Origin of the sequence: Streptomyces sp. P1-3, assembly GCF_050613155.1 — a bacterium.
Lineage (GTDB): Bacteria > Actinomycetota > Actinomycetes > Streptomycetales > Streptomycetaceae > Streptomyces.
In genome coordinates this window covers 4386561-4498777 of the sequence record NZ_CP192512.1, presented here as the reverse complement: position 1 = coordinate 4498777, position 112217 = coordinate 4386561, and the positions used below count along the sequence as shown (strand labels likewise).

General features: G+C 71.3%; 101 protein-coding genes and 2 pseudogenes (1 of these 103 only partly in view). 43 read left to right on the top strand and 60 right to left on the bottom strand.

Going from position 1 to position 112217, the window contains the following annotated elements; all coding sequences use genetic code 11:
- From ACQUSR_RS19490 to ACQUSR_RS19475, 4 genes are all read right to left on the bottom strand, one after another.
- On the bottom strand, positions 1 to 226 hold the beginning of the coding sequence (locus ACQUSR_RS19490; RefSeq protein ID WP_431043858.1) for a hypothetical protein. Its footprint begins 1100 nt before the window's first position; only the first 226 of its 1326 coding nucleotides appear in the window; the start codon lies at positions 224 to 226; its stop codon lies off the left edge, out of view.
- 12 nt (positions 227 to 238) lie between these two features.
- Complete coding sequence (locus tag ACQUSR_RS19485) at positions 239 to 880, bottom strand: hypothetical protein (protein ID WP_431043857.1); 642 nt, start codon at positions 878 to 880, stop codon at positions 239 to 241.
- 168 nt (positions 881 to 1048) lie between these two features.
- A complete protein-coding gene (locus ACQUSR_RS19480; RefSeq protein ID WP_431043856.1) occupies positions 1049 to 1300 on the bottom strand; it encodes a DUF397 domain-containing protein in 252 nt (83 codons plus the stop codon).
- Complete coding sequence (locus ACQUSR_RS19475) at positions 1297 to 2079, bottom strand: helix-turn-helix domain-containing protein (protein WP_431047697.1); 783 nt, start codon at positions 2077 to 2079, stop codon at positions 1297 to 1299. Before ACQUSR_RS19475 ends, ACQUSR_RS19480 begins: the two co-directional genes overlap by 4 nt.
- A gap of 107 nt (positions 2080 to 2186) precedes the next feature.
- Here ACQUSR_RS19475 and ACQUSR_RS19470 point away from each other — a divergent pair, with 107 nt between their 5' ends.
- Complete coding sequence (locus ACQUSR_RS19470; protein WP_431043855.1) at positions 2187 to 2645, top strand: ATP-binding protein; 459 nt, start codon at positions 2187 to 2189, stop codon at positions 2643 to 2645.
- On the opposite strand, the gene ACQUSR_RS19465 is transcribed toward ACQUSR_RS19470, so the two are convergent.
- Entirely contained in the window at positions 2617 to 2940 is a 324-nt protein-coding gene (locus tag ACQUSR_RS19465) for a nuclear transport factor 2 family protein (protein ID WP_431043853.1), read from the bottom strand. The two genes, ACQUSR_RS19470 and ACQUSR_RS19465, sit on opposite strands and share 29 nt — an antisense overlap.
- 162 nt (positions 2941 to 3102) lie before the next feature.
- Here ACQUSR_RS19465 and ACQUSR_RS19460 point away from each other — a divergent pair, with 162 nt between their 5' ends.
- The gene (locus tag ACQUSR_RS19460; protein WP_431043852.1) at positions 3103 to 3813 is read left to right on the top strand and encodes a lipoprotein; all 711 of its coding nucleotides are present in this window, start codon (positions 3103 to 3105) and stop codon (positions 3811 to 3813) included.
- Positions 3814 to 3890: 77 nt separating this feature from the next.
- Here ACQUSR_RS19460 and ACQUSR_RS19455 read toward each other — a convergent pair whose 3' ends face one another.
- Positions 3891 to 4538 (bottom strand): GNAT family N-acetyltransferase, encoded by a 648-nt coding sequence (locus tag ACQUSR_RS19455; RefSeq protein WP_431043850.1) that lies wholly within the window; start codon positions 4536 to 4538, stop codon positions 3891 to 3893.
- Positions 4539 to 4665: 127 nt separating this feature from the next.
- Positions 4666 to 5013, bottom strand: a complete 348-nt coding sequence (locus tag ACQUSR_RS19450) for a darcynin family protein (RefSeq protein WP_431043849.1) — start codon at positions 5011 to 5013, stop codon at positions 4666 to 4668.
- 39 nt (positions 5014 to 5052) lie between these two features.
- Here ACQUSR_RS19450 and ACQUSR_RS19445 point away from each other — a divergent pair, with 39 nt between their 5' ends.
- A complete protein-coding gene (locus tag ACQUSR_RS19445) occupies positions 5053 to 5622 on the top strand; it encodes a TetR/AcrR family transcriptional regulator (protein WP_431043848.1) in 570 nt (189 codons plus the stop codon).
- A gap of 221 nt (positions 5623 to 5843) precedes the next feature.
- Here ACQUSR_RS19445 and ACQUSR_RS19440 read toward each other — a convergent pair whose 3' ends face one another.
- The 3 genes from ACQUSR_RS19440 to ACQUSR_RS19430 form a co-directional block, all read right to left on the bottom strand.
- Entirely contained in the window at positions 5844 to 6539 is a 696-nt protein-coding gene (locus tag ACQUSR_RS19440) for a LuxR C-terminal-related transcriptional regulator (RefSeq protein WP_431047695.1), read from the bottom strand.
- A 149-nt stretch (positions 6540 to 6688) separates the two neighbouring features.
- Entirely contained in the window at positions 6689 to 7993 is a 1305-nt protein-coding gene (locus tag ACQUSR_RS19435; RefSeq protein WP_431043847.1) for a PspC domain-containing protein, read from the bottom strand.
- Between the two features lie 42 nt (positions 7994 to 8035).
- Complete coding sequence (locus ACQUSR_RS19430; protein ID WP_431043846.1) at positions 8036 to 9814, bottom strand: protein kinase domain-containing protein; 1779 nt, start codon at positions 9812 to 9814, stop codon at positions 8036 to 8038.
- Between the two features lie 216 nt (positions 9815 to 10030).
- On the opposite strand from ACQUSR_RS19430, the gene ACQUSR_RS19425 reads away from it, so the two are divergent.
- Positions 10031 to 11482: a PspC domain-containing protein gene (locus tag ACQUSR_RS19425; protein ID WP_431043845.1), complete on the top strand. Its 1452-nt coding sequence runs from the start codon at positions 10031 to 10033 to the stop codon at positions 11480 to 11482.
- A complete protein-coding gene (locus ACQUSR_RS19420) occupies positions 11479 to 11688 on the top strand; it encodes a hypothetical protein (protein WP_431043844.1) in 210 nt (69 codons plus the stop codon). The genes ACQUSR_RS19425 and ACQUSR_RS19420 overlap by 4 nt, the downstream gene beginning before the upstream one ends.
- Before the next feature lie 151 nt (positions 11689 to 11839).
- On the opposite strand, the pseudogene ACQUSR_RS19415 reads toward ACQUSR_RS19420, so the two are convergent.
- From ACQUSR_RS19415 to guaA, 4 genes and pseudogenes are all read right to left on the bottom strand, one after another.
- Positions 11840 to 12355: pseudogene (locus tag ACQUSR_RS19415) on the bottom strand (DoxX family protein); the annotation flags it as partial.
- 60 nt (positions 12356 to 12415) lie between these two features.
- On the bottom strand, positions 12416 to 13741 hold the full coding sequence (locus ACQUSR_RS19410) for a hypothetical protein (RefSeq protein ID WP_431043843.1): 1326 nt from the start codon (positions 13739 to 13741) through the stop codon (positions 12416 to 12418).
- Between the two features lie 261 nt (positions 13742 to 14002).
- A complete protein-coding gene (locus ACQUSR_RS19405) occupies positions 14003 to 14584 on the bottom strand; it encodes a Uma2 family endonuclease (RefSeq protein WP_431043842.1) in 582 nt (193 codons plus the stop codon).
- A gap of 120 nt (positions 14585 to 14704) precedes the next feature.
- Complete coding sequence (gene guaA / locus ACQUSR_RS19400) at positions 14705 to 16291, bottom strand: glutamine-hydrolyzing GMP synthase (protein WP_431043841.1); 1587 nt, start codon at positions 16289 to 16291, stop codon at positions 14705 to 14707.
- Between the two features lie 256 nt (positions 16292 to 16547).
- Between guaA and ACQUSR_RS19395 the strand changes: the two genes are divergently transcribed.
- Positions 16548 to 16877, top strand: coding sequence for a chorismate mutase (locus ACQUSR_RS19395; protein WP_431043840.1), 330 nt, complete (start codon positions 16548 to 16550; stop codon positions 16875 to 16877).
- Between the two features lie 864 nt (positions 16878 to 17741).
- The gene (locus tag ACQUSR_RS19390; RefSeq protein ID WP_431043839.1) at positions 17742 to 18767 is read left to right on the top strand and encodes an LAETG motif-containing sortase-dependent surface protein; all 1026 of its coding nucleotides are present in this window, start codon (positions 17742 to 17744) and stop codon (positions 18765 to 18767) included.
- A 130-nt stretch (positions 18768 to 18897) separates the two neighbouring features.
- On the opposite strand, the gene ACQUSR_RS19385 is transcribed toward ACQUSR_RS19390, so the two are convergent.
- Positions 18898 to 19266 (bottom strand): hypothetical protein, encoded by a 369-nt coding sequence (locus ACQUSR_RS19385; RefSeq protein WP_431043838.1) that lies wholly within the window; start codon positions 19264 to 19266, stop codon positions 18898 to 18900.
- A gap of 369 nt (positions 19267 to 19635) precedes the next feature.
- On the opposite strand from ACQUSR_RS19385, the gene ACQUSR_RS19380 reads away from it, so the two are divergent.
- The 3 genes from ACQUSR_RS19380 (at position 19636) to ACQUSR_RS19370 (ending at position 20789) form a co-directional block, all read left to right on the top strand.
- Entirely contained in the window at positions 19636 to 19902 is a 267-nt protein-coding gene (locus tag ACQUSR_RS19380; RefSeq protein WP_431043837.1) for a helix-turn-helix domain-containing protein, read from the top strand.
- Between the two features lie 87 nt (positions 19903 to 19989).
- Entirely contained in the window at positions 19990 to 20574 is a 585-nt protein-coding gene (locus ACQUSR_RS19375) for a JmjC domain-containing protein (RefSeq protein WP_431043836.1), read from the top strand.
- A gap of 53 nt (positions 20575 to 20627) precedes the next feature.
- On the top strand, positions 20628 to 20789 hold the full coding sequence (locus ACQUSR_RS19370) for a hypothetical protein (protein WP_431043835.1): 162 nt from the start codon (positions 20628 to 20630) through the stop codon (positions 20787 to 20789).
- Positions 20790 to 20816: 27 nt separating this feature from the next.
- On the opposite strand, the gene ACQUSR_RS19365 is transcribed toward ACQUSR_RS19370, so the two are convergent.
- The 4 genes from ACQUSR_RS19365 to ACQUSR_RS19350 all read right to left on the bottom strand — a co-directional run bounded on the left by ACQUSR_RS19365 (position 20817) and on the right by ACQUSR_RS19350 (position 28089).
- Complete coding sequence (locus tag ACQUSR_RS19365; RefSeq protein WP_431043834.1) at positions 20817 to 22676, bottom strand: GMC oxidoreductase; 1860 nt, start codon at positions 22674 to 22676, stop codon at positions 20817 to 20819.
- 57 nt (positions 22677 to 22733) lie between these two features.
- A complete protein-coding gene (locus tag ACQUSR_RS19360; protein WP_431043833.1) occupies positions 22734 to 24365 on the bottom strand; it encodes a succinic semialdehyde dehydrogenase in 1632 nt (543 codons plus the stop codon).
- 102 nt (positions 24366 to 24467) lie between these two features.
- Positions 24468 to 26273: a protein kinase domain-containing protein gene (locus ACQUSR_RS19355; protein ID WP_431043832.1), complete on the bottom strand. Its 1806-nt coding sequence runs from the start codon at positions 26271 to 26273 to the stop codon at positions 24468 to 24470.
- 94 nt (positions 26274 to 26367) lie between these two features.
- A complete protein-coding gene (locus ACQUSR_RS19350) occupies positions 26368 to 28089 on the bottom strand; it encodes a serine/threonine-protein kinase (protein ID WP_431043831.1) in 1722 nt (573 codons plus the stop codon).
- 190 nt (positions 28090 to 28279) lie between these two features.
- On the opposite strand from ACQUSR_RS19350, the gene ACQUSR_RS19345 reads away from it, so the two are divergent.
- Positions 28280 to 29464 (top strand): winged helix DNA-binding domain-containing protein, encoded by a 1185-nt coding sequence (locus tag ACQUSR_RS19345; RefSeq protein ID WP_431043830.1) that lies wholly within the window; start codon positions 28280 to 28282, stop codon positions 29462 to 29464.
- A gap of 129 nt (positions 29465 to 29593) precedes the next feature.
- Here ACQUSR_RS19345 and ACQUSR_RS19340 read toward each other — a convergent pair whose 3' ends face one another.
- Together ACQUSR_RS19340 and ACQUSR_RS19335 are read right to left on the bottom strand one after the other, a co-directional pair.
- Entirely contained in the window at positions 29594 to 30949 is a 1356-nt protein-coding gene (locus ACQUSR_RS19340) for a M64 family metallopeptidase (protein WP_431043829.1), read from the bottom strand.
- A 225-nt stretch (positions 30950 to 31174) separates the two neighbouring features.
- Complete coding sequence (locus tag ACQUSR_RS19335; RefSeq protein WP_431043828.1) at positions 31175 to 32521, bottom strand: alpha/beta fold hydrolase; 1347 nt, start codon at positions 32519 to 32521, stop codon at positions 31175 to 31177.
- A 66-nt stretch (positions 32522 to 32587) separates the two neighbouring features.
- Between ACQUSR_RS19335 and ACQUSR_RS19330 the strand changes: the two genes are divergently transcribed.
- On the top strand, positions 32588 to 34066 hold the full coding sequence (locus tag ACQUSR_RS19330) for a tetratricopeptide repeat protein (protein WP_431043827.1): 1479 nt from the start codon (positions 32588 to 32590) through the stop codon (positions 34064 to 34066).
- A 170-nt stretch (positions 34067 to 34236) separates the two neighbouring features.
- On the opposite strand, the gene ACQUSR_RS19325 is transcribed toward ACQUSR_RS19330, so the two are convergent.
- The gene (locus ACQUSR_RS19325; protein WP_431043825.1) at positions 34237 to 35142 is read right to left on the bottom strand and encodes a DUF4344 domain-containing metallopeptidase; all 906 of its coding nucleotides are present in this window, start codon (positions 35140 to 35142) and stop codon (positions 34237 to 34239) included.
- A 207-nt stretch (positions 35143 to 35349) separates the two neighbouring features.
- Here ACQUSR_RS19325 and ACQUSR_RS19320 point away from each other — a divergent pair, with 207 nt between their 5' ends.
- Together ACQUSR_RS19320 and ACQUSR_RS19315 are read left to right on the top strand one after the other, a co-directional pair.
- A complete protein-coding gene (locus ACQUSR_RS19320; RefSeq protein WP_431043824.1) occupies positions 35350 to 36018 on the top strand; it encodes a response regulator in 669 nt (222 codons plus the stop codon).
- Positions 36019 to 36278: 260 nt separating this feature from the next.
- Positions 36279 to 37652, top strand: a complete 1374-nt coding sequence (locus ACQUSR_RS19315) for a sensor histidine kinase (protein WP_431047693.1) — start codon at positions 36279 to 36281, stop codon at positions 37650 to 37652.
- Positions 37653 to 37761: 109 nt separating this feature from the next.
- Here the strand turns inward: ACQUSR_RS19315 and ACQUSR_RS19310 are convergent, their stop codons facing one another.
- Positions 37762 to 38109: an STAS domain-containing protein gene (locus tag ACQUSR_RS19310; RefSeq protein WP_431047691.1), complete on the bottom strand. Its 348-nt coding sequence runs from the start codon at positions 38107 to 38109 to the stop codon at positions 37762 to 37764.
- 326 nt (positions 38110 to 38435) lie between these two features.
- Between ACQUSR_RS19310 and ACQUSR_RS19305 the strand changes: the two genes are divergently transcribed.
- Together ACQUSR_RS19305 and ACQUSR_RS19300 are read left to right on the top strand one after the other, a co-directional pair.
- The gene (locus ACQUSR_RS19305) at positions 38436 to 39017 is read left to right on the top strand and encodes a sigma-70 family RNA polymerase sigma factor (protein WP_431043823.1); all 582 of its coding nucleotides are present in this window, start codon (positions 38436 to 38438) and stop codon (positions 39015 to 39017) included.
- A gap of 100 nt (positions 39018 to 39117) precedes the next feature.
- Positions 39118 to 40794 carry a zf-HC2 domain-containing protein gene (locus ACQUSR_RS19300; protein ID WP_431043822.1) on the top strand — a complete coding sequence of 559 codons (1677 nt, stop codon included), beginning with the start codon at positions 39118 to 39120 and terminating at the stop codon, positions 40792 to 40794.
- Between the two features lie 55 nt (positions 40795 to 40849).
- Here ACQUSR_RS19300 and purU read toward each other — a convergent pair whose 3' ends face one another.
- Both purU and ACQUSR_RS19290 read right to left on the bottom strand, forming a co-directional pair.
- Positions 40850 to 41722 carry a formyltetrahydrofolate deformylase gene (purU, locus tag ACQUSR_RS19295; RefSeq protein WP_431043821.1) on the bottom strand — a complete coding sequence of 291 codons (873 nt, stop codon included), beginning with the start codon at positions 41720 to 41722 and terminating at the stop codon, positions 40850 to 40852.
- Positions 41723 to 41802: 80 nt separating this feature from the next.
- Complete coding sequence (locus ACQUSR_RS19290; RefSeq protein ID WP_431047689.1) at positions 41803 to 42249, bottom strand: SCO4402 family protein; 447 nt, start codon at positions 42247 to 42249, stop codon at positions 41803 to 41805.
- Between the two features lie 169 nt (positions 42250 to 42418).
- On the opposite strand from ACQUSR_RS19290, the gene ACQUSR_RS19285 reads away from it, so the two are divergent.
- A complete protein-coding gene (locus ACQUSR_RS19285) occupies positions 42419 to 43741 on the top strand; it encodes an ABC transporter substrate-binding protein (RefSeq protein ID WP_431043820.1) in 1323 nt (440 codons plus the stop codon).
- 112 nt (positions 43742 to 43853) lie between these two features.
- Here the strand turns inward: ACQUSR_RS19285 and ACQUSR_RS19280 are convergent, their stop codons facing one another.
- Both ACQUSR_RS19280 and ACQUSR_RS19275 read right to left on the bottom strand, forming a co-directional pair.
- Entirely contained in the window at positions 43854 to 45779 is a 1926-nt protein-coding gene (locus ACQUSR_RS19280; protein WP_431043819.1) for a hypothetical protein, read from the bottom strand.
- 405 nt (positions 45780 to 46184) lie between these two features.
- The gene (locus ACQUSR_RS19275; RefSeq protein WP_431043818.1) at positions 46185 to 47573 is read right to left on the bottom strand and encodes a transcriptional regulator; all 1389 of its coding nucleotides are present in this window, start codon (positions 47571 to 47573) and stop codon (positions 46185 to 46187) included.
- Between the two features lie 511 nt (positions 47574 to 48084).
- Here ACQUSR_RS19275 and ACQUSR_RS19270 point away from each other — a divergent pair.
- From ACQUSR_RS19270 to ACQUSR_RS19240, 7 genes are all read left to right on the top strand, one after another.
- A complete protein-coding gene (locus ACQUSR_RS19270) occupies positions 48085 to 48762 on the top strand; it encodes a bifunctional DNA primase/polymerase (RefSeq protein WP_431043817.1) in 678 nt (225 codons plus the stop codon).
- A gap of 191 nt (positions 48763 to 48953) precedes the next feature.
- Complete coding sequence (locus ACQUSR_RS19265; RefSeq protein WP_431043816.1) at positions 48954 to 49271, top strand: hypothetical protein; 318 nt, start codon at positions 48954 to 48956, stop codon at positions 49269 to 49271.
- Positions 49268 to 50947, top strand: a complete 1680-nt coding sequence (locus ACQUSR_RS19260; RefSeq protein ID WP_431043815.1) for an alpha/beta hydrolase — start codon at positions 49268 to 49270, stop codon at positions 50945 to 50947. Before ACQUSR_RS19265 ends, ACQUSR_RS19260 begins: the two co-directional genes overlap by 4 nt.
- 89 nt (positions 50948 to 51036) lie before the next feature.
- Complete coding sequence (locus ACQUSR_RS19255) at positions 51037 to 51510, top strand: hypothetical protein (protein ID WP_431043814.1); 474 nt, start codon at positions 51037 to 51039, stop codon at positions 51508 to 51510.
- Positions 51511 to 51607: 97 nt separating this feature from the next.
- Complete coding sequence (locus ACQUSR_RS19250; protein WP_431043813.1) at positions 51608 to 52432, top strand: ABC transporter ATP-binding protein; 825 nt, start codon at positions 51608 to 51610, stop codon at positions 52430 to 52432.
- The gene (locus ACQUSR_RS19245; RefSeq protein WP_431043812.1) at positions 52429 to 54162 is read left to right on the top strand and encodes a transporter; all 1734 of its coding nucleotides are present in this window, start codon (positions 52429 to 52431) and stop codon (positions 54160 to 54162) included. Before ACQUSR_RS19250 ends, ACQUSR_RS19245 begins: the two co-directional genes overlap by 4 nt.
- 195 nt (positions 54163 to 54357) lie before the next feature.
- Positions 54358 to 54621: a hypothetical protein gene (locus ACQUSR_RS19240; protein ID WP_431043811.1), complete on the top strand. Its 264-nt coding sequence runs from the start codon at positions 54358 to 54360 to the stop codon at positions 54619 to 54621.
- Here the strand turns inward: ACQUSR_RS19240 and ACQUSR_RS19235 are convergent.
- Positions 54572 to 55351: an ATP-binding protein gene (locus tag ACQUSR_RS19235; RefSeq protein ID WP_431043810.1), complete on the bottom strand. Its 780-nt coding sequence runs from the start codon at positions 55349 to 55351 to the stop codon at positions 54572 to 54574. The genes ACQUSR_RS19240 and ACQUSR_RS19235 overlap by 50 nt on opposite strands.
- A 92-nt stretch (positions 55352 to 55443) precedes the next feature.
- Here ACQUSR_RS19235 and ACQUSR_RS19230 point away from each other — a divergent pair.
- The 5 genes and pseudogenes from ACQUSR_RS19230 to ACQUSR_RS19210 all read left to right on the top strand — a co-directional run.
- Positions 55444 to 55856 (top strand): annotated as a pseudogene (locus tag ACQUSR_RS19230) (transposase); the annotation flags it as partial.
- 305 nt (positions 55857 to 56161) lie between these two features.
- Entirely contained in the window at positions 56162 to 57196 is a 1035-nt protein-coding gene (locus tag ACQUSR_RS19225; RefSeq protein ID WP_431043809.1) for a hypothetical protein, read from the top strand.
- 47 nt (positions 57197 to 57243) lie between these two features.
- Complete coding sequence (locus tag ACQUSR_RS19220) at positions 57244 to 57948, top strand: hypothetical protein (RefSeq protein WP_431043808.1); 705 nt, start codon at positions 57244 to 57246, stop codon at positions 57946 to 57948.
- Between the two features lie 58 nt (positions 57949 to 58006).
- Positions 58007 to 58885, top strand: a complete 879-nt coding sequence (locus ACQUSR_RS19215) for a hypothetical protein (protein WP_431043807.1) — start codon at positions 58007 to 58009, stop codon at positions 58883 to 58885.
- A 37-nt stretch (positions 58886 to 58922) separates the two neighbouring features.
- Complete coding sequence (locus ACQUSR_RS19210) at positions 58923 to 59168, top strand: hypothetical protein (protein WP_431043806.1); 246 nt, start codon at positions 58923 to 58925, stop codon at positions 59166 to 59168.
- Positions 59169 to 59249: 81 nt separating this feature from the next.
- Here ACQUSR_RS19210 and ACQUSR_RS19205 read toward each other — a convergent pair whose 3' ends face one another.
- The 13 genes from ACQUSR_RS19205 to ACQUSR_RS19145 form a co-directional block, all read right to left on the bottom strand.
- Complete coding sequence (locus ACQUSR_RS19205) at positions 59250 to 59582, bottom strand: SH3 domain-containing protein (protein ID WP_431043805.1); 333 nt, start codon at positions 59580 to 59582, stop codon at positions 59250 to 59252.
- 196 nt (positions 59583 to 59778) lie between these two features.
- On the bottom strand, positions 59779 to 60810 hold the full coding sequence (locus ACQUSR_RS19200) for a hypothetical protein (protein WP_431043804.1): 1032 nt from the start codon (positions 60808 to 60810) through the stop codon (positions 59779 to 59781).
- Positions 60807 to 61463, bottom strand: coding sequence for a hypothetical protein (locus ACQUSR_RS19195; RefSeq protein ID WP_431043803.1), 657 nt, complete (start codon positions 61461 to 61463; stop codon positions 60807 to 60809). Before ACQUSR_RS19195 ends, ACQUSR_RS19200 begins: the two co-directional genes overlap by 4 nt.
- Positions 61464 to 61617: 154 nt before the next feature.
- Positions 61618 to 64593: a hypothetical protein gene (locus ACQUSR_RS19190; protein WP_431043802.1), complete on the bottom strand. Its 2976-nt coding sequence runs from the start codon at positions 64591 to 64593 to the stop codon at positions 61618 to 61620.
- Positions 64594 to 64775: 182 nt separating this feature from the next.
- A complete protein-coding gene (locus ACQUSR_RS19185; protein ID WP_431043801.1) occupies positions 64776 to 65234 on the bottom strand; it encodes a Tad domain-containing protein in 459 nt (152 codons plus the stop codon).
- Positions 65231 to 65710 (bottom strand): TadE/TadG family type IV pilus assembly protein, encoded by a 480-nt coding sequence (locus ACQUSR_RS19180; protein ID WP_431047687.1) that lies wholly within the window; start codon positions 65708 to 65710, stop codon positions 65231 to 65233. The genes ACQUSR_RS19185 and ACQUSR_RS19180 overlap by 4 nt, the downstream gene beginning before the upstream one ends.
- A 17-nt stretch (positions 65711 to 65727) precedes the next feature.
- Complete coding sequence (locus tag ACQUSR_RS19175; protein ID WP_431043800.1) at positions 65728 to 66270, bottom strand: TadE family protein; 543 nt, start codon at positions 66268 to 66270, stop codon at positions 65728 to 65730.
- Between the two features lie 58 nt (positions 66271 to 66328).
- Positions 66329 to 66580 carry a hypothetical protein gene (locus ACQUSR_RS19170; protein WP_431043799.1) on the bottom strand — a complete coding sequence of 84 codons (252 nt, stop codon included), beginning with the start codon at positions 66578 to 66580 and terminating at the stop codon, positions 66329 to 66331.
- 46 nt (positions 66581 to 66626) lie between these two features.
- The gene (locus ACQUSR_RS19165) at positions 66627 to 67565 is read right to left on the bottom strand and encodes a type II secretion system F family protein (RefSeq protein ID WP_431043798.1); all 939 of its coding nucleotides are present in this window, start codon (positions 67563 to 67565) and stop codon (positions 66627 to 66629) included.
- On the bottom strand, positions 67562 to 68665 hold the full coding sequence (locus tag ACQUSR_RS19160) for a type II secretion system F family protein (RefSeq protein WP_431043797.1): 1104 nt from the start codon (positions 68663 to 68665) through the stop codon (positions 67562 to 67564). The genes ACQUSR_RS19165 and ACQUSR_RS19160 overlap by 4 nt, the downstream gene beginning before the upstream one ends.
- Before the next feature lie 4 nt (positions 68666 to 68669).
- Complete coding sequence (locus ACQUSR_RS19155; protein ID WP_431043796.1) at positions 68670 to 69977, bottom strand: CpaF family protein; 1308 nt, start codon at positions 69975 to 69977, stop codon at positions 68670 to 68672.
- Positions 69974 to 70804 (bottom strand): hypothetical protein, encoded by an 831-nt coding sequence (locus ACQUSR_RS19150; RefSeq protein ID WP_431043795.1) that lies wholly within the window; start codon positions 70802 to 70804, stop codon positions 69974 to 69976. The genes ACQUSR_RS19155 and ACQUSR_RS19150 overlap by 4 nt, the downstream gene beginning before the upstream one ends.
- 135 nt (positions 70805 to 70939) lie before the next feature.
- Complete coding sequence (locus tag ACQUSR_RS19145) at positions 70940 to 71674, bottom strand: hypothetical protein (RefSeq protein ID WP_431043794.1); 735 nt, start codon at positions 71672 to 71674, stop codon at positions 70940 to 70942.
- Positions 71675 to 73206: 1532 nt separating this feature from the next.
- On the opposite strand from ACQUSR_RS19145, the gene ACQUSR_RS19140 reads away from it, so the two are divergent.
- Positions 73207 to 73797 carry a hypothetical protein gene (locus ACQUSR_RS19140; RefSeq protein ID WP_431043793.1) on the top strand — a complete coding sequence of 197 codons (591 nt, stop codon included), beginning with the start codon at positions 73207 to 73209 and terminating at the stop codon, positions 73795 to 73797.
- On the opposite strand, the gene ACQUSR_RS19135 is transcribed toward ACQUSR_RS19140, so the two are convergent.
- Entirely contained in the window at positions 73794 to 74036 is a 243-nt protein-coding gene (locus ACQUSR_RS19135) for a hypothetical protein (RefSeq protein WP_431043792.1), read from the bottom strand. The genes ACQUSR_RS19140 and ACQUSR_RS19135 overlap by 4 nt on opposite strands.
- 77 nt (positions 74037 to 74113) lie before the next feature.
- On the opposite strand from ACQUSR_RS19135, the gene ACQUSR_RS19130 reads away from it, so the two are divergent.
- From ACQUSR_RS19130 to ACQUSR_RS19120, 3 genes are all read left to right on the top strand, one after another.
- On the top strand, positions 74114 to 76198 hold the full coding sequence (locus ACQUSR_RS19130; protein ID WP_431043791.1) for an alpha/beta hydrolase: 2085 nt from the start codon (positions 74114 to 74116) through the stop codon (positions 76196 to 76198).
- Between the two features lie 26 nt (positions 76199 to 76224).
- A complete protein-coding gene (locus ACQUSR_RS19125; protein ID WP_431043790.1) occupies positions 76225 to 76584 on the top strand; it encodes a hypothetical protein in 360 nt (119 codons plus the stop codon).
- A 131-nt stretch (positions 76585 to 76715) separates the two neighbouring features.
- Positions 76716 to 77078 (top strand): hypothetical protein, encoded by a 363-nt coding sequence (locus ACQUSR_RS19120; protein WP_431043789.1) that lies wholly within the window; start codon positions 76716 to 76718, stop codon positions 77076 to 77078.
- A 76-nt stretch (positions 77079 to 77154) separates the two neighbouring features.
- On the opposite strand, the gene ACQUSR_RS19115 is transcribed toward ACQUSR_RS19120, so the two are convergent.
- Entirely contained in the window at positions 77155 to 78030 is an 876-nt protein-coding gene (locus ACQUSR_RS19115; protein WP_431043788.1) for a hypothetical protein, read from the bottom strand.
- Between the two features lie 429 nt (positions 78031 to 78459).
- Here ACQUSR_RS19115 and ACQUSR_RS19110 point away from each other — a divergent pair, with 429 nt between their 5' ends.
- On the top strand, positions 78460 to 79170 hold the full coding sequence (locus ACQUSR_RS19110) for a hypothetical protein (protein ID WP_431043787.1): 711 nt from the start codon (positions 78460 to 78462) through the stop codon (positions 79168 to 79170).
- 27 nt (positions 79171 to 79197) lie between these two features.
- Positions 79198 to 80685 (top strand): PE-PGRS family protein, encoded by a 1488-nt coding sequence (locus ACQUSR_RS19105; protein ID WP_431043786.1) that lies wholly within the window; start codon positions 79198 to 79200, stop codon positions 80683 to 80685.
- 39 nt (positions 80686 to 80724) lie between these two features.
- Here the strand turns inward: ACQUSR_RS19105 and ACQUSR_RS19100 are convergent, their stop codons facing one another.
- A complete protein-coding gene (locus tag ACQUSR_RS19100) occupies positions 80725 to 81291 on the bottom strand; it encodes a hypothetical protein (RefSeq protein WP_431043785.1) in 567 nt (188 codons plus the stop codon).
- Between the two features lie 6 nt (positions 81292 to 81297).
- Here ACQUSR_RS19100 and ACQUSR_RS19095 point away from each other — a divergent pair, with 6 nt between their 5' ends.
- A complete protein-coding gene (locus ACQUSR_RS19095; protein ID WP_431043784.1) occupies positions 81298 to 81441 on the top strand; it encodes a hypothetical protein in 144 nt (47 codons plus the stop codon).
- A 168-nt stretch (positions 81442 to 81609) separates the two neighbouring features.
- Here the strand turns inward: ACQUSR_RS19095 and ACQUSR_RS19090 are convergent, their stop codons facing one another.
- Entirely contained in the window at positions 81610 to 81870 is a 261-nt protein-coding gene (locus ACQUSR_RS19090; RefSeq protein WP_431043783.1) for a hypothetical protein, read from the bottom strand.
- A gap of 214 nt (positions 81871 to 82084) precedes the next feature.
- Between ACQUSR_RS19090 and ACQUSR_RS19085 the strand changes: the two genes are divergently transcribed.
- Positions 82085 to 82351, top strand: a complete 267-nt coding sequence (locus ACQUSR_RS19085) for a WXG100 family type VII secretion target (protein ID WP_431043782.1) — start codon at positions 82085 to 82087, stop codon at positions 82349 to 82351.
- A 112-nt stretch (positions 82352 to 82463) separates the two neighbouring features.
- On the opposite strand, the gene ACQUSR_RS19080 is transcribed toward ACQUSR_RS19085, so the two are convergent.
- A complete protein-coding gene (locus ACQUSR_RS19080) occupies positions 82464 to 86942 on the bottom strand; it encodes an FtsK/SpoIIIE domain-containing protein (protein ID WP_431043781.1) in 4479 nt (1492 codons plus the stop codon).
- A gap of 294 nt (positions 86943 to 87236) precedes the next feature.
- Between ACQUSR_RS19080 and ACQUSR_RS19075 the strand changes: the two genes are divergently transcribed.
- Entirely contained in the window at positions 87237 to 88616 is a 1380-nt protein-coding gene (locus ACQUSR_RS19075) for a PE-PGRS family protein (protein WP_431043780.1), read from the top strand.
- Between the two features lie 79 nt (positions 88617 to 88695).
- A complete protein-coding gene (locus ACQUSR_RS19070; RefSeq protein WP_431043779.1) occupies positions 88696 to 89334 on the top strand; it encodes a hypothetical protein in 639 nt (212 codons plus the stop codon).
- A 164-nt stretch (positions 89335 to 89498) separates the two neighbouring features.
- On the opposite strand, the gene ACQUSR_RS19065 is transcribed toward ACQUSR_RS19070, so the two are convergent.
- The 3 genes from ACQUSR_RS19065 to ACQUSR_RS19055 all read right to left on the bottom strand — a co-directional run bounded on the left by ACQUSR_RS19065 (position 89499) and on the right by ACQUSR_RS19055 (position 92417).
- Positions 89499 to 90344, bottom strand: coding sequence for a hypothetical protein (locus ACQUSR_RS19065; RefSeq protein WP_431043778.1), 846 nt, complete (start codon positions 90342 to 90344; stop codon positions 89499 to 89501).
- A 103-nt stretch (positions 90345 to 90447) separates the two neighbouring features.
- Positions 90448 to 91320, bottom strand: a complete 873-nt coding sequence (locus tag ACQUSR_RS19060) for an alpha/beta fold hydrolase (protein WP_431043777.1) — start codon at positions 91318 to 91320, stop codon at positions 90448 to 90450.
- A 404-nt stretch (positions 91321 to 91724) separates the two neighbouring features.
- Positions 91725 to 92417: a metal-dependent transcriptional regulator gene (locus tag ACQUSR_RS19055; protein WP_431043776.1), complete on the bottom strand. Its 693-nt coding sequence runs from the start codon at positions 92415 to 92417 to the stop codon at positions 91725 to 91727.
- Between the two features lie 238 nt (positions 92418 to 92655).
- On the opposite strand from ACQUSR_RS19055, the gene ACQUSR_RS19050 reads away from it, so the two are divergent.
- The gene (locus ACQUSR_RS19050) at positions 92656 to 93411 is read left to right on the top strand and encodes an SIS domain-containing protein (RefSeq protein WP_431043775.1); all 756 of its coding nucleotides are present in this window, start codon (positions 92656 to 92658) and stop codon (positions 93409 to 93411) included.
- A 96-nt stretch (positions 93412 to 93507) separates the two neighbouring features.
- Here the strand turns inward: ACQUSR_RS19050 and ACQUSR_RS19045 are convergent, their stop codons facing one another.
- Positions 93508 to 95433, bottom strand: coding sequence for a PAS domain-containing protein (locus ACQUSR_RS19045; protein WP_431043774.1), 1926 nt, complete (start codon positions 95431 to 95433; stop codon positions 93508 to 93510).
- A gap of 456 nt (positions 95434 to 95889) precedes the next feature.
- Complete coding sequence (gene pdxH / locus ACQUSR_RS19040) at positions 95890 to 96615, bottom strand: pyridoxamine 5'-phosphate oxidase (RefSeq protein ID WP_431043773.1); 726 nt, start codon at positions 96613 to 96615, stop codon at positions 95890 to 95892.
- 273 nt (positions 96616 to 96888) lie between these two features.
- Here pdxH and ACQUSR_RS19035 point away from each other — a divergent pair, with 273 nt between their 5' ends.
- The gene (locus tag ACQUSR_RS19035; protein ID WP_431043772.1) at positions 96889 to 97998 is read left to right on the top strand and encodes a citrate synthase 2; all 1110 of its coding nucleotides are present in this window, start codon (positions 96889 to 96891) and stop codon (positions 97996 to 97998) included.
- A 382-nt stretch (positions 97999 to 98380) separates the two neighbouring features.
- Here the strand turns inward: ACQUSR_RS19035 and ACQUSR_RS19030 are convergent, their stop codons facing one another.
- The 8 genes from ACQUSR_RS19030 to ACQUSR_RS18995 form a co-directional block, all read right to left on the bottom strand.
- Positions 98381 to 99157, bottom strand: a complete 777-nt coding sequence (locus ACQUSR_RS19030) for a TetR/AcrR family transcriptional regulator (protein ID WP_431043771.1) — start codon at positions 99155 to 99157, stop codon at positions 98381 to 98383.
- Complete coding sequence (locus tag ACQUSR_RS19025) at positions 99145 to 99882, bottom strand: enoyl-CoA hydratase family protein (RefSeq protein ID WP_431043770.1); 738 nt, start codon at positions 99880 to 99882, stop codon at positions 99145 to 99147. Before ACQUSR_RS19025 ends, ACQUSR_RS19030 begins: the two co-directional genes overlap by 13 nt.
- A gap of 74 nt (positions 99883 to 99956) precedes the next feature.
- Positions 99957 to 101525, bottom strand: coding sequence for a 4-coumarate--CoA ligase family protein (locus tag ACQUSR_RS19020; RefSeq protein ID WP_431047685.1), 1569 nt, complete (start codon positions 101523 to 101525; stop codon positions 99957 to 99959).
- 129 nt (positions 101526 to 101654) lie between these two features.
- On the bottom strand, positions 101655 to 102818 hold the full coding sequence (locus tag ACQUSR_RS19015; protein WP_431043769.1) for an acyl-CoA dehydrogenase family protein: 1164 nt from the start codon (positions 102816 to 102818) through the stop codon (positions 101655 to 101657).
- The gene (locus tag ACQUSR_RS19010) at positions 102815 to 105055 is read right to left on the bottom strand and encodes a biotin carboxylase N-terminal domain-containing protein (protein ID WP_431043768.1); all 2241 of its coding nucleotides are present in this window, start codon (positions 105053 to 105055) and stop codon (positions 102815 to 102817) included. Before ACQUSR_RS19010 ends, ACQUSR_RS19015 begins: the two co-directional genes overlap by 4 nt.
- A 51-nt stretch (positions 105056 to 105106) precedes the next feature.
- A complete protein-coding gene (locus ACQUSR_RS19005) occupies positions 105107 to 106705 on the bottom strand; it encodes an acyl-CoA carboxylase subunit beta (RefSeq protein WP_431043767.1) in 1599 nt (532 codons plus the stop codon).
- A gap of 63 nt (positions 106706 to 106768) precedes the next feature.
- Positions 106769 to 108475: an acyclic terpene utilization AtuA family protein gene (locus ACQUSR_RS19000; RefSeq protein WP_431043766.1), complete on the bottom strand. Its 1707-nt coding sequence runs from the start codon at positions 108473 to 108475 to the stop codon at positions 106769 to 106771.
- Positions 108472 to 109464, bottom strand: coding sequence for a TIGR03084 family metal-binding protein (locus tag ACQUSR_RS18995; RefSeq protein ID WP_431043765.1), 993 nt, complete (start codon positions 109462 to 109464; stop codon positions 108472 to 108474). The genes ACQUSR_RS19000 and ACQUSR_RS18995 overlap by 4 nt, the downstream gene beginning before the upstream one ends.
- Before the next feature lie 185 nt (positions 109465 to 109649).
- Here ACQUSR_RS18995 and ACQUSR_RS18990 point away from each other — a divergent pair, with 185 nt between their 5' ends.
- A complete protein-coding gene (locus ACQUSR_RS18990; RefSeq protein ID WP_431043764.1) occupies positions 109650 to 109994 on the top strand; it encodes a hypothetical protein in 345 nt (114 codons plus the stop codon).
- Between the two features lie 109 nt (positions 109995 to 110103).
- Here ACQUSR_RS18990 and ACQUSR_RS18985 read toward each other — a convergent pair whose 3' ends face one another.
- Complete coding sequence (locus tag ACQUSR_RS18985; protein WP_431043763.1) at positions 110104 to 111033, bottom strand: S1 family peptidase; 930 nt, start codon at positions 111031 to 111033, stop codon at positions 110104 to 110106.
- A gap of 407 nt (positions 111034 to 111440) precedes the next feature.
- Here ACQUSR_RS18985 and ACQUSR_RS18980 point away from each other — a divergent pair, with 407 nt between their 5' ends.
- A complete protein-coding gene (locus tag ACQUSR_RS18980; protein ID WP_431043762.1) occupies positions 111441 to 112085 on the top strand; it encodes a CatB-related O-acetyltransferase in 645 nt (214 codons plus the stop codon).
- Positions 112086 to 112217 lie beyond the last annotated feature (132 nt).

Below are 112217 nucleotides of genomic sequence, written 5' to 3'. Positions count from 1 at the left end.
CAGGCGTGCGGAGGAAAGGGCGGGTGACGGCGGCGGTCGCGGACAGCGCCAGCACCATCGAGCTGACCAGAAGCAGGGACCAGTTCTCACGCTGCGTGTGCCCGGCCGGCGGATGGCCGCCCAGGTAGTGGGCGGCCGCGGCGCCGGTACCGGTCGCGGCTCCGGCGAGGAGCACCCAGTTGGCCCGCTCCAGCCGACGTTGCCACGAACGATCATCATTGCGCACGCACGTCCCTCACTACTGACCGGAACGAGGCGGCACCGCCGCTCTCAGCTCAGGTGGACACTCATCGAGGCCCAGGTCCTCCAGGACGGCCTTGATGAGGCGACCGAGATTCCGCAGCAGATCGGTCGCCGACTCCCTGACCGTTCGGCAACGGCACCCGAGCGCGGCCCTGAGAAGTTCCTGGAGGCCCGCCTTGACCGCCTCGACGCGCCGCTGGACAGCCGAGTCCGAAGGAGGGCCGGTTTCGCCGGATGGCGCGGCGGCGTTGCCGGGGATGACCGGGCCCGAGGCGGAAAGAGTGTCAAGAGCCTGGTCCGCCTCGTTCTTCTGTGAGACGAGCTTGCCCTCGTCGCTCTCGCCCTCCACGACCATGTCCGCGAACTGGGACGACTCGTCGACCGCGCGGGAGAGATTCGAGAGCGTCTGAAACTGTGCGCTCAAGTCCTGCCCGGGCTCGGCTTTCCGGATCCCGGAACCGTCCCGGGGGGTCCCGGAACCGTCCCGGGTCCCGGAGCCATCCCGGACCCCGGATCCCACGGTCCGCGTGGACGCCGCAGCGGTCTCGGTGACAGGAGGCGGGTCGGAGAGAGAGGTCGCTGCGACGGCGAAGAGGGGGACCATCACGACGGCGGTCAGCAGGCTCTTGCGCAGCATGAACAGGTGCCCCTTCTCGACACACGCCTCATCGGAAGATCGTGAAGGCAGCCTCGCATATGCCACTACCGTATGCAATCTGAATAGCACACAGGGTGACGGGCGGGGCCGTCGCAGGGCACCACAGCGGATAGTTGAACGTGCATCCTCCGCCCGGTCAGGCAGCCCCTACTCGACGGGGTGCGCGGCGGCGAAGGTGAGGAAGGCCGCCCAGGCGTCGGCCGAGAAGGTGAGGTGGGGGCCGGTCTTGTCCTTGGAGTCCCGGACATGGACGGTGTGGGGGCAGGTGGCGACCTCTACGCAGTCGCCGCCGCTGGTGTCGCTGTAGCTGGACTTCCGCCAGGAGACAGCGACTTCGACGCAGGCGCCACCACCGGTGTCGCTATAGCTCGACTTGAACCACACCAGTTCGCCGCTCATAGCTCCTCCGCCAACTTGCTGATGAAGCGCGCCGACTCCTCGGGAGTGAGGGCCCGCTGAAGGATCATGGCATGGCGCTGCCTGATGACGCTTACCGTCGCCGGGTCCACGTACAGCGCGCCCGTCTCATGGCCTTCTACGTAGGCTAGATGCTCGTGCTCAGGTGTCTCCAGCAGCACGAGTGGCCCGTTGAGTCCAGGATGAGCACCGCCGAGTGGCAGAACCTGCACCGTCACGTTACGCCGCTTCCCCATCTCCAGCAGATGCCGCAACTGGCGCTCGTGTGCCTCCACGTCCGCGACGGGGTAGCGCACCGCCGCCTCTCCGATCACGAAGGAGAACGCCCTGGTCTGCTTGTCCAGGACGGCCTGGCGCTCCAGTCGCGCCGCGACCCGTTCCTCCATGGTCTCGTCGTCCAGCGGCGGCAAGTGCGCGCCGAACAGAGCCCGCGTCGTCTCTTCTGTCTGGAGCAGACCTGGGATGAGTTGAGGCTCGAACCAGTTGAGAACGATCGCCTCGGCCTCGTACCGCATGAAGTCCTGTGCGTACGACTGAAACTTCTCCGGCTTGAGATAGTCCTGCGCCGCCAGTAACTTCCCGTGCGCCCCGCACACCTCATCCGCGACCTCAAGCACCCGCAGCGTCGGCCTGCGCCGCCCCTGCTCCATCGACTTGATGGTCTCGCACCCGTAGCCTGCCTGCTTGCCCAAATCCTCGCGGCTCACGCCCGCATGCGTGCGCCAGAGCTTGATCTGGTTTCCGCAGTAGCGCCACGCCATCGGCGTCTCGGCCACCCGTTCCACCTCCCCGGGACACGACGGGTACGCCACCCCGCGTACCCGTGCAGTTACTCCTCACGCTACGCCCGGACCAGCAGCATTCAGCCATGAACAACGGAACTCCCCCACTACCGAGCGACATTGAGCTGCACCTCACCCGCCACCACCGCAGCGTCCCCCTCGCCCGTGAGCTCGTACGCGAGCACGTCCGCGCCTGGGGTCTGGCCGATGACGCGGTGGAGACGGCCCTTCTTCTGCTCAGCGAGTTGGTGACCAACTCCTGCCGTCACGCGCACGTTTCACCCGGTCGGCTGATCTACGCCCGGTGCGAGCTGCGCGACAAGCGGCTGCGCGTGGAGGTGTCGGACGCCAGCGCGGAGCTGCCGCGACCGCGTCAGGCGGCGGTCGATGACGAGAGTGGGCGCGGGCTGGCGCTGGTGGCGGCGCTGGCGGATGACTGGGACGTGCACCCGCGCGCGTGCGGCGTCGGCAAGACCGTCTGGTTCGAGCTCGACGTGCTGGCGCACGGGTCACGCTCTACGCCTGACCCGTCTCGAAGCGGCTGATCTTGTCGCCCGTCACGATGAACGTCCAGCGGGTGCGCATTCCGCCCCACGTGTCGTTGGCATAGTCCGCCAGGAGCGTGCGGCCGCCGTCCGACTCCTCGATCACGTCCATGTGGCCGCCGGAGGAGAAGATCTCCCGGTCCGTCCACTCAGCCAGATCGCGATCGGATCCGTCGTCGGACATCGTCGCGTCCGGGGTCAGCAGCGAGAAGAACTCACCGCGGTCGCCCGCGTTGAGCGCCTGGACGAAGGCGCGGACCTGGGGGTCCGTCAGGTGGTCGGGGCTGATGGGCATGGGGGCGGCTCCTCGCTCCGGGTGGTGTCGGGGCACGTCACCGTTCAGATATCACCGCCACGGCCCGGCGCTGCGGATGCGGGCCTGACCAGGCATGGGGACGTACCCGGAAGGACCCCGTCCGGTATATGCTGCGGCGAATTTTCGAACTCAGGGGCGGGAATGCAGCACATGTACGACATGCGTCATTTCGGTAGAACGCGCAGAGCGGCGGCGGGCGCGGTGGTGGTCGCGGCGGTGATGCTCGGCGCGCTCACCGGCTGCTCGTCGTCGGGCGACGGCGACAAGGGCGAGGGCAAGAGCAAGGACAAGGGCAGCAGCGACACGAAGGCCGCCACCTCGTCCAGCAAGCAGTTCGGCAACAAGGGGTCGGCCTGCGTGCTGCCCGTGACGTTCGACCTGGCGAAGTCCTGGAAGCCGAAGACCGTCAAGCCGCTACCCGCCGAGAAGGACGCCGGACTGGGCTTCAACAAGCTCCTCAAGCAGGGCGGCCTCCGGATGGCGTGCGAGATCGACGGCAAGCCCGCCGGGCACCTCGGCATGATGCGCGTGTGGACCGGACCGAAGTCGGCCGCCGGCGACAAGCCGCGCGAGGTCCTCGAACGGTATGTGGCCGGGGAGTTCGATCCCATACGGAAGAGGACGTACACCGACATCAAGGTCGGCGTCGACGGCCTGGCCGCCACCGAGGTCGTCTACTCGTCCTACAGCAAGCTGACGGAGGAGACCAGGAACCAGACCGCGGTGGCCTTCGCGACGCCGCAGGGGCCGGTCCTGCTGAGCCTTGGCGGGTGGGACACCGAAGAGCACAAGGACATGCTGCCCGCGTTGGAGCTGGCCAAGAAGTCGCTGAAGGTGTCCGCCGGGGACTGACCGGGGCGGCGGCCGGGCCACCCTGGACCCGGCGGACCCGGCGGACCCCGCCGGACCCGGCGGACCCGGTGACCCGGCTAGGGGGTCTCCGGCGGAACGTCGCGAACCAGGCCGGTCAGCGGGCCGTGGGTGCGCCAGCCCAGCGACTCGTACAGCGCCCGCCCCTCGGTCGTCGCGCCGAGCACCGCCGCCGAGGAGCCCGCGTCGAGGGCGGCGTTCGCCAACGTACGCATGACCAGGCTGCCGAGTCCCTTGCGGCGGTGGGCCGGAGAGGTCTCGACCTGGTCGACGACGGCCGGGCGCCCGAGGGCGGGCACGCCGATCTGGCCGCGGGCGGCGAACGCGCCGTCCTCGGCCAGGACGAGCACCCGGGTGACGCCGCCCCGCGCCCAGGTGCGCACCTGGTAGCCCTCGGGAGCCGCGACCGTGGCCGGGCGCAGCGGCGTGGACATCAGGAAGCCGTCACTGTCGAAGCTCCACCCGGGGGCCACCCACGGCGCGACGGTCTGCGGCGGCAGGAAGAACTTCAGCCAGGTGCCGGGAGCGGTGACCGTCTCGGTGAGCTTGCGTATCAGCGGCTCGTCGGCATCGGGCAGTACGTGCCGGGTCACCTGCGCGGTCAGCCCCACGTCGATGGTGAAGCCCCAGGACTCCTCCACCGGCGGCGCCGCCCCGCGCGAGACGACCCAGCCCTCGACCCATTCGCGTACGAGTTCCGCGTCCATTGAATCCGCCCCCCGTGTAATAGACGAAAACGATGACCGCATATTACATCGTTGATCCGATGCTCGGCGCGGGGGCGGCGGTACCGGCACCGGCACCGGGCGGCACCGGCACTAGGCAGCGCCGGTACTAGGCGGCGACGCGCTCCGCGAAGCCGCCGGCCCGCGTCACGATGACGCGGTCGAGCCGGTAGTAGGGCACGGCGAGCAGCGGCGAGTCCCGCAGCCCCTCAAGCAAGCGGTTCCAGTCCTCCAGGTCCGTCGTGCGCACGACGGCGACATCGGTCGGCGAGGCGCTGAACGCGTCGGCGTCGTACCACTCCAACATGCTGACCGGCGCGTGGCGGGCGAGCAGCGGAGCCACGTGCTCGGCGAGGGCGGCGTCCCGCTCGGCGCGGGTCAGGGCGAGCCAGGCGGGCGTGACCGTGAGGTGCATGAAGACGGTCCAAGCGGTTTCTGTACCAAGTGCTTCATCCATGGCGGCGATAATTCATGAACCATCCGTTACAGTCAACTGATGGCTCGACCTGTCGATGAACGCAAGCGCGCGGAGCTGCTCGCCGCCGTGGTGGGGTATCTGGAGACGTACGGCATCGCGGGCCTGTCCCTGCGGGCGGTCGCCGCCGAACTCGGCACGAGTTCACGGATGCTCGTCTACTACTTCGGCACGAAGGAGAACATGCTGGCGCAGGCCCTGGAGACCTCCCGGCCGGATGTGACGGGCCTGTTGGGGCGGGCGGCGTCCGGGCCCGCGCTCCGGGAGACGCTGCTGGCGCTGTGGCACGACGTGACCGCGGGCCGCCAGCGGCGGAGCGCCCCGCTCATGCTGGAGGTGATGGCGCTCGCGGGCGTTCCAGATAGCCCGTACCGCGAGTTCGCCGCGCGCGAGGTCGACGGCTGGGTGGCACCGCTGGCCACGGCGTTCGTACGCATCGGGCACGCGCCCGACGACGCGAGGGCGCGGGCCACCGCGCTGGTGTCCGGCGCGCGGGGCGTTCTTCTGGACCGGCTGGTGACCGGCGACGACGTGCGCACGGACGCGGCCGTGCGGACACTCGTCGACGCGCTGACCGCTCCGCCGCGTTGACCACGCCACCATTGGTCCTGCGTTGACCACACCACCGCGTTGACCACGCCACCATTGGTCCTGCGTTGACCACACCACCGCGTTGACCGCGCCACCGCGTCGACCACGCCATCGCGTTGACCGCTCGGCCGTGCTGACCACTCGGCCGGCTGGTCACCCGGCCGCGCCGAACACCGGCGCGCCCGTCCCGGCGGAGTGGCCGGACGTCGTCGTCGGCCGTCTCAGACCAGCCGTCGTGCCGTCGCCCATCGCGTCAGTTCGTGACGGTTGCTCAGCTGGAGCTTGCGCAACACCGCCGAGACATGGCTCTCGACCGTCTTCACCGAGATGAACAGCTGCTTGGCGATCTCCTTGTACGCGTAACCACGGGCGATGAGCCGCAGCACCTCGCGTTCCCGCTGCGTGAGGCGGTCGAGGTCCTCGTCGACCGGTGGGGCGTCGGTGGACGCGAAGGCGTCCAGGACGAACCCCGCCAGGCGCGGCGAGAAGACCGCGTCGCCTTCCGCCACGCGGAAGACCGCGTCCACCAGATCCGTACCCGTGATGGTCTTGGTGACGTAGCCGCGCGCGCCGCCGCGGATGACGCCGATGACGTCCTCGGCGGCGTCGGAGACCGACAGCGCCAGGAAGCGCACCGGGCGGTCCGGGGCTCCTATCAGGGCCGCGCTGCGGCGCAGCACCTCCACGCCGCCGCCGCCCGGCAGATGGACGTCCAGCAGGACGACCTCGGGGCGGGTCGCGTTGATCACCGTGACGGCCTGGTCGACGTCGGCCGCCTCGCCGACCACCTCCACGCCCGTGACGTCCGTCTGGCCGATCTCGGCCTGGACTCCGGTGCGGAACATGCGGTGGTCGTCGACGAGGACGACCCGCACCCGGCGCTCGGCCGCCGCCACTCCGGACGCCGGTTGCGCCATCTGCCCGTTCCCCGGCGCCGCGTTGCCCGCCGGCCCGTTCGCCGGGCCGTTGGCCGGGCCGTTCGTCGGCGCGTTCGCCGGGCCGTTCGTCGCGCCGTTCGCCGCTGCCCCGGTCCCCGCCTGATCGTTCCCCGCCGGTCCGTTCCCCGTCATCCCGCCACCCTCTCCATCTCCAGCTCCACTTCCGTGCCCCCGTCCGGCGCCGACCGCAGCCGGGCCGTGCCGCCGTTGCGCTGCATCCGGCCGATGATCGACTCGCGTACGCCCATCCGGTCGTCCGGCACGGCGTCGAGGTCGAAGCCCGGACCCCGGTCCCGTACCGAGATGAAGACCGTACGGCCCTCGACCTCCGCGTACACCTGCACGGGGCCGCCCTCGCCACCGTACTTCGCGGCGTTGACCATCGCCTCGCGCGCCGCCTGGAGCTGGGCGGTCAGCCTGTCGTCCAGCGGGCAGTCGCCGACCACCACGACCTCGATGGGGACGCCGTGGTGGTCCTCGACCTCCGCCGCCGTGCGGCGCACCGCCTCCGCCAACGTGTCCGGCGCCTCCGCCTCGTCCTTTCCGGTGCCCTCCGGCCTGTACAGCCAGGCGCGCAGCTCCCGTTCCTGGGCGCGGGCCAGGCGCGCCACCTCGCGGGAGTCGTCGGCGTTGCGCTGGATGAGGGTGAGGGTGTGCAGCACGGAGTCGTGGACGTGGGCGGCGACCTCGGCGCGCTCCTGGGCGCGGATGCGCATCAGCCGCTCCTCGGACAGGTCCTGCATCATCCGCACCAGGTACGGCCCCGCCAGCAGCGCCACGCCGACGATGACGGCGAGGGCGGCCTGGAGCACCGCGCCCAGATGTTCGGCCGAACCCTGGATGACGACGATGCCGGTCACGCCCACACCGGCCAGGACCACTCCGGCCGCGCTCCGCGCGACGGGCAGCACGCGCTTGCGGCGGCTCAGCTCCATCCACTGGGCGCGCCGGGCGTTGTCCGCCTGCCGCCAGACCAGTGCGACACCCGCGCCGAGGAGCAGCAGCGGCCAGATGTAGGTGTTGGCGCGGCCGAGCTGGAAGGAGTCCACGAAGATGCCCATGCCGACGAGCAGCGCGACCAGCGCGGCGACCTGCCCCTTGTCCGGCTTGCGGGCGAAGAGACGGCGCTTGCCGTCGGGGCCGGGCACGGTGGCGGAGGGGGCCGGGCGCTCGGTGTCCACGCCGCCGACGCCGAGCGGCACGACGAACCAGAACAGCGCGTACACCAGCGCGCCGAAGCCCTCGGCCATGACCATCGCCACGAAGACGACGCGCACCCACAGCACCGGCAGGCCCAGATGCCCGGCGAGCCCGCGCGCGACGCCGCCGAGCATCCGCCCCTCGGCGCTGCGGTACAGCTTGCGCGGGGGCGGCTCGGCGTGGTCGGGGGGCACCGGGTGGTGCGGCCCGGCGGTCGGTGCGGTGGCGGCCATGTCCCCGATGGTCACATGATCAGCGCCGCACGGTCATCAGGGTCACCCCTGACCGGACCCGGACGTGCCCTTCCGCTCCGCGTCACCGGGGAGGCCCAGCCCGTCCCTGACCTTCTTGAAGACGGGCAGGTAGTCGTCGACGGCGGTGTCCTCGGGGGCGGAGAGCCAGAGGGCGTACTCCTTCTCGCCCTCGCGGCCCCAGCAGAGGTCGAAGGCGTGCCATTTCCTCGCCTCGCCCTGCCAGCTCAGCTCCCACACCGCCGCCGGCTGGCCCCGGAAGACGGTCTTCTGCATCCGGTGCTGCTCGTACCCCCTGTGCGTGGCGGCGAATGACTTCTCCATGTCCTTGAAGTGGTCAAGGGGGCTGGGGCTGGCCAGATCGAACACGTTCAACCGGAGTTCGATCTTGTTGACGGGGTCCACGTACAGGATCTCCCGGGCCGACCTCACCACGCGGTTCCAGCCGTCGGGCACGGGCAGGGAGACGTCGAACTGCTTCTCGTACTGGAGGTGGTAGCCCTCGGGGACGGGCGGGGGCGTGTGGACCTGGCTCGGGCTCGCGTCCGGAGTCGCGCCTGGCTCCTTCGGCCCCTCCGCGCGCGTCCCCGACCCGCCGCCGTCGCCCGCGTACTGCTGCACCCAGAAGCCGCCCGCGGCGACCACGACCAGTGTTGCCGCCGTCAACAGGACCTTACGGACACCGCTGCCACCTGCCCGTGCCGTGCCCTGGGAGCGCGTCCGGGAAGCGTCGTCCTGCGGCCCGGGCATGGCATCCGGTACGAGGGTGGTGTCCCGGGTGGGCTCGGGCTTCGGCTCCCGTCCCGTATCCGCGCCCGTGTCCGCGCCGGGACCCGTGCTCGCATCCGCCGCCAGCCCGCGCGTACCGGTCGTACCAGTCGTACCCGCCGTACCCGTCGTACCGGTCATGCCCGTCGTGAACGACGGGCCGAGCAGCAGCTCCGGCTCCGTCGTCGCCTCCGCCGCCGGAGCCCGCAGCGCGCGCTCGACGTCCGCCGCCGACGGCCGCTCGTCCGGGTCCTTGGCCAGCAGGGCCTCGATCAGACCCGTCAGCGGACCGGCCTTGCGCATCGGCTCCAGCGGATCCATGGCGATCGCGTACGCCGTCTCCATCGCCGTGTCGCGGCGGAACGGGGCACGCCCCTCCAGCGCCTGATACAGCGTCGCGCCCAGCGCCCACAGGTCCGAGGCAGGGCCGGGCTTGCGGCCCCTGACCCGCTCCGGCGCGATGTAGTCGATGGAGCCGACCACCTCACCGGTCTTGGTCAGCGTGGACGTCCCCGTCGCCATGGCTATGCCGAAGTCGGTGAGCACCACCCGGCCGCCCCAAGGGCCTTGGGCCTCGGCGCTGTCCCCCCGGCCCAGCAGCACGTTGCCGGGCTTGACGTCGCGGTGCAGGACCCCGGCCGCGTGCGCCGCGCGCAGCGCCGCCACCATGCCGCGGCCGATCCTGGCCGCCTCCCCCGGAGAGACGGTGCCGTTCTCCTTGAGCAGCGCGCCCAGCGTGGTGGAGGGCACGTACTCCATGACGATGCAGGGCAACCCGCCGTCGTCCACGACGTCGTGCACGACGACCACGTTGGGATGCGTGATCCGGGCGGCGCTGCGCGCCTCGCGCCGGGTGCGCTCGTGAAGGGTGGCCAGCTCGTCGTCGGAGACGTGGATGGAGATGTGGAGCTGTTTGACCGCGACCTGACGGCCGAGCAGTTCGTCCTCGGCGCGCCACACCGTGCCCATGCCACCGCGGCCGATCCGCTCGATCAACCGGTACCGCCCGGCGACCAGCCGCCCCTCATCCGACACCGCGCACCCCTCTGCCTGCCCCGCCAGCCTTGCCAACCCCGCATGTGTTCGAAGCGACACGATAGCCGCCGCGGGCTCCGGGTCGATCTCAGGGAAGGTCGCGGGAGGGTCCCGGAAAGGTCCCGGAAAGGTCCAGCGGAGATCAGGGGAAGATCCGGGGAAGGTCCGGGGTCGGGCCGGATGCGGCCCGGCCCCGCGGCTTGTCACCATGGACGGATGACCGATGCACACCGCGTGGCGGACGCGCACGACGGCGGCGGGGCCCCGCCCGGGGACTCCGCCGCCGTCCCACCGCCCGCCGCGCCCTCGCCTTCGCCCGCGTCCGCCCCGCTGCGGCGCAGCCGGGAGCACAAGGTGGTCGGCGGGGTGTGCGGCGGGCTCGGCCGGTACTGCGACATGGACCCCGTGATCTTCCGTGTGGTGCTGTCCGTGCTGGCCGTGGCGGGCGGCATCGGCCTGATCGTGTACGGGTTCTGCTGGCTGCTGGTCCCGCTGCTCGGCGAGGACGAGAACGAGGGGCGGCGGCTGCTGTCCGGACGGGTCGAGGGGACCGCGCTGACGGCCGTGCTGTGCGCGCTGGTCGGCTGCGGGCTGTTCCTGTCGATGCTCAACAAGGGCAGCGTCATCGCCTTCTCACTGATGCTGTCGCTGGCCACCGTCGGCGCCGCGTACTGGTCGCGGCACCGGTACGAGCCGGAGAGCGGGGCGGGCGAGGCGGACGCGGCGGCGGCCCAGGCGGCGGCCGGGGGCGCCCCCGTCCCCAAGACGGCGACCGCCGCCAAGGGCTACGGGACCGCGCCGCCCGAGACGCAGGCCCCGCCCACGCTCGGCGGCCCGTCGTGGTGGCGCGACCCGATCGTCAAGGACGGGACGACCGGGCATGTCGGCACCGGCTACCTGTGGGGGCCCGACGACGGCCCGGACGAGGCGTACGAGACCTCGGGGGCGCCCTCCGCGACCCGCTTCCGCCGCGCCCCCGGCGGGGCGGTCGGCGGGCGCGGCGACGAGCGGGACGGCGAACGGGGCCGTGGACGGGCCGACGAGCCCCCGTCGATCAGCGGCTGGACACTGCTGACCGCCCTGACCGCGGCGGCCGTCGGCATCGCCGCGTCCTGGTCCGCGCAGCCGCTCGGCACCAGCCTGGAGATCGGCCTGGCCGGCGCGCTCGCCGTCTTCGCGGTGGGGATCGCCATCAGCAGCCGGTACGGGCGGACGGGGGCGGGCACGCTCGTCGCGGCGGTGCTGACGAGTGTGCTGCTGGCGGGCGCGGCGGCGTTGCCGAAGTCGGTGACGACGGACTGGCGCCGCGAGACCTGGCGGCCGGCGAACGCGGAGGCGGTGCGCGACAGCTATGAACTGGGGACCGGCGTCGGCACGCTGAAGCTCACCGGCGTGACGCCGGGCAAGGACCGGACGGTGCGGACCCGGGCGGAGGTCGGGGCGGGACGGCTGGCCGTGACCGTGCCGAAGGACGTACGGGTGGAGCTGGACATCGAGGTGGGCCTCGGCGACATCCAGCTGCCGGGGGACGCGAGCGACGACGTCGACGTCGAGCCGGCCAGGGACAGCACCGTGACCCTGGAACCGGCGGGCGGCCGCGATCCGCGCGGCACGCTGGAGCTGGAGCTGGAGATCGGAGTCGGCCAGGTGCAGGTGATCCGCGGATGAGGCGCCACCCGTTCGAACCCGGCAAGCTCGTCGCCGGGCTGGTGCTGCTGGGCGTCGCCGTGGTGTACGGCGTGGACGCGGCCGGGGAGTGGGACTTCCCGCCGTTCGCCCCGCTGGTGGCGATCCCGGCGGGACTGACGGTGGCGGCGCTGGTCTCGGTACTGGCGTACACGCTGCGGCGGGCGCGGCGCCGCCGGTCCAGGTAGCGCGGGCGGTAACACCGGGCTCCGACCGCCCTCGGGCCCGTCAGGCCGGCGGGCGGCCGCCGTCGTGGCGGCCATCGCGGCGGCCATCGCGGCGTCGGTCGTCGCGGCGGCGGGCACCGCGGTGGCCCCGCAGCCCGCCGTACCGGACGCCGCGCCTGTGCAGCTCCGCGTCGACCGAGGCGACTCCCGCCCCCGCCAGGACCAGCGGCAGCCACGCCATCAGATAGGCCAGGTCGTTGCCGTAGTAGTACGGCTCGGTCTGCCAGCTGACCGTCAGCCACAGGCTCAGCGAGATCAGCGCGCCGCCGAGGGCCGCCACCCGCGCCAGGACGCCGAAGAGCGTCCCCAGGCCGACCGCGATCTCGCCGAACGCGAGCGCGTAGCCGAAGCTCTCCGGGCTCTTCAGCGCCAGGTCGACCAGCCACGGCACCGCCGAGCTGTCGCGCAGGGAGCGCATCAGCTCGCCGATGGACTCCGGGCCGTGGGCGGCCATGAATCCCGAGGTGGTGAGCTTGTCGAGACCCGCGTAGACGAAGGTCACCCCGAGGAAGACGCGCAGCGGGACGAGCGCGTAGCGGGACGCCGCCGCCCGCAGCCCGCCGTCCGCTCCGGGGCCGCCCGCACCGTCCGCGCCCTTCGCGCCATCCGTACGGTCAACGTGTGCCATCGTGCCCTCCGCCTCTCCGTCGCGCCCCACTCCTTCATACGGGCGCCCGAGGCGAGGTGTTCAGTCGAGGACGTCGATCGGGTAACGGTTGGTCTCCGCGCCGGACGCGGTGATGACCTGGACGTCCACCCGGCCCGGCTCCACGTCCACCGGCACGGGCACGGTCAGCACGGTGTCCGTGGGGTTGGTGAAGCCCCCGGCGACCGGTACGAGCGGCACATGGACGTGCACCGGGCCGATCCGGACGACCGTACGGGCCAGCCGGTCGGCGTCCTGCGCCCCGGCCGGTACGAAGCCGCTGCCGCGGATCTCGATGTCGTCGCCGGTGCGGATCGGCGAGTCGAGGTCGCCGGCCTCCCGCGCCCGTACGACCGAGAGGACCGTGGGCCGCCCGCCGTCGGCGTACTTCCCGCCGAGGTACGTCGCCGCCGACACCGCCACCAGCAGGGCCAGCCCCCACGGCAGCTCGGGCAGCCGCTGCGGCGCCCGGGCCAGGGTGACGCACGCGAAGACGACGGCCGCCGCGTTCAGCAGGACGTACTGCGTGGCGGCGAATCCGGCCCGGCCCGCGTCGTCGGTGAGCAGGTCGGCGGGGCGCGGGCGGTCGGCGCGGACCTTCTGGGCGCGTCGGTCGCGCACCCGGTTCGCCACCACCACGCGGGCCAGGACGGCGACCGCGCAGCTCAGCGCGAGGACGGTCAGCAGGGCGGCGGAGTCGGCGAGCGCGAGGCCGCCGGGGCTCTGGCCGACCGCCCGTTCCAGCGCGAGGAGCAGCACCGCGTACCCGGCGAGCAGCACCCAGCCGGCGGCGACCGCCCGCGAGGTGGACAGCCGGTTGTCCTCCCCGACGAGGACGGCGAGCAGCCCGCCGCGCGTCCGGTGCAGCCAGGCGGCCAGGGTCAGCGGCACGGTGGTGCCGAGCGCGGCGAGCAGACCCGCCGTACGGGTCGCCGACCAGCCGTCCGCGGCCAGCGCGGTGATCAGCTGGGTCAGCAGTAGCACCCCGGCCGCGCCCCACACCGCGACGACCGCCCGCCGCCACACCTGCCTGAACCAGGCGTCACTCGCCGCCCGGCCGCGCTCGGCGACCTCGTGCGCGGCCTGCGTCAGCTCGTCCGAGACCCACTGGCGGGACGCCGAGGCGGAGTGCGCGAGGGCGGCGGGCAGGCCCTGGCCCGTCGCCATCCGGTCGCGCAGCGCGTCGAACGAGGCGACCGCCCTTCGGTGCGCGTCGCGCGCGCTGTGCGGGCAGAGGCAGTCGGCGCCGTGCGCGGCGCCCTGAGGACGGGGGCGCGCGGCGGGGTACGGGGGGCGCGCCGGGTCCCCGTCACGCCCCAGCGCGTGCGCACCGCTCGTCGTGGCGTCCTGCGCCTGATCCACGGCCACGGGGCTGTCTCCCAACTGTCAAACGTCGAGAGGGAATTGTGCCGCACCTCGGAGGGCTCCGGGTCGGCGATCCGGGTCCGGTGCGGGGCGAAACCGGATACGGGGGCTGATCGTTGATCTACGCCGCAAGATCGCTGCCGGGGCATTCGCCCAGCGCGACGGGGTCGCGGCGGGGTGGCGGACCGCTGTGCGCCGTCGCCGCGGCATCGCGTCGCGGCCGCCGCACGTGCGGGTGAACGCCGCGGCCCCTCTGGTTGACGGCTACAGATTGTCGATCTCGGTGAGGTCGATGTCGATGTCGAAGGGGACGGTGAGCTTGAGGCGGTCGTGGTGGATGCCGGTGGGGACGTAGCTCTTGGTCATGGTGTCCAGCTCGTAGACGTAGACGACGGGCCGACGTCCCTCGCCCTGCTCGACACGCCAGAAGTGCGGGATACCGGCCTCGGCGTACAGCTGCGGCTTGCGCTTGCGATCCCGTTCCTCCGAGTCCGGGGACACCGTCTCGACGGCCAGCACGACGTCCTTCGCCTCGTAGTACGTAACGTCCGAATCGACTTCAGCCTCCGCGCGCACGATGGAGACGTCCGGCTCCGGTGCTTGCCGCTTGCCGATGACCACGGTCATCTCCCGCCGCACTCGCAGGTCCTTGGGCACTGTCCTGCGCAGCGTCATCATGAACAAGTCGTTCGCCAAGCTGTGAAACGCTCGCTGCGGGCTCACGAAAACCAGACTCCCGTCGATCAACTCGGTGTGCGGCGGGAGGTCGGGCAGCGTCAGCAGGTCGTCCACGGTGTAGCCATCCGGCGGCGGCACCGGCCAGGGGTGCGCGATCTCAGCGGTCATGGTTCCTCCCATGGACGGGATTCTCGGCCGTGCGGCCAGCGTACCCAGCGGGTACGACAACGCCGCCACCCAAACGTGTGAGCGACGGCGTCGGCGTTGACCTCGGGGGCCCGAGAAGGGCTACTCCCACTCGATGGTGCCCGGCGGCTTGCTGGTGATGTCCAGCACCACCCGGTTGACCTCGTCGACCTCATTCGTGATGCGGGTCGAGATCCGCGACAGCACGTCGTACGGCAGGCGCGACCAGTCCGCCGTCATCGCGTCCTCCGACGACACCGGACGCAGCACGATCGGGTGGCCGTAGGTGCGGCCGTCGCCCTGGACACCCACGGACCGCACATCCGCGAGCAGGACGACCGGGCACTGCCAGATCTCGCGGTCCAGGCCCGCCGCCGTCAGTTCCTCGCGGGCGATGGCGTCGGCCTCGCGCAGCAGGTCCAGGCGCTCCCTGGTGACCTCACCGACGATCCGGATGCCCAGGCCCGGGCCGGGGAAGGGCTGGCGCTGGACGATCTCCTCCGGCAGGCCCAGCTCCTGGCCGACCATCCGGACCTCGTCCTTGAACAGCTTGCGCAGCGGCTCGACCAGCTGGAACTCGAGGTCCTCGGGGAGGCCGCCGACGTTGTGGTGGGACTTGATGTTCGCGGTGCCGGTGCCGCCGCCGGACTCGACGACGTCCGGGTAGAGCGTGCCCTGCACCAGGAACTCCACCGGCTCGCCGTGCGCGCCCGCCTCGGCGACGATCTCCGCCTGGGCCTGCTCGAAGACCCGGATGAACTCCCGGCCGATGATCTTCCGCTTCTCCTCGGGGTCGGAGACCCCCTTGAGCGCGGTGAGGAAGCGCTCCTGCGCGTCGACGACCTTCAGCTGCACGCCGGTGGCGGCGACGAAGTCCTTCTCGACCTGCTCGGTCTCGTCCTTGCGCATCAGCCCGTGGTCGACGTACACGCAGGTCAGCTGGGAGCCGATGGCCTTCTGGACCAGCGCCGCGGCGACCGCGGAGTCCACGCCGCCGGACAGACCGCAGATCGCGCGCTTGGTGCCGACCTGCTCGCGGATGGCGGCGACCTGCTCCTCGATCACGTTCCCGGTGGTCCAGGACGGCTCGATGCCGGCGCCGCGGTAGAGGAAGTGCTCAAGGACCTGCTGGCCGTAGGTGGAGTGCATCACCTCGGGGTGGTGCTGCACGCCGTAGAGCTTCTTCTCGTCGTTCTCGAAGGCCGCGACCGGCACCAGGTCGGTGGAGGCGGTGACGGTGAAGCCCTCGGGGGCGGCGGAGCAGGCGTCGCCGTGCGACATCCACACCGTCTGCTCGGCGGGGGTGCCCTCGAAGAGGGTGGAGCCGGTCTTGGAGACGGTCAGCGGGGTGCGGCCGTACTCACGGGCGCCGGTGTTGTCGACGGCGCCGCCGAGCGTGACCGCCATGAGCTGGAAGCCGTAGCACATGCCGAAGACCGGGACCCCGGCCTCGAACAGCGAACGGTCGAGGGTCGGCGCGCCCTCCGCGTACACCGACGAGGGACCGCCGGACAGGATGATGGCCTTGGGCTTCTTGGCGAGCATCTCGGCCACCGGCATGGTGGACGGCACGATCTCGCTGTAGACCCGGGCCTCACGGACGCGGCGGGCGATGAGCTGGGCGTATTGCGCGCCGAAGTCGACAACCAGAACGGTGTCGGGGGCGGCAGCAGGGGACGCTGAGGGCACTTCGGCGGCCTTCCGGCGGGGTTACATAAGGGTTGGACTTTCCATACTAACGGGCTCATACTGTGGCCCATGTCCAAGCAGCTGACCTGCGTCTTTACCTATGGCACCGGCCCATCCGGCTGCCATGGTCATGCTGCTTAGCAACTGCGAGCAAGCGACTTCCCAGGCGCCCCGGGCCGACACAGGCCCGGGGCGCTGGTCGTTTTCCCGGTCTGTGCACCGGCTCCGGGGCCACGATCCCAGGAGTGTTACGGATATGAGCACGCGTATGAGCACCACCGCCACCACCGCACCCGACACCGCTGCCACCACCGCCCCCGACACCGGCGCGCGCACCGACGAGGCGGCCGCCGCGATCAACGGCGCGCGCCTGCGGATCGACGACCTGGACGCCCGGATCATCGGGCTCGTCCAGGAGCGGATCGCCGTCTCGGACGTGATCCAGCGCGAGCGCATCGCCTCCGGCGGACGGCGGCTCAGCCTCTCCCGCGAGATGGAGGTGCTGGGCCACTACAGCGACCAGCTGGGCAGGCCCGGCACGGCGCTGGCGATGACGCTGCTGGAGCTGTGCCGCGGCAGGATCTGACCAATCCAGGACCTGACCTCCAACCTGACCTCCAGAACCTGACCGATCCGGGACCTGACCGATCCGGGCGGGGACGGAAGGTCACCCGCGGGGCCCATCACCCGTACGGCGCGTGACCAGGTCGTCAAACACCTCGTTGGTCCCGGTGTCCGCGCCAGCCAGGAGCGGACCACCACATCCACGCGTGGCTAGATTCGCCGGAGCGATGAGACGTGGCCCCTGCGGTGATTCAGGTGGTGCGCGTCGTGGGACCTCGCTTCGGCGTGGTGACCGGTCAGCAGGGGACAGCAGCCCGGTCATCATCCTAAGGACGGTCGGTCCCGGGGACGCCTGGGACCGACCGACCGTATCCGGTCGAAACGGTTGCGCCGGATGTGACGTATCCACCACGATGCACACCAGAACGAGATCCGTTCGGCCCGCTGTCGGCGGGGTGGTTCCGCACCGCGCCCGCTCCCCTCTCCCGGCAGCCAGACTCCGCCCGTTCGTACCGCTGCACTCGTACCGCTGCACTCGTAGCGCGCATCCTCACCGCGCACCCGGACCAGCGGCGCAACCCCCCGGCGCCGCCCTCAGCACCGGCGCTGCCCTGACGCTGGTGCTGACCGCCGAGGGCCCCGTGGACGCCTGCCCCTCGCGGGCGCCCCGGGGCCCTTGTGCCTGTCCAGGCCGTCGACGCGACCCGCCAAGCGGCCCCCGATTCGCCGGATCACTTCACACTGTGACCTTTCTGTGGGCAATCTATGCCCGGGCATGACTGGTCATGTACGTGTAAACGGCATGCCGTGCCGTGCCCGTCGCGACGGTCTCCCCCCACGATCGCTGCTGCTCGCAGCAGCGCGTACGGACCCAGAAGAGGTCTCCATGAAGCTTCGCCGCGCACTGGCGACCACGGCGGCGACGGCCGCCATCGCCCCCGCCGCGCTTCTCGCCGCCCCGGCCGCCCACGCCGAGACGCCGCCCCCCGCACCGCCCCCGTCCGCCACCGGCACCACGGCGCCGACCGCGCCCGGCCCGGCCACCACGGCACCGGAGCCGACGGCCCCGTCAACCGAGGACCCCGGCCCCACCCCCGGGCCCACCACCTCCGCGCCCTCCGCACCGGGGCCGACCACCTCCGCGCCGGGGCCGACGGACACGGCGAGCACGCCCGGCCCCACGCCGACGCCCCCGGGCACTCCGCCCACTCCTCCCCCGGCATCCTCCGAGGGCCCGATATCCGAGTGCGGGGACGACGAGTACACCGAGGACCCGGACCTCGCCACGACCCTGGTCGACCTGCCGTCGAAGGTCGTCGCGGGCAGCGGGTTCCACACCTTCGCGTACCAGGTCAGGAACGCCTCCGGCCGCTCCTACCAGCGCGTGGACTACGGCGTCGTCGCGGGCACCGCGGACGCGGACCACCCCGACGGAACCGAGGAGTTCCTGACCCTCCAGTTCAAGGACCCGCGTACGGGCGCGTGGACCGACGTGGCGGGCGGCTACATGACCTTCACCGGCGTGCCCCCGCACGGGACCGTCAGGCTGGACCTGCGGCTGAGCGTCTCCGCCCGTGCCACGGAGGGCTTCGGCTACGCCATCACCGTGGGCGCGTACGTCGACGACGAGGGCGACTGCGTCTACTCCACCGGTGAGTACTACGAGTTCGACGTGTTGCGGGCGGGCGCGAAGACGGGCGAGGTGCCACCCGCGAGGCCCACGCCGCGGCCGCAGCGCGAGAAGCGCCCGTTCCCCAGGCCGCGACCCGACGGCGGCCCCGCACCCCAGGGCGGCCTCGCCGAGACCGGCACCTCCTCGCCCCTGCCGACGATCGCCGTGATCGGCGGGGTCGCGATGGCGGCGGGCGCGGGGACGGTGCTGACGGTGCGCCGCGCCCGCCGCACGCCGTAACGCCCCACCGCCCCCAGCGCTACCGCCTGGACCTCGTCCCGGCCGGCACACCACCCGGCCGGTCCACGGTCACCGTCCGGCCCGGGCCGCTGCGCATGCTGAGTCGGCGCCGGGCGTGGAGCGGCTCAGCTCACCATCCGGTGAGCGTGCAGCCGGCCGGGACCCAGCCCTTGGTCCCCCGGTAGTCCAGGTACGTCCACAGGTTCTTCTCCCAGCCGCACAGGTCGTACGACTGCCCCTTTTCGTCGCTGCAGTTCGCCTGCTTGGCGATCCCGCCCTTCGGGAAGAGGCCCCGCGCCGTCGAGTTGAGCCTCTTCGACGCGCGGATCTTGACGCTCTCCTTCGCCTTGAGCGTCATGCCCTTGTTGCATGCGGCGCCCTTCACCGCGGTCGTGGGAGCCTTCGCAGGCGTGAGGGACCCGGCCGAGGCCGCCCCCGTGGTGAACAGTGTTGCCCCCGTCATCGCCGCCACAGCCAGCAGCGAAGCCAATTTGCGCATATACAGTCCCCGTTCGTCCAAACGGGCGCCTTGCGCGCCCGCGGTCGCGCGGAGTCTAGCCACCGAGATCACCACACCGGATTGGGGGGTGTCCAGCCCTCAGTACGGGAATAGTCACGGGTCGGCGTGGACACAGATGGACGGGGATCCGTAGCGTTCACAGGCGCGGCTCCATCATCGTTCAGGGCAATGTGTTCTGGCGCCGCATCGCCCTCGCACACTCCGTACCGTTCTCGGAGTACGTGAAAGAGAACGAGTGACGTTCGATCCTGGTCAGCTAGGCGAGTCCATGGAAGTTCTCGCCCTGAGGCTGCGAGAACTGCGCAGGCGAGCGGTCTCACAGGAGACCGGCTCGCCAAGCGTTGCAACATGTCGCAGTCCCAGATCAGCAAGTTCGAGACTGGGAAGAAGACGCCCAAACTTGTTGACGTCGAGCGCACTCTCAAGGCACTCGACGTCCCTCAAGAACTGGTCTCGGAAGTCACCGCACTGGCCAGGGTCGCCAACTCTGAGTGGCAGGACAGTCGTTCCTTGTGGCGGAGGGCCAGCGGCCCGCGGTTCGCGCACCACATCGTCATCTGCTGCCCCAACCTCCAATGGCCCCGAATTCGTTGCCCTCTCGGATTGGGAGCCTGATGCCCGATATCCCTCGAACTCCTCATGCCCGGTTGGGGCAGTTGCTGGCCCGACGAACCCCGCCATGTGCGTCGTGGGCACAGCCCATTGGACGACGCGTTATCGCTGAAGCTGGTGGACGACTACATCGAGACAGACTGCCTGCTGGCCGGACATGTGCTGCTCCCCCGCGACGGCAGGACCCTGGAACGCGACTACTACGTCAGCGACGGGCGACTGCTCCCCGGCAAGGTGCGCCACTACCTTGATCAGGGCCACACGCTCTCCCTGCGCAACCTGCAAGACCTGTTCCCCTTCTTCCGCGGCGTCTTCCGGGCCATCCAGCGCGAGACCTGCTACCCCTGCCACGCCACCGGCTATCTGACCCCGCCCGGCGCGCGCGGACTCAGCTGGCACTGGGACCTGTACACGGTCGTCGTCGCGCAGATCGCGGGCACGAAGACATGGCCGCTGTATCGCCCGCAGGTCACCGCCCCCATGCGCGAGCACCTTTCGTTCCCGAAGACCACGACCAGCGCAGCGCTACGGGACCGATTAGCGGGCAAGAAGCCGGACATGGTGTGCGCCCTGGCCCCGGGGGACACCCTCTGGCTGCCGCGCGGCTGGATCCACCACCCCAGGCCACGGGGGCGACCTCGAGCCTGCACGTCGCGTTCGCGCTGCGGGAACTGACCCGGCACTGGCTCGCCCACCAACTGGTGGACTGCCTGCTCACCGAGGAGCGTATGCGCGAGGCGCTGGGCGTGGATGTCCTGACGGACGGCGGGCTCGGGCAAGCCATCGGAGAGACGTGCGGGCTACTGGAACAGGCTTTCACGTCTCTTGACGTGAAGCAGACGGCAGAAGCGGTGAGGAAGACCGCGCTCGACCTGCCGCTGTCTCTCTAGGGTCCAGGCGGCAGCCCTCTGCTCGGCCTACTGATCGCCGCGTGAGCGGGAAGGCCCCGGGACCTTAGGGACCTTAGGGATCGGTACGAACGGCAGGCGCAGCGCGCCGAAGGCCTGCTCCGGGACCGCCGGGTGCTTCGGGGCCACCGGGGCCACGCGCCGGTACGGCTCGCCGGGGGTCGGGCGCGGGTCCGTCTCGCCCCTGTTCGGCCACAGCGACATCGCCCGCTCCGCCTGTGCAGTGATCGTCAGGGACGGGTTGACGCCGAGGTTCGCCGAGACCGCGGCGCCGTCGACCACCGAGATGCCCGGGTGGCCGTACAGCCGGTGGTACGGGTCGATGACGCCGTGGTCCGGGTCCTCGCCGATCGGGCAGCCGCCCAGGAAGTGGGCGGTCAGCGGGGTGCCCATCAGCTCGCCGACGTTGCTGCCCGCGAAGCCGTTGATCGATTCGGCGATCAGGCGGGCCGCCTCCGCGCCCTCGGGGATGTGGTCGGGGTTGGGGTCCCCATGCCCCTGGCGGGCCGTGAGCAGGCCCTTGCCCACGCCCTTCGGCTTGCGGCACGTGATCAGGGAGTTGTCGTGGGTCTGCATGACCAGGCCGATGATGGTGCGTTCGGACCAGCGGTGGTTGGAGAGCGAACGGAGCGACAGGATCGGGTGGCGGGCGTTGGCGGCCAGGAATCGGAGCCAGCGCGGCAGCCTGCCGCCGTGCGGGATCTGGAGGACGGACAGCCCGCCCATCGCGTTGGAACCCTTGCCGTAGCGGACCGGCTCGATGTGCGTGGTGTCGTTGGGGTGGATCGACGAGGTGATCGCCACGCCCTGGGTGAAGTCCGGGCCCTTCCCGCCCGTCAGCTTCCGATAGCGGCGGGGCGTGGTCTGCGCGCCCACCAGTGCCTCGGAGTTGGTACGGGTCAGCTCGCCCAGCCGCGCCGAGATCCCCGGCAGCAGGCCCTTGTCCCGCATGGTGTGCAGCAGCGTCTGCGTACCGTACGTCCCCGCGGCGATCACCACCTGGCGGGCGCGGAATGTCCGGCGGCGGCCCTTGCGGCGCTGGTCGGTGGGGACCGTGATGACACGGTGGCCGCCGTCGCCGTCCTCGGTGATCGCCACCACCGTCGTCATCGGGTGGACCTCGGCGCCCGACTTCTCGGCCAGGTAGAGGTAGTTCTCGTTCAGCGTGTTCTTCGCACCGTGCCGGCAGCCCGTCATGCACTCGCCGCACTCGGTGCACGCCTTGCGGGACGGGCCCGCGCCGCCGAAGTACGGGTCGGGGACCTCCTCGCCGGGCCTCGCCCGTACGCCCGCTCCTCCGCCCTCCCCGGCGTCCTGGCCGTCGCCGAAGAAGACCCCGACCGGCGCCATGTGGAAGGAGTCGGCCACGCCCATCTTCTCCGCCGCCGCCTTGAGATGGACGTCGGAGGGGGTCATGGTCGGGTTGAGGCGTACGCCGAGCATCCGCCGCGCCTGCTCGTAGTACGGCCTCAGCTCCTCCTGCCAGTCGGTGATGTGGCCCCACTGCGGGTCCTGGAAGAACGGTGTGGGCGGTACGTACAGGGTGTTGGCGTAGTTCAGCGAACCGCCGCCGACCCCGGCGCCCGCCAGCACCATCACCTTGCCCAGGACGTGGATGCGCTGGATGCCGTAGAGGCCGAGCGCCGGGGCCCACAGGTAGTCGCGCAGGTGCCAGGAGTTCCTGGGCAGGGTGTCGCGGGTGAAGCGGCGGCCTGCCTCGAGGACGCCCACCCGGTAGCCCTTCTCGGTCAGGCGAAGGGCGGACACGGAGCCGCCGAAGCCGGAGCCGATGACGAGGACGTCGTAGTCGTATCCGTCCTCCCCGGCCTCCGACCGGTCCCGGTTTCCGGCGCACTCGTCCCGTGTCACTGGTACCTCCGTACGAACGTGCTGGTCAGCGTCAGGGGTGTGGGGGCAGGGTCAGGGTCAGCGCAGGCGGAGTGCCTTCATCGCGCGCAGGCTGCGGGTCATGAACGCGGCGTACTTCTCGTCGGTCAGGCCGAGCGACGGCGCCAGCGGCAGCAGCCGCTGCTGGGCGACGGTCTGCGCCTCGGTGAACTTCAGGATGCCCTCCGAGCCGTGCCGGCGGCCGAGTCCGGACTCGCCCATGCCGCCCATCGGGGCGCGCACGCTGGCGTAGGCGGCGGCATAGCTCTCGTTGACGTTGACCGTGCCGGTGCGCAGCCGGGCGGCGACGGCCCGGCCGCGGCGGCCGTCCTTGGTCCAGACGCTGGCGTTGAGGCCGTACGGGGTGGCGTTGGCCAGCTCGACGGCCTCGTCCTCGTCGCCGAACCGGTAGAGGGAGACCACCGGGCCGAAGGTCTCCTCGGCGCACACGGCCATCGGCGCCTCGACGCCGTCGAGGATGGTCGGCTCGTAGAACAGCGGGCCGATGTCGGGCCGGGGGCGGCCGCCCGCGACCACCGTGGCGCCCTTGGCGACGGCCTCCTCGACGTGGCGGGTGACGGTCTCCAACTGGCGTGCGGAGACCAGCGATCCCATCTCCGCGCCGTACGCCAGGGCCGTGCCGAGCCGCAGCGACTTGGTGCGGGCGGCGAAGCGCCGGAGGAAGTCGTCGGCGACCGACTCGTGCACGTACAGCCGCTCGATGGAGATGCACAGCTGGCCGGCGGAGGAGAAGCAGCCGCGGACGGCGCCCTCGGCGGCCTTGTCGAGGTCGGCGTCGCGCAGCACCAGCATGGCGTTCTTGCCGCCGAGTTCGAGGGAGCAGCCGACCAGCCTGGCGGCGGCCGACTGGGCGACCTCGCGGCCGGTGCGGGTGGAACCGGTGAACGAGACGTAGTCGGCCCCGGCGACGACGGCCGGGCCGACGACCGGCCCCTCGCCGATGACGACCTGCCACACCTCGGCGGGCAGCCCGGCCTCGATCATCAGCTGGCGGGCCCACAGCGCGGTGAGCGCGGTCTGGGTGTCGGGCTTCATCACGACGGCGTTGCCGGAGACGAAGGCGGGGACAGCGTCGCCGACGGAGAGCTCCAGCGGGTAGTTCCAGGGCACGATCTGGCCGACGACGCCGCGCGGCTGGCGCAGCTCGGTGACCTTGGTCAGGGTCGGTACGGCGCCCAGGTGGGACTTGGGACGCAGATACTCCGGGGCCTTGCGGCCGTAGTGGCGGGCCGCGAGGGCGACGGCCTGGATCTCCTCGTGGGCGTGCAGCCGGGTCTTGCCGGTCTCCAGCTGCACGATGTCCAGGATCTCCGACTGGCGGCCGAGCAGCAGGTCGTGGAAGCGCAGCAGGACGGCGGCGCGGCGGCGGACGGGCAGCGCGGCCCACGCCCGCTGCGCCTCGCGGGCGCGGGCGAAGGCGGTGGCCACGTCCTCGGGGGTGGACTCGGGCAGCTCGGCGAGCTTCTCCCCGGTGAACGGGGTGTGGTTGGCGGTGCTGCCGCTGCCGACGACACCGCCGGTGAGCCGGGCGACCAGGTCGGGCGTGACGACGTCGGCGGCGGTGCGGGTGCCGGGGGCGGCGACCGGGTTGCCGTCGGCGGCGGGCGTGGCCGCGGTCGTGGCTGCTGCGCTGTCCTGCGAGTCCGTCATGCGGAGGAGCGTATGCCGGGGCGGACGCTTTGGGTACCCGCTGGTAACCACTTTCGACGATCCGCGCCAGCGGTTGCTGGCGCGGATCGCCGACCGCGCAGGTCAGAGCTCGTCTTCGTCGATCTTCAGGTTCTTCACGACATCATCGAACAGCTGATCGCCGACCTCGCGAGCGTCGCCCTCGGCGGGCATCGTGATCGTCAGCCCCCAGACCGTCTTGTCCTTGTTGATGTAGACGTGGTCGCGGTGAGCATGACGGGGGGCGTCCTCGGCATCACCGCTATCCCGGTATGTGGTGGTCAGGTCACGCGCTTCCTTGCCCTGCTGGCTCGACTTCTCCGGCTTGCCCGGCTGGGCGTCGTTCATGCCGGAGTTGCTGCCGCCGTAGTAGCCGACAAGGGTCTTGACCGCACCGTCGAGCGACGTCGCGTAGGGGCCGTCGTCGTCTTCCGCCGACCGCCACAGGGAGATGGTGAAGACACCGCTGGGATCACGGAACTCGACCTCGGTGTAGCCGTCGCTGTCATCCTCATCCGTGACCTCGCGCCGGTAGTCCTCCGGTACGGCCAGCGACGCCGACAGCAGCTCCGGGTCCTCGCGGACCGTCCAGCCCTCGGGCAGCGTCGGATCGCTCGCGAACGGGTTCAGCACGGCCAGCACCAGCGCCGCCGCCACGGCCAGCACGCCGCCGCCGAACAGCGCCTGCGCCTTGCGGTTCTTGTGCAGGATCGGCGGGACGAAGCGGCTGCCGCCGGTGGCCGCGGGGGCGACCGGGGCGGCGGCCAGCAGCGTCGCCGCGGGCTGCGGCGGGTTCGCCGCCGACTCCAGCACGTGGCGCGCCTCGGCCGCCGACGGCCGCGCCGCCGGGTCCTTGCGCAGCAGCTGCATGACGAGGGTGCCCAGCGCGCCGGAGCCGCGCGCGGGCGTCTGCGGCTCGGCCGACAGGATCGCCTGGAGGGTCGCGGGGGTGTGCGAGCGGCGGAACGGCGACATGCCCTCGACCGCCGCGTACAGCACCACGCCCAGCGACCACAGGTCGGACTCCGGGCCGGGCCGCTGGCCCAGCACCCGCTCCGGCGCGATGAACTCCGGCGAGCCGACGAACGCGCCGGTCTCGGTCAGCCCCTGCTCGCCCTCGACCTGCGCGATCCCGAAGTCGGTGAGGACGACGCGGTCGTTGCGGCCCAGCAGGACGTTGTCCGGCTTGACGTCGCGGTGCAGTACCCCGGCCTCGTGGGCCGCGGTCAGCGCGCCCAGCACGGCCAGGCCGATGCGGGCCGCCTCGCGCGGGTCCAGGGTGCCCTCGGCGAGCCGGTCGGCGAGCGAATGCCCCTGGACCAGCTCCATCACGATCCACGGGCGGCCGTCCTCGACCACCACGTCGTGCACGGTGACCACCGACGGGTGGTCGATCCGGGCCGCCGCGCGCGCCTCGCGCTGCATGCGCTGGTGGACGGTGTGCCGCTCGCGCTCCGGCAGATGGTCGGGGACGCGCGGCTCCTTGACCGCGACCTCGCGGTCGACGACCTGGTCATGGGCCTTCCAGACGGTGCCCATGCCGCCGTGCCCGAGGCGGGAGACGAGCCGGTAGCGGCCGCCGACGACCCGGCCCGAGCCGGGGTCCAACGGGGCGGTGGGAGCGGCGGAGCCGCCGCTGTGGCCGCCGGCGCGCGGGTCGTCGGCGGCGTGCCCGGCATGTCCGGGGTGCCCGGGGTTGCCAGGCTGCGCGGGGTGGCCCTGGTGGCCGGCTCCGGGGTGGCTCGGCTGCGCGGCCATCTGCGTCGGCTCGTAGGCGCCCTGCGGCGGAACCGGTGCCGCCGTGCCGGGCGCGTCGTGCCCGTCGGGCGCCTGTGGCGGCTGGAGCCCGTAGCTGGTGGGCTCGTCCGCCCGTCCCCCAAGGTTCGTCATGTGCCCATCATTACCTGTCGCGGTGCGTCGCCCGCCAATCGAGTCAGTCGCTGAGCCAGTCGCTTGAGCCGGTCGCCTGAGTCGGTCGCTTGGGTCAGTCGCTCCAGCCGGGTCGGGAATACGTCTGCACGGCTATGTCGAAATACCGCTTTCCCTCACTCTTCTGCTCCACGGGAGCGGAGACCCAGACGTCGTGCATCTGATTCCCCTGGTCCCAGCTGAGTTCGTACGTCTGCCGCGAACCGCCGTCGTCGGCGGCGCCGTTCCAGATGAACGCCCACAGCGCGGCGGGGACCCCGTGGTGCTCGGTCTCGATGACCTGGGCCTTGCGGTAACCCGGGTAGTTCTGCGGGCCCTTGGCGTCCGCCTCCTGGGTGAGTACGAGTGGGCCCTTGGGGTTCTTCGGCTGAGGGTGGATCCCGATACGGAACTCCCTGCCCGGCGAGTAGTAGTAGACGCGCGGCCCCTCGACCGAGCGGCTGAACTCGTCGGGAACGGCGATCTGGAAGCCGAGCGGATCGGTCTGCAGGGTGTAGCCGCTCGGGAGCTTCGTCCGCCTGGTCGGCTTGGGCTTGCTGGTCGGCCCGCCCGACGGCGAGGCCGACGCCTTGTGGGTGCTCTGCCCGCTCGTACGCGTGCCGGGACCACCGAGGTCGGACGAGTCGCCGTCGCGCCCGATGAGCAGCGTGGCGATTCCGGCGCCCACGCCCACCAGGACGACGACGGCGACGGCGGTGAGCAGGGCGACGCGGGTGGAGGAAGGCCGCTTCCCGGCGCGCTTGGGCACCGTGGCCGGGGCGGGGGCCGCGGAACCGGAGGCGGCCGGGGCGGGGGACGGCTCGGCGCCCGAAGCCGGCACGGCGGGAACCGGGCCCGGCACGAGGGGCTGCGGAGGCGTGTCCGGCACGAGCGGCTGCGGGGGCGTGTCCGGCACGTTGTACTGCGTCGGGGTGTAGTGGACGGGCATCTCCGGGGTGTCCCCGGTGATCTGGTACGCCCGCAGCAGCCGCTCCGTCGCGTCCGCGTCCAGCCGCCGCTCCCAGTCCCGCTCCAGCAGCCCCTGGACGACGGGCAGCAGCGGGCCCGCGGCGGCGGGCGGCCGGATCTCGTCGAAGGCCACGGCGTGCAGCACACCGGCCAGCGAGTCTCGGTGGAACGGGGACTCCCCGCTGACCAGCGCGCACAGCAGCACGCCCAGCGACCACAGGTCGGACTCCGGGCCGGTGCGGCGGCCCGCCATCCGCTCGGGCGCGGTGTACTCGGGCGAGCCGACGAAGGACCCGCTGTCGGTGATCGTCGTGACGCCCGACACCTGCGCGATGCCGAAGTCGGTCAGCACCACCCGGCCGGTGCCCGCCTCCATCAGCACGTTGGCGGGCTTGATGTCCCGGTGCAGCACTCCGCGGGCGTGCGCCACCCGCAGGGCGTCCACCAGCGCGGTCACGATCCGCGCGGCCTCCCGCGGCCCCACCGGGCCCTCGGCGGCCAGCCGGTCGGCCAGCGAACGCCCGTCGACCAGCTCCATGACGATCCACGGGTGCCCGTCCTGCTCCACGACGTCGTGCAGGACGATCACATTGGGATGCTTGATCTGCGCGACCGTACGGGCCTCGCGCAAGGTGCGCTCCCGCCGCAGCTGCACGTCCAGCCCCGACAGCCCGTCGTCGGCCGGGTGCAGCTCCTTGACCGCGACCTCGCGGCCCAGCAGGTCGTCGACGGCCCGCCAGACCGTGCCCATACCGCCGCGTCCGAGCCGCGAGACCAGCCGATAGCGGCCCGCGAGCAGCCCACCGCCCTCGCCCCCGTATCTACCCATGGCCATCATCTTGCCGCACGGAGAAGATGATCATCTGACCGGACCGGTGCGCTCCGCCGGGCGCTGCGGCGCTCTGGCGGGCTACTTGGAAGTAGCTCGAAGACGCCTTCCGGACGATGTCGGAAGATGTCAGACCCGCCTCTTACGCTCGCTCCATGAGCACACCGACCCCGCCTCTTACGCTCGCCCCATGAGGACGCCGACCCCGCATCTCACGCCCGGCCAGCGCCGCGCCCGGCTCGGCCGCCGGCACCTGCTGGCGCCGCCGCACCGGGCCCGGACCGTCGAGGAGGTGGCCGACGCCCTGGCCGGGTTGCACGCCACCGACCCCGCGACCGTCTATCTGGCCGCGTGCGCACGACTCGCGGTGCCCGATGCCGGCTCGGTGGATCAGGCACTGTACGAGGACGTGTCGCTGGTGAAGCTGCTGAGCATGCGGCGCACGCTGTTCGCGGTGACGACGGGCTTCGCCCCGTACGTCGGCGCCTCCACGGCCCGCGCTATCGCCGTCAAGGAGCGGGCCACGGTGCTGAAGCACCTGCGCGAGGGCGTGGACGGCGAGGGCCCGGGCTGGGACGAACACCGTCTGGTCGAGACAGAGGTGGCGGTGCTGGCGGCGCTGGCCGAGCGCGGCCAGGCGACGACCACCGAGCTGTCGAAGGACGTACCGGCACTGCGCGAGCAGATCACGATGTCGCGCGGCAAGCCGTACGAGTCCAGGCAGAGCGTCGGCAGCCGGCTGCTGCGGCTGCTCGCCTCGGACGGCCACGTCCGGCGCTGCCGCCCGCGCGGCGGCTGGACCAGCAGTCTGTACCCCTGGGCGCCGGCTCCGGCGTTGCCCGATGTGCCGGTACGGGAGGCCAAGGCGGAGGTGGCCAGGCGCTGGCTGGCCGGGTACGGACCGGCGACCGAGGCGGACCTGAAGTGGTGGACCGGCTGGACGCTCACCGACGTCCGCAAGGCGCTGGCCGACGTCGGCGCGGAGGACGTGACCCTCGACGAAGGGCCCGGCTTCGTCGTCCCCGGCGACACCGAGCCGGACCCCGAGCCGGAGCCGTGGGCGGCGCTGCTGCCGGGCCTGGACCCGACGGCCATGGGCTGGCGCGGCCGCGACTGGTATCTGGACCCCGAGCACACCCCCGCCCTGTTCGACCGCGCCGGGAACATCGGCCCCACGGTGTGGTGGGGCGGCCGCGTCATCGGCGGCTGGGCACAGCGTGCGGACGGCGAGTTGGTGTGGCGGCTGCTGGCGGACGCGGGCCGGGAGGCGCGGACCGCCGTCGAGGCGGAGGCGGAGCGGCTGCGCGGATGGCTCGGGGAGGTGCGGGTCACGCCCCGGTTCCGTACGCCGCTGGAGCGGGAGTTGTCCGGATAACTCCCGGACAGCCGGCCGAGCGGCGTGCGGGCACTCGCGCAACGCCGAGCGACGCGCGGGCACTCGCGCAACGCGAAGACCCCCGCCGGTTGGGCGGGGGTCTTCCGTGGGGGGTGGGTACGAGCCCGGTCAGCCCTTGGCCTTCCAGGTACGGGAGTCCGTCAGCAGCTTGCGCAGCGCCGGGTCCAGCACCGCCTTCGTACCGTCCTTCGCCTTGGCGGTGACGGTGTGCTCCCGGCCGTCCGCCGGGACGCCGAGCGACTTGGGCGTGATCGCCACCTTGCCCCTGGCGGCGGTGACCTCCTTGCCGTCCACGTACCACCGCAGCGTGGCGGTGGCCGGGATGCCGACCGTCAGGCGCGTGCTCCGGGTGAGCACGGTCTTCGTGGAGGTGTCGCTGCTGACCACGCTCGCGTGGCGGTAGAAGCCCGCGATCATCGCCTCACGGCCGGGCAGGTTGAACTCCTTGCCCAGGGTCCGCATGATCGAGTTCTCGGTGGGCCGGTTGAGGCCCTTGGGGTAGTAGCCGCCGCCCTCGTAGGCGCCGACCGTGCCGCCGTCGGGCGAGGTCTGGTCCAGCCAGCGGTACCACTTCTTCTGCTGCGCCCTGATCTCGTCGGCGCTGAGCGTGCTGGTGTTGATGTCCGCGGGCTCCGGGCCGGAGTACGTGCCGTACTCCGGGTAGAAGTACTCGTCGGCGAGCTTGCCGAACGAGTGACCGGTCTCGTGGACCGCGACCTGGTCGGAGTCCGGGTGGTCGGAGGAGGCCGTGGCCACCCCGTCGTAACCCGGCCCGGACGTCACGTCGTTGTAGCCCGCGCCGCCGTACTTGGCGGAGTTCGACAGCACGATGACCAGGTCGGCGTCGGGCGCCTTGACCGCGTAGGACTCCACCTTGGCGGTGTCCACGCACAGCAGCCGCTCCAGGCCGTCGCACCAGAAGTACGACTTCAGGGCGGTGTCCTTGACGACGTCCTTGCCCGGGTCGCCGGAGACCCCGGACTCCTTGGAGACGGCGTCCACGGTCCAGACGTTGAACAGGTCCTTGTACGAGGCGTACGGCTCGACCTCGGCGATCTCCGACCACTTGGTGCGGACGTCGGCGTGGAAGTCCTCCTGCTGGCTGTCCGTGTAGCCGTCGCCGACGAAGACGACGTCGACCTTGTCGGCGGTCGGGCCCTTGTCGACCACCGAGGACACCGCGCCGTCGCCGGCGGCCTCGGCGGAGGTCAGCGCGCGGTCGGAGCGGGTGAGCCGGTCGGGGGCGGTGGCGGGCACCTTGGCGTGGCGGGGATGGCCGCCGGGGCCGCTGAAGTACTCCACCTCCACCTCCGGTTCCGTCCCGGCCGCCGGGGCGGAGGCGGAGGAGGACGTCGTGTCGGTCGCGGTGGCGGTGGCCGTCACGGCGGCGGTCAGTACGACGCCGGCCAGGGCGGCGGCACGTACCGGGATGCGTATGCGTCGTCTGCGGGGGGTTCTGCGCACGTGGGGACTCCCGAAGTCAGCTGCGTAAGCAGCGAGTTAAGCGGGGTTACGCCGATGGTTTAACGTGCGCTCAACTTAGAGCGTCGGCGTGGGGCCCGGCAATGGTGGTGCGGAAGTCGATGTGGAAGCGGGTGATTTTCCTCCCGCACGCGGGTTACAGCGGGCCGACCACGCCGCGCGGCTCACCTGCGCCTGATAGCGCGGGTCACCTGCGCCTGATACGGCTTACGCGTCACGCGCCAGGCTCAGCAGCCGGTCCAGGACCCGGCGGCCGCCCGCGCGCACCCCGTCGTGCTCGAACTCGTCCGTCACCCAGGTGCGCAGGCCCCGGATGGCGCGGGCGGTGCTCAGCGAGTGGGCCGTGTCCACGAACAGGTCGTCGTGGTAGACGGCGGCGGCCACGGGCACCGCGTTGCGGGCCAGCCGCTCCGCGTCGTACAGGGGCTCCCATCCGGTGCGCTCGGCCATGAGTTCGGCGGTGCGGCGCAGCGGGCGCAGCGCCGCGTGGGTCTCCAGCATCCAGGGGTGCACGCTCTCGCCGGTGAACAGCACGGGGTCCGGCCCGTCGAGGGCGCGCGCCGGGTCGAACGCCGGGAACTCGGCGCGGACGCGGTGCGCCGACCAGGCGGTGGCCCGCCCGTCCTGGGCGTAGATGGACTCGTGGAGCAGGGTGTACAGCGGGCAGCCGGCGCGCGAGAGCAGGCCGGCGACCTGCTCGGTGAACGCGTCGCTCAACCGCGGCCCTTCGGGGGTGGCGGCGAAGGCGTCCTCCAGCAGATAGTGCAGCCGGTGCGAGCCGTCGCCGGACCCGAGCAGGATGCCGAGCTGCTGGAACGATTCGGCAGTGAGCAGCGACCCGTCGGGCAGCACCTCATCGTGCTCGGCGAGGTGCGCCACGATCCGCCGCGCAGCGTCCGCGTCGCCCGGATAACGCCCGTAATGTGCCAGTGTCTTGCGTTCCATGCGGGGATATGCCGCGCGGTAGACGGCGTCGGCGTCCGCGTCGAGCCCGGGCAGACCGCCGGTGATCAGCGCCGCCGCCAGCCCCTCCGGGGCGTGGCTGAGATAGCTGACGGTGCAGAAGCCGCCGAAGCTCTGGCCGAGCACGGTCCACGGCGCGCCGCCGGTCAGCCGCGGCCGGATCAGCTCGCAGTCCGCCACGATCGCGTCGGCGCGGAAGTGCGCGAGGTAGTCCGCCTGCTGCTCCGGGGTGCCGCGCAGCGGCAGCGTCTGCCGGTTGGCCGGGGTCGACCGGCCGGTGCCGCGCTGGTCCAGCAGCAGGACGCGGTACTCCTCCAGCGCCCGGTCCAGCCAGCCCGACCGGCCGACGGGCCGGTCGGCGCCGAAGCCCGGCCCACCCTGGAGGTACAGCAGCCAGGGCAGCTCCGGCCGCGCCCGCCCGTCGGCACCGGTCTTGTCCGTGGCGACGATTTCCCGTGCGTACAGCCTGATCTGTTCGCCGTCCGGGGCCTTATGGTCGAGTGGTACCTCGAAATGGTGGTCGGTGAGGACGAGTCCCGGCTGACGGACGGTGGTCGAGGGAAACGAACCGGACACCATCGTCTGCGGCATCTTTCAATCCTCACGTAAATGGAGTTGACTCGCCGCTTAACTTACCGCTGAAGGATGGGGGAGCACATGGCGGACAGCGTCACCGAGGAGGTACGGGCCGGCGGGTCGGAGGCGATAGGCCGGCGGGTGTTCCGGATGCGCACCCGCAACGGGCTCACCCAGCGGCAGCTCGCCGAGCCCGCCTACACCGCGGCGTACATCTCCACCCTGGAGGCGGGCAGGGTGCGCCCCTCGGAAGCGGCGCTCCGCCATCTCGCGGTACGGCTGGGCGTCAGCTACGAGGAGCTGGCCACCGGCCGCTCCCCGCGGGAGGCCACCGAGCTGCGGGCCGGGCTGACCGACGCCCGCAGCGCCCTGAGCACCGGCGCGGCCGAGGTCGCCGCGGAGCGGTTCACCGCGCTGCGCGCCGAGGCGGAGCGGCTGGAACTGGCCGCGGAGCAGGCGGCCGCGCTGCTCGGGCTCGGCGACTGCGCGCTGGAGACCGGGGACCTGACCCGCGCCCGCGACCACTTCCAGGCCGCGGAAGCGCTGCTGGCCGACGCGCCGCTGCCGCAGCGCGTGCCGGCCGTCCGCGGCCGCGCCGTGGCCCATCTGCTCGCCGGCGAGCTGCGCTACTCCTGCTATCTGCTGGAACGCACCATCGACGAGCTCAACGCCTCCGGGCTGCACGACCCGGACGCCCTGCTGCTGCTCTACACCGCCTCGATCGCGCCGTACATGGACATGGGCGCGCACGCCCGCGCCGCACATGCCGCCGAACTGGCCCTCGCGCTGGCGCCCCGCGTCGAGAACCCGGAGCTGATCGCGGGAATGCACCGGGGCGTGGCCCGCACGCTCATCGCCGAAGGGCGCATCGCCGACGCGGACGCCTCGCTCGCCAAGGCCCAGGAGCTGTACCAGCAACTGCGGATACGCACGGATCTGGCCCACTGCCACTGGATGCGCGGTTACGTGCACGCGCAGGACGGCGACCTGGAACGGGCGGAGAGCGAACTGCGCACGGCCCGCGACATGCTGGCGTCCAAGCGGGCCGCGCTGTTCACCGTGCAGGTGGAGGTGGAGCTGGCGGACGTGCTGCGCAGGCGCGGACGGACGGCGGAGGCGGAGGCGCTGCTGCTGCCGCTGCTGACCCCGGCGGGCCCGGAGGAACGGCCGGACGGGTCGCGTGGTGAGCCGGAGGGCCCTTCCAGTGAGCGGGAGGGCCCGTCCAGGGTGCCGGAGAGCCCGTGCGGCGAGCCGGGTGGCGGGCTGTCCGCCGAACGCGGCGCCGTGCACGCGGGCGGCGCGCACCGGCTGCTCGGTCTGATCGCCGAGGAGCGCGGCGACACCGAGGCCGCCGAGGAGCACTACTGCGCCGCGCTGTCCCTGCTGGAGCGCACCGGGGCGGCGGGCGACCTGGCCGACCTGTGCCGGCTGCTGGGCGATCTGCTGCGCCGCGAGGGGCGCGTGGAGGCGGCGATGGACGCGTACCGCACGGGGCTGGGGCACCGGGCGGCGCCGGGCACCACGACACTGGGCCCGGCACCGACCGAGCCGCCGCTGTAGACGGCCGTACCGACGGCTGTCAACGGCCGTGTCGGCGGCGACGTTGGGTCGGTCCTGTCCGGTTGGTCGGGCCGGACAGGACCGATGGATCGCGGCGCCGCAGGTCCCCTCCTCCGCGGCGTCGCGACGAGTTCCGCCGCTGGCCGGTCTCTCCCCCCGCGGGAGGCCGGTCAGCGGCTGGTCTCGTACGGCGCGAGGAGCGTGCTCCAGCCTCGCCGCAAGTCTTCGTACTCGTCCTCGCACAGTTCGGCGCGTTCCTTGGTCAGCCGCTCGCCGTCCGCGAGTGAGCGGTGCCGGTCCGGCGCCGAACCGTACACGTAGCAGTAGTAGTTGGCCGCGCGGGCGGCGTCCGGGAGGTGCTCGTCCGCGAAGTCGATGTCCGCCGGGTCGGTCTGCCCGGCGTACAGCAGGTAGTTGTCGGCGGCGGCCAGCACCGCGGCGCGGCCCGCCTTGCCCTGGGGAATCAGGTGGTACGCGGCGAACTGGTCGGCCACGTCCTCCTCACGTCCGACGAACGGCAGGTCGAGCCGGTCGATCAGGGCGTGAGCGACCTCGTGGTAGAGGGTCTCGGTGACCACCCCGGCGGTCTTGTCCTCGATCGCGACGGCGCCGGCGCCGGCTTCACCGGCCGCGTCCGCGTCGCGGTCTCCCTCCGCGTCCGCCGCATCGTCCTCGAACAGCTCGCGGACCTCGTCGACGAACTCGTAGCAGAGCTCGACGCGCCGCTCCTCGGGGTCGTACGCGACGTCGGAGTCCCCGCACGTCCGGCCCTCGATGCCGATCTTCGCCCGCAGCTTCAGCCGCTTGTTGAGCCGCTCGGCGACCCGCTCCGGGAGCCGCCGCTGCCGCAGGAAGTCACGTGCCCACGCCTGGTCGTCGCTCTTGGCGGGCTGGTACGACGTCCACAGGCCGCCGCGTGTGGGGGGCGCGGCGGCCTGTGACGCTGTGCTGCACCCCGCTATCAGCCCGGTAACGGCGCCTGTGGCCGTCAGGGCGGCCACGGTGCGCAGGTGAGCGCGGTGGCACAGGGTGGTGCGGGCGGGAATCCGGTCGGGCCCCGCGGGGTGGTGCAGCATGAGGAGCACTCTGCCGTGTCCACGTCGGCCGCGGAATCCACCGCTGGTCTCTGCTTACCCCCGCCGATCGGAGGGGGTGATCCCGCCCACTGGACGGAGCTGGGCCCTCCACTTCTTCGCATCGTTGCGGCACTCTTGGAACGACCGTTGGCCAAAACACATCCACGCTGTCAGCGTGGTCAGCGGGGAAGGAAGAGGGAGCAGCTGGTGATCCGTGTCGCTGTGGTGGACGACGAGCAGCTCGTCAGGTCCGGACTCCGGCTGATCCTCGGAACGGCCCCGGACATCGAGGTGGTCGCCGACTGCTCCGGCGGCGAGGCGGTGGACACGGTGGTGCGCGTCGGCGCCGATGTCGTCCTGCTGGACATCCGGATGCCGGACGTGGACGGCCTGACCGTACTGCGGCGGCTGCGGGAGACCCCGCGCCCGCCGGCCGTGGCGATGCTGACGACGTTCGACGCGCAGGAGTACCTGGCCGCCGCGCTGCGCGAGGGTGCCGCCGGGTTCCTGCTCAAGGACACCGAGCCCGAGCAGCTGGTGCGGGCCGTGCGCACCCTCGCGGAGGGCGGCAGCGTCCTGGACCCCGGCGTCACGCGCGCCGTGATAGGCGGCTTCCTCGCCGCGGAGGCCGAGGCGACCGCCGCCGCTGCGGTACGGGCGCTGACCCCGCGCGAGCGCGAGGTGCTGGCACTGCTCGGCGAAGGGCTGGCCAATCCGCAGATCGCGGAGCGCATGGGGCTCGCCGCCAGCACGGTGAAGGACCATGTGCGGGCCGTGCTCGGCAAGCTCGGCGGACTCAACCGCGTGCAGGCGGCGATCGTCGCCGACCGCGCGGGCCTCGTCGCGGGCCTGCCGCAGACGGGCGGCCCGCGATGAGCGCCCCCGAACGTCCCCCGATGAACGCGACCGGGCGGCAGCCCGTGAACCCCGCCGAGCGGCAGCAGCCCCTGAACGCCGCCGAGCGGCCGCCGGTTCCCGCCGCGGGCGGGACATCCGAGAGCGGCCCGCCGGGGCAGCCCGTGACGAACGCACCGGGCGGCCGCGAGGCGGGCGTCCCGAGTGGCCGCGAGGCAGGCGTCCCGGGCGCCCCCGAGGCGGGCATCTCCGCGCACCCCGCCGGAGGCGTCCCCGCCGGGATGACGACGGACGCCACCGACAGGGACGAGGCGGCCGCCGCCGGGCAGCAGGCCTCAGCGGACGCCCCGGCACCGTTTCCGGCGAACGCCCCGGCCCGGCTGCCGGCGGATCCCCCGGCCCGGTTTCCGGCGGACGCGCCGGCTCAGCCCGCGGTGAGCGCCTCCGGTCGGCCCGCCGACCGCGAGTCCGGTCGGCCCGCGCACCGCGCCCCCGGCCGGGGGCGCCGCTTGGCGTCCCTCTGGAGGGCCCTGTGGGTGCGGCCCTGGGCCCGCCTGGTCATCCCCGTCCTCCTCGCCACCGCCGACGCGTTCCTGGTCAACGGCGTGACGTTCGGCCTCGAGCTGAACGTCTCCCTGATCGCGGCCGGGGCGCTGCTGCTGCGCACCCGCCTCCCCTTCACCGTCTTCCTCGCGACGCTCCCGGGGATCCTCATCGGCTACGTGTGGTTCGCGCCCATGATCGCGATCTACACGGTCGCGGTCCGCAGGGACAACAGGCGGCTCCTCGCGGTGTGCGTGCCACTGCTGGCCGCCGCGCACTTCATCCCGTGGCCGGTCTCCGACTTCGAGCCGACGGCATACCGCGAGAACGCCCTCGTCCTCATCGACGCCTTCGTGACCTCCATCGGGCCCATCGCGCTCGGCCTGCTGGTGCGCACCCGCCGCGAGCTGGCGGCCCGCCTCGACGAGCTGACCCGCAGCCGCCGGCACGCGGACCGGCTGCTCGCCGAGCAGGTCGTGGGCACCGAGCGGGCCCGGCTGGCCCGGGAGATGCACGACGTCGTCGCGCACCAGGTGAGCCTGATCAGCCTGCAGGCGGGGGCCGTGCAGATCAGCACCGCCGACCCCCGGGCACGCGAGGGGGCGCGCACCATCCGCGATCTGTCCGTACGCACCCTGGAGGAGCTGCGCCACATGGTCGGCATCCTGCGGACGGAGGGCGGCGACGCGAAGGACCTCACCCCGCAGCCGCGGCTGGCCGACCTGCCGCGGCTACTGGAGGTGAGCGCGCTGGACGTCGAGTACGAGGCCGACTACGCGGAGCAGCCCACCGGCCGGACGGGACGGCCCGAGGCGGTGGAGCGGGCGGCCTTCCGGACCGTGCAGGAGGCTCTGACCAACGTCCGCAAGCACGCCCCGGGCGCCCTGGTGCGGGTGCGGGTAAGCGACCGGGACCCGGCCTGCGACCGGCTGCGGGTGGAAGTGCGCAACGGCCCCCGGGACGCGGGCGCGGCGGCGCCGGAGCTGCCGGGCGGCGGACACGGGCTGGTGGGACTGCGGGAGCGCGCCCGGCTGCTGGGCGGCACGTTCGACGCGTACCGGACGGACGACGGCGGGTTCGTGGTCAGGGCGGAGTTCCCGCAGCACGCGTGACCGGCCGCGCCGCGCGGCCCCCGCGCCCGCCGGACCAGGTCCGGGCCGAACCCCGGCTGAAGCGATGACGCGGTCAGCCGATGACACGGTCAGCCGATCGCTGAAACGATTATGCGGCGGTGGCCGTCGTCGCGGCGGCCAGGTCCGGGTACACCTCGAAGAGCCTCCGCACGCCGAGCGCCGCGAGCACCCGGTTCACATGCGACCCGTCCCGCGCGTCCTGCGGCGGCAGGATCAGCCGCAGCTGCCCGGAGCAGGAGCGCATCAGCCGCCGGGCGGCTATGAGCACCCCCACCCCGCTGGAGTCGCAGAACCGGACCTCGGAGAGGTCGAGCACCACGGCGTGACGGCCCTCGGCCACGGCGTCGTGCACGTGCTGCCGGACCGCCGGCGAGGTCACCAGGTCCATCTCGCCGGACACCCGCAGCACGACCCAGTCCCCCCGCTCGGCCTGCATCACCTTCAACGTCACGCGTCGATGCCCTTCGCTCGCCCGCCAACTCACCCGCCAACCGGAATCAGGCGTTCCCGGTGCGGCTGCCCGCCCTCTCCCCCGTGAAACACGCCCCCGGAACGACCCTAAGCCCCGACACAGCGTCCCGCCGATGGATTCCTGCGTAAAGTGACGGGCCCAATACCATCCGCAGCGCCACGATCGGGGCACATTGCCCGGAACGTGCGCATGACGTCAGTCGTTCGCACTACATTCGATGCGAGTCCGGGCACAGTTGCTGGAGACTGCCGCCCTCCCGACGACAGGTAGACGACAGGCATGGGGGCCGTATGGCGCAGGACGCATCTCCCCGCTGGGACCGCAAGATGCAGCAGCGCCTGGCGCGGGGCGAGGCCGCCGCGCTCGGCGAGCTGTACGACCGCTTCGCGTCGCTCGTCCACCACCTGGCCTTCCGCATCCTGGACGACGAGCGGGCGGCCGACCGCGTCACCCGCGAGGTCTTCGGCTACATCTGGGAGAACCCGGACACCTACGACCCCAAGCACGGCTCGCTGCGCTCCTGGGTCGCCACGCTCAGCCACCGCCAGGCGGTCCACCGGCTCCGGGAGAGCGAGGCCGCGTTGATAGCGGAAGGCGACCGGGCCACCGAGGAGGAGGTGGAGGCGAAGATCCGCGACGCCTCGGCCGCCGCCCGGGCCGACTACATCGTCACCTCCATGCCCGCCCCACTGCGCGCCGCCCTCGAACTGGCCTACTTCCACCGCCGCGACTACCGCCAGGCGGCGGCCACGCTCGGCGTCACGGAGGACGAGGCGCGCCGCCGCCTCAGGCTCGGCCTCCAGCTGCTCTCCACGGCGAACATCCACAGCCCGCACGCGGCGTCCCCGCCCGGCTACGGACGGGCGCTGTGAGCGGCGCGCGCGGGGCCGCCGGGCCGCAGACGAGCTGCCCAGTGGGCGCAGATGCGGGCACCTCCCAGCCGTCAGGGCTCGGGGAGAAGGAGGAGGCCCCGTGAGCGGGCCGGGCGGACCTGACCGCTACGAGGGCTTCGACCATGACGAGTTCGAGGACGACAGCGGCGACAGCGGCGACAGCGGCGGCCGCGCGGACGGGGCGGGCAGCACGGACGGCACCGACGGCGTCGGCGGCACCGGCGGCGCGGGAGGGGCGGGAAGCCCGGCGGGCCCGCGCCCGGAAGCCGCCGGCCCGCCGCGGATACCGCCACCGCGCCCGCCCGCCGAGGACGGCACGCACTGGCGGGGCCCCACCGGAACACCCAGCGGTGCGGACGACCGGCGCGAGCCGTCCGCCGACCAGCGCCGCCCCGCCGTGCCGCGGACGCCCTCACCGCAGACGCCCGTACCGCGGACCCCGCCGGTGACCGCCGGGCAGCGGCCGTCGCCGACCGGGCCGGCCGCGCGGCCCCCGGCGGCCCCGCCCCCGCACACCGTCCTGAAGTCGCTGCTCGGCGCCTGGGCCCTCGCCGCGTGCTCCGGCGAGGAGACCGCCGCCGTCGAGGCGCACCTCAACGACTGCGTACCGTGCGCGGAAGAGGCACTGCGGCTGCGCGACGCGGTCGGGCTGCTGCACCACGAGGACAGCCTGGATCTCGACCCGCGCCTGCGCACCCGGGTCCTCGCGGGCTGTCTGGACCGCCGCCCGGCCCGTGTCCCGGTTCCCGAGTGGGCCTCCGCCTACGACGCCGAGGCGGCCCGGCTGGACGCGCTGCTACGGGACATGGGCGGCGCGGAGTGGCGCGCCCCGGTCCGGCTGAGGTGGTTCGACGGCGAGCGGCTGGTCGGCCGCGACACCACCGTCCACGGGGTCATCGGGCATCTGATGGCCGTGGACGGCCTCCTCGCGGCCTCCCTCGGGCTGCCCGACCCGCTCGGCGCCGGCGCGCCCCTGTCCCCGGAGCGACGCACGGAGGCGTTCTGGCACACGGAGCCGGACGGCCCGCCCATCGAGCCCGCCGAGCCGGACGCGGCGCCCGGCGGACCGGGCGGCGGTCCGGGCAGCCGACCGGACGGCGGCCGCGGCGGCCCCCAGGGACACGGCATCTTCGGCCGCGGCATCGCGGCCGGGGTGCCCAGCGCGTACGGTTCCGGCGCCCCACCCGGGGCCATCCGCGAGGTGTGGCGCGAGCAGGCCCATTCCCTGGTGCGTACCGTGTCCTTCGCGGGCCGCGGCACCGCCGACCTCCCCGTGCCGTACGGCGGCTTCGACCTGCCGGTGCACGACGCCTTCCTGGACCGTGCCTTCGCGTGCTGGGTGCACGCGGGGGACATCGCGGACGCCGTCGACTATCCGTACAAGCCGCCGTCGGCCGACCATCTGCACCACATGATCGACCTGTGCGCGCGCCTGCTACCCGACGCTCTCGCCCAGCGCCGCCGCTCCGGGCTCGCGGGGCCGCCCCGGAGGCTGGGGGCCGCGGGCGCCCTGGGTCGCTCCCTCCGCCTGGAGGTCGAGGGCAACGGCGGCGGCCACTGGTTCATCGCGCTGGACTCGCCCGGCGCGCTGGCCGGGCCGGACGGGGAAGTGGCGCACATCGCCCTGGACCGCGACGCGTTCTACCAGCTGGCGGCCGGGCACGTGCCGCCGCTGGACGCGGCGGCGGGCCAGGTCGGGGACCCGGAGGCGATCCGCGACGTGCTCTTCGCGACGGCGTCCCTGTCCCGGCTGTAGGGCGCCGGGGCCGGGGCGCGGCCCAAGGCCAGGGGGGCCGGGGCGCGGCCCGAGGTCAGGAGAAGATCACCGTCCGGTTCCCGTTGAGCAGGACCCGCCGCTCGCTGTGCCACTTCACCGCCCGCGCCAGCGCCTGGCACTCCACGTCGCGGCCGACCGCCACCAGCTGGTCCGGGGTGACCTCGTGGCCCACCCGCTCGACCTCCTGCTCGATGATCGGCCCCTCGTCCAGGTCCGCCGTCACGTAGTGGGCGGTCGCGCCGATCAGCTTCACACCCCGCGCGTGCGCCTGGTGGTACGGCTTGGCGCCCTTGAAGCTGGGCAGGAAGGAGTGGTGGATGTTGATGATCCGCCCGGACAGCTCCTTGCACAGCGCGTCCGAGAGCACCTGCATGTAGCGGGCGAGCACCACCAGCTCCACGCCTTCGGCGCGCACCAGCTCCAGCAGCCGCGCCTCGGCCTCGGCCTTGGTGTCCTTGGTCACCGGGATGTGGTGGAACGGCACCCCGTAGGAGCCCACCAGCTCCTCGAAGTCGGTGTGGTTCGACACGACCGCGGCGATCTCGACCGGCAGCGCACCGATCCGGGCCCGGAAGAGCAGATCGTTGAGGCAGTGCCCGAACTTGGACACCATCAGCACGATCCGCATCTTCTCGTCGGCCCGGTGGATCTGCCAGTCCATCTGGAAGGACTCGCCCACGGCGGCGAAGCTGGCCCGCAGGCTCTCCACCCGTACCGGCGCCTCCGCCGTGAAGTGCACCCGCATGAAGAACAGGCCCGTGTCGCGGTCGCCGAACTGCTGGCTGTCCACAATGTTGCAGCCGGTCATGAAGAGGTAACTCGACACGGCGTGCACGATGCCCTGCTTGTCGGGGCAGGACAGCGTGAGGATGTACTGGTCAGGGGCGGCAGGTCGCGACTCGCTCATAGCCCAATAGCGTCCCACACCGACGCCGGCCCCCAGGCACCACAGCCCTCGGCGCCGTGCCCCTCAGCCCCCGCCGGTCATCAGCCGCCGCCGGTCATCATCGCGAGGACGTGCAGCGGGTGCGGCGGCACATCCGGGTTCTCGCCGTCGTTCGCCGCCAGCCGCACGTGGGCGTCCCGCGCCGCCCGCACGGCTTCCGGCCACCCGTGGTGTTCCAGATAGGCCGAGACCGGCGCGTCCGCACCCACCTGGTGCATGATCCGCAGCACGCGCAGCACGGCCACGTCGACCAGCGAGGCCTCCTGGGAGTCACGGAAGATCGTCCCGACGTATTTCTCGGCGGACCAGTTGTCCAGCCAGGTGTCCTCGACCAGCCGGTAGACGGCGTCGGTGACGTCTCCGTATCCGTCCTGGCCCGCCAGCCAGCACTCCTGCTGGAAGACCGGGTCGGAGAGCATGTGCAGCGCCGATCGCACGTTGCTGCGCCAGCGCCACCACGGCATGTCATTGAGCGGCATGGCGCCCATGGTGGTCGAGCGGCGGCCGCGACGGGAAGAGTTCTCCGAACCTTGCACGGTGCCCGATCGTACGTTCTTCACACTCCGGCCGAGAGCGACCCCCGCAATTCACCTTCATGACACCATCCGTTGATCCGACAGAACGCACACGTTCCGAGGGGGACGCCAGGCTCCCGCCATGACCGGAAGGCGACGCCCCTCCTCTCGTCCGTTCCGCACTGCCGTCCTGGCCATGTGCACGGCGGTCAGCGCGTCCCTGCTCGCCGGCTGCGGCGCGATCCCGTTCGCGGCCGGGGACTCCGGAGACGGCCCGATCGTCGTGATGACCTGGGCGCCGGAAGGCACCGAAGCGACCAACATGCCCGGTATGCCCGCCATGGCGCAGGCGTACGCGCGCTGGGTCAACGACAGCGGCGGCATCCACGGCCGCGAACTCAAGGTCATCACCTGCAACGAACGCAACGACACGGTGCAGGCCGCGCGCTGCGCCCGCGAGGCCGCCGACGCCAAGGCCGTCGCCGTGGTCGGCTCCTACAGCCAGTACGGCCGCTCCTTCATGGCGCCGCTGGAGGTCGCGGGCATCCCCTACATCGGCGGGTACGGGGTCTCCGCGCAGGAGTTCAACAGCCCGATCTCGTACCCCGTCAACGGCGGCCAGGCCTCGCTGCTGGCGGGCAACGGGCGCCAGCTCGCCGCCGTCTGCAAGCGCGTCTCCCTCGTCCGCCCCGACACCATCGCGGGCGACGAGCTGCCCAAGCTCCTCGACGCGGGGCTGGCGGCCGGCCGGCGCGGCCCCGCCACCGACGTCCGGGCCCCCGAGGACGCCTCGGACTACACCCGGCAGGTGCAGCGCGCCCTGGACGGGGTGGGCGCCGACCCGCACCTGTACGGCACCGCCCAGTACGGCACCGAGCTCGACCAGTCGTCGTGCGTCACCGCCGCGCTCGGCAAGCGGACGAACACGTTCTTCGACTCCTTCCGCCGCGTCCAGGAGGAAAAGCCCAGGGTGCGGATCGCGTCGGTCCTGGGCAGTGTCCGGCAGTCCCTCGTGGACAGCACCGGCGGCAGCGAGAGCGCGCTGGAGGGCGCGTATGCCACCGCCTGGTACCCGGCGGCGGACGACGCGCGCTGGGGCCCCATGTACCGCGTCATCAACCGGTACGCCTTCGACGACGACCGCATCGACCCGGCCGACCCCGGCACACAAACGACCTGGATCGCCTACACCGCGCTGCGGTCCGTCCTGAAGTCGCTCGACAAGGACGGCATCAGCGCCCGCTCGGTCCGCAAGGCGCTCAACCGCGGCCACGAGGTCGACACCGGCGGCCTGACGCCGACGCTGCGCTGGCGCTTCACCGACCTGCTCGCGGTACCCGGCTACCCCCGGATCGTGAACGCCAACGTCACGTACCAGGTGGTCCGCGACGGACGGCTGGTGGCGGTCCGCGACGGCTTCGTCGACGTCACCCAGACGCTGGAAGACCACACGGGCGAGGGCTGACGCGGCGCTTTGGCCCGCGCGGAACGGGCCCCCACGACTCACATCGGGCCGTCGGGTCCGCGCAGGGCCCCGGACCGTCACCGGGCCCCGGGGCCCCCGAGGCCGGTCGTGGTCAGAGCTGCTCCGGACGGCGCTCCGTCAGGCCGTACCGCTTCGCGATCGGGTTCCACAGCGCCGCGGCCTTCTGCTTCGCCGCCGTCGCCCGGCCGCTCGCCTCCTCGGCGGCGGCCGTCTGGCCCGTGCGGCGCGCCCTGCCCTTGTGGCAGCCCTTCTTGCCGCGGACCTGGTCCGCCCACGCCGCGTAATGGTTGTCCGCCGACGCCGACGACTTCCACGCCGTGTTCAGGGCCTGGGTCAGCTGGGCGTGGTTGGGCAGCTTGTCCACGGAGATCCCGGCCAGCCGGGTCACCAGGGCGTTGCGCTGGCCCGCGGCCGCCCGCAGATCCGTCGCGGCCTTGGTCAGGTCCTTGCAGACCCTGGTGTTCACGACCGCGCTGATGACCGACGCGCGGCTGTTGTTACTGTCCGCGAGCAGCGTGTCCAGCGCCTTCGCCTGCTCCTTGACCGGGTCGGCGGTCGGCGAGGCGCTGGCCTCCGGACTCTCGCCGGGCGTCGCGCTCGCGCCGGTGTGCTTCTTGTCGCCGTCGCCTTCCTCGTCCCCGCCGAGGCTGAGCGCGGCACCCGCCGCCAGCCCGGCGACGGCGCAGGCCGCGACGACGATGCCGATCACCACGCCGCGGGAGGCGCGGCGCCGGGGCGCACCGCCGTCGTCGCCGTACCGGCTCGCGGCGTACCCGGCCGGCGGCTCCATACGGTCGTCGAACACCGGCAGCTGCTGGGTGGAGTCCGCCGGTTCGGCACCGGGCCCGGGTGCGGCGCCGTCGGCCCGGAACAGGCCGTCGAACTCCGCGGGCGGCTGCCGGTCCTCCGGGCGGCCGGGGCGGATCGCGTACGGGGCGCCGGACGGCCGGGTCGGCTGGCGCCCGTCGGCGGCCCCGCCGGACGCCGGGATCGGGCCGGGCAGTACCTGGGTCTCCTCGGCCGCGCCAGGGGCGGCGCCCTGCTGCGGCGGCAGCGGACCGGCCTGAGCCTGAGCGGCAGCGGCCTCCTGCGGGCGGATTCTGCGCAGTACGGTCGTGGACTCCGCGGGCGACTCGGCGTGCGGACCACCCGGGGTGCGCTCGGGCGGCAGCGGGGTGGAGCCGGTCTGCGGTGCGCCCGTGGCGGCCGGGGCGGGGGCTCCCTCGGGGGGCAGCGGCACGGCCCCGGCCTGGGGTCTGCCGACCGGGGATATGAACTGGGTCGCCTCGGCGTCGGGCGCGGCCGCGCCCGGAGCCGGGGGCGGGGTGTCGGCGGTGACGGGGCGCAGCACCGTGGTCTCCTCGCCGGGCCGCGGCGCGGGGGGCGCCTGCCGCTGCGGCGGGTGCGGTTCGAGCCGCGGCAACGGATGACCTGTCTGGCCCGGCTGACCGACCTGGCCCGGCTGCTGACCATCCGAGGCGGCCTGACCGGCCTGGCCCGGTGCGCCCGGCTGCTGGTGCGGCGGCAGTGACTGGCCCTGCTGCTGCCCGTACGGAACGGGTGGCTGGGGCTGCTCCTGCCCGTACGGCTGCCCGCCGGGCTGCTGGGACGGCGCCTGCTGCCCGTACGCCCCGGGCTGCTGCCCGTACGGCGCGGGCTGCTGCCCGTACGCGGCGGGCTGCTCCCCGTACGGGGCGGGCTGCTCCCCGTACGGGGCGGGCTGCTCCCCGTACGCGGACTGGCCGTGCGTCTGCTGCCCGTACGCCTGCTGTCCGTAGTCCGCCTGCTGTCCGTAGTCCGGCTGCGGTGCGTAGCCCGGCGGCTGCTGAGGAGCGGGGGCAGACGGCTGCTGCTGCCCCTGCGGGCCCCAGGGGGCACCCCACGGCTGGCCGCCGGCCGGAGCCGCCTGCTGCTGCTCCTGGGCCCACTGGTCGCCGTGAGCGGGCAGCACGACGCCCTCATGCGCGGGCGGGACCGCAGGGGGCTGCGGCTCATTTCCCTGTCCGCTCTGCGTCACCGGGACTCCTATAGCTAATGCGGAACTGCGGAACTTACGGAATCGTCGGCTCACGCTACCGGGTCCCCACGCCGCGCAGCGCCGGGGTGACCGGCCTGCCCCATTCCCGCGGCTTTCCGCGATTGAGGGGCTTCGCCCCCGGCCCCGGCCCCGGTTGGCGGCCGCGGCACCACCGCCCAGCGCCCCACGCCGGGAGGCGACAGCGGGCTCCGGGCGCATGCGCCCGGGCCCGGGGCTCCCCTGGCAGAAGGCCACCCCTGACCGAGGCCGCGAAGGCCGCGCGCCCCGCACGCGCTGAGCGCCACGTACGCACCGGTGGGGGCTTCCGCGTCCGGTGGTGCGGAAGCCCCCACTGCTACTGCACGGCCCCTCGTCACTACTGCACGGCCCCTCGCCGGGAGGCGCCTACGCCGCGTACACCTCCACGCGGGCCCCGAACTCGCGTACCACCGGCTCGTCCCGGAACGGCTCCAGCCGCTGCCGGAAGTCGTCCAGATACTCCGCGCCGCGGTTCGAGCGCAGCTGCCCCAGCAGTTCCACCGCACGCGTCCCGGCGTGGCACGCCTGCTCCACGTCCCGCTGCTGGACATGGGCCGTGGCCAGCAGCAGCAAGCCGATCGCCCGCCGTCGTGCCCGGCCCTCCGCGAGCCCGTCCAGCGCCTCCTGCGCGCGTCGCCGCGCGGGCTCGGGCTGCCCCAGGTCGCGGTGGCAGTGGGCCAGTTCGTCGGCCAGGTACGCCTGGTCGAAATGGCGGATCCACGCCGGGTCGTCGCCGGAGTCCGCGGCGGCCTCGGCCCGCTCCAGCGCGCCCAGCGCACGGCCCGCCGCCATCTGGCACGCGCGAGCGTCCCCCATCAGCGCGTGGCCGCGCGCCTCCGCCGCCAGGAACATCGCCTCCGCGCGCGGTGTCACATGCCCGCGCGCCCCTTCCTGCGCGGCCTTGGCGAGCTGCGCGATCTCCCGCGGGTTGCCCAGCTGGGCGGCGAGATGGCTCATGCTAGCGGCCAGCACATAGCCGCCGTACCCGCGGTCCCCGGCGGCCTGGGCCAGCCGCAGCGCCTGGATGTAGTAGCGCTGCGCGAGACCCGCCTGGCCGGTGTCCACCGCCATGTATCCGGCCAACTCGGTCAACCGGGCGACGGCGGCGAAGAGTTCGCGGCCGACCGACTCCCGGTACGAACCGGCGAGCAGACCGGAGACCACACTGTTCAGATAGTGGACGACGACCGGCCGCACATGCCCGCTGCCGTACCGGTGGTCCAGTTCCACGATGGCCTCGGTCGTGGCCTGGACCGCCGCCACGTCCGACAGCCCCACCCGCGCCCCCGCCGACCGCGCCACCTGCGCGTCCGGGCCGGTGATCAGCCAGTCGCGGCTCGGCTCCACCAGCGCGGAGGCCGCCACCGTCGTCCCGCTCAGGAAGTCGCGGCGGCCGACGTCGCTGCGCCACAGCTCGCAGACCTGCTCGATGGCGCCCAGCACGGTGGGCGAGAACTGCATGCCCACCCCCGAGGCGAGGTTCTTGCCGTTGGCCATCCCGATCTCGTCGATCGTGACCGTACGGCCGAGCTTGCGGCCGAGCGCCTCGGCGATGATGCCCGGGGCGCGTCCCCGGGGCTGCTGGCCGCGCAGCCAGCGGGCCACCGAGGTCTTGTCGTAGCGCAGATCGAGGCCGTGCTCGGCCCCGCACATGTTCACGCGGCGTGCGAGACCGGCGTTGGAGCAGCCGGCTTCCTGAATGAGCGCCTGCAGCCTCTCGTTCGGCTGCCGCGCCACAAGCGGCCTAGCGGCCATGGCTCTACCCCCTGCGACTGCTGTGCGTTCGGGATGAACGCCGTCCCTGGTGATCACTGCCCAGCGGAAACTGCCCAGCGGAAATGCGGAGAATGCAAGACTTGCCCGCGTTCACCCGCATCGTGCACGTGGTTCGACCGGCACCATGCGTACGGGCTCGCCCCGCACCCTGCATGCGAGTTCGCCCCGCACTATGCATACGGGTTCGCCCCACACCATGCATACGGGTTCGCCCCGTACCGCGCTCATACGGTTCCGACCCGCGTCATACATCCGGGTTCGACCCCGCGTCGCGCATGCCGTCAGGACGGGGGAAGCCCGAAGGCCGCCCAGGGTTCGCAGCGCGGCCGGAGGGCAACTGAACTCCCGTCACGCAATGTGGCTACCCGCTCACCCTGCCGCAGCCGCCCGCGCGCCCCCAAAGATGCACCCGTGCGCCCCGCGTGACCTGACGATGCTCCCCGTCCGACTCGCCCCGCGACCGTAACCCTTGCTGGCACGGCGAGTTGAGTTGAACGTGGAAGAGAGCATCGACGTCACCCGAACCCCGCAGATCCCCAAGCAGCGCGGCGACCTGCTGCTCGACGCCGCGGCGCGCTACGCCGAGGAACGGCACTGGGACGTGTCCCCCGGCACCTGGCTGGAACCCGGCGCGGGCATGGAGCGCTGCTCCTGCGGGGCCGCCGACTGCCCGTCCCCCGGCGCGCATCCAGCCCACGACGACTGGGCGGGCCAGGCGACGGGCAGCGCGGTCGTGGCCCGCCGGATCTGGGGCAAGACCCCCCGCGCGTCGATCCTGCTGCCCACCGGCCGCTCCTTCGACGCCCTCGACGTACCCGAGACCGCGGGCTTCCTGGCGCTGGCGCGCATGGAGCGGATGAACATCGAGCTCGGGCCGATCACCTGCACCCCGGACCGCCGGATGCACTTCTTCGTGCTGCCGGGCGCGGCGGTGAAGGCCCCCGACATGGTGCGCAAGCTCGGCTGGGCACCGGCCTCGGTCGACCTGGTGCCGCACGGCGAAGGGGACTATGTGCTGGCGCCGCCGACCAGGGTCGGCTCGCGCGGCTCCGTCCAGTGGGCCCGCCGCCCGACCGTCAGCAACCGCTGGCTCCCGGACGCCGAGGAGTTGGTCAGCGCGCTGGCGTACGCGTGCGGCCGAGAGTCGGCGGCCTCCCGGGGCCGCTGACGCGGCCGCGAAGCCGCAGGCTCAGCCGCCCCGATGCCATGGCGTCTTCCAGGAGATCGGCCTGCCTTGGCGCGGGCGGCGAGTTGAGCGCGTACCCCTCAATTCTCAAATCCTCTCGTAGGTATGCTGATTGATCAGGCTTCCCAAACGAGGGGATCAGTCGGCCCAGTGCCGACGGAGGGGGTAGTTCCATGGGGGACAAGCTGGGCATTTCCCCGGCAACGTTGCGGGGCTGCGGTGGTGCCGCCAGCAGCATCACCGACTCGGAAACAGAGTTCAGCAAGTCGATCACCAAGGCGATCAAAGACACAGGGGATGCGGCGGGCACCCTCACGTCATGGGCGTTCGGCACAGCCCTGCAGTCGTGCCACGACGACTGGGGCAAGGCGCTGAAGGCCATGAAGACCCGGCTTGCGAAGAGCGGCGATCTGCTGCGGGAAACCGCGAACGGCCACGAGTGGAACGATCAGAAGATCTACGACACGTTTACGGGTGTGCGCGAACAGTGAGCGATTTCACCAAGCTGTTCAAACTCAACGTCTCCGACCTGGAGGCGGCGGTGTCCTCGTGGCGAACCCTCGCGAGCGAGTTGTCGAGCACGCAAACACAATACAACACACGGGTGTTCGCCCCACTTTTTCCGGAGTGGAAGGGCGATAGCGCCGAGTCGGCGATGCTCTATTTGAGGCGGCTTCCCGAGCAGCTCCAGGCCGCGCATGTATACGCCTTGCTCATCATCAAAGTCATGGACACCACGCGATTTCGGATGGAGCAGGCCCAGACGGACCTGCGCAATGCCGTCAGATACGCGGAAGAGCAGTTCGTCGTCGACGACGAGACGGGTAAGGTCTCGTTGCCGACCTGGCTGACCGAAGCCGAAAACGATCCGGACGCCAAGGCTCTCGCCACCACCTACACCGAGGCGTTGAACGGCCATCAACAGCGGATAGACCAGGCGATCAAGGACGCCAAGAAGGCCAGCGGGGACGGGAAGTGGTCCCTCGACCAGATCCATGCCGAGTGGCTCGACGAGGATGACGCGGTCGGGCGGACGAAGTTGGCCACGAAGGACGTACTCAAGGGGCTCGGCATCAAGTCCAAGTTTCCCGATGACATGTCCGCCAAGGATGCCAAGGAATGGTGGGACGCATCCGACAAGGATGAGCGAGAGCTCCTCATCGCCATGTACCCGAAGGAGGTCGGCGCACAGGACGGACTTCCCGCCGAGGCCCGTAACAAGGCCAACCGCCTTTACCTGAACCAGGCATTGCAGCCGGTCTACGACCCGGAATCCGATGACTCCATGACGACGGACGATTTCAACACACAGCAGGAGGGACTCCGCACGCTCAAGGACAAGCTTGACGCCGCGGAAGGGGCTCCGAAGGATAAGGAGCTCTACCTCCTCAAGGTCGATCCCGAGGGCGATGGACGCGCCATCGTGGCGATGGGCAACCCCGACACAGCTGACAACACCGCCGTCCTCGTGCCGGGGACGAACACTGAGCTCACGAAGATGGGCAGCCAGATCAATCGCATTGACGCGCTTCAGCAGGCAGCCGAGAAGAGCGCTCCCTCAGAGACCACCTCCGTGATCTCGTGGCTCGACTATGACCCACCCGCAGCCGGCGGTGGCCGCTTCGACTTCGGGATAGCCGGCCAGGACCGTGCGAGGGATGGTGGTGACACGCTGCGTGACTTCACCTCCGGCCTGCGGGTCGCCCAGGGAGACCGGCATGGCCATCTGACGGTGATCGGCCACAGTTATGGCTCCACCACCGTCGGCGCGGGGGCAGCCAATGAGGACGGGCTCGGCGCGGACGAGATCGTCGTCGCCGGCAGTCCGGGGACGACGGTAAGGGAAGCCAAGGACCTCCAGATCGATCCCAAACATGTGTACGTCGCGGCTGCGGATGACGACCCGATCATCAAATGGGCTGCCGACCTGACACTCGGCGTTGATCCATCGCGAGAGAGCTTCGGCGCTCAGCGCATCAAGGTGGACACCAGTGGACACAGTGGCTACTGGGACTTCAAGGACAATGGCCAACCCAGCGAGAGCCTCATGAATCAGGGGCGGATTATCGTTGGGGACGCGCCGACGACCACGGAGCCGAAGCGCGAGATGCCCAAGGGTCGAGACGGCCGCGAGCTCGGATCGCTACCGGTCGGTCCGAAGTGGTGAGGCGCACAGACCGGCAGCAGCGCTACTGGCCGCGACCGGTATCCATCTGGCTGTCAGCCATGCTGGCTGTGGGCACACTCGGAGGTTGTATGTCCCAGGACGAGACGGGGAAGAACGATCCGTTGCCGCGGATGAGCCAAAGCGATGCAGAAGAACAAGCTCGCCGATACATCGATGAGGTGGGTGACATCATCGAGCGGCACACGGGCGTACGAAAGGCCGACGTGAGATTCCGATCCTGTGTCGGTAAGAATGGCGAGGAAGCCACGGACGCCCGATACGCGGTCAGCTATGCCGATTGGTTCAAGTTCGGCGTTGAGCATCACAACGAGGCCGCGGAGAAAATACGCGCAGCATTTGAGAAAAATGGCTACACCATCAGCACATTTCGACGTTTCGAGAAGCCTCGCACCAGCATGATTGTCGAGGCGCGCGACCCCAAGACGGGATACTTTGTGAACGTCGAATCCTCGGATGGGTCCAAGGGGTACCCGATGTTGGGGATGTATGTCTCCTCCCCCTGCATGATCCCGCCTGGAGAGGAACAAGAGCAGCAGCAGTAGCGACTCAGCCCCATAGGCACACACTTTCGGCCACCCGTATCGTGGCTCCCCGACGGGGGCACGACCAGCCCCCGCGTGTAGTCGAAAGGCACCACGGGTGACACACGAGCCGGAGCAGATCGAGCAGGCCGCCGCGGGGGCGGCGCAGGGGCAGGGCATCGCGGTCCGCACCACCGCGCTATGGAAGCGATACGGAGAGCAGGTCGCCGTCGCGGGCATCGATCTCGCACTGCCCGCCGGCCGGTTCGTCGGACTGGTCGGCCCCAACGGCGCGGGCAAGACCACCACCCTCTCCATGCTCACCGGCCTGCTCCGGCCCGATTCCGGCACCGTGGAGATCGTCGGTCACGACGTATGGCGCGACCCGGTCGAGGTCAAGGCCCGGATCGGCGTCCTCCCCGAAGGTCTGCGCCTGTTCGAGCGGCTCTCCGGGCGCGAGCTCCTCGCCTACACCGGACGGCTGCGCGGCCTGCCCGGCGACGAGGTCGACAAGCGCGCCACCCAGCTGCTGGACGTGCTGGACCTGTCCGGCGCCCAGCACAAGCTGGTGGTGGACTACTCGACCGGGATGCGCAAGAAGATCGGCCTGGCCGCCGCACTGCTGCACAACCCCGAAGTCCTCTTCCTCGACGAGCCGTTCGAGGGCGTCGACCCGGTGTCCGCACAGACCATCCGCGGGGTGCTGGAGCGGTACACCGGCTCCGGGGCCACCGTCGTCTTCTCCAGCCATGTGATGGAGCTGGTGGAGTCGCTGTGCGACTGGGTGGCCGTGATGGCCGCCGGGCGCATCCGCGCGCACGGTCCACTCGCCGAGGTGCGCGGCGACGCGCCGTCCCTCCAGGACGCGTTCCTGTCGCTGGTCGGCGCGGAGGGCCTCGGCGCCGACCACGACCTCGACTGGCTCGGCGGCGGCGCCCGATGAGCACCCCTTCGCCCGCCTCCGCCCCAGCCCCTGCGCCCACCTCCCTACCCGGCGCCACCGGCCCGGCGGCGTCCGCCCCGCGGGTACCGGTCTCCGTCACCGTCCCCGTCTTCGTACGGCTGAAGCTGGCGCTGCTGAACAACGGGCTGCGGCAGAACTCCCGCCGCCGGGCCGCGTACATCACCTCGATCGTGCTGACCGTCCTGTTCGCCGCGCTCCAGCTGCTCGGCCTGATCGCGTTGCGCGGCCATGACCACGCCACCGCGCTCGTCACCACCGCCATAGCCGTCCTGGCGCTCGGCTGGGCCGTCATGCCGGTGTTCTTCTCCGCCGGCGACGAGACCCTCGATCCGAGCCGGCTGGTGATGCTGCCGCTGCGGCCGGGTCCGCTCATGGTCGCCCTGCTGATCTCCTCGCTGATCGGCATCGGCCCGCTGTTCACCTTGACGATGGCCGTCGGCTCGGTCGTCGCCGTCGCGCACGGCGCCGCCGCCGCGGCCATCGGTGTGCTCGCCGTCGTCCTCGTCCTGCTGGTGTGCGTGGCGCTGGCGCGCGCCGTCGCCACCGCCAACCTGCGCCTGCTGACGAGCCGCAAGGGGCGCGATCTGGCGCTGCTCAGCGGCCTGATCATCGCCGTCGGGTTCCAGTTCGTGAACGTCGGCATGCAGAAGCTGTCCGGCGAGGACGGGCTCTCCCCGCTCGAACCGATCGCCGATGTACTGCGCTGGGTACCGCCCGCCGCCGCGATCGACGCGGTGTGGGGCATCGGGGACGGCGCGTACGCCCCGGCGCTGGGCCAACTCGCCCTGACCGCCGCCGCGTTGGTGTTGCTGCTGGCCTGGTGGCACCGCAGCCTCAGCCGCCTCATGACCGCCGCCGACTCCTCCACCCTCCAGGCCGCGGAACCCGCGCGGCACGCGAGTGCGGACGCGGGCGCGGGTACAGGTACGGGTACGGGTACGGGCCCCGCAGGAGCGGACGCGCGCGGCCTCGCCCGGTTGCTGCCCGCGGGCCGTACCGGCACGGTCATGCTGCGGACGTTCCGCTATGCCTGGCGCGACCCGAAGACCAAGACCGGCTGGGCCACCGCGCTGGTCATCGGATTCCTGCTCCCGATCGTCTACGTCATCCAGGGCAGCGGGAGCATCTACGGGGCGTGCTGGGCGTGCGGCCTGATGGGCATGCAGATGTACAACCAGTTCGGCCAGGACTCCTCCGCGTTCTGGATGGTGGTGCAGACGATCAACGGGCCGCGCGACGCCTACCTCGAACTGCGCGGCCGCGCCCTGGCGCTGGTGCTGGTGGCCGTGCCGTACGTCATCGCGGTGGTGGCCCTGGCGGCGGCGCTGCTCGACGGGTGGGCGGAGTTCCCCGAGACGCTCGGCATGACACTGGCCCTGCTCGGCGCGATGCTGGCGACCGGGGCCCTGTCCTCCGCCCTCCACCCGTACACCATCCCGCAGGACAGCGGCTTCAAGAACGTCCATCCGACGCAGGCGGGCCTGGCCACGCTGAGCATCTTCGGCGGCATGCTGATGGGCGCGGCCCTGTGCCTCCCGGTGATCGGGGTCACCGTCTGGCTGCATGTGTCCGGTGCGCACGGCCTGTTGTGGCTGGTCCTGCCGCTGGGCCTGGCGTACGGCGCGGGGCTGGCGATGGCGGGACTGCGGATCGCGGCGCCGAAGGTGGCCGAGCGGCTGCCGGAGATCTTGACGGCCGTCAGCAAGTAGGGGCCGGAGCGGCGCCATGCACAGGTAGGGGGAGGAGCACAAGGTTGCCCGGCGCGTTACGTCCACGGATGTGCGCGCCGCGCACTCCTCCCCCACCCACAGGGGTGGTTACCGCCTGATTCGGGATGGACACAGTCACTTGCGTACGGATGCGCCGCAAGGGCCCATCCGGCACCACCGCCAAGGAGAGATCGCATGCGCCGCATCCTCACCGCCTGCGCCACCGTGGCCGCGGCCGGAATGCTCATGCTCACCGGAGCGACACCGTCGTACGCGGCCCCGAGCCACCCCACAAGCCCTGCCGGCTGCATCGACTTCAGCTTCGCGGCCTCCATGGTCACGAGCCTCACCGAGGCCTCACTGATCATCGACGGCACCGGCTGCCAGAGCCTCGTCATCGACGCCGCGGTCACGGGGGAAGCCGTCCGGGTGGACGGGGTGGGCCTCGTGATCGGGTAACCGGAACACTCACCGCCCGAGGGGCCGGGTCAGGCGCGCCCACCGCCGACCGGGCCCTTCGGCGTACGAGGGCCGCGATGCGCACGCCGGCTGGCGGGGCTACGAGGACGTGGCGAGCGCGAACCACACGCCCCCCCCCGAGCGGCGCACCCGGACTGGTCCCCCACGCGTCGGCGAGGCCATCCACCAACCGCAACCCACGCCCGCTCTCCCGCTCCATGCATGCCGGCCGCAGCACGGGCTCGTCGCGGTTCCTGTCGTAGACGGTGATCCGCGCCTCCCCGACGTCCACGGCGAGCCAGAGGGCCGGCCCGAGGCAGCCGCGCAGCTGAATGGCGTCCGCCAGCTCCGAGGAGTCGGGCATGGCCCCGGAACCGACGACGTCGCGGAACGCCTTCAGCCGGTTGAACGCCGTGTCTGCAACGGCCACAACCCGCTCGCGACCCGACAGGGCAAGTCGTTCCCGCACCGCATAGACCTGGTGATTGCCGAAGGCTGCACGCGCGGCGAGATCCCGTGACAGCTCGGCGGGATGGCGGCCGTAGGCCACCGCGAACAGCGACTCCTGAGCAAGGTTGAGGGCTGTGAGGAACTCGCCATAACGCTCACGCCTCCGCTCCAACGCCTGGGACTGGACCTCACATCCCCAGCGGGCACGATCAGCCAGCAAGGTCGATCCGACTCCGACAACGGCACCGAGAAGCGTGGAGAATAGCGTCAGCCAGTTCATGCGATGGCTTTATGGATCCGCCACTCGGACCTCGACGCGAGCTCCGTGCCAGCTCACGAGAGGCTGCTGGCCGCGATCGAGATGATCACAGTGTGACGGGTGTGATTACGGCGTCGGAGCCGTCTTGGATAGCCCCGTTCTCCGGACTGAGCCCCAGCCAGTTCGGCAAGTTGGTGGCCGCGCTGCGGCGTGAAGGCGCCGACACGGTTCGCCGGGGACGACCTTGGAGTCTGGCCCTGGAAGGCCGGGTGCTGCTGGTCGCGGCCTACTGGCGAATTACCGTTACTCCACCAGCCACCAAGTCGTGATCGACGCCGACACCCGCCTGGTGGTTGTGGTCGGCCGACCGCTGCCGGGCAATCGCAACGACTGCAAGGCATGGGAGGAATCCGGCGCCAGGGCCGCAGTTGGCCGCACCACCACGATTGGCGACGGCGGTTATCCGGGCACCGGGCTCGTCATGTCCCACCGGCGCCGCAGGGGCGAAGACCTGCCCGACTGGAAAGCAGCGATACTGATCGCCCTCGGAGCCTCACCCGACAGGGGCGGGCTGTCCGACAAGGACCGGAAGGCGCTATCAAGCCGCTGTGGCTGAGAATGCCTCCCGTGCTTTGGCTGAACATCAGAACCCTGATGCGGAACACCTTGCTCCGTTAACTGCGCCAACGTGCGGAAAAGTAAAACGCCACCCCTGAAAGCCGGTTCAGGAGGCGATGAGTCCTTCTCAACGCTCTCATCGGACGCCATCGATGGCCTACGCTGCCACAGGGCCGTCTCACGAACACGGGGGTGTTCATGACCTTCAGGGGTATGGCAACGGAGGGCGCCAGGAACCTCGCTGCCGCGCTCGACGTACACGGCGGAGCTCTCACCATCCAGGGCGGTCTCGTCCGAGGCATCATCGCCAAATGGGGTGGCCAATCCGGGACGCTCTCGCAGTTTCCGGCGAAGTCCACCTGGAGTCAGGATCAGGCAAAAGACATCCGGCATCGCCTGGGAGTTCTCGGCGCCGATCCGGAGCGTGTCCTGATGATGGCCGCCTACTTGGGCACCATGAAGACCTGGGAATGGGCCAAGGACAACGCTGAGCAATTCACCGAGGAGGTGGTCAAGGGAGCCGAGGCGATCAATGACTCCCAGACGAAACAGGACGCCCTCGCCGTGGCGAAGACGCTATCGATCGCCAAGGGTGTCGCTGCTTTCAACCGGTACAAGGAAGCGTGGAAGAAGGCCACACTGGTCGGTGCCGCCCTAGACAGGTTAAACCTGGGCAAGTTATCCCCGGCAGCCTTCCAGCGAACACTCCAGATGCTGGGTAGCGCGCGGGCCGGGTTCACCAAGCCGTGGGGCGCGATGGCGTTTCTCGCCAACAAGTTCAAGTTCCTTGCATTCCTCAACAAGGCACCAGGTGCGGGCGCCCTCGACAAGGTCATGCTGCCACTGTCGTTGGTGACCGGGCTCAAGGAATTCGTGATGCCCAGTCACGGCGGCGTGCAGGGCGTGGTCGACCGCGGCATGGGGTTGCTGCAGGCCGCCGGAGCCGGAGGCGTCATGGCGGGTTGGTTCAGCGCCTCGGTGGCGGCCGGCGCCATCCCCGTGGTCGGCTGGGTGGCCCTGGGCATCGCCGGCGCCTACTTCCTGGGCAGCTGGGCTTGGGACAAGTGGGGCGACGACATCAAGGACGGCGCGAAGGCCGCATGGAACTGGACTGCCGACAAGGGAAAGGAGGTGTGGAACGACACCAAGGAGACGGTGAGCAACGAGTGGAATGACTTCAAGGACGGCGCCAAGGAAGCTGCCAAGAGATACCTGCCAGGACCGGTGAAGGATCTTAAATTCTGGTAACGGGATGCCAGACCTCCGCATGTCCCCCACATCGGGAGAATTATCGTATGCTCAAACGGAAAGAGGAACGCAACGCGGTACGTCTCCTCGGCAATCCACCGGCCATCGGCGACTGGTGCACGATCGGTAGAATCCCGCGCCCGCCGAAGGACGTGCACGCCGCAGCGGGCAGTGGCCGACTGCGGCCCGGTCTCATGCCACCGGACCAGCTGCTCGTCTACGCGTTGGCATCTCCCTTCCTCTTGGCCGCCGCGGCTGTCGGCTTCGTGTTCGAGATCCTTCCGGAGATCGTTCTTAGGTACCTCTTCTACTCAAAGAAGAGCCGCGAAGAGGACCGTAGGAACTGGAGCGAGGGAAGAAGGCGCCACGCCGACATCGAAGAACACCGGCTCAATGATGTCTTCGACGGCAATTGGCACGCGTCCGCCGGGCAGCTGCTTCTGCGCTGGTACAGCCAGTCCCGCCACCACACTCGGCTCGTCCTGCTGGCCCCCGGCCGCATCGTCCTGGCCGCCCCGCTCAAGCGCGCCTGGCGGAACCCGGACGACTCCATGCAGATCGTGGCCGAGATTCCTGGAGGCCAGGCGATCATCGAGGACCCGCTGCGGGGAAAGTGGCAGACCGGAAGGTTCCGCATCCGGTTCCGGGACGGCTCTTGGCTGGTCATCAGAGCGAAACGCAGCGATCCGGAAATCGCCATGATCCTGGGTAAGTCCAACCTTTCCGAAAGAGACCTCCCGGTGCGTTTCTGACTCCGGATTGTCCACGATTTCTCATCGCACAAACACAAAACGGAGGGTTGAAAACATCGTGACCACCGAGGCACCGGAAACCGCGGACCAGCCAGGGCAGGATCTCGGCGCCATACGTCGGATGCTGAGCGAGGGCCTGGCCGAGTCCGGCGGCGGCAACCGCTCGATCATGCGTCTGACCGACGAGGAACTGGCCGTCATCGACCTCGTGGACCCAGAGGACGGACTGGTCCCGTTACCTCATCTGTCCAGCCTGTCCGAGTCCGAGCGTGCGGTGGCGATCTCCACCGCGCTGCGCTCCCTCATCTCCCGTGAGCTCATCGAGGTCGCCAACATCGAGCAACTCGACGACCTCATGCGTGAGCAGGAAGCCGCGACCGCCGCCGGCCAGAGCACTGGCCACCGGACACCTCTCGACATCCGGATGACTGAGGAAGCATCGTTGGTCCTCAACCTCCGACGGACCGCTGAACGCGCGCTCGTCGGCGAGATCAACACCAGCGACGGCATGTCCCACTGCTTCGTTTATGTGCATTCGCCCGAGCTCTTCCTTGTCGAGCGCATCACCACCGGCGGGCTGCACCTGTTCTCCCTGACCAACTCCTCTGTGGCCGCTGCCGAGTTGGTCCATGGGCTCGTCGACCCGTTCGGTGTCGCCGACAGGGACGGCCGTATCCAGCAGCTCGACCCGCATGCCCTCGATCGGGAGAACGTCGGTGGACCACTACAGAAGGTGATCGACAAGTCCCTGGTCGTCGGGCGGCTCATGGTGCTCGCCGACGATCCGGGCGCCCTCGTGCTCACCTACGCCGCCGACGTCGAGCTCTGGACCGTCACCGTCGACCGGCCCCACTCACCGACGGGCATCGTCGCCCAAGCCGTCAGCGAGCGGACCCTGGCCCGGAAGATCCAAGGTCTGCTCAAACTCCCGGAATGACACTGCCCACCCACCGCCGCCCAGGGGGTATACCGACATGAGCAAACTCTCGGACTGCGAGAAAGACATCCGCGATCTCAAGCGGTATTCCGACGAACTCAAGAGGACCCTTGATGGAGTCAAGGCCCTGGCGAGCGACGAAAATTGGAAGGGGCCAGCAGGTGACCGTTTCCGCACGGAATGGCAGGGCCGGGCCAAGGAGATACGCGATGCTCTCGCTCACGCCAAGCAAGAGATGGAGCGGATCCGCAAGAAGCTGGAGGAAGAGGAAGGGAAGAAGTAGGACAGCTGAAGCGTCGGCCGTTGGTCATCCCGTACGCGGATACCGACCATCGCATGCGCGCCTCAGTCGCGACTCCGCCGTTCAGTCCAAGTAGCGGCCGTAGACCCAGCCGCGCGTCCCCTTCGGGATGCCCGACTTCGTCTTCTTCAGGATCCTGCCGTACGACCAGCTCCGGTCGAAGCCGTCCGGACCGCTGCCCGCCCAGGTGCGGCAGAAGTAGCGGAACGAGTCCCCCTTGTAGAGCGTGCCGTGCGACTTGTACCGCTTTCCTGGACCATTGCGCAATTGCGCGCCATTTGTCTTGACCTTGAAATCCACGTCGAACGAATCGTAACGGCATGCGGACAGGCCTACGGCGCCCGCAGTCGGGGCCATCGTGAAACCAGCGGCCAGCGTCAGCGACGTCGTGAGCATCAGTATCGAGGCTTTTATTTTAACCTTCACGCGATTTCCCCCGCGCTGTGATGTGTCAGCCTGATCAGATCCTGACTTCCGACCCTAACACCGCTCGACTTCCCCGCCCCGGGAAGTCCAAAAGCATGTCCGGCCCGGCGTGAAATCTGTCACACCGGGCCGGGACAACGCGGGACCGCAGGATCACTGAACGTACTCAGCGATTGATCGTCTGGACTTCCCCGACGGTGACCGTGGTGGTGGTCCCGAACGTGCCGTCGGGCAGTTTGGCGCCCGTGTCACCGGTGCCCTTCCAGGAGATCTCCCAGGTCAGGGTGGCCTTGAGCTCGTACGAGCCGGTGCCGGAGGTGGACCGCAGGTAGTTCACGCCGCAGGGCGGGTCCTGCTTGCCCTTGCCCTCGGTGTACGGGGTGCCGATGCTGCCGTCCTCGCTGATGGGGCAGTCCCCGGACGCGGGGAAGACCTCGGCCTCCTTGGTGCCCGGCTCGATATGGAGGCTCTTCGGCTTGGCGGTGGTCTCGGCCCACAGGTTGGTGCCGGGCAGCTCGGCCCGGACCGTCACGGGCTTGAACTTCGCCTCGTCCAGCCAGATCCAGGTCGGCAGGTTGACGGTCTGCTTGCCTGCGGGGTTCATCGTGACTTTGGTATCCGGTACACGGATCTCGTCGTAGGCGTATCCGGCGAGCATTTCCGGAGTGAGCGTTTCGGCTTTCGGTTTCTCACCGTCGAGCGCGAAGAACATGATGTCCTCGCAGGAATCCCAGTCGGCTTCGTTCTTGCGGTTGGGGTTGATCACACCCCGATACCACTTGCCCTTGCCCTCTTGGGAAACCGCGTAGTCCCCGTACTTGTTGTACTCGGACTTCTTCTCCATGAACCGCTCGAAAGTGATCTGCCCCCAGCTGAGCGTGGGCGTCACCGGGATGGTCGCAGCCCGCGGATCCATCTTCTCGACGGCGGACTTGAGCTGCTTCGGGGTGGCCACCGGCTCATACCAGCACACCGGCGGTGTCCAGTCGCTGTTGGTGGGCGCGAGCCGGGTGTTGCCGCCGGACCCACCGCCGGTCCGCGTGATGGTCACCTTCGTCGCGGCGGCGGACAGGGTGGAGCCGTCAGCTCCACCTTGGGTATCTCCGCCCCCGATGTCCGCGACGGCCGGTGTACCGCAGGCCGCTATCACGGCCGCCGCGAGCGTGAAGGTGACGGCGAGTCGACGTCCCTTGATCATGGCTGGCACTTCCCCCTCTGCGAAACCAGTGAGGTGGTCTGCCAGACTCCCTCACTGTTCTTCTCGAGAGCCGCCACGTAGAGCACGTAGCTCTTCGGTGAGGGCTCGGTGCGGTCGACCTTGTCCGTCTTGAGGTCCTTCGAGAACGCCTTGCTCTCGTCGGTGCAGTATCGAAGCGTCGCGACACCGTCGGACGTGAGCTTGACGTGCGGATCGTAGTAGCGCAGCGTGCCGGTCAAGGTGTGGCCGTTCTTCTTGAACCCGGCAACCCACTCCTGGGCATCTACCAGCGCCGGGCCCGCGTAGTAGAACTTCACCTCGGGCGCCTCGGGGTCTTGCTTGAAGATGGCCGAATTGACCGCCAAGGCCTGGTACTTGCCGTCCAGCAGTACGGCGTTCTGCTTCGGATCGTCCGACGACCAGCCATCGAAGACCGTCGAGAAGCCTTCCTGGTCCTTCAGCTGCGGACGCTTGGCGGCGATCGGGTCGGACTCAGGGGACTTCGAGGGGGACGGCGACTTCTTGCCACCCTCCTCCGCGCCCTCGATCTTGTCCGGCTTCTTGCCGTCGTCGCTGCCGCCGCCACACGCGGTCAGCAGCAGAGCCGCGCTCGCGGCCAGTGCGGCGGCAGTGAGGAGGGGGCGGCGGGCCACGGGCAACTCCTGAGGGAGAGGGGTTTTCAGACAGAACAGACGCTACCTCCGTCGCGACTGGTTCCGCTGTGGCGTCCACCATGTCATGACCGCAACACCGGCCTCCAGGGCCGTGTGCCCCCTATGCCCGGCGCGGACCGCAGTGCGGCATCGGTCAGTTCGCCGCTGCCTGCGGGCCTCGCCAGGAAGGGAGCAGCTCGTCCAGCAGCGCCTCCGTGCGGGGCGGGAGGCCGCGGGTGCCGCCGTTCAGGTCGTGGTTGCGGGACACCAGGCCGTCCGCCGTGGACCGCAGCAGCTCCGCGTCGCCCGTGGCGTGGGCCGCGCGCAGCAGCTCGTTCCACAGGCGCTCATCGGTCGGGGCGGTGGCCAGGGCGGTGTTCAGGGCCTCCATGGCGCGGGCCGGGGCGGCCGCCTCCTGGTGGTGGGCGGCCAGCGCCAAGGCCACGTCGGCGACCAGCAGCGGCAGTTGCGCGTCGATGATCTCGTGGGTGAGCCAGGCGTAACGACCCTCCGGGCGGTCGGCCAGCAGCGGGCCGCGGGCCAGCGCCAGGGCGTCGGTGAGCAACCGCTCCCGGAGCCGGGCGCGCCGGGCCCCCCGGCCCTGCGTCGCCTCGTAGTGCAGGGTTCGCAGCACGTCCAGGTCGGAGACCACGGACGCGGCCAGGGTGAGCCGGCCCGTGCCATCGGTGCGCAGTCGCGGCGCGCCGTCCGCGTCGTTGCCCAGCCAGCCGCGCAACCGGTCGATCAGCGCGTCCCGGACGTCCTCGGTGGCGCCGCGCGGCCACAGGCCCGAGGCGAGCACGCGCGGGTGCACGCCCTCGCGGTGCAGCAGGAGCAGCGCGAGCGCCTCGTGCAGCAGCGGGCTGCGCTCGTCCTCGGGCGTCTCCAGGCCCATGACCTCGTACGGGCCGACCAGGCGGGCGTACACGGCGGGGCGGCCGCGCTCGGTGATGTCCACCATGAACGGCGGACGGGCGCCCGGCGCGCCGTCCGGGTCGGGCGTGGCATCGGAGTCGGCGGCGGCGAACAGCTCCACGACGGCGCGGTGCTGGGCGGCGGGCAGCAGCTGGGCCGTGAGTTCCAGCCCGAGCAGCGGGGCGCGCAGCCGCCCGTCCGCGGTGATCTCCAGGGCCCAGGTGGCGCCGGGCAGTTCGGCGCGCGACGTGCCGATCAGGTATCCGATGCCCAGTCGGCCGGAGTCGGCGGCCAGCTCGGCGAGGGCGTCGGCCTGCCGCCCGGTGGGCTCGTCGGCGAGCAGCACCAGGTGCGGGGCGTGCTGGGTGTGCTCGGAACGGCCGGTGCGGCCGGTGAGAACGGAGTCATGTCCTGCCGCGCCGAGCGCCCCGCGCCGCTGCCGGGTCTCCGCCTGCATGGTCTCCACGAGCGCGGCGATGGTGTCCACATGCCGGACGCGGGTGGGGGCGAGCGCGCCGAGCTCGTGGCCGAAGCCGACGAGGGTGATGGTAAGCCGGTCGGACCAGCCGTTGGTGGCCAGTTCGGCGGCGAGGGAGGCCATGACGGCCGTACGGTCCGCCTCGGCACCGCTGAGCGAGACGATGCCGGGCACCGCCTCCAGGTTGAGCAGCAGCCGGGCGTCGTCCAGGGTGCCGAGGCTGGCCAGGCCCGGGTACGGGGCGGCGGTGCCGTCCTGCGGGTGCGGCCGGATGTCGCCGCGCGGCACCCGCCAGAACGTCTCGTCCTGGCCCAGCTGCCACGGGGCGGGCGGCTGGCCCGCGGGTGCGGCGAGCTGGAGGTGGATCTCGCCGGTGGCCAGCCACGCGGCATAGACCACGGGCAGCTCGCGACCGGCCTCGGCGAGGTCGGCGGACAGCCCGCGCAGGGCGTTGTCGAGGTCCCGTACGGCCGCGGGGTCGGCACCGACCAGCAGCGCGTCCTGCGCGTTGGCGGCCACGCCGGTGGGGGTGAAGTCGATCCCGCCGCCCAGGCCCACGGCGGACAGCGCGGCCTGCCACAGCGTGGCGCGGCGGCGGCGGCCCAGCGCGGCGAGCAGCCCGGCGGCCAGCAGCGGCGCGCCGATGAGTGCCTCGGGGAGCCCGAACTCGTCGCCGGAGTCGGCGGCCTCGGCGGTCTCGCCGGGCTGCCCGGGCTGCTGCTCGCCCGGCTGCGGCTGCTCCTGCACGGGCGGCTTGGTGTGGATGTCGCCGGCCGGGTCGGCGTGGCCGGGCCCCGGCTGCTGGACGCCGCCCCCCTGCTCCTCGTGCCCGTGCGGGCTGTTGCGGTCGTACTCCTGGATCTGCTCGCGCACCTCGCGCGGGACCTCCGGCGCCTCCTCCGGCATCTCGACCAGGTCGCCGCCGTGGGCGTCGGCGGGCATCTCCATGATCCAGCCGGGCCGGATCAGGCTGGCCTTGGAGAGCTTCGAACCGTCCGGCTGGAGCCGGTCCTTGTTGAGTTCGTAGATCTCCTTGTAGCGGAGGCCGTCGTCCAGGTGGCGCTCGGCGATCTCCCACAGGGTGTCGTGGTGGCGGCCCTCGGGCGGCTGGATGCGGTAGAACTTCGTGTTCTTCTCGGCCTTGGCGCCCTTGCCCACCCGCTCGCCGCCGCCGGTGGGGTCCACCGCCCTCGGGCCCTGGGTGTGATGGTCCGCGTCCGCCCGTCCGCCGGGAGTCTGCTCGGCGGCGGCGACCGTGCCCCGGTGGTTGGCGTCGTAGGCGTTGCCCAGTTGGGACAGTCCGGGAGTGAGGCTGGCAGCGCTCGCCCCGACCAGCAGCAGGGCGGCGACCAGCTGGCGTGCCAGCAGCTGGCTCGGACCGGCGCCCGGGACCCGGGACGGCATGCCGACCCCGGACAGCTCGGCCTTGCCCTCGACCAGGACACAGGCGGTGAACTGGGCCCAGGCCAGCCAGACGACGACCGTGAGCACCTTGATGAAGACCGTGGCCGTGATCGGCTCCTGGACGGTCTCCAGGGAGGGCACCTCGTGCGGCAGAGGCCAGCCGACGAAGTACGCGAGCGAGCCGGGCACCCCGATGAGCAGCACGGCCAGCGCGACGAACGCGAAGAACGCCTTGACGAAATCGCCGAAGGTACGCTGCGGGTTGCGGGGCAGCGGCCTCGGCTGTGGCCCCGAGGACGGGGCGTTTCGTGCGGTGCGTGCTGTGCGCGCCATGGCGGGACTTCCTATGCCTCGGTGGTCGCCGGGGGTGCGACAGATGCTGGTAGGACAAGACTAGTCAGGGGCAGTGACAGCCGGTACGGCCGAGCTGGTTCCCGGCAGGGCCGCCAGCCGGCCTGCGGCCTCTCGCCTGGCCGGGCGGCGGCCGATCCGCTAGCCGGGCGGCAGCCGCCCGGCTAGCCGGTCAGCGACTCGGCCTTCGCGGTGCCGCTCACCGTGATGGAGCCGCTGTAGAACAGGCCGGTGAGCACCGGTTTGTACGTGAGCTGGATCTCGACCTCGACCGCTTGCGCGCTGGCGCTGGTGCACCGGGCGGAAGTGACGTCCTCTCCGGCCTCGCGGGCGAAGGCGCGGACCCGTTCGTCGCAGTTCTGGTAGAGGATGTACGCGTGCTCGCCCTTGCTGCGGCGCAGTTCCTCGATGTCCAGGTCCTGCGCCGCGTACCGCGCCGCCTGCTCCGCCAGATCGGCCGCGCGTTCACGCTTCGAGATGGACATCCCGCCGTCCACGACGAACGCGGCCACCGCCAGGAACAGTACGGCGAAGACGATGACGGCGGCCGAGCCCGAACCGCGGTCCCCGCGCAGCCGCCGCCACTCGTCGACGCGCCTTCCGGTCGTCTTCCTGCCGCTCATGTCGCCCTCTTGTGCGGGTCGATGGGCGAGACGGCCCGCCCCTTGACCGTGCTGCCGATGCCCAGGCCCAGCATGTCCAGTCCCCGGACCTCGCAGCTCACCTCGACCTTGAAGAAGCCGCCCGGCTTGAAGTCCGTGCCGGTGAACCGCACGGTGACCGCGCCCTTGCACACGTCACCGAGGTCCGCCTCGGCCGCCCTGCGCGCCTCGCTCATCGCGACGGAGTAGGTGTGCTGGATGGAACCGGCGCGGGCGGCGTCCCGGGCCGCCCCGTCGACCGCGCCCCGTCCGTCCACCAGTTGCCCGAAGGCGACCAGGACCAGAATGAAAAGGATCATCACCGGCGCGAGGATGACCACCTCGATGGTGGACAGCCCCGCGTCCGCCGACGGCCCGAAGCGGCCGGCCCACCGGCGACAGGTCGACGTACGCCGCGTGACCCGCCGCTTCGTCCACGGCGTCGTCCGCGGCGTCATCCGCGGCTTCCCACCGCTCATCCGAAGTCCTCGACAAACCGCTCGACCGGGCCCTGGGACCGCGCGTGCACGGTGAACTTGAGGCCCGGGAAGACGGTCGGCACCTTGGCCTCCACCTGCACGCCCACCGTGTCCTGCTCCGGCTGCACCGTCTTCACGTCCGGTCCGATCAGCAACTGCGGGCCCAGCTGCCGGATGTACGTACGGGCCTTGGACTCCGCCTCGCCGCGCCAGCCGCCCGGATTCTCGTCCGCCGTCGCGCGCGCCTTGCGGGCGCCCGCCTGGGCCGCGGCCTGCGCCACGTGGTCGGCGAAGAAGTACAGGGCGAACTGCACCGTGGCGAAGATGAGGAAGAAGAGCACCGGCGTGAGCAGCACGAACTCGATCGCGGTCATGCCGCTGTCACTGGTGCGGCCCGCGCTGCTGCGACCCCCCACGCCCGTACGGCCCGCGCTCGCGCGCCGTAGGCCGCCGTCCGCGCCCACGACCGCGCCGCCGTCGCCGCGGGCGGCGTCCAGCCTGCGGCGTACGGCGCGGTGCAGGGCACCCGTTCGTCTCATGCGTTCAGCTCAGTCCAAGGATCGGCGATCAGCGGTCAGTGCGGCAGTAGGTCGGACGTCAGCACGTCTTCTCGGCGTTGGCGCCCTTGATGCAGTCGCCCACCTTGTTCGCGCCGTCGCTCAGCGCGGCGTTGATGATCGCGGCGACCACACCGACGATCGCGACCACGACCGCCGAGATGATCACCCACTCGACCGCGGAGGCACCGCGGTCGAGTTCGCCCGAGCGCGCCCGGTCTATCCGGCCGCGCAGGAAGGTGACCAGAAAGTCCACGGCGGGCACGCCGCTCATCCGGGATCCGAAGTTCATGGTGGTGATGTCCTCTCAAACAGGTGGGGGAAGAAGTGGTGAGTGGTCAGACCTGGAACACGCGCACCGCCGCGGGGAAGATGAGGAAGACCAGGAACCCCGCGCACAACAGCAGCTGCGCGACCAGCATCGACTGCGACTTCTCTCCCGCACTCCCCTCGATCTCCGCCAGCTCCCGGTGCCGCATCGTTTCGGCCCGCGAGGCGAGCGACTCACGCACCTTGGCGCCGTCGTCCGCGACCAGTGCCAGCGAGGCGGAAAGGTCCTTAAGTTCCTCGACGCCAAGTTCCTCGCCAAGGTTCCCGAGTGCGTGCCACTGACTGATACCCGTGATACGGGCGTCCGCCAGCGTGTTGCGCACCCGGCGCAGTGCCCAGCCGTCGCTGACCTCGGCGGCCGCCATCAGCGCCTCCGGCAGACCACGGCCGCCCGCGAGGTTCATCGACACCAGGTCCAGATAGGCGCCGATCACCCGCCGCAGGTCACGCCGCTTGTCCGCCGCGTCCCGCTTGATCTCCAGGTCCGGCAGCATGAAGAACAGGCCGGCGAAGAACAGCGCCAACCACAGCGGGATCACCGGGCTGCTGCCGAAACCCAGCGTCCATACGATCGCGAAGACGAACGGGCCGAAGATCAGCCCCGCGGCGGCCAGCAGCACCTTCGTCGCCAGGAACGCCTCCCAGCTGCGCTCCAGCACATTCAGGTCGGCCCGCAGCGACCGCTGCTCCCAGCCCTGCTGCAGATAGAAGTCGGCGACGCGCGCGCCGACCCGTGAGCGCAGCGAGCCGAACCGGCCGTCGTCACCCGCCGACTGCCGGTCCGCCGCCGCGTGCCCGTGCGCCGAGCCGCGCGCCCGCAGCGCGTCGATCTGCGCGACCCGCGCGACCGCGCCCCGCTTACGGGGCATCAGCGCCCGTACGAGTACGTAGACACCGAGCCCGAAGACGGCACCGATCAGCACCGGTCCGGTCAGACTGCTGTTCATCGCGGCGTCGCCTCCCCCTCACGCGTTCCGGAACCGTACGCGGCCGGTCCACCGCCGTGACCGCCGGCCGCGGGCCCGGACGGCCCACCGACGTAACCGCCACCCGGCGAACCCGCCGGTCCGCCGCCCGCCGGACCGTGGGGCGCCGCCTGCGCCCCGGCCGTCTCCTGGCCCTGCCCCTGCCCCGACCGTGGCCGTACGAACTGCACGGCGGGCTCGTCCCGGGTCAGGAAACGGTCCGGCGTCTCGATGCTGGACAGCTTGCGCAACCACCAGAAGCCGAGCCCGAACAGCCCGCAGACGCAGGCCAGCACGAGCTGACCCACCGCCGTGCCGTACGGCTTCACGAAGTCCCGGTTGAAGATCGACAGACCCAGCACGAACAGCACCGACACCGCGATGACGATCTGCACGCTGCGCCGGGTGCTGGCGCGCTGCGCCATGACCCGCTGCCGCATGTCGACCTCTTCACGCGCCGACTTGGCCAGGGCGCCCAACACCTCGCGCAGGCCGGGCCCGCGCAGCCGCGCGTTGAGGATCAGCGCCGCGACGATGATGTCGGCCGAGGCGTCGTCGATCTCGTCGGCCAGGTGCTGCAGCGCGTCGGGCAGCGGCGTACGAGCCCGCAGCCGGTCCACCAGGGCGTCCAGATGGGGGCGCAGGGCCGGGGCCGCGGCCCGTGCCGACGCCGGGATGGCCTGCTCCAGGCCGACCGCGCCCGCGATGGTGTCGCGCAGCGACTCGGTCCAGGCGGCCAGCGCCTCGACGCGCCGCATGGCGGCACGCTCCTCGGCGGCGCCGCCGAACAGCCGGTCCCAGAAGAAGACCAGGACGGCGCTGGCGGCGCCCATGACCGCCCATCGGGTCAGCAGCAGGACGACCAGGCCGACACCGACGGCGAGCGAGCCGCGCTGGCTGACGAACCGGGCGAGTTCGGCGGACCGTTCGCTCGCCTTGGCCTTCTCGTGCGCCGGCTTCGCGGGCAGGCCGCGGAGGGCGACGACGAGCAGCGCGATACCGCCGCCGACGACGACGCCGGACAGCAGCGCGTAGAGCACCGGCAGCGAGAGAAAGCCGCCCATCGAGGAAATGCCGTTCATGCCCTCACCCCCAGGTCCCGGTCGGGCGGTAGCCGTACGCCGTCAGCTCGTCGATACAGGAGATGGGCGCGTGCGGGACGACCCGGCCGTCGGCCGTCTCCGCGAACACCTCGCTGGACAGGACGCGGCCGTCCACGCCGTTGACCTCCCGTACGGAGGTGACCATGCGCTGGAGCCGACCACCTTGCAGATAACTGTTTCGGCGTTCGATGAAGACGACGAAATTGACCGCGCCCGCCACGAGCATCTGACTGGCCTCGATCGGCAGCCGCTCGCTGGCCTGGAGCGCGTAGGTGGAAATACGGTTGAACACTTCGCTGGAGCTGTTCGCGTGAATCGTGGACAGCGAACCGTCGTTACCCTGCGACATGGCGTTGAGCATCGTCACGATCTCGTCACCCAGGACCTCACCGACGATGACCCGGGACGGGTTCATACGCAGCGAACGGCGCACGAGTTCGGCCATGGATATCGCGCCCAGCCCCTCGGAATTGGGCAGCCGCTCCTCAAAGGCCACGACATTCGGGTGGAGTTCCGGGAACTGGTCGAGCCCGAGCTCCAGCGCCCGTTCCACGGTGATCAGGCGCTCGGTGGGCGGAATCTCGTTCGCGAGCGCGCGCAGCAGCGTCGTCTTACCGGCGTTCGTGGCCCCCGCGATCATGATGTTCTTCCGGGCCCGTACGGCGCACGCGAGGAAATTCCCCAGTTCCGGGGTGAGCGTCCCGTTCCCCACCAGATCGGCCATGAACACCTTGCCGAGCCGGGCCCGGCGGATGGACAGCGCGGGCCGCCGGGTCACGTCCATCACGGCTGAGAGCCGGGACCCGTCGGGAAGCCGCAGGTCGAGCTGCGGATTGGCGGAGTCGAACGGACGGGAGGACAGGCCGGAGTACGCGCCGAGCACCTGGATGAGCTCGACCAGTTCCTCATCGGTCTCGGCGACCGGCTCGCCCGGCACCTCACGGCCGTCGGAGTAGCCCACGAACACCTGGTCGCAGCCGTTGATGTCGATGTTCTCGACATCGGGGTCGTCCAGCAACGGCTGGAGCCGGCCGACGCCGAACAGCGCGGCGTGCACCGCGGCGGCGTACTGCTCCTCGGTCTCCGCGTCCGGCGGCGTACGCCCGAAATTGATCTCCGTACGGGCGTAGTCCTCCAGGATCTGGGCGATCACCGCCCGCGCGTACTGCCGCTCGTCCTCGGTGGACATCGGGGCCGCGCCCGACGCCTGGTCCAGCCGCCGCTGCTCGGCGATGCGGTCACCCGCGTCCTGCCGGAACCGCTTGACCAACTGGTGGTCGACCGTGCTCATCGGTACGCCCCCGGCCCGCCGGGCTGCGCCCACGCGGCACCGTAGCTCTGGTGGAGGTCACCGACGACCTTGCGGGCCGAACGGATCAGCAGCGACTTGTCCAGCCGGCCGCGCCGGCGCCCGTTGAGCTGGGCGGCGCCCGCCGGGTCGTGGGCGATGACCCCGACCACCCGCGCGCCGCACTGCGCGGCCACGAGCATGTCGTTGACCTGCCCGGCCAGCTTGGCCCCCGTACCGGAATCGGCGATCAGCAGCACGCCGATGAGCGGTGTACCGAGCTGAGCGGCCCCGCGGTGCGCGCCGTGCAGCTTGGCCGAAAGCGCCCCGGCCCGGTCCCTGACGCGGGCCAGGTTCTCCGGCTCCGAACGGGCCACCAGCAGCACGAGCGACGCCTGCGGGAACATGTCCATGACCACGGAGTCCGCGCCGACGCGCCCGCAGTCCGCGATGACGTCGGCGGGACCGTGCGCGGACTGGGCGAGTCCGGCGAAGGCGTGCCCGAGGGTCGGCCACAGCCCGGTCAGCCCGGCCGACTGCTCCGACGTCGACAGCCCGACCAGCACCTCAAGGCCACCGGACATCGGCTGCGCGTGGTCCCACAACTGCTCGGCGGCCAGCCCGCGCCGCGCGGTGGCGGCGACGGACAGCATTCCCGTGTTGGGGTCCAACGGCCCACCGTGCGCCGCGACGCCGCGGTACACCAGGTCCCCGCCGGCCGGGTCCGCCTCGGCCAGCAGCGCACGCCGCGGCCAGACAGCGGAGATCGCGACGGCGGCAGTGGTGACGCCGGGCGAACCCTTGTCGGCGGCGAGAGCGATAAGCGCCATGTTCTTACGTGTCCTCGTATCCCTCTGACGGTGCCTGCGACAGCGCCCGCGGTACGGCCGCCCGGCCGCCGCGCGCGTGGTGCGGAGTCACTCGCCGAGCGTGTGGGCGACCGGTCCGCCGACTCACTCGGTGGCTCACTCGCCGGCCGCGGGGACCTTGACGATGGCCACCTCGCCGGCGGCCGCGGCCTGCACCAGGCCGGGAGCCTGGCTCTGTTCCGCGAGCACGGAGACGGGGAGGTCGGTGCTGCCGATGTCACCGCTGGAACGGTCGATCTTGTGCACCTTGACCGCCTGCGCGAGCACAGTGTTGGAGCCGCCACTGGACCCGCCCGAGGCCCCGGAGGACCCGTTCGAACTGCCCTTGTTGTCGGCGTCGCTCACCCGGAAGGCGGTGACGGTGTCCCCGGCCTCCAGGTCCGACGGGTACTGCCCGGCCTTGAGGGAGAGGCCCACGAGCACCTTGCCGTCGGGCAGGCCGTTGGCGTCCGAGGTCAGCATCGGAGCGACGAGGAGCGAGCCGGCCACGATGTCCTTGGTGGCGCGGTACTTCGCGATGGCATCCCGCTGATCCCATTTCACGTACTTGATACCGGAATCCTCGGCGACCAGAACGGATTCCATCGCGGATTCGGGAATCTTCTTCCCGGCGGTCACATCCTCCGTGATCTTCACGACCTCGATGCGGTCACCGGCCCGCAGCACGAGCACGGTCGCGCCCAGCGCGCCGACGAGGATCAACAGCACCGCCAACGCGGCCAGCGCGGGCTTGCGCTCACGGGGCGCGGACGGCAGCCGCTCCCCCACTCCTTGAGCCGGCGCCTGGCTCCCCCTGCCGTGCGCCGCCCCCGTGCGCTCCTGGATCTTCACGCCAACGCTCCCGCAAGTAATGTCCGAGTTCAGGGATTTGCCCCGCTACAGCCCCGCTCACGCGGCTCTGCGCAACCTGGTGCGCGTCTATGTCGGCGGACTGAGGACTGTCAAGTCATCGCACCGTATCAGGGGCACATAAACGCCTCAAGGTGCGCGGGTTCCAGCCATGCTCCGGCAGAGCCCCGACTCCCACCCTCCGCTTATCCACGCGCGTCCATGCCGGCCCGGGGGCGTCAGTCATCCGCGCCATCATCGATGGACTTTGCTTTTCTGATCTGCTCTGACACTCAATCGGACGCCCTTAGGAGATAGGGAAGTTGAAAAGCACACACGCACGATGGCGAGCCTGGCAGCACTCCTGACCGCCGCATCACGGGCCCCGACGGCGTGCGGCGGAGACTCGAAGTCCGGCGACGAGGACAAGATCGACGGCGCGAAGAAGACACCGACGTCGCCGGCACCGAGCGCGACGGCGCCGGGGGACGGGGTCAAGCGGCCGGAGATCAAGCTTCCGGTGACGTCCGGCACGTCTTCGAGGGGCGCGAGACCGGTGGCCCCAAGACGGATGCCGTGCTGGCCGACGATGAGCGGAACATTCTCGCCGAGGACGACGCCATCCTCCGCGGTGACCCCAAGTTCCCGGCCCTGAAGTTCTACAACACTGGTGAAGCACTTGTAGACGCGATCGATTGGGTGCAGCGCTACCTTGACGCCGATCTGAGCTTCACCGGTGAGATTCGATACTTCAACCGGGGTGTCGTGTTCGACGGATCCGGCAAAGCGCCGGCACGTGCCATCGGCCCAGGCGATGGCTCGCGTGGAGATGGAAATGCATCACGGCACGGAAAGGAAACAGACTGGACCCCGCCTGCCTGCTGGTACGAGCCGACGGTCTCGCCCAAGGAACTCAAGTCGTTGATCGAAGGTCTGGAAGAATCTAAAGGCTCCGCTGAACATCGGCCCCATCATCGGCAAGGCGTACAAGGCCCTCTTCCAGACGGACAAGTACAAAAGACGGCAGCATCGGCACGCCGTACTCCGAGGACGAGGAGGCCAGACCCCACCCTGCGGGATCACCTACCTCCGCTCCACCACCGACTCCGAGCCGCACAAGCTCAAGGCGACTCTCACGTGGGAGATCTCCTGGACGAGCACCACCGGGGAAGGCGGCAAGCTCCCCAGCGGCAGCTTCGGCACGACCACTGACATCACCGTCCAGGAAGTCCAGTCCATCAACCGCTGAACCGCACGAGCCACGACCGGGCGACCAGGCAATCCTCGGCTCGTTCTGCTGGCCCCCGGCCGTATCGTCCTGGCCGCCCCGCCCAAGCGCGTCTGGCGGAACCCCGACGATTCAATGGCCCAAGCCTTCCGAAAAGCGACCTCCCGATCCGTTTCTGATCACCGCACCACTGCCCGCAACCCCTCCCCGAGCAGCAACGGCCACCACCGCAGCGCGGCATGACGCAGCACCTATGCTGGCAGCCGAGGCACATCCGGCCCCAGACCAGACACGAACGGGAGCCTCCATGCGCGACCAGCGCAGCACGACCCGCACCCGAGCGCGCCTTTCCGGCCTGCGTCAGATGACACTGCCCCTCGCTGTCCTCTTGGCCGTCGGAGGATGCCTGCCAGGCTCGAAAGGCGACAAGGAGCAGGAGGACAGGGGCCCCACCTACGAGCAGGCCATGGACGCGCTGTACCCGGACGCGAAGAAGGCCGTGAAGGCGACGATGCCCGACGGCGACATCGAGGAGATCGCCGGCGGGCAGACCGAATGCGGCGGGCCCGACATCATCGACAGCAAGGACGCCAGCAAGCTCTTGGCCAATGCGGCGATCCGAGTGCCAGGAAAGCCTGAAGACAAGCGCTCCGCCGCTCGCCTGGTGGAAGAGGTCGTCGACAGCCTGCGAAGCCAAGGCTGGACCATCGAGCCGGGGCAGAACACTCCCCCGGGCCACTCCGACGGCGTCACGCGGAATGCAAGGAAGCCCGGGGTTTCGGGGATGGTGGAAGTGACGGCCTATCCCTTTCGGCTCACCTCGGGAAAGATCTCGCAGACCCTGATCGCAGATGTGATCACCGGGTGCCTACGCAACCCGAAGTGGAACAAGGACTAATCGCCCTTCTTCCCCTCATCCTTCATCCGCTTGGTGGCTTCCCGCTCGATCGCATCGGCCATGGTGTCCAACCGTCCCTTTCGGACACTGAGTTCACCACGGACCTTCGTCGCGTTCGGCCCCTGCCAACGATCGTCCGGCTTGGCGTCCTTATCCGCCGCGATCCTGATCGGCTCGTCGAGTAGATGCCTGACATCCTTCGCCAACTGCCTCAGGCGCTCAGCTTCCGTCGTTCCCATACCAAATCCCCCGAATCGCCAGGTCGGCCACATCGAAACCGGCCACCGTCTGACCAGAAACGGTACGGTACTCGACCATGGGGATGGTGCTCGCGGATCCGAACATGCTCGACCGCCTTGCGAAGTCGCTCGACAGCAAGGCAGAACAGATCACTCAGCTCAAGACCCGAGCCACGGGTCTCGACGTGGGATCGTCGGTCACCGGCCTGACTGCCTTGGCGACATGGCTGAGCGACACCGCACGAGATCTCCGCCGACGCGCCGGGATCCTCAGGAGCCCGTCGGAGTCGCCCTTCGGTTCGCTCTCCGCCTTCGGACTTCCCACGGGACTGGCCAAGAAGGACGGTGCGGGTGCCAAGCTCGCCAAGGAGCTTCAATCGGTCCTCGACCGGCAGAAGGGCGCCACGCCGAAGGAACGCGCTCAGGCGGTGAAGGACTACTTCGCCTCGCTCTCACCGGAGCAGCAGGCCGCGCTCGCGGCCGCCAAGCCGAATCTTGTGGGCAACCTGGACGGCGTTCCCGTCAACGTTCGCTTCGCGGCCAACCGGATATCGATTCAGAAGGAGTACGAGGAGGAGTCGGCGTATCTCAAGAAGCTCCCCAAAGACCATCCCGCCTTCAAGCGCACCCAAGCACGCGTCGAGGCACTGCGTGGGTTCATGAGTCCACGCGTGAAGACCATCATCGATCCGAAGACCAACAAGCCGGTCCAGGTCGAGGTGCCACGGCAGTTCCTGGTCTTCGACGCCCACTTCGGCTCGACCGCCGACTCAAAGGCCTCCCCCTTCCCTGACGGCCGGGTTGCCGAGGTAGTCGGCGACCTGGAGAACGCGAAAAACGTCGCCTTTCGCGTGCCGGGCATCACCAACCGCTTGGACAACTTCGACGGGTTCAGCAGCGGTGGCTACGAGTTGGTGAAGGACGGGAAGACCGAGCGTGCGGACACCGCGGTAGTCAGCTGGCTCGGTTACGACACCCCGGAGATCGGAGACTCCGTCGACCCGGCGAAGGCACTGGTCGGCGGTGAACGGCTCAACGCCTTCCGGCAAGGCATATCCGTCAATCTGCAGCCCGACGCGAAGGTCAACATCTTCGCGCACAGCTACGGCACGCTGGTGACCAGCAAGGCGCTGCAAAAGGGCATGAAGAACGTCGACACCGTGGTGTTCATGGGCAGCCCCGGCCTGGGTCCCAACATCAACTCGGTCGCCGACTTCCACATGCCCAACACCAAGTTCTACGCCATGCGCGCGCCGGAAGACCCGGTCTCGTACACACAGGGCCACGGAAAGGACCCGGCGGACTTCAAGGACATCACCCGCCTGAGCACCGAGAACGCCACCGGGCACTCGATGTACTACAACGCGGGCACCGGCTCCCTGGCAAACCTTCAGAAGGTCCTCTTCGACGGTGGCAAGCGCCTGACGTTCACCCACACCACCCTCGACGAAGAGATGACCGGCGCCACCGAGATGCGCGAACTGGTCGAGTTCCTGCACTCAAAGGTGCCGCCCGACGTGGTGACCAAGATGGGCGGTGAACTGGATCCGATCGTCCAGGACATCATGTCCGGCCGCATCGGCATCACCGATGCGATACGCCCATTGAACTCGGTGCTCAACAAGTACAACATGCTCGACCGGGTGGAGCCCGAGAAGCTCAAGGACGAGTTGGTCCGGCTCTCCGGGAACCTGGCGTACAAGGAGGCCTACAAGGCCGCCAAGGCGAAGGGCGCTCCCGACTGGGTCGCCACGGCCGCCGCCAACACGGCCAAGTTCGCCTCGGTCAAACTCCTCAATGCCGCCACCTGGCCGGTGGTCAAGGCCCTGGAGATCAACAGGCTCCAGAACAACGTCCGGCAGTTGCTCGGCGGCCTTGGCGAACAAGGGGGCCGGATCGTCGACGATACCGTCCAGATCGCGGGCTCCGCCAAGAACGCCAGCATCAATATCGCAGGCAACACCCTGGATACCCTCAGGCATCCCACGCACATATTCAAGAACACCGAGGCCTCCTGGAAGGAAGTCGAGGACTTCGGCGATACAGTCGTCAACAAGGGTGGCGATATCGTCGACGCGACCGTCGACGGCGGGAAGGTCCTGTGGGACAAGGGCGGCGATGCGCTCGACACCACGATCGATATCTTCAACCCCCTTGATTAGGCGTACTCGCGACGTCGACAGCACACATGCCGCAGCGCACGGAGGACCTCAGCGTGGTACGAGACGAAGCCCGGACCCGGCTCATCGCGGAAGTCGAGTCGATCATCACCGCGGTGATGCCCGATGCGACCGTGATGGAACTCCCCTCGGCCATCTCCAAAGAGAGCATCGCCGTCACGGCGTTCGACGCCTCGGACACGCGGAGCGCCCAGCAGCTGATCGAGGACCTCGGCACACAGCTGCGCTCGGCCGGCTGGGCGATCGATGACAGGGAGAAGGACGGCGAGGAGCCTGCCCTCACCGCCGCCAAACCCGGCATCGGCGGTGGAACATTCGGCGTCCAGAGCGCCGCGATCTCCTTCGCCGGCCTGGTGGACCGGGAATGAGCGCCGCCCGGACGCGGGGCATCAGGGCCGTGCTGGCCGCGACCGCTCTCCTGGCGGTGTCCGCGTGCGGTTCGTCCAATGGGTCCGACAATGCCTCCGCAGATCAGAAGAACCCAGACAAGGCGGTGGAAATGAACATCGACGACATCCAGAAGTCCGTCTCCGACGAGATCCGCGCCGCCATCAAGGCGGCGACCCCCGAGGCGGTCTACCCGAAGGACGAGTTCGGTGAGCCGAGCGGCTGCGGTGACGGCAAGCAGCAGTCCACGGTCCGGGTGGCAGGATGGGACCCGGACGAGACGCAGACCAATGACGACCTCATCAAGAAGAGCTCGGCCTACCTGACCTCGCGGGGCTGGCAGGTCTCTCCCGAGACCACGGCCAGCGACGACCGGTCGGCGATCGTCTCCAAGGACGGCCTGGGCGACGGGCGACTCTACGCGTCCAACCAGGGGCTCACCTTCACCGGGAAGACCGCGTGCACCGGGGACTGAGGCCACGCGCGAAGAGTGCAGCGGCCCCGCTCGGGCGCCGCTGCACTCCCCTATCGGCGAGCTGAGGACCGCCGGGTCATCGCACCGACTGCCCCGCCGCCGGGCCACCGGGCGGCAGGACACCCGGCTCGTCCACAGGCGGTTCGTCCGCCCCGGCCCCCGCGGTCTCGCCCTCTGCCTGAGCCCGCAGTTCCCGCGCCACCGTGTCCGTGCGCTCCCGGAGCGCTCGTATCCGCTCGGCGGTCTCGACCTTCATGGAGCTCGGCTCCGGCGGAACGACCGTGATGCCCATGGACTGGGCGGTGACGACGAGGCTGTAGGCCACATCCACCTGGTGGGCCAGCAGCGCCGTGCTGAAGAGGTTGGCGCGCAGGGTCTTCTCGCGGCCGAGCGTGCCCCGGTAGACGATCTCGCAGGCGACGTTGACGGAGTCCAGGCGCTGGTCGGACGCCTGCTCCAGGGCAGCCAGGACCACCGAGGCCAACCCTTCGACCACCTTGGTGACCGCCCACTTGCGCCCCGGGATCGGGGGCAGCAGTTCACGTATCCGGTCGATCTCGTTGTCGAGCGCGTCCGTCGTCATCGCGGCGAAGCCGTTGTGCAGTTGCAGGCGTACGACCTTCGACCACGGGATGTCCTCGCCGTCGAAGCCGACCGATTCCGGGCCGAAACGCAGCGCGCCTATGCTGTCCAGCGAACGCAGGGCCTTCGCGGTGATCGCGGGCACCCGCGGGTGGCGGCAGACCAGCGCGCCGAGCGAGAACTCCCACTCCTCGGCGGCGGGCGCGGCGGGAGCGGGCAGCGCACCGAGGACGCCGAGCACCCAGTCACCGGATGCGGTGGCACCCGTACGCCCCACCCGTGTACCGCGCCCCACGATGTCTTTGCCGGCGGCGGTCGCCGCCGAAGTCACCGCATCGCCAAGGCCGCGAAGCCTGTCCTTCACACCCATTCGCCCAAGTTCCCATTCATAGAAGTCGTCTTCGTGTGCATCCGCCTCTGAGGGCGTGCACTGCTTTCACGCCAGATCATGCCCGTTGGTTCTTCCCAACTGTCGCCAGCACCTCCGATAGCCTCGTGTGGTCACGCAGGGGGAGGAGACCGTTACATGCTCGACGTTCACCGACCGGATAGTGAGCAGCAGCCTGCGCCAGTACCACCCACGACGCCAACCGCGGAGCTGAACAAAGCTGCCCAGTGCAGCGTCACCGCGGCCGCCACAGGGGTTCTCTCCATCATCACCATCCCCAGCCTGCCGCCCTTTTGGTTCTTCATGGGGTTCTGGGGCGGCAGAAGGGTCGGACGTGGTTGGGCCTCGTCGGCATCCTGACGGGCTGGCTGCTTGTCATCATCTGCCTGCTGGTCGTAGTGAGGAGACGACGTGGCGATCGGGATAGGCGGGGCGCGGGAGGAAGAAGCCCCCGTGCCCGCCGTCGAGTGGGCCAGAGTACGCGAGTTCACCATGGGAACCGTGGAGCGTCCTGCCACGGCGAAGCGTGCCCGGCCCGTGCGCGGTCCGCGGGCCATCCGCGTCCCCAAGGGTGCGGGTAGCTCACAGGTGTTCGCGCCCTGCGTCTACATCGCCCCGCCGGCGCCGCCCGCACCTGCGGGCGCTGTCGAGCCGTGCCTGTTCGAGGACCCCGAATCGCAGCGCCTGCTGTGCTACCTCGTCGCCGACGGGGAAGTCGAGAGCGAGGGGGAACGCCGGTTCCAGGTGTGCGACGGTCAAGGCCAAGAGATCGGCACTATTCGCCGCATTCCTTCCTCCAAGCGGATGTTCAAGCACACATGGCGCATTCATCAGCCTGGACAGGCAGAAGTCGTCGGGCGCAATCAGTGGGCCAGCGGGGATGCCAAGCGGATCGCCGAGCGGGGAGCCGGCAAGGTCTTCACGGATCTGCTGAATAGCGTGGCCAGCGGGGGAGCTGAAGGCGGTGATCAAGGCAGCCCCATCCGCAAGAGCCGCACGCTGGAGTGGTGGGCCGATGGGCAGTTGGTCATGGTCTCCGAAGGCACCAAGTTGGTCACGATCAAGGCGGAGTGGCTGGACCGCCGCCTCGCGTTCGCGTTCGCTCTGCTCGGAGACCGCTGAGGAACGCCGACGCATTCGGGGGGTTCGGTGCGCAATGTCAATCCGGAAGACTTAGAACAGCTCTCCAAGCTCATCGACGGCAGGGGCGGTATAGGGGACCAGCTCCAGGAAGCCTTCACCCGGGCAGGCAGTCTCGGGGTGAGCTCCCAGTTGGAGACTCTCAAGCCGCTCGGCACCTGGGTTACGGAGAACGGACCGGATCTTCGTAAGCGCGCGGCCATCGCCCGGCTCGAAAGCGGCGATCCCGAAGCGGGGCTGCGGTGGGCCGGATTCACCACGGAGGACCTGGAGAGGTACCAGGGCGACGGGCTCACTCCCGACGCCCTGCTGCTCGCCAACTCGGTCGCCGCCAGTGCCGACCCGAACGCTGAGGCCTTCCAGCGCAGGGCCGACGAGTCCTTGAACGTCTGGTTCGACCGCCTCAAAGCCCACGCGATCGCACAGCTTCCCGGCCTTCAGCCGCACGAACCGACGATCCAGACGATCATCGGCCTCCTGGGCGACTGGACGTCGGCCGCGGGGGCGGCAACCGTTGTCACCATCCAGGCCACGGCGCTGACCAAGATACTGGTCGGCAACGCGCTCTGGCAGAGCCCGCAACTGCGGGCCTGGAAGATCCGTATCGGCGCGGTGCTGCGCGGTTCCTCCAACGGAACGATCCAAGGTTGGGGAAGCGGCATCGTCAGATGGACGCCTCCGATCAGGTCGCTGTCCGCGCCGGGGAGCTGGCTGCCGGGCAGAATCGCCGCGTGGGCGGGGGCCACGGGCCGGGTGCCCTTCACCAACGGGACCATCTCCCAGCACACCGGCAGCGCTTACAACTCCGCCCGTCGGCTGCCCTTCATGCGCGTCCCGATCTTGAACGGCATGTCGGCCAACGGGGTGATCAACGCAATCGTCGGTTCGGACGCGCTCGCCGCGATGTACGGCGGAACCACCCACTCCGGGCAGGCGGTCTCCCGCGCCGCCAACGCCAGCCTCCTGACGGTGGCCAAGGACATGTACGCGGACAGCCGCGCCGTCGGTGCGTCGCCGGGGACAGCGCTGGGCAGGGGTGCCGGGGCGGCCGCGAAGGTCGCGGGGGTGCTGCGCGGTGCCGGAATCGTCGGCGGTGCGGGGGCGACCTACCTCGCCGCCGACGAGCTCTACCACCGGGGGCTGCCATGGCAGAACGGGAACTTCAGCACCCGTGAGAAGGGCGCTGCCTACGTCGCCAATGTCGCCGAAGTCGGCTTCCACGCCTCGCTCACCGCGGCCACCGTCTCGCCCAACCCCGTCACCATCGGAGCCACCGTCGTGTTCGGCGGTGTCTACGTCGGCGCCAAGGTCGTCCAGCACTGGGACCCCGTCAAGGAGTGGCCGGAGAAGGCGGCGGGCTGGGTCGGTGACACGGCCCAGAACGTCGCCTCCGAAGCCAAGGACAAGGCCGAGGACATCGCTTCCGATGCCAAGGACAAAGCCGAGGAGGCGTTCAAGGACGCCGGCAAGGCACTCAATCCCATGAACTGGGGGTGACGAACACCGGGAAGCCGCGGAACCGGTCGGGTCAGCGCGTCATCCGTCGATCAGGTCCGCCTTGTCGGGGAGGAGGTCCGTGATCTTCTCCCAGATCTCGCGCGTCGTCGTACGCACCAGGCACAGCTCGCTCTCAGGCCCGACCTGCCCTTCCAGGATGGGCTCTTCGGGCTTCACCCTGATCCAGTAGCCGCGCGGTCCGCAGTCCCACACCGCCAGGGCCCGGACCATCGCGGCCCGCTCGGCCTCGTGCTTGCCGTCCCAGGCGGTGGTGACTCGCCACATCGCGTTCATGGCCAGGATGAGCTCCGTGAGCTCGGTCAGCTCCGGCTCCCGGGGAGCGCCGGCCTCGGTCAGTGCCTTGCGGATGAGCTCCCTGGTCGCGGTCTCATCGCCCTCCCCCTCGCCCAGCGCCGTGAAGGCCGCGTCAAGGGCGCCCATCGTCGTCTCGATACGGGAGACGTCCGACGCCGCGTCGTCATCGGTCTGCAGGTTGACCATGCGGGCCAACTCCCAGACCAGGCTGTGCGGGGCGATGGGCGTGTACTCGGACTCCTCCTCACCGGGCCAGCCCTCATGGGCAATCACGGCCTCCTGGCCGACCATGACGCCGTGGTTGATCGTCCCGTGCTCACCCGTGACCTCCACGGTCACCAGTACCAGCGGCTCGGTCAGAGCGCCGAGGAGATCCCTGAGGATGGGCGCCAGTTCGCCCTCCTCGCCGACCAGGCCGATCTACTGGAGTTCGCCCAGTGAAGGCCAGAGTTCGTCGGGCGGGGTCTCGCCGTCCAGGAGATGGGCTAATACCGCGATATGGCGGTCCGCCAGGCGGAACCGCGCACGGGAGCTGTCGTAGGAAGGCATCGAAGGTGTTTACCTCGGTCTCTCGTTGCGAGGCCGCCGGAGTCCCACCGGCGGCGTGCGCTACTTCTTCGGCTTACTCGCGTCTTCGGCTGCCTTGTCGGCGTCCTTGGCCGCAGTACGCAGCGCCTCGGCCACCGTGTGACACTTCGTCTTCCAACCCGCCAGGTCGCCGCGCACCTGGGTGGCATTCGGACCGGCCCACTTCTTCATCGTTTCGGTGCTGTATTTATTCGGCTTGCTGACGAGCGAATCGATATGGTTCGCGAGCGCGCGCAACTGCGTAGCTCGTTGTTGCTGGGCCTGGATTTCCGGATCCGCCATGCCGGCTCCCCCCTAGTCGCACAGTTGACTCAGCATAGCTCTCCATGCCGAGACGCCCCCGTGATCACGGTGGTTCTCCCGCCGCTCCGGCCGTATGCATCAGCTCCGTCACAAGGGCATGCACCGGTTACAGGATCGACACCGGGTGCGGTAGCGTCCATCCGTGCAGGCGGGACGTCCGTTTGCCTCTAGCACACACGGGGAGGAGCGCCACATGTCGATGGATCGCGGCGCACAGCTCGACAGGCTCAAGAAGCTCTATGAGGACTTCGACAAGAAGGCCGGCGACCTCGCCACCCTCATCAAGACCCTGAACACCGAGACGACCGGTAGCGACAGCTACTGGAAGGGTCCGAAGGCCAACTCCTTCCGTGACGAGTGGCAGAACGTGAAGCCGACCTTCGACAAGTTCGTCGAGACGCTGCGCAGCGCCAGCAAGTCGGCCAGGACGAGCCACGACAACATCGAGCGCGCGACCTGATATCAGGCGGTCGCACCGCCGCTGTTCGCGAGGCCGGGGGCGTCAACCATCGGGTTGACGCCCCCGGCCTCGTCTTTTTTGGGACATCACATGCGGACATCACGCCCGGACATCACGCGTCCATTACGCCCTGAATCGGCATGGTGCTCCCGCCGCGTACGAACAATCCACTTCCGGGGGAGCCCGCGCCGCTGTTCGCGGGAATCCGGATATTGAACACCTCGCCGTCCGAAGCGCTCTGCGGAGTCAGCAGCATGCCGTTGCGCGTCTTTCGGGCCTCGGTGACGAAGCCCCGGTACTGCGACGACAACGTATCCGTGGCACCGGCCGCGATCAGCCCGTGGTCACCGTCCATCCCGCTGCGCAGAACGGCCTCCAGCGGCTCGTCCAACGCCTCGTCATACAGCAGCTCCGCGTCGTCGACGATCACGACGTAGGGGCCGCTCGCCTTGTTCAGGGCGCTCTCCAGGTCGTCCTCTCGGCTGTCCCCGTTCAGTACGCCCAACACCCCGTCCTGGCCCTCCAGATCGCGCAGCGGCGAACGGCGCGGCGTGATCACCACGATCTGCGTGCCGAAGCGCAGCAGGGAGCGCGCCGCGCCCATCAGCATCGTGGAGCGGCCCGACTTCGGCGGTCCGGCGATGACGAAGCCCGGCCCGGACTCCTGGAGGTCCACGCCCACCGGTGCCAGCTCGTCGCCGCCCACGCCCAGCATCACCCACAGCGGCGACGGCGGTGCGAAGTCCGGCTCCAGAGCGAACGCCTCCCGCGAGGTGATGCGCGCGGGCAGCGCGTCGACCCGCATCGGGCGAAGGTGCTTCGGCGCGTCCTGGGCGTGCTCGCTCACCTCCTGGCCGATCCGCCGCAGCGCCTCGACCTGGGCCTGGCCGGCGGGGTCCGCCGCCAGCAGACCGAGCTGAGTCTCCTCCACACCGTGGTCGGCCAGCCGCAGCGCGCGCCCCGGCGGCATGTCCTTGGGGATGTCGCGCATCTGGAATCCGGCCGTGGCGTAGTCGCCGGGATCCGCGAGCCGCAGCACCAGGCGCTCACCGAAGACGGAGGAGACCTGGCCGGTCAGGCCGCTGCGGTCGGCCGTCATGACCACGCGCAGGCCGACCGAGGCACCCTCGCGGAACATCCGCTGCATGGACTCGATCAGCTGGCCGTAGTTGTAGTTCTCGAACGTCGAGGTGAAGCCCTCCCACGCGTCGAGCAGGATCACCATCCACGGCAGCCTCTCGTCCGGCTCCGCCACGGCGCGCTGCTCGGCGGCACTGGACATGCCCTGCATGGCGAGCATCTGCTGGCGGCGCGAGATCTCGGCGAGCAGCCGGTCGATCAGCCGGCGGACGCGATCCGGCTGGTCACGGGTGACCACGGCGCCGACATGCGGAAGGCCGACCAGCGGCAGCAGGGCGTTGGAGCCGCAGTCGATGGCGTAGACGTGCACATCGCGCGGCGAGCTGCCCGCGGCCAGCGAGCCCGCGAGCGTACGCAGCGCCGTGGAACGCCCGGACCGCGGCCCGCCGATCAGCATGGTGTGCTCGCCGCCCACCAGGTCCAGGGCGAAGGCCTTGCGGGCCTGCTCGGCCGGCAGGTCCGTGAGTCCGAACGGCGCCGGGGCCACGTCCTGGCCGGTGGCGGCGGTCGCCGGCAGGTCCTGCAGCGTCACGTGCTCGGGCAGCGGCGGCAGCCAGGGGCTGCGCGGCTGCCCGAAGCCCATGCGGTCCGAGCCGTCCCGTACGGCGTCGACGAGGACGGCCAGGTCGGTGACCATCGTGCCATCGTCCTCTGCCTCCGCCACCCTCGGCAGCGGGCGGCTGTACGACGGCCCGGACAACGGCAGCAGCGTTGCCTTGGGGCCGGACTGTCCGGTGCTCGGGCGCCTGCCACCGATCCGCGCGGACTGCACACCCACCAGGGACTGCGCCCCGGACCGCACGTAGGCGCGGCCCGGCGTGGACTTGGAGATGGCGCCGGAGTCCGGGGCGTCGATCACGTCCTGCGACTCCGAGGCGTCGGTGACCCGCAGCGCGATGCGCAGGTTGGTGTTGGCCCGGATGTCCGCGCTCACCACACCGGCCGGACGCTGGGTGGCCAGCACCAGGTGGACGCCGAGCGACCGGCCTCGCCGGGCGATGTCGACCAGACCGGCGATGAAGTCCGGGAGTTCGGCGACCAGCGACGCGAACTCGTCGATGATCAGGACGAGCCGGGGCATCGGTTCGAGCTCCGGGCGGAGCTTGCGGGTGTCGTTGTAGTCCTCGATGTCCTTGGCGCCCGCCTCGAAGAGGATCTCCTCGCGACGCTTCAGCTCCGCCGCGAGCGAGGCCAGCGCCCGTTCGGTCAGGTGCGCGTCGAGGTCGCTGACCATGCCGACGGTGTGCGGCAGCCGGGCGCAGTCCTGGAAGGCGCTGCCGCCCTTGTAGTCGATGAGCACGTAGTTGAGCGCGTCCGGCCGGTTGACCACCGCCAGCGAGGCGATGATGGTCTGCAGCAGCTCGGACTTACCGGCACCGGTGGTGCCGGCGACCAGGGCGTGCGGGCCGTCGCGCCGGATGTCGAGCAGGAACGCTCCGTCGGCGGCGATGCCGATCGGCGCCTCGGTGGACGAACCGCCCGCGCGCCAGATCCGTTCGATGTCCGCCCCCGTGGGGTCCGGCATGCCGAGCATGGTCAGCAGCCGGGCGGAGGTGGGAAGCGCGCTGTCGGCGTCGTCGCGGCTGACGTCCCGAACCGGCGCGAGGGAACGGGCGACCAGCTCACACCAGTCCAGCGCGACCTGGTCCGCCAGGACCTCGCCGACCGCTTCGAGGCCGGAGCCGCGCAGATGGACGCGGGCGGTGGACTGCGGGGTCCAGCAGACCGCGGCCATGCACTCCTCGGGGAGCAGCCGCTCGTCCTCGTCGAGGCAGAGGGCGAACATGCCGTACTGCGGGCCTTCCTGGAGCAGTTGCGGCACACCGGGCATACGGCGCAGCAGTCGTGCCCCGTCCAGGATGACCAGGACGAACGGGTCGGGGCGCAGTGCTCCGCCGGTGTTGTACTGGTCCTTGGTCGACTTGCGCCGTTCCAGCTCGGTCAGCAGCTCGTTGACCCGGCGGGCGACGGCCTCGGGGTCGGAGCCGAGCAGCGCGAGGCAGTCCTGTCCCAGCTGCGGGGCGGTGTGCGGCAGCCAGTGCGCCCAGTCCCAGGCCGACCCGGCCTCCGCGCCCGAGGAGAGGATCACCAGGGACAGGTCGCGCGGGCTGTGCAGTGCGGCGGCCTGCACCGCCAGCCAGCGGGCGGTGCTGAGCGTACGGGTGCGGTCGCCGGCCACGCCGATGATGCCCAGTTCGCCGTACGACAGCAGGACCGGTACGTCCGCGACCACCGGCGGCTGCGGCGCCTCGTCGTCGTAGAACTGGTTGCTGCCGCGGGTGGCGACCAGCTCGATCTCGGCCGGGAGGTCAGCCAGCCCCAGGCGCAGTTGCATGGCGTCCGGGTCGGTGATGCGGCGCTCCCACAGGCGGCGGCGCGGCCCGGTGGCGAACAGCAGGACCTCGGCCGGGTCGGGGAAGGCGCGCCGGCGCTCCCGCTGGTCCTCCTTGCCGAGCCGGGCCAGCTCCGCCTCGTGCTCGGCGAGTTCCTTCTTGTACTGCTTCATCGACTTGCGGAACCGCTTGCGCCCGTACCGCGCTTCGCTGACCCAGTGCCCGATGATCATCAGCGGCGACATGAGGCAGAACAGCAGCATGTAGATCTGCTTGGTCATGAAGTACATGGCCAGGCCGAAGCCCAGGGGGATCAGGGAGGACAGCAGCTCGAAGCGCGGCTTCTCCCCCTTCCCCGGCATCCCGGGTACGGCGAGGCGGGGGCGGGGGCGCAGCGGGGAGAGCCTGGGCGGCCGGTTGTAGGCGAGGCCGCCCTCCCCGGTGGGGGCGAGGTGGGCGTCCGGCTGGCCGGGCGCGTCGAGGATGAACAGGGAGTCGCCCACCTTGAGCATGGCGCCGGGCGGCCATGGGCGTTCGCCGGTGACGGGTTCCTCGTCGAGGAGCATCGGCGCGCCGGAGAGCGGGACGAGGGTGACCCTGCCGTCGGCGTTCACCGTGACCCGTACCGCACCCGGCGGCAGGCCGGGGTCGGCGACCTGGAGGGTGCAGCCGTGCTGGGAGCCGATGGTGGCCACGCCGGCCATCAGCCGGACGACGCGTCCGGCGCCGGGACCGCCGACCACGCGCAGCTCGTGGCGCCCGGTCGGCTCACCCGCCCGCAGATACGGGCCGACATTGGCATCGACCGTGACCCGCATCCCGTCGCGGAGCACGGCCCCGACGGGCTCTTCGGGGGCGCAGCGGCGGCCGTCCACCCACAGATGCGCGCGGGCCGGCTCCTGGCCGTGCCCGGCGAAGCCCGGTGCCTTGCCGCGCATGGGTACGACGACGGACGGCGGCTGGGCGTGACCGGGGCTGCCGGGGGCCGCTCCGGGCTGCCCGCCCACTGCCGCGGCCAGGGCTTCCGCCACGTCGGAGGCGGTGGCGGTGTCATCCGCGGTGACCATCACATCCTGCGGCTCGGCCCCCTCCCGGACGGCCGTCACCAGGACTCGCATGACTGTGTTCCTCCCCGTCGGCCCGGTACGGACCGCTCACTCTCACCGGCCCAGTGAGGCTATCCGCTTCGCATATTTCCTGGTACCGGCGCAGCACCGGCCTCGCACCGGCGCCGCGTCGCACTCCGCGCACTGCCCCCGCGATGATTCCCGGCCGCGGGGTCCTGCCACAAGACGAAACCGAGAGAAGGCGGTGACCTGCACACTCCGCCCCTTCTTGGCACAAGTATTCGTACGTATCTGGCCATATGATCGGGCTGGGTTTCCACATTCACCTCAGCGGAAGGCCGGATCATGGGGGACGAACGGCGCCATATCAACCCGGGCGACGTGGAGCAACTGGCCAAACTCCTGGACGGAAGAGGCGGGCTGGGCGACCAGCTCAGCGAGGCATTCACCCGTGCCAGGAATCTCGGGGTGTCGGACAAACTGTCCACGCTCAAGCCGATGACGACATGGGTGACCCAGACGGCCCCGGACCTCCGCAAGCGCGCGGCGATCGCCCGGCTGGAGGACGGCGATCCGATGGCCGGTCTGCTGTGGGCCGGCTTCACTCCCGAGGAGCTGAAGGCGTACAAGGGCCAGCCGCCCGGCGGCGAGGTCCTGATCCTGGCCAACTCGGTGGCGGCCAGCGACGACCCGGCCGCGTACGAGTTCCACCGGAAGGACGGCGAGTCGTTCGACGAGTACGTCAAGCGCCTCACCGGGCACGCGCTGACCCGGATTCCCGGACTCGAGGCGCATGAGCAGAGCGCGATCAAGATGATCGAGGGCGCCACGGCATGGGCCGGGGCCACCGCCGGTACGGCCGTCTTCTTCGGCAGCGGCGGCGGCGCCGTGATGACCTGGCTGAAGAACTCGGCGAAGACCGGCAAGCTCGCCGCCAGCGCCACCTCCTGGGCGGCGAGCACCAACCCCGGGCTGCGGGCGATGGGCAACTGGCTCAGGGCAGGCCCGATCCGTTCGCTCCCGGCGCCGGGCACCTGGATGGCCACCCAGCTGGGTACGCGGCTCTCGGGCGCCCCCTTCCTGCCGTGGCAGGCGAACTCCGCGGTCAACGCCGGGTGGGACGCGGCGCGGGCCAGCAGCGCCGCCAATGGGCGGGTACTCTTCGGGCTCTCCCCCATGGGCTTCACCCAGGCTTTTGTGGGCTCCGACGAACTCGCGGCCGTCTACGGCGGGCTGACCCACTCCGGCCAGGTCCCGCGGGCCGCCCAGGCCAGCCTGTGGACCGTCTACAAGAACGCGTCCGGGCTCCAGAAGGCGGCCAACACGGTGGTGCCCGCCGCGGAGACCGCCTCGCCCTTCCTCAAGGGGATGGGCGCGGCCAGCAAGACCGCCGGTGTGTGGCGCGGGGCCGGCATCGCGGGCTCGGCCTTCGGCGCGGTCTACGGTGGATACGACCTCTACACCCAGGGCAATCCGGTCGACCGGTTCAAGGAGAACCCGGCCGCCTACACCTCGGATGTGGCGGGCACCGCCTTCAACGTGTGCATGACGGCCGCGCTGATCAACCCCAACCCGGTCTTCGTCGGCGCCGCCGCCGTGACGGGCATCGTCTACGCCGGTGCGACGGTCGTCGAGCATTGGGACGACATCAAGGTCGGTGCGAAGAAGGTGGGCGGCTTCGTCAAGGACAAGGCGAAGTATCTGAATCCGGGGAACTGGTTCTGACCGGCTCGGGGCGCGGAGGCCTTCTCTTCCGACTCTTCCGACTCTTCCGAAGCGCCACGACGTGAACAGGAAGTCCGTTATGAGCAGCATCACGTTCACCCTCGACCCGTACATCTCCCAGCCGGACCGCGCCCAGTTGAAAGACAGCTCGCCGCGGCACGTTCCCGCGACGGTCGTCGGCCGGCGCGGCGTGATCGGGGAACTGGGCGAGGTCGCGGTGGAGCACACCGACGACCGCGCGTACGACGGGGGCGCCCAGCGCACCCGGGCCCAGGTGCGCGGAGCGGCGGTCCCGGCGGTCGTGCTGACCGGCCGTGCCGTCTGGGGCTCCGCGCCCTCCCTGGACCAGGCGGAACTCACGGTCGACGGCGCCCCGGTCGCCCTGGAGCACAACGTGATGGGGGCCAAGAACACGGCCCGTGCCCTGCGATTCAGCCATGCCGGACACGCGTACACCTACACCGTGCTGCCCAGGAGCAAGGGCGCCGAGCTGCGCCGCGACGGGGTGCGCGTGCTGCTGGAACCCGTGAAGGGCACGGGCGGTCGGCGGATCACGCGGGGCACGGTCGAGGGCCCGGCCGAAGCGGTCGACGTGGCGCTGGCGGTGCTCTTCGAGGAGGTGGACACGGGGCTGCTGAGCCTGAAGGGCGCGGCGGCCCACGCGCCCTTCCATCTCCTGGACCGGCTCGCACGGCCGAATCGCGCGCCGGGCCAGTGAGGTCGCGGCGGCGCCGGGGCGGCGGCGCGGCGGTCGGCGGCTGATCAGCCGGCCGCCCACGGCGCCGGTCCGCCGCCGTGGGCGTCTGTCCGCGGTCGCGGGCGTCTGTCCGCGGTCGCAGGCGTCTGTCCGCCGCCGCGGTAATCGGCCAGCCGTCGCGGGCGTCAGTCCGCCGTCGCGATGTCCGCTGAGCCGGGGAAGAGGTCCGCGAACATCTCCCAGACCTCGCCCTTCGACACCCGCACCAGCCGCAATGCGGTCTCCGGCGTGGGCTGGCCGGGGAGGACGGGCTCCGCGGGGCTCTGCCGGTGCCAGTAGCCGTGCGCTCCGCAGTCCCAGACCGCCAGTCCGCGCACCTCGGGCGCCGTCCCGTCCTCGGCCTTGCCCTGCCAGGTCACCGAGATCCGCCAGCTCGCCTTGAGCGACGTGATCAGGTCCACGAAGCACGACAGGGGCGCCTCGTCGAGTCCGCCGGCCTCGGCCAGGACCGCCCGCGCGCGCTCCGCGGCCACACCCTCCCGCTCCAGCTCTTCCGCCGGCAGCTGGCCCAGATCGGCGAAGACCGCGTCCAGGGTGCCGACGGTGGACTCGACGACCGGGGCGCCCGCGACGGCGGCGTCGTCCTCGGAGCGGCGCAGATTGACCATCCGGGCGAGTTCCCAGGGAAGCATCGCGGGCTCGATCGGAACGTACTCGGACTCCTCCTCCCCTGGCCACGCGCTATGGGCGATCGCGCTCTCCGCGCCGGTGACGATGCCGGAGTTGAGCACTCCGTGCTCGCCGCTGACCTCGACCTGGATCACCACCACGGGCAGGTCCAGAACGCCGATCAGCTCCGCGAGCACGGGGGATATGCGGTCGTCCGGCGCGACCAGCCCGGCGTCGCGCAGTTCGGTGACCGACTGATCGAGTTCGCCAGGGACCGGGCCGCCCTTGACGAGGTGGCCGAGCGCCGCGATGTGGCGGTCGGCCAGGCGGAGCCGGTCACGGGAGCTGTCATATGAAGGCATGGTCTCTCTTACTTCCTGGCCGCGCGCCACAGAGCGTCTACTTGTCGTGCTGTCAGCCTGTTATACAGCGGGGCCGCCGGGGCAGACGTGCCGTGGCCTGCGGCTACACCGGCACCGCCGACGCGATGAACGACTCCACGGCGCGGCGCCAGCCCTCCGGTTGGTCGTAGTGGAGGAGGTGTCCGGCGTCGGGGACCTCCGCGTACTCACCGCGGGGGAGGACGCGGACCATCTCCTGGGCCTCGGCGCGGCCCAGTTCTCCGTCCAGGCCGCGGATGACCAGGGTGGGGCAGGCGACCTGGGCCAGCTCTTCCCAGTGGGCGTCGTGGACCCAGGTCTCACGGGACGTCAGCATCTGGCGGCGGGAGAAGACCGGGCGCCAGCCGTCGGAGCGCTCGGTCATGACCTCGGCGTAGAACTCGCCGCGGGAGGGGTTGGGGCGCTCCAGCCAGGGGTCGTCCTCGCCGAACCATCTGCGGACGTCGGCGAGGGTGGCGAAGGGCAGCGGCCAGGAGGCGAACCAGTCGGCCCACTCGCGCTGGGAGGCGGCGCCCAGGGCGGAGGCGCGCATGTCGCTGATCACCAGAGCCTGGACCAGGTCGGGGCGGCGGGCGGCGAGCTGCCAGGCGGTGAGGGCGCCCATCGAGTGGCCGATGAGGACGGCCGGGGCGAGCCCGAGCTGGACGGCGGCGGCCTCGGCGTCGTCCACATACGCCTCGCGGGTGTACGGCCCTTCGGGTGGTTTCTCGCTGCGTCCGTGGCCACGCTGGTCCAGGGCGACCGCGCGGTGCCGGGCGGCGAGCCAGCGGGCCGTCCCGGCCCAGTGCGCCGCGCGGCCCATCAGCCCATGGAGCAGCAGCACTCCGGGATCCCGCCGCTCCGTGTCACCGCCCGCCCCGGTCTTGGGCGGGTCGGTGAACTCCCAGGCAGCAAGCCGCACACCGCCGGCTCCGGTGACATCGATACGCCGCGCCATGTGTCCTGGCACCCCCATTCCGGTCTCGTCGAGCCCTGTACACCTCAGGCTATCGAACGACTATTCGAACAGGGGGTTTTGTCGCCCAACACCCCTCGTTCGAGTGACGGCTCTTCAGGAATGTTCGCCTCCGCATAGGGGAGACAGCTAACGGGAGGCGGACGGCTCGGGGAAGGGAGTCCGCCGGAGGCGACCTTGAGAGCTCGGGGCTTCGGGTCGCCACCGCCTCCGGCGGCAGGGCGCGCAGCGCGGGTCCGGTCGCCGGAGGTGCCAAGGGGAGAACAGGGGGGACATGGGGAGGCGGGGCCCCGGCGACACAGCGCGCCGGGGCCTTGTTGTCGTCCGCGGTCGTCGCGGCCTCGTCAGCGCGCCGCCGTGGATCAGCGCCGCGCCGGCGCCGTGGATCAGCGCTTCGCCACGAACACGTGCGACGCGATCTCCGTCTCCAGCTCCGCGGCCTCGCCGCCGCTGCCCACCAGCACACCGCCCGCCGACTCCGTCACGCTGACGACCGAGCCCGGCTGCACACCGGCCCGGCGCAGCGTGTACATCAGCTGCGCGTCCGTCTGGATCGGCTCGCCGATCCGGCGCACGACCACGGTCTTGCCCTCGACGCCCGGGTCCAGCTCGGTGAGGCTCACCATGCTCTCGTCCAGGAAGGGGTCCGCCTCGGCCTTCTCGCCCAGCTCCTCCAGGCCCGGGATCGGGTTCCCGTACGGCGACTCGGTCGGGTGCCGCAGCAGCTCCAGCACGCGGCGCTCCACCGCCTCGCTCATCACGTGCTCCCAGCGGCACGCCTCCGCGTGCACCTGCTCCCACTCCAGCCCGATGACATCGACCAGCAGGCACTCGGCGAGGCGGTGCTTGCGCATCACACGGGTGGCCAGCCGCCGGCCCTCGTCCGTCAGCTCCAGATGCCGGTCGCCGGCGACCTGGACCAGCCCGTCTCGCTCCATGCGCGCCACCGTCTGGCTGACCGTCGGGCCGCTCTGATCGAGCCGCTCGGCGATACGGGCGCGCATGGGGACCACACCTTCCTCTTCGAGCTCAAGGATGGTGCGGAGATACATCTCCGTGGTGTCGATCAGTCCGGACATGCGTGCCCCTCAGATGTGTCGTGCGGTGGCCCTGTCCTCAATTCTGACGCATCCCACTGACAAGGGGGCTCCGTCGGGCCCGTCAGCCCGGCCGGTGATCCGCCGGTGATCCGTCGGCGGCCCGGTCAGTCGTCCTGCCACGGACCCGGCCAGTGGCCCGTATTGACAGAGCACTGGTCCAGACCGCAACGTGATCCGCGCCACCAACGTACGTACCCACGGAAAGGCCCCGGCCGGGATGAGCAAGAGCACGTTGTGCGGGCAGTACTTCGACGCCGCGATCGGCCTGCTGCGGCGGGTACGGGACGAGGAGGCCGACGCCATCGCCGCCGCGGGCGCCCTGGTCGCGGACACCGTCGCCGCCGGCGGGCGGCTTTTCGTCTTCGGCGCCGGGCACTCCTCACTGCCCGCTCAGGACGTCGTCTACCGGGCGGGCGGCCTCGCCCTGATGAACCTGCTGCCCGTCCCCGGAGTGACCGGCGTCGACGTCGTCCCCGCCACCCTCGGCAGCGCGCTGGAGCGGGTCGACGGACTCGCCGCCGCCGTCCTGGACACATCCCCCGCGCGCGCGGGTGACCTGCTGATCGTGATCTCCCTCTCCGGCCGCAACGCCCTGCCCGTGGAAATGGCCCAGAACGCACGTGCACTCGGCCTGAAAGTGATCGCCGTGACCTCGGTCGTGTACGCCTCGGGCACCGCGTCCCGGCACGCCTCGGGCACGTTCCTGAAGGACCACTGCGATCTGGTCCTCGACAGCAAGATCCCCATCGGGGACGCGGAACTGACCGCCGAGGGGGTGGGCGCCCCCTTCGGGCCGGCGTCCACGGTCGTCACCAGTGCCCTGATGCAGGCCGTCATGGCCACGGCCGCGGGCGAACTCGCCGACCGCGGCATCGAACCGCCGTTGCTGCGGTCGGGGAACGTGGACGGCGGGCACGAGTGGAACGGGCGCGTGCTGACCGAGTACGCGGACCGGATCTTCTTCCGGCGCTAGGGCGCCGCCTCCGGCGGGGTATCGCGTCCGGCCGGGCATCGCGCCCGCGGCGGGGCATCGCCCGCGGCGGGTCCGGACGGCGCCGGACTCCGCCGGTCAGCCCAGTTGCCGGGCCAGGTCCAGGGCCGCCGCCACCCGCACCGACACGTCCTCCGCGTATGCCGCGTCCGCCCGGTCGAACGGGCGGCGGCTCGGGCCGCGCAGGAAGGTCGCCACGCCCAGCGTGCGGCCCCGGCTGCGCAGCACCGCGCACAGCCCGTGCACCGTGCCCTCCGGCCACTTCCGGGCCTGCGCCCACTGCGCGGCGGCCACGCCGTCCAGCCGCGCCGAGGTGGCGCGCACCGAACCGCAGCGCTCGGCCGCCTGGAGCGCCGGATGGCCGTCCATATAGGGCACGGGAATGCCGCCCGAGAACACCGGCCGACAAGGGCACGGCCCCAGATCCGACGCCCCCGCCGGAGTCGCCGCGGCCCTGACGAGGCGGATCGCCGCGGGCGGCGGCAGCTGTCCGGCGTACGGCGCGGGGGCAGGTACGGGTACGGCTGCGGGCGGGGGCCCGGGTGCGGGTCCGGATGAGGGGCCGGATGAGGGGCCGGATGAGGGGCCGGATGAGGGGCCGGCTCCGGCTCCGGGGTACGGCGGGAGCGGTCCGGGCGGCCCCTCCGGCGCGCAAGGCCCTTCTGGCACGTACGGCCCCTCCGCTCCATGCCGCCCGCCCGGTCCCTCCGGTCCGGCCGGTCCGTCCGCCGCGTACAGCCCTTCGGGCGCGTACGAGTGGCCCTCCACCGAGTCCGGTCCCTCCGGTGTGTGCGGGGCGCCCGGCGGCCTCGGCGGCCGCGGTACGTGCGGGCGGGCGTGGGACGTGCCCGGGGGGTGCGGGTGGAGCCGGCCCGGCTCCAGTACCAGGTCGATCAGCGCATGGTCCGCGAAGCCCGCGAGCGCGAACTCCAGCTGCACGGTGGCCGCCTCCACCGGGTCCTCGCACTCCGCGGCCGCCCGGGCCGCCCGGTGCAGCTGACTGCTGCGGAACCGCAGTCGCGAGCTCTCCTGTTCCGCCTGCCTGGCCTCGGTGACGTCCAGGAACACCCAGGCCACGCCGAGCGGGGCCGGCTCCTCCGCGAGCGGGGAGGCCAGCCGCAGGAAGCCGCTGCGCCAGCATCGGCGCTCGCCGCCGCCATCGCCGTCTCCGTTCGCCCTGACGGCGGGCCGTCCCGGACGCCATACGGGCTCCGGTCCGTCGGCGGACTCGCCGGCCGGCTCCGCGCCGCCGCCCCGCAGCGTCACCCACAGCTCGGCCGGGGCCGGCGGCGTGCCCTCCGCCAGCACGTGCTCCAGCGCGCTCTCCAGCTCCTCCACGCCCTGGCTGAGCAGATCGCCCAGCGGGCGGCCCAGCAACATCGCACGCCCCGCACGCAGGGCGTGCTCGGCGTGCGCGTTGACCACCGCCGGGCGCAGATCGGCGTCGACCACGACCACACCCCACGCCGCGTCGTCCAGCAGCGCCTCGCTCAGCGCGATGGACCGCTCCAGATCGATCTGGCTGTGCACCTCGCTGAACGCGCAGTAGACCCCGGCGGGAGGGCCGTCCGCGCGCCGCACGGCGCAGCACTGCGCACGGAGCAGAACCCGGCCGCCTTCCTTGGTCACCAGCGGGAACTCGTGCACTTGGCGGCCCGGACCCGCCATGGCGGCCATCAGGCGCGCCTCCACCTCGCGGGCGTCCGCGTCGCGCGCCGCCCACCCGCACAGCCCGCGCCTGCCGACGGCCTCCGCCGCCGACCAGCCGAGGATGCGCTCGGCCTCGCGGTTCCAGTGGGTGACCGTGCCGTCCGCGTCGAACGCGCACAGCGCCGCGTCCATGCCGTCCAGCAGCGCCGCGAGCAGGCCGGAGTCACCGGAGTCGGCGCCGGGCCCGGATTCGGGTTCGGTCTCCGGCGAGGATGCGGACGAGGGCGCCGCCGACGGCGGTGATGGCGCGGCGGCCCCCGGGCGGGTGGGTTCGGAACGGTGCGAAGCGGTCACCAGACCCCCTGCGGTACGCGGCTGCCTCTGCTGCACGTGCTGCACTCACGGCACGGGGCGCTCGGCCGTGCCGCCGACGGGCCATTCAACTCGAACGTGACAGGGGCCACATCGGGTTCGGCGAAATCGTTGCCCGAGCGTCGTTATCCAGCCGCGGAAAAAACGGTTGTGACGGCGCCGGGCCGTTCTTAGGGTGGGGGTACACGAGAAGGGAGGTGGTTCGGCAAATGTATGGAAACCGGACGCGTGAGGTGGCTGCGGGCTAGCGCCTGCCGTCGCACGCTCTGTGTGCCGGCGCTCGCCGGCCAATCCCAAGCAGTCACCCGACCCGCGGGCTCGCCGGTACGTCCGGCCGGTTCCCTCCCCGGAGGGATTCAGCCCGCGGGTCGTCTGCGTTCCCGGGCGGGTCCGCGCCGCCGTCTTCCGGCCCGCGACGGCCCGTACGGCGTACGCCCGCTACGGGCAGAGGCGTTCGACGCGCCAGGACGCGGTGCCCTCGCGCGGACCGCCCGCCTCGCGCACGTAGCGCAGGCGGTCGTGCAGGCGGTTCTCCCGGCCCTGCCAGAACTCCACCTCCTCCGGCACCACCCGGAACCCGCCCCACTCCGGCGGCACCGGCACCTGCTCCTGCGGATAGCGCTCCGCCAGCTCCGCGTACCGCCGGTCCAGCTCCTCCCGGGAGCCGATCACCGTGGACTGCGCGCTCGCCCACGCGCCCAGCTGCGAGCCGTGCGGCCGGGCGCGGAAGTACGCCGCCGTCTCGTCCCGCCCCGTGCGCTCCGCGACCCCGTTCACGATCACCTGCCGGGCCAGCGGGTGCCAGGGGAAGAGCAGCGAGACGTTCGGGTTCGCGGCCAGATCGCGGCCCTTACGGGAGCCGTAGTTGGTGAAGAAGACGAAGCCGTGCTCGTCGTAGGACTTCAGCAGCACCGTGCGCGTGCTGGGCCGCCCCTCCGGGTCGGCCGTCGCGACGACCATCGCGTTGGGCTCGGGCAGCCCGCTCTCCACGGCCTGGATGAACCAGCGGGCGAACTGTTCGTACGGGCTCTCCGCGAGATCCGTCTCGGCCAGCCCTTCCGAGCGGTACGCCTTGCGCATCGCGGCAGGGTCGATCGTCAGTCCGGCGAACGGATCGTGCGAGTCGATCGGGTCGTCTTGAGGCACGCGCTTATCTTGCAACATCACCCGCGCGTGCCGGGCGCGGTGCCGCCGGTCACCGCTTGTGCCCCGCAACGACCTCAGGTAACCATCCCGCCGCAAAAGGCGCCCTGTGCCGCTTGTCACGCTTCCCGTCACGTGCCCGACCCCGCAGAATCTGTGCTGGCCCGCTGTGGCCCCAAGGACACCGGCCGCTATCGTGTCCGCCCCGAATGCCTCGACCCACCGGACCGCGAGTCGCTCGACGCGACCGCGTAACCGCCGTCGACCGTCGACCACATCATGAGGAGCCGCCTGATGTCCGACTTCGTGCCTGGACTCGAAGGAGTGATCGCGTTCGAGACGGAGATCGCCGAACCCGACAAGGAGGGCGGCGCGCTCCGCTACCGCGGCGTCGATATCGAGGACCTCGTGGGCCATGTGTCCTTCGGGAACGTGTGGGGTCTGCTGGTCGACGGCGCGTTCAACCCCGGCCTGCCGCCCGCCGAGCCGTTCCCCATCCCGGTGCACTCCGGCGACATCCGGGTCGACGTCCAGTCGGCGCTGGCCATGCTCGCGCCCGTATGGGGCCTGAAACCGCTGCTGGACATCGACGTGGAGCAGGCCCGCGACGACCTGGCGCGGGCCGCCGTCATGGCGCTGTCCTACGTCGCCCAGTCGGCGCGCGGCCAGGGGCTGCCGATGGTGCCGCAGAAGGAGATCGACAAGGCGGAGACCGTCGTGGAGCGCTTCATGCGGCGCTGGCGCGGCGAGCCCGACCCCAAGCACGTGGCCGCCGTCGACGCCTACTGGACCTCGGCCGCCGAGCACGGCATGAACGCCTCCACGTTCACCGCCCGCGTGATCGCGTCCACCGGCGCGGACGTCGCCGCGGCGCTCTCGGGCGCGGTCGGCGCCATGTCCGGGCCGCTGCACGGCGGCGCGCCGTCCCGCGTCCTCGGCATGATCGAGGAGATCGAGCGCACCGGGGACGCCGTCGCGTACGTCAAGCAGGCGCTGGACCGGGGCGAGCGGCTGATGGGCTTCGGCCACCGCGTCTACCGCGCCGAGGACCCGCGCGCCCGGGTGCTGCGCCGCACCGCCCGCGAGCTGGGCGCGCCGCGCTTCGAGATCGCGGAGGCGCTGGAGAGGGCCGCGCTGGAGGAGCTGCACAACCGGCGGCCGGACCGGGTGCTGGCCACCAACGTCGAGTTCTGGGCCGCCATCGTGCTGGACTTCGCCGAGGTCCCGGCGCACATGTTCACGTCGATGTTCACCTGCGCCCGTACGGCCGGGTGGAGCGCGCACATCCTGGAGCAGAAGCGGACGGGGCGGCTGGTCCGGCCGTCGGCCCGGTACATGGGGCCGGGCGCGCGCAGCCCGCGCGAGATCGAGGGGTACGAGGACATCGCCGGCATCTCCCGCTGAGGCCGCGGGGGCGGCCGTCGGCGCGGGCGGGGGCCTGTACGGGGCCCGGCACGGGCTTGGGCCTGCGCGGGGGTCCGGCACGGGCTTGGGCCTGCGCGGGGGTCCGGCACGGGCTTGGGCCTGCGCGGGGGTCCGGCACGGGCTTGGGCCTCGGCGCGTCTGACCGAGGTGTCCGGCGGATCGTGGGCGCCTGCGGCGCGCTGTTCCCCTGTCCCTCCCCCTACGCCCTGCGGGCGTGGGGGGACCCCCACTTCCCGACTGCATCCGATATGCGGCTCCGCCGCGTGGGGGGCTTGCGCCCCCGGACCTCCAGGGCCATCGCCCCAGGTCCAGGGCTCCGGCCCCAGACCTGGGCGGGGCTGAGGAAGGTCACCGCACCGGCCTAGCCGCGCGACAGGGCCGCGTCCACGATGCGCGCCCACTGGTCGACGATCCGGTCACGGCGCGGCGCGTCGTCGGTGAGCAGGTTCGCCAGCCCGAGGCCGCGTCCCATGTCCAGCAGCCCCTGCACCGTCTCGCGCACCCCCGGCACGCTCTCGTCCGCGCCGAGCAGCCGCACCGCCGTACGGTGCGTCTCCCGGCCGACCCTGGCCTCCAGGTCGACGACCCGCCGGCCGAGCTGCTCCTCGTTCGAGGCCGCCACCCACAGCTGGAGGGCGGCCCGGAACAGCGGGCCGGTGTAGAGGTCGACGAGCTCCTCGACGATGGTCCGGGTACGGGCGATCGAGCCGGTCGGCGGCAGGTTGTGGGCGAGCGCCCGCAACGCCGCCGACCGCTGTTCGGCGACATGCTCCACCGCCGCCGTGAAGAGGTCCTCACGAGTCGGGAAGTGGTGCTGTGCCGCGCCGCGCGACACCCCGGCCCGCTCCGCGACCACGGCGACCGTGGATCCGGCCCAGCCGTGCTCGGCCAGGCAGTCCACGGCGGCGGACAGCAGACGCTGACGGGTGGCCCGGCTGCGGTCCTGCTTGGGAGCGCGGTCCCGGTCGGGAACGCGCCCCGGGGCCCGGCCCCGGTCGTGGTCTCCGTCGCGGTCCCGGTCGGGGACCCGGCCCCGGTCGTGGACGCGCTCCTGCTCGGGGGCGCGGTCCTGGCCGGGGACGACGCCGGCGTGGCCGGTCCCGGTGGCCCGGTCGCCGGCCGGGGTCACAACGCCCATGCGGGATCCCGTCGTTCGAGGAAGGCGGTCACGCCCTCGCGCGCGTCGGCCGACCCGAACAGCCGCAGCGACTCGTCGGCGAGCCGCGCCCCGTCGCGGTCGAAGGCATCCCGCACCCTAGCCGTGAGCAGTTCCTTCGTCGCCGCCAGGGCACTCGGCGCCGATCCGCGCAGCCCTTCGAGGACCGGCGCGAGCGCCTCGTCCACGGCGCCGTCCGCCACCTGCGTCACCAGCCCGATGCGGGCCGCCTCCGCCGCGTCGAAGCGCTCGCCGGTGAGGCAGTAGCGGCCGGCCGCGCGCGGGTCGAGCCGTGGCAGCAGCGGCAGCGAGATGACGGCGGGGGCCACCCCGATGCGTACCTCCGTGAAGGCGAAGTCCGCGGCCCGCGACGCCACCGCGATGTCGCAGGCCCCGACCAGCCCGAGCCCGCCGGCCCGCACATGCCCGTCGACCCGGGCCACCACCGGCTTCGGCACGGTGACCAGCCGGCGCAGCAGTCCGACGAAGGTGAGCGGCTCGGGCGGCTCCTTGAGGTCGGCGCCCGCGCTGAAGGTGGTGCCGGTGTGGGTGAGGACGACGGCCCGTACGTCCCCGTCCTCGCCGCAGGCGCGCAGCTCCTCGCCGAGCTCGTCGACCAGAGGTGCCGACAGGGCGTTGCGGTTGTGCGGGGAGTCGAGGGTGAGGGTGACGACCCCGCGCTCGTCCCGCCGTCTGACCAGGCTCATGTGCGCTCCCTTGCGACCATGCTCATGCGCGCTTTCTCGCGACCGTGCTCACGCGCGCTTCCTCGCGGCCCTGCTCACGCGCGCTCCCTTGCCCGGAGTTCGCGCCGGAGGATCTTGCCGGTCGCGGCGCGGGGCACGGCCGCGGTGAACTCCACCCGGCGCACCCGCTTGTACGGGGCCACCTGTCCGGCGACGTACGCGATGACCTCGTCCTCGGTGAGGGCGGCCCCCGGCCGCCGCACCACGTACGCCTTCGGGATCTCGTTGCCGTCGTCGTCCATGACCCCGATCACCGCGGCGTCGGCGACCGCCTCGTGCGCGAGCAGCACGGCTTCGAGGTCGGCCGGGGCGACCTGGTAGCCCTTGTACTTGATCAGCTCCTTGACCCGGTCCACCACGTACACCCAGCCGTCGGCGTCGATCCGGCCGACGTCGCCGGTGTGCAGCCAGCCGTCCACGTCGACGGTCGCGGCGGTGTCGGCGGGCCGCCCCAGATAGCCCTTCATCACCTGCGGGCCGCGGACCAGGATCTCGCCTTCCTCCCCCACCGCGAGGTCCCGCTCCTCCTCTCCGAGCGCGACCACCCGCATCTCCGTACTGGGCATGAGCCTGCCGACCGTGCCCGGCGGCACGTCCTTCGCGCACCGGGGGACGGCGTGCGAGCCCGGTGACAGCTCCGTCATGCCGTACGCCTGCAACAGCGGCGGGACGCCCAGCCGCCGCGCGCACGCCTCGGCCAGCTCCGCGTCCAGCGGGGCGGCCGCGCACATCACGTACCGCAGCGAGGACAGGTCGTGGGCGTCCACGGCCGGGTCCTTGGCCAGCGCCAGGACGATCGGAGGCGCCGTGTACAGCCCCGTCACCCGGTACCGCGCCACCGCCGCCAGCATCCGCCCGAGATCGAAGCGGGGCAGCACGACGACGCAGCTGCCGCTGCCCAGCGGGCCGTTCATCAGCACCGCCTGGCCGTAGCTGTGGAAGAACGGCAGCACCGCCAGCACCCGGTCGTCCGGCCCGGTGGCCACCAGGGCGGACCGCTGCGCCATGTTCGTGGCCACATTGCGGTGGGTGAGCATCACGCCCTTCGGCGCGCCGGTGGTGCCCGAGGAGTACGGCAGCACCGCCACGTCCACCGCCGGGTCGATGTCCACCACCGGCTCAGGCGCCGTGCATGCGAGCAGGTCGGCGACGGAGCGGTGGCCCGGCGCGCCGTCGCAGACGAAGACCTCCCGCGCGCCGCCGGCCTGTTCGGCCGCCTGCCGCGCCACGTCCAGCAGCGCGGCCACGGTGATGATCCACGTCGCCCCCGAGTCGCGGAGCTGCTTGGCGAACTCCCCCGGTGTGGCGAGCGGGGGGACGGTGGTGACCGTCGCGCCGGTGCGGGTGACGCCGTAGAACACCTGGGGGTAGGTCACGGTGTTGGGGCTGTGCAGGGCCACCACGTCGCCCTTGCGCACCCCCGCCTCGGCCAGCCCGGCGGCGATACGGCGGGTGGCGCGGTCCAGCTCTCGGTGGCTGACGACGGTGCCGTCGAGCCCGTCGATCAGTGCCGGGCGGTCGCCGTGTTCGGCGGCGCGGCCGAGTACGGCGTCGTGGAGGGGCAGGTCGACGGGCGGGACATCGGGGTACTCACTGCGGAACACCATGACGGCTCCTCCATAGGGCGCGAGTAGGGCGCGTTCCTCTGTCGGGCGGACGCCTCTGTAGGGCGGATGCCTCTGTAGGACGCGTTCCTCGGATCCTCGTGACAACGCGCCACCAGCGTCCTGTGTTCAGTACGACTTGGGCAGCCCCAGGGTCTGGTGTGAGACAAAATTCAGGATCATCTCGCGGCTCACCGGCGCGATCCGCGCCACCCGCGCGCCCGTGATGAGTGAGGCCAGGCCGAACTCGGTGGTCAGGCCGTTGCCGCCGAGGGTGTGCACCGCCTGGTCCACGGCCTTCACGGCGGCCTCCCCCGCGGCGTACTTCGCCATGTTCGCCGCCTCGCCCGCGCCCGTGTCGTCGCCCGCGTCGTACAGCCGGGCCGCCTTCTCCGTCATCAACCGGGCCAGTTCCAGTTCGATGTGCGCCTGGGCGAGGGGGTGGGCGACGGCCTGATGGGCGCCGATCGGCTCCTTCCACACGGTGCGGGTACGGGCGTACTCGACAGCCTGGCCGAGGGCGTACCGGCCCATGCCGATCGCGAACGCGGCCGTCATGATCCGCTCAGGGTTGAGCCCCGCGAAGAGCTGGAGCAGCCCCGCGTCCTCGTCGCCGACCAGCGCGTCGGCGGGCAGTCGCACGTCGTCCAGCACCAGCTCGAACTGCTTCTCCGGGGCCTCCACTTCCATGGGGATGAGGCGGTGGGAGAACCCCTGGGCGTCGCGGGGGACGGTGAACAGGCAGGGCTTGAGCCGGCCGGTGCGGGCGTCCTCCGTACGGCCGACGATCAGCGTCGCGTCGGCGACGTCCACCCCGGAGATGAAGACCTTGCGGCCGGTGAGCAGCCAGTCCGCGCCGTCGCGGCGGGCGGTGGTGGTGATGCGGTGCGAGTTGGAACCCGCGTCGGGCTCGGTGATGCCGAACGCCATACGGAGGCTGCCGTCGGCGAGCCCGGGGAGCCACCGCCGCTTCTGCGCCTCCGTGCCGAAGCGGGAGATGACGGTGCCGCAGATGGCGGGCGAGACGACGAGGAGGAGCAGCGGGCAGCCCGCGGCGCCCAGCTCCTCCAGGACGATGGAGAGTTCCGCGATGCCGCCGCCTCCGCCGCCGTACGCCTCGGGCAGGTTGACGCCGAGATAGCCGAGCTTGCCCGCCTCGGCCCACAGTTCGTCGGGGTGCTTGCCGTCGCGGACGACTGCGGTGAAGTACGCACGGCCGTAGCGCTTGCCGAGCGCGGCGACGGCCTCGCGCAGCGCCTTGTGCTCCGGGTTCTCGATGGTGGTGCTGGTCATCTGGGGACTCCCTCCATCTCGGTTGCGGATCGTGGCTCGGTTGCGGGTCGGGGACCGGTGGCCGGTTCGGGTTCGACGACCGCCAGGAGCGCACCGACCTCGACCTGGCAACCGGGTGCGACGTGGAGTGCGGTGAGGGTGCCGGAGGCCGGCGCGGTGATCTTGTGCTCCATCTTCATGGCCTCCAGCCACAGCAGCGGCTGGCCCTGCTCGACCCGGCCGCCCTCGGCGAGGCCGTCCGCCACCCGTACGACCGTGCCGGGCATGGGGGCCAGCAGGGAGCCGGGGGCGGCGGCCGACCCGGGGTCGGGGAAGCGGGGCAGGGCGGTGAAGGTGTGGGCGCCGGCCGGGGTGTCGACGTGGACACGGTCGGCGTAGGCGGAGACCTCGTAGACGCGGACGACGCCCGCCGCTTCCAGCGTCACGCGGTCGGCGGTCGCCTCGATCACGCGTACGTCGGGGTCGTCGGGGTCGTCGGGGTCGTCGGCGGGGGCCAGGCCGCGCCGTGTGCGGTGGTAGCGGACCTCGTGGACGGTGTCGTCGGGCTCGCTGCGGTAAGCCTTGGACTGCGGCTGGGAGGGGACGTTGCGCCAGCCGCCGAGACGGTCGGCGAGACCGGCCCCGGGGCCGGGTGCGGCATCCGCGAGGGCGGCGGCCAGCGCGGCCAGCGCCACCGGCCTGAAGTCCGGAGCCGACGTCAGCTCGGGCAGGTGGCGGTCGTAGAAGCCGGTGTCGATGCGGGCCTGGGCGAACTCCGGGTGGCGCAGCGACCGTACGAGCAGGTCCCGGTTGGTGACCGGGCCGTGGATCCGGGCCCGCTCCAGCGCGCGGGCGAGGCGGCGCACCGCTTCGGCGCGGGTCGGCGCCCAGGCGATGACCTTGGCCAGCATCGGGTCGTAGTACGGGCCGACCTCGTCGCCATCGCCGTATCCCGCGTCGATCCGGAGCCGGGGACGCCCGGTCGCCGGGTAGGGCGCCCCTCCCACGGCCCCCGCGCCCGTCGCCGCACCAGCTGGCCCGGGCACAGACGCCGCACCCGAGGGCCCCGGCACCGCGTCCGGCACCTCCAGCCGGTGCAACACGCCCGTCTGCGGGCGCCATTCCGCCGCCGGGTCCTCCGCGTACAGCCGGGCCTCCACCGCGTGGCCGCTCGGCCCCGGCGGGGCGTCCGGCAACCTCTCCCCCTCGGCGATCCGCAGTTGCCAGGCGACCAGGTCCAGCCCGTGGACCGCCTCCGTCACCGGGTGCTCGACCTGGAGCCGGGTGTTCATCTCCAGAAAGTGCGCCCGAACGCCCGCTGGTCCTGAGTGCCGGTCGCCGGCTCCTTCCCCTCCCCTGCCCCTTCCCGAAACTGGGGGCTCCGCCCCCAGGCCCCCGGGGCTCGGGGCGGAGCCCCCGTGCGCGGCTGAAGTCGCGGCCGGTCCGCGGCCGAGAAGTGGGGGCGTGGCACCCGCCACGAGGAACTCCACCGTGCCCGCGCCCACGTACCGCACCGCGCGTGACACCGCCACCGCGGCGCGATGCAGCGTCTGCCGCAGTTCGTCGCTCAGCCCCGGCGCCGGGGCCTCCTCGATGACCTTCTGGTGGCGGCGCTGGAGCGAGCAGTCGCGGGTGCCGAGCGCCCAGACCGTGCCGTGCGCGTCGGCGAGGACCTGCACCTCCACATGCCGGCCGCCCTCGATGTACGGCTCGACGAACACCTCGCCGTCCCCGAACGCGCTCGCCGCCTCCGCCCGCGCCGCCGCCAACGCCTGGTCGAGATCGGCCAGTTCGCGTACGACCCGCATCCCGCGGCCGCCGCCCCCGGCCGCCGCCTTCACCAGGACCGGCAGGTCGTCCTCGGTGACGGCGGTGAGGGGCTCGATCCCCATCAGCTCCTTGGCGCGGGTCTTGGACGCCATCGCCTCGATCGCCTCGGGCGGCGGGCCGACCCACAGCAGCCCGGCTTCCCGCACGGCCCGCGCGAACTCCGCGTTCTCGGAGAGGAAGCCGTACCCGGGGTGGACGGCGTCGGCCCCGGCGGCGAGGGCGGCGCGGACGATCAGGTCGCCGCGCAGATACGTGTCGGCGGGCGCGCTGCCCGGCAGGCGCACGGCCGCGTCGGCCTCGCGTACGTGCGGCGCCCCGGCGTCCGGGTCCGCGTACACCGCGACCGTCGCGATGCCGAGTTCCCGGCACGTACGGAAGACGCGGCGGGCGATCTCACCGCGGTTGGCGACAAGAAGGGAGTTGATCACTTTCGCCTCACATCCGGAACGGGCCGTGTGATGCACCGGGGACACTTCGCCTCACATCCGGAAGACGCCGAAGCCGCCACGCACGCCCTCGACCGGGGCCGTATGGACGGCGGACAGGCACAGGCCGAGGACGGTCCGGGTGTCGCGGGGGTCGATGACCCCGTCGTCGTAGAGCCGCCCGGACAGGAACAGCGGCAGCGACTCGGCTTCGATCTGCTGCTCGACCATGGCGCGCAGCGCGGCGTCCGCGTCCTCGTCGTACGGCTGCCCCTTGGCCGCGGCGGAGGCACGGGCGACGATGGACAGCACCCCGGCGAGCTGCTGCGGGCCCATGACGGCCGATTTGGCGCTGGGCCAGGCGAACAGGAAGCGCGGGTCATAGGCGCGGCCGCACATGCCGTAGTGGCCGGCTCCGTACGAGGCCCCCATGAGCACGCTCAGATGCGGGACCCGCGAGTTCGACACCGCGTTGATCATCATCGCGCCGTGCTTGATGATGCCGCCCTGCTCGTAGGCGCGGCCGACCATGTAGCCGGTGGTGTTGTGCAGGAAGACCAGCGGGATGTCGCGCTGGTTGGCGAGCTGGACGAACTGGGCGGCCTTCTGCGACTCGGCGCTGAAGAGGACCCCCTGGGCGTTGGCGAGGATGCCGACCGGGTAGCCGTGGATCTCCGCCCAGCCGGTCACCAGGCTCGGGCCGTACAGCGGCTTGAACTCGTCGAAGTCGGACCCGTCGACGATCCGGGCGACGACCTCGCGCGGGTCGAAGGGGATTTTGAGGTCGGCCGGCACGATGCCGAGGAGTTCGTCCTCGTCGTACTTCGGAGGCGCGGCGGGGGCCGGTTCGACGTGGGCCTTGCGCCAGTTGAGGCGGGCGACGACCCGGCGGGCCTGGCGCAGCGCGTCGGGCTCGTCCACGGCGAAGTGGTCGGCGAGGCCGGAGACGCGGGCGTGCATCTCGGCACCGCCGAGGGACTCGTCGTCGCTCTCCTCGCCGGTGGCCATCTTCACCAGCGGCGGCCCGCCGAGGAAGACCTTGGACCGCTCCCTGACCATGATCACGTGGTCGGACATGCCGGGGACGTACGCGCCTCCGGCGGTGGAGTTGCCGAAGACGACGGCGATGGTGGGGATGCCCGCGGCGGAGAGCCGGGTGAGGTCCCGGAACAGCGCCCCGCCGGGGATGAAGATCTCCTTCTGGCTGGGGAGGTCGGCGCCGCCGGACTCGACGAGGCTGATGACGGGGAGGCGGTTGGCGCAGGCGATCTCGTTGGCGCGCAGGGCCTTCTTCAGCGTCCAGGGGTTGCTCGCACCGCCGCGTACGGTCGGGTCGTTGGCGGTGATCAGGCATTCGACGCCTTCGACGAAACCGATGCCGGTGACGAGGGAGGCGCCCACCGGATGGTCGCTGCCCCACGCGGCCAGCGGGGACAGCTCCAGGAACGGGGTGTCGGGGTCCAGGAGGAGCTCGATCCGCTCGCGGGCGAGCAGCTTGCCGCGCCCGCGGTGGCGCGCCACGTACTTCTCGCCGCCTCCGCCGAGCGCTTTGGCGTGCTCGGCCTCGATGTCGGTGAGCGCGGCGAGCATGGCGGCGCGGTTGTCGGCGTAGTCCGGGCTCGTGGGGTCGAGCACGGAGGCGAGCACGGTCACGTTGTCTCCTCGTCGAACGCCGATGCGCACACGGTCACGTTGTCTCCTCGTCGGCTGCGTCGCTCACAACAGGACCTCCGGTATCTCCATGTGTCGGGAGCGCAGCCACTCCCCCACCGCCTTGGCCTGCGGGTCGAAGCGGGCCTGGGCGGCGACGCCCTCGCCGAGCAGCCCGTCGACGGTGAAGTTGAGCGCGCGCAGGTTCGGCAGGACGTGCCGTACGACGGGGAACGCGGCGGTCTCGGGGAGCAGTTCGCGGAACCGGTCGACGGTGAGTGCATGGGCCAGCCAGCGCCAGGCGTCGTCGGTGCGTGCCCATACGCCGACGTTGGCCGAGCCGCCCTTGTCGCCGCTGCGGGCCCCGGCGACCAGGCCGAGGGGGGCGCGGCGGACCGGCCCGGCGGGCAGCGGGGCGGGCAGCGGCGGTGGGACGGCCTCGACCGGGTCGCGGGTCGTGGGCGGCGGGGGGACGTCGACCCGTTTCCCGTCCGGCAGCACGGCGACGTGCGGCACGCTCGCCGCGTCGGCGTACACCGCTTCGAACACCCCGTACGGGGCGCCGTCGCCGGGCGGGGCGGTGAGGTGGAAGCCCGGGTAGCCCGCGAGGGCCAGCTCGACGGCGGCGGCGCCGACGGCCCGGCCCACCGCCGCGGGGTCCCGGTCGCGGACGACCAGCCGCAGCAGGGCGCTCGCCTCCTCTTGCACGTCCGCGTCGGCGCGGTCCGTACGGGCCAGGGTCCAGCGCACCTCGGCCGGGCGGCGGGGGGCGAGCGCGCACTCCATCTGCTCGCGTACGAGGGCGGCCTTGGCGTCGATGTCGAGGCCGGTGAGGACGAAGACGACCTCGTTGCGCCAGCCGCCGAGCCGGGTGAGGCCGACCTTCAGGCGCGGCGGCGGGGCCTCGCCGCGTACCCCGTCGATCCGTACCCGGTCCGGGCCGTCCTGAGTCAGCGTCACGGTGTCGAGCCGGGCGGTGACGTCGGGTCCGGGGTAGCGCGGGCCCGCCGTCTCGTACAGGAGCTGGGCGGTGACGGTGCCGGTGGTGACGGCGCCGCCGGTACCGGGGTGCTTGGTGATGACGGCATGGCCGTCGGCGTGGAGTTCGGCGATCGGGAAGCCGGGGCGGGTCACGTCGTGCTCGCGGAAGAAGGCGTAGTTGCCGCCGGTGGCCTGGGTGCCGCATTCGAGGACGTGCCCGGCGACGACGGCTCCGGCGAGGGCGTCCCAGGCGTCTGGCGTCCAGCCGAAGTGGGCGGCGGCGGGGCCGGTGACGAGCGCGGCGTCGGTGACCCGGCCGGTGACCACGATGTCGGCTCCGGCCCGCAGGCACCGGGCGATGCCGGCGCCGCCGAGGTAGGCGTTGGCGGTGAGCGTGTCCGCGCCGCCCCAGCCCCCGTCCCGGGCGCGGGCGCGCAGATCGTCGCCCTCGACGTGGGCGACCCGGACGGCGATGCCGAGCCGGTCGGCCAGCTCCCGTACGGCGTCGGCGAGCCCGGCGGGGTTGAGGCCGCCCGCGTTGGTGACGATCCGTACGCCGCGCTCGACGGCGAGGCCCAGGGTCTGTTCGAGCTGGCGCGGAAAGGTCTTCGCGTAGCCGCGGGCCGGGTCCTTCGCCCGGTCCCTGCCGAGGATGAGCAGGGTCAGTTCGGCGAGGTAGTCACCGGTGAGCACGTCGAGGGGCCCGCCGGTGAGCATCTCGCGCACGGCGTCGAAGCGGTCGCCGTAGAAGCCGGAGGCGTTGCCGATACGGAGGGGGGCGGGCGCGGTCATACGGCGCTTCCTCCGGCGGGGCGGGGGCCGACGGGGTCAGCGGTGTCGGGGCGGGGACCGACCGGGTCGACGGTGCCGGGGCGGGGGTCCGCGGCGGCATGGCCCGTGGCTGCATGGCCGGTGGCGTCGGCGCGAAGGTCCGCGGCGGGCCCCGCGCCGGGCACGGCCGCCGCGCAAGCGCTGGCCGACGCGTCCGGCGCCGCACGCCCCCGCCGGACACGCCCCGGCCCCGGTGGGCCCGCGAAGGCCTGGGCGATGTCCAACCAGCGGTCGGCGTCCGCCCCCTCGGCCCGTACGGCCACGTCGTCGCGGTGCGCGCGCTGCGTCACCAGCAGGCAGAAGTCCAGGGCGGGGCCGGTCACACGCTGCCGGGCGTCCTCGGGACCGTAGGCCCACACCGTGCCGTCGGGCGCGGCGAGTTCGACGCGGAACTCCTCGGCCGGCGGCTCCAGGCCGCGCACCGCGTACGCGTAGCCCCGCGCCCGTACCCCGATCCGGGCCACGTGCCGCAGCCGGGCGGTCGGCTCGCGGCGCGCTCCGAGCGCGTCGGCGACGTCCTGGCCGTGCGCCCAGGTCTCCATCAGCCGGGCGGTGGCCATGGACAGGGCGCTCATCGGCGGTCCGTACCAGGGCAACCGGGCGCGGGGCGGCTGGGCGCCGAGCACCCGCAGCACCCGGGAGCGGCCCGCGCGCCACCGGCGCAGGAGTTCGGCGGGCGGAAGCACCGCCCCGGCGGCCGCGGCCTCGTCCACGAACGTCTCCGGCGCGGCGGCGGCGTACTCGGCCTCCCGCGCGAACCCGGCCGGGTCGGTGGCCGCTTGGGCCGTGCGTTCGTCGGTCCAGGTCAGGTGGGCGATCTGATGGGCGATCGTCCAGCCGGGGGCGGGGGTCGCCATGGACCAGGCGCCGTCGCCGAGCGCGGCGACCAGGGCGTCCAGTTCCTCTCCTTCGGCGGCCAGATCACCGAGTACGACTGCCTGTTCGGGCACGGTGCGCTCCCCTCGTCGGGGCCAGAGCCTGGCAGTCACTCTGAAAACAATCAAGCATGATTGCATGATTTTTAGTCAGGAAAAGTCAACCTGACGCCACGCCAGAACAATCGTCGTGCCGGAATAATCCCTTATAAGGTGATTTCGCATCTGTCGCTCTTTTCCCATGGAAAGGGAACTGCACCATGCGCTTCCGCAATGTCGTGACCGTCTCCGCCGCGGCCCTCGCGCTCGGCCTGTCGATGTCGGGCTCGGCCTCCGCTGCCGACGGCGAGTTCATCTACAGCTACACGGCCGAGGACAACACCGAGCGCCACGCGCTGCTGGTAGACCCGCCCTCAGGCGAGTGCATCAACCTGCCGGAGGTCCAAGGCGCGGATATGGATCCCGCCGACACCCCGCTCAACCGGACCACCACCTCCGTGAAGGTCTTCGCCGATCAGGGCTGCCAGGGCACGGCCTACCTCATCCGGCCCAACGGCACGGGCGGCACCCACCGGCTGAAGATGCGGTCCGTGCAGTTCCTGTAGTCGATTCCGGGAACAGCGTGGGCCCCCGGCGTCACGCCGGGGGCCCACACGTATCGGTTCAGCGGACCGGTCGGCCGGGAACGGCCGGATCAGACCGCGTCGGACCGGGTCAGCGGCGGCCGAGCAGTCGCTTGATCTTCTTGCCCTGCTCGGACTCGTTCAGCGTCTTCCACAGCTTGTCGGAGCTGACCGAGGTGTAGACGCCGGGGGCGCCCTGCGCGGCGCAGCCCTCACCGTAGGAGACGATGCCGATCTGGTACGGGGTCGCGCGGCCCGGCACCGTACGGAACAGGGGGCCGCCGCTGTCGCCCTGGCAGGAGTCCTTGCCCTCGACGCCCGCGCAGATGTTGACCTTGGCGTCGTACTCGTTGTAGCTGATCTTGCACTCGTCGTGCGAGACGATCGGGACCTTCACCTCGCGCAGCCGGTCCGGGAAGTGCGGCATCTCGGTGTCGGTGTTCCCCCAGCCGGTGACCGTGGCCTTGGCGCCGGGCCGGATGAGCGCGTCGGTGCCCTGCGTGGGCAGCTTGATCGGGGCGATGCCCTTGACCGGCTTGTCCAGCTCGATGAACGCCATGTCGTAGGCGGGGTCCTTGGCGTAGCGCGGGTGGATGGTGATACCGCCCGGGTCGCCCTCTCCCATCGACTTCCGGACGTTGCGCACCTGGCCCTGCTGGGAGTCCGAGAGCACGGTGCGGCCGACCACGACCTCCATGGACTTCGGGGTCTCGACGTCCACGCAGTGGGCGGCGGTCATGATCACGCTCGGGTTGATCAGGCTGCCGCCGCAGAACTGGCGGTCCGTGGCGCTGCCCTTGCCCTTGCTGAGCAGGGCGGCCATGAACGGGTACTTGTCCTTGGGGGTCTCGGTGCCACCGATGATGGGCCTGATGATGCGCTGGCCATCGGGCTTGGCGGGCGCGGCCTCGGTGGCGTACGCGCTGGAGGCGGCGGTACCCAGCAGGGCGAGGGCGGCACCGGTGGCCGCCGTGCCGACGGCTATGCGCTGGGCGCGGCGGCTGTGCGGAGAAAGTCGCATGGGGGTTGTCTTCCTCGTTGCTGTAGGGAATCCGGGCAGCATGGAAGAGCGGCGCGAGGCCGGTCTGGACTGCGGACGGAAGCGACGCACGGCACATTAGAAGTGCCTTCGGGTACCCGTCAATGAATCGGGCATGCGTAACTTCCGCACACTTCGGGGGCATTGGCGGACATGCCGCAGGCCAATTCCTCAGACGCGAGAACGCGTTTGCGGGTTCATCGGCTCCCGGACTTTCTTCCGGCGATTCGCCGACGGGATGCCGCCCCGGGGCACCCCCGCCCCGGCTCCCGTCGGCGGCCTACTGCGCGTGAACCCCGCGGTGCCGAAACCTGGTGGTATGCCGCCGCCAGGCATACGGAGAATGGGGGCATTCGTATGCCAGCCATTACCGAACCGGAGGCGACACCATGAACCACCTTCCCGCGGACCCGACGGTGCTTCACCCGTTTCCCGACCAGCCGCGTGTGGTTCTGCTGAAGCCCCTGGTCAGCTCGCCACTGATCGAGGTCGGGGAGTACTCCTACTACGACGATCCGCAGGACCCGACGGCCTTCGAGACCCGCAACGTGCTCTACCACTACGGGCCGGAGAAACTCGTCATCGGGAAGTTCTGCGCACTGGGCACCGGGGTGCGGTTCATCATGAACGGAGCCAACCACCGCATGGACGGCCCCTCCACCTTCCCCTTCCCCATCATGGGCGGCTCCTGGGCCGAGCACTTCGACCTGATCACCGGCCTGCCCGGCAGGGGCGACACCGTCGTCGGCAACGACGTCTGGTTCGGCTACAACACGATGGTCATGCCCGGAGTGCGCATCGGGCACGGCGCGATCATCGCCTCCGGCGCCGTCGTGGTCGACGACGTCCCCGACTACGCCATCGTCGGCGGCAACCCGGCCAAACCCATCCGCACCCGCTACAACGACGAGGACATCAGCCGCCTGCTCTCCCTCGCCTGGTGGGACTGGCCGATCGAACACCTCACCCAGCACATCCGGACCATCATGACCGGCACCGTCGACGACCTCGAGGCGATCGCCCCGCGAACCTGAGCCACCCACCGGGGGTCGGCGGTCACGCTGCTCCGGGATGGTGTCGGGCGTGCGGCAGGGCCCAGGACCACGATGGCATGGACGTGCGAGCGTGCGGCGGCCCGGGGCCGCCGCACGCCATTCACTCAGACC

What these genes read in the sequence shown, in the direction of transcription:
- ACQUSR_RS19205 (WP_431043805.1), bottom strand. Translation starts at nt 59,582, where the DNA reads ATGCTCACGACGTCGCTGACGCTGGCCGCTGGTTTCACGATGGCCCCG.
- ACQUSR_RS19480 (WP_431043856.1), bottom strand. Translation starts at nt 1,300, where the DNA reads ATGAGCGGCGAACTGGTGTGGTTCAAGTCGAGCTATAGCGACACCGGT.
- ACQUSR_RS19075 (WP_431043780.1), top strand. Translation starts at nt 87,237, where the DNA reads ATGGGGGACGAACGGCGCCATATCAACCCGGGCGACGTGGAGCAACTG.
- ACQUSR_RS19135 (WP_431043792.1), bottom strand. Translation starts at nt 74,036, where the DNA reads ATGGGAACGACGGAAGCTGAGCGCCTGAGGCAGTTGGCGAAGGATGTC.
- ACQUSR_RS19435 (WP_431043847.1), bottom strand. Translation starts at nt 7,993, where the DNA reads ATGGCCGCCACCGCACCGACCGCCGGGCCGCACCACCCGGTGCCCCCC.
- ACQUSR_RS19030 (WP_431043771.1), bottom strand. Translation starts at nt 99,157, where the DNA reads ATGGGCGTTGTGACCCCGGCCGGCGACCGGGCCACCGGGACCGGCCAC.
- ACQUSR_RS19460 (WP_431043852.1), top strand. Translation starts at nt 3,103, where the DNA reads ATGCAGCACATGTACGACATGCGTCATTTCGGTAGAACGCGCAGAGCG.
- ACQUSR_RS19475 (WP_431047697.1), bottom strand. Translation starts at nt 2,079, where the DNA reads ATGGCGTGGCGCTACTGCGGAAACCAGATCAAGCTCTGGCGCACGCAT.
- ACQUSR_RS19180 (WP_431047687.1), bottom strand. Translation starts at nt 65,710, where the DNA reads ATGACGCCGCGGACGACGCCGTGGACGAAGCGGCGGGTCACGCGGCGT.
- ACQUSR_RS18990 (WP_431043764.1), top strand. Translation starts at nt 109,650, where the DNA reads ATGCGCTTCCGCAATGTCGTGACCGTCTCCGCCGCGGCCCTCGCGCTC.
- ACQUSR_RS19305 (WP_431043823.1), top strand. Translation starts at nt 38,436, where the DNA reads ATGGCGCAGGACGCATCTCCCCGCTGGGACCGCAAGATGCAGCAGCGC.
- ACQUSR_RS19090 (WP_431043783.1), bottom strand. Translation starts at nt 81,870, where the DNA reads ATGGCGGATCCGGAAATCCAGGCCCAGCAACAACGAGCTACGCAGTTG.
- ACQUSR_RS19015 (WP_431043769.1), bottom strand. Translation starts at nt 102,818, where the DNA reads ATGACCAGCACCACCATCGAGAACCCGGAGCACAAGGCGCTGCGCGAG.
- ACQUSR_RS19335 (WP_431043828.1), bottom strand. Translation starts at nt 32,521, where the DNA reads ATGCCGCAGACGATGGTGTCCGGTTCGTTTCCCTCGACCACCGTCCGT.
- ACQUSR_RS19325 (WP_431043825.1), bottom strand. Translation starts at nt 35,142, where the DNA reads ATGCTGCACCACCCCGCGGGGCCCGACCGGATTCCCGCCCGCACCACC.
- ACQUSR_RS19120 (WP_431043789.1), top strand. Translation starts at nt 76,716, where the DNA reads ATGAACATCGACGACATCCAGAAGTCCGTCTCCGACGAGATCCGCGCC.
- ACQUSR_RS19290 (WP_431047689.1), bottom strand. Translation starts at nt 42,249, where the DNA reads ATGGGCGCCATGCCGCTCAATGACATGCCGTGGTGGCGCTGGCGCAGC.
- ACQUSR_RS19235 (WP_431043810.1), bottom strand. Translation starts at nt 55,351, where the DNA reads ATGAACTGGCTGACGCTATTCTCCACGCTTCTCGGTGCCGTTGTCGGA.
- ACQUSR_RS19445 (WP_431043848.1), top strand. Translation starts at nt 5,053, where the DNA reads ATGGCTCGACCTGTCGATGAACGCAAGCGCGCGGAGCTGCTCGCCGCC.
- ACQUSR_RS19395 (WP_431043840.1), top strand. Translation starts at nt 16,548, where the DNA reads ATGAGCACGCGTATGAGCACCACCGCCACCACCGCACCCGACACCGCT.
- ACQUSR_RS19100 (WP_431043785.1), bottom strand. Translation starts at nt 81,291, where the DNA reads ATGGTCGGCCAGGAGGCCGTGATTGCCCATGAGGGCTGGCCCGGTGAG.
- ACQUSR_RS19425 (WP_431043845.1), top strand. Translation starts at nt 10,031, where the DNA reads ATGACCGATGCACACCGCGTGGCGGACGCGCACGACGGCGGCGGGGCC.
- ACQUSR_RS19385 (WP_431043838.1), bottom strand. Translation starts at nt 19,266, where the DNA reads ATGCGCAAATTGGCTTCGCTGCTGGCTGTGGCGGCGATGACGGGGGCA.
- ACQUSR_RS19085 (WP_431043782.1), top strand. Translation starts at nt 82,085, where the DNA reads ATGTCGATGGATCGCGGCGCACAGCTCGACAGGCTCAAGAAGCTCTAT.
- ACQUSR_RS19200 (WP_431043804.1), bottom strand. Translation starts at nt 60,810, where the DNA reads ATGATCAAGGGACGTCGACTCGCCGTCACCTTCACGCTCGCGGCGGCC.
- ACQUSR_RS19175 (WP_431043800.1), bottom strand. Translation starts at nt 66,270, where the DNA reads ATGAGACGAACGGGTGCCCTGCACCGCGCCGTACGCCGCAGGCTGGAC.
- ACQUSR_RS19050 (WP_431043775.1), top strand. Translation starts at nt 92,656, where the DNA reads ATGAGCAAGAGCACGTTGTGCGGGCAGTACTTCGACGCCGCGATCGGC.
- ACQUSR_RS19190 (WP_431043802.1), bottom strand. Translation starts at nt 64,593, where the DNA reads ATGGCGCGCACAGCACGCACCGCACGAAACGCCCCGTCCTCGGGGCCA.
- ACQUSR_RS19140 (WP_431043793.1), top strand. Translation starts at nt 73,207, where the DNA reads ATGCGCGACCAGCGCAGCACGACCCGCACCCGAGCGCGCCTTTCCGGC.
- ACQUSR_RS19035 (WP_431043772.1), top strand. Translation starts at nt 96,889, where the DNA reads ATGTCCGACTTCGTGCCTGGACTCGAAGGAGTGATCGCGTTCGAGACG.
- ACQUSR_RS19065 (WP_431043778.1), bottom strand. Translation starts at nt 90,344, where the DNA reads ATGCCTTCATATGACAGCTCCCGTGACCGGCTCCGCCTGGCCGACCGC.
- ACQUSR_RS19055 (WP_431043776.1), bottom strand. Translation starts at nt 92,417, where the DNA reads ATGTCCGGACTGATCGACACCACGGAGATGTATCTCCGCACCATCCTT.
- ACQUSR_RS19485 (WP_431043857.1), bottom strand. Translation starts at nt 880, where the DNA reads ATGCTGCGCAAGAGCCTGCTGACCGCCGTCGTGATGGTCCCCCTCTTC.
- ACQUSR_RS19240 (WP_431043811.1), top strand. Translation starts at nt 54,358, where the DNA reads ATGCGCCGCATCCTCACCGCCTGCGCCACCGTGGCCGCGGCCGGAATG.
- ACQUSR_RS18985 (WP_431043763.1), bottom strand. Translation starts at nt 111,033, where the DNA reads ATGCGACTTTCTCCGCACAGCCGCCGCGCCCAGCGCATAGCCGTCGGC.
- ACQUSR_RS19210 (WP_431043806.1), top strand. Translation starts at nt 58,923, where the DNA reads ATGAGCAAACTCTCGGACTGCGAGAAAGACATCCGCGATCTCAAGCGG.
- ACQUSR_RS19330 (WP_431043827.1), top strand. Translation starts at nt 32,588, where the DNA reads ATGGCGGACAGCGTCACCGAGGAGGTACGGGCCGGCGGGTCGGAGGCG.
- ACQUSR_RS19155 (WP_431043796.1), bottom strand. Translation starts at nt 69,977, where the DNA reads ATGAGCACGGTCGACCACCAGTTGGTCAAGCGGTTCCGGCAGGACGCG.
- ACQUSR_RS19000 (WP_431043766.1), bottom strand. Translation starts at nt 108,475, where the DNA reads ATGACCGCGCCCGCCCCCCTCCGTATCGGCAACGCCTCCGGCTTCTAC.
- ACQUSR_RS19380 (WP_431043837.1), top strand. Translation starts at nt 19,636, where the DNA reads ATGTCGCAGTCCCAGATCAGCAAGTTCGAGACTGGGAAGAAGACGCCC.
- ACQUSR_RS19080 (WP_431043781.1), bottom strand. Translation starts at nt 86,942, where the DNA reads ATGCGAGTCCTGGTGACGGCCGTCCGGGAGGGGGCCGAGCCGCAGGAT.
- ACQUSR_RS19150 (WP_431043795.1), bottom strand. Translation starts at nt 70,804, where the DNA reads ATGGCGCTTATCGCTCTCGCCGCCGACAAGGGTTCGCCCGGCGTCACC.
- ACQUSR_RS19265 (WP_431043816.1), top strand. Translation starts at nt 48,954, where the DNA reads ATGGGGGACAAGCTGGGCATTTCCCCGGCAACGTTGCGGGGCTGCGGT.
- ACQUSR_RS19115 (WP_431043788.1), bottom strand. Translation starts at nt 78,030, where the DNA reads ATGGGTGTGAAGGACAGGCTTCGCGGCCTTGGCGATGCGGTGACTTCG.
- ACQUSR_RS19405 (WP_431043842.1), bottom strand. Translation starts at nt 14,584, where the DNA reads ATGACCGCTGAGATCGCGCACCCCTGGCCGGTGCCGCCGCCGGATGGC.
- ACQUSR_RS19160 (WP_431043797.1), bottom strand. Translation starts at nt 68,665, where the DNA reads ATGAACGGCATTTCCTCGATGGGCGGCTTTCTCTCGCTGCCGGTGCTC.
- ACQUSR_RS19350 (WP_431043831.1), bottom strand. Translation starts at nt 28,089, where the DNA reads ATGGGTAGATACGGGGGCGAGGGCGGTGGGCTGCTCGCGGGCCGCTAT.
- ACQUSR_RS19285 (WP_431043820.1), top strand. Translation starts at nt 42,419, where the DNA reads ATGACCGGAAGGCGACGCCCCTCCTCTCGTCCGTTCCGCACTGCCGTC.
- ACQUSR_RS19060 (WP_431043777.1), bottom strand. Translation starts at nt 91,320, where the DNA reads ATGGCGCGGCGTATCGATGTCACCGGAGCCGGCGGTGTGCGGCTTGCT.
- ACQUSR_RS19355 (WP_431043832.1), bottom strand. Translation starts at nt 26,273, where the DNA reads ATGACGAACCTTGGGGGACGGGCGGACGAGCCCACCAGCTACGGGCTC.
- ACQUSR_RS19420 (WP_431043844.1), top strand. Translation starts at nt 11,479, where the DNA reads ATGAGGCGCCACCCGTTCGAACCCGGCAAGCTCGTCGCCGGGCTGGTG.
- ACQUSR_RS19255 (WP_431043814.1), top strand. Translation starts at nt 51,037, where the DNA reads ATGTCCCAGGACGAGACGGGGAAGAACGATCCGTTGCCGCGGATGAGC.
- ACQUSR_RS19315 (WP_431047693.1), top strand. Translation starts at nt 36,279, where the DNA reads ATGACGACGGACGCCACCGACAGGGACGAGGCGGCCGCCGCCGGGCAG.
- ACQUSR_RS19225 (WP_431043809.1), top strand. Translation starts at nt 56,162, where the DNA reads ATGGCAACGGAGGGCGCCAGGAACCTCGCTGCCGCGCTCGACGTACAC.
- ACQUSR_RS19245 (WP_431043812.1), top strand. Translation starts at nt 52,429, where the DNA reads ATGAGCACCCCTTCGCCCGCCTCCGCCCCAGCCCCTGCGCCCACCTCC.
- ACQUSR_RS19220 (WP_431043808.1), top strand. Translation starts at nt 57,244, where the DNA reads ATGCTCAAACGGAAAGAGGAACGCAACGCGGTACGTCTCCTCGGCAAT.
- ACQUSR_RS19275 (WP_431043818.1), bottom strand. Translation starts at nt 47,573, where the DNA reads ATGGCCGCTAGGCCGCTTGTGGCGCGGCAGCCGAACGAGAGGCTGCAG.
- ACQUSR_RS19310 (WP_431047691.1), bottom strand. Translation starts at nt 38,109, where the DNA reads ATGCAGGCCGAGCGGGGGGACTGGGTCGTGCTGCGGGTGTCCGGCGAG.
- ACQUSR_RS19125 (WP_431043790.1), top strand. Translation starts at nt 76,225, where the DNA reads ATGCCGCAGCGCACGGAGGACCTCAGCGTGGTACGAGACGAAGCCCGG.
- pdxH (WP_431043773.1), bottom strand. Translation starts at nt 96,615, where the DNA reads ATGTTGCAAGATAAGCGCGTGCCTCAAGACGACCCGATCGACTCGCAC.
- ACQUSR_RS19185 (WP_431043801.1), bottom strand. Translation starts at nt 65,234, where the DNA reads ATGAGCGGCAGGAAGACGACCGGAAGGCGCGTCGACGAGTGGCGGCGG.
- ACQUSR_RS19370 (WP_431043835.1), top strand. Translation starts at nt 20,628, where the DNA reads ATGCGCGAGGCGCTGGGCGTGGATGTCCTGACGGACGGCGGGCTCGGG.
- ACQUSR_RS19465 (WP_431043853.1), bottom strand. Translation starts at nt 2,940, where the DNA reads ATGCCCATCAGCCCCGACCACCTGACGGACCCCCAGGTCCGCGCCTTC.
- ACQUSR_RS19025 (WP_431043770.1), bottom strand. Translation starts at nt 99,882, where the DNA reads ATGAGCCTGGTCAGACGGCGGGACGAGCGCGGGGTCGTCACCCTCACC.
- ACQUSR_RS19345 (WP_431043830.1), top strand. Translation starts at nt 28,280, where the DNA reads ATGAGGACGCCGACCCCGCATCTCACGCCCGGCCAGCGCCGCGCCCGG.
- ACQUSR_RS19170 (WP_431043799.1), bottom strand. Translation starts at nt 66,580, where the DNA reads ATGAACTTCGGATCCCGGATGAGCGGCGTGCCCGCCGTGGACTTTCTG.
- ACQUSR_RS19455 (WP_431043850.1), bottom strand. Translation starts at nt 4,538, where the DNA reads ATGGACGCGGAACTCGTACGCGAATGGGTCGAGGGCTGGGTCGTCTCG.
- purU (WP_431043821.1), bottom strand. Translation starts at nt 41,722, where the DNA reads ATGAGCGAGTCGCGACCTGCCGCCCCTGACCAGTACATCCTCACGCTG.
- ACQUSR_RS19440 (WP_431047695.1), bottom strand. Translation starts at nt 6,539, where the DNA reads ATGGCGCAACCGGCGTCCGGAGTGGCGGCGGCCGAGCGCCGGGTGCGG.
- ACQUSR_RS19390 (WP_431043839.1), top strand. Translation starts at nt 17,742, where the DNA reads ATGAAGCTTCGCCGCGCACTGGCGACCACGGCGGCGACGGCCGCCATC.
- ACQUSR_RS19130 (WP_431043791.1), top strand. Translation starts at nt 74,114, where the DNA reads ATGGGGATGGTGCTCGCGGATCCGAACATGCTCGACCGCCTTGCGAAG.
- ACQUSR_RS19450 (WP_431043849.1), bottom strand. Translation starts at nt 5,013, where the DNA reads ATGGATGAAGCACTTGGTACAGAAACCGCTTGGACCGTCTTCATGCAC.
- ACQUSR_RS19070 (WP_431043779.1), top strand. Translation starts at nt 88,696, where the DNA reads ATGAGCAGCATCACGTTCACCCTCGACCCGTACATCTCCCAGCCGGAC.
- ACQUSR_RS18980 (WP_431043762.1), top strand. Translation starts at nt 111,441, where the DNA reads ATGAACCACCTTCCCGCGGACCCGACGGTGCTTCACCCGTTTCCCGAC.
- ACQUSR_RS19165 (WP_431043798.1), bottom strand. Translation starts at nt 67,565, where the DNA reads ATGAACAGCAGTCTGACCGGACCGGTGCTGATCGGTGCCGTCTTCGGG.
- ACQUSR_RS19470 (WP_431043855.1), top strand. Translation starts at nt 2,187, where the DNA reads ATGAACAACGGAACTCCCCCACTACCGAGCGACATTGAGCTGCACCTC.
- ACQUSR_RS19360 (WP_431043833.1), bottom strand. Translation starts at nt 24,365, where the DNA reads ATGACGGACTCGCAGGACAGCGCAGCAGCCACGACCGCGGCCACGCCC.